The organism is Streptomyces sp. GQFP (assembly GCF_021545335.1).
GTDB lineage: Bacteria > Actinomycetota > Actinomycetes > Streptomycetales > Streptomycetaceae > Streptomyces.
This window is the reverse complement of the sequence record NZ_CP089312.1, coordinates 6917797-7028221: the sequence shown is the minus strand read 5'-3', so window position 1 is coordinate 7028221 and position 110425 is coordinate 6917797. Positions and strand designations below refer to the sequence as shown.

Annotated in this window: 104 protein-coding genes and 3 pseudogenes (2 of these 107 running past the window's edge); 46 read left to right on the top strand and 61 right to left on the bottom strand. The window is 71.2% G+C overall.

Going from position 1 to position 110425, the window contains the following annotated elements; translation table 11 throughout:
* Together LUX31_RS31645 and LUX31_RS31640 are read left to right on the top strand one after the other, a co-directional pair.
* A protein-coding gene (locus LUX31_RS31645; protein ID WP_235478722.1) for a permease crosses the window boundary here: on the top strand, nucleotides 1-401 show its 3' end. Its footprint begins 649 nt before the window's first position; the window shows 401 of its 1050 coding nt (coding positions 650-1050); its start codon lies beyond the left edge, outside the window; its stop codon occupies nucleotides 399-401.
* A gap of 31 nt (nucleotides 402-432) precedes the next feature.
* On the top strand, nucleotides 433-675 hold the full coding sequence (locus tag LUX31_RS31640; protein ID WP_235478721.1) for a thioredoxin family protein: 243 nt from the start codon (nucleotides 433-435) through the stop codon (nucleotides 673-675).
* 439 nt (nucleotides 676-1114) lie between these two features.
* On the opposite strand, the gene LUX31_RS31635 is transcribed toward LUX31_RS31640, so the two are convergent.
* Complete coding sequence (locus LUX31_RS31635) at nucleotides 1115-1795, bottom strand: ferritin-like domain-containing protein (protein ID WP_235478720.1); 681 nt, start codon at nucleotides 1793-1795, stop codon at nucleotides 1115-1117.
* A gap of 171 nt (nucleotides 1796-1966) precedes the next feature.
* Between LUX31_RS31635 and LUX31_RS31630 the strand changes: the two genes are divergently transcribed.
* The 5 genes and pseudogenes from LUX31_RS31630 (at nucleotide 1967) to LUX31_RS38010 (ending at nucleotide 5921) form a co-directional block, all read left to right on the top strand.
* Nucleotides 1967-2662, top strand: coding sequence for a response regulator transcription factor (locus tag LUX31_RS31630; RefSeq protein ID WP_235478719.1), 696 nt, complete (start codon nucleotides 1967-1969; stop codon nucleotides 2660-2662).
* Complete coding sequence (locus LUX31_RS31625) at nucleotides 2652-4196, top strand: sensor histidine kinase (protein ID WP_235478718.1); 1545 nt, start codon at nucleotides 2652-2654, stop codon at nucleotides 4194-4196. Before LUX31_RS31630 ends, LUX31_RS31625 begins: the two co-directional genes overlap by 11 nt.
* 12 nt (nucleotides 4197-4208) lie before the next feature.
* The gene (locus LUX31_RS31620; protein ID WP_235478717.1) at nucleotides 4209-4535 is read left to right on the top strand and encodes a rhodanese-like domain-containing protein; all 327 of its coding nucleotides are present in this window, start codon (nucleotides 4209-4211) and stop codon (nucleotides 4533-4535) included.
* Between the two features lie 52 nt (nucleotides 4536-4587).
* A pseudogene (locus tag LUX31_RS31615) lies at nucleotides 4588-5471 on the top strand (FAD-dependent oxidoreductase); the annotation flags it as partial.
* A 54-nt stretch (nucleotides 5472-5525) separates the two neighbouring features.
* The gene (locus LUX31_RS38010; protein ID WP_443046084.1) at nucleotides 5526-5921 is read left to right on the top strand and encodes a three-helix bundle dimerization domain-containing protein; all 396 of its coding nucleotides are present in this window, start codon (nucleotides 5526-5528) and stop codon (nucleotides 5919-5921) included.
* Nucleotides 5922-5968: 47 nt separating this feature from the next.
* Here the strand turns inward: LUX31_RS38010 and LUX31_RS31610 are convergent, their stop codons facing one another.
* A complete protein-coding gene (locus LUX31_RS31610) occupies nucleotides 5969-8731 on the bottom strand; it encodes a cation-translocating P-type ATPase (protein ID WP_235478716.1) in 2763 nt (920 codons plus the stop codon).
* A gap of 370 nt (nucleotides 8732-9101) precedes the next feature.
* Between LUX31_RS31610 and LUX31_RS31605 the strand changes: the two genes are divergently transcribed.
* Both LUX31_RS31605 and LUX31_RS31600 read left to right on the top strand, forming a co-directional pair.
* Complete coding sequence (locus LUX31_RS31605) at nucleotides 9102-9968, top strand: universal stress protein (protein WP_235478715.1); 867 nt, start codon at nucleotides 9102-9104, stop codon at nucleotides 9966-9968.
* 30 nt (nucleotides 9969-9998) lie between these two features.
* Nucleotides 9999-12317 (top strand): heavy metal translocating P-type ATPase, encoded by a 2319-nt coding sequence (locus LUX31_RS31600; protein ID WP_235480128.1) that lies wholly within the window; start codon nucleotides 9999-10001, stop codon nucleotides 12315-12317.
* A 228-nt stretch (nucleotides 12318-12545) separates the two neighbouring features.
* On the opposite strand, the gene LUX31_RS31595 is transcribed toward LUX31_RS31600, so the two are convergent.
* The 3 genes from LUX31_RS31595 to LUX31_RS31585 all read right to left on the bottom strand — a co-directional run bounded on the left by LUX31_RS31595 (nucleotide 12546) and on the right by LUX31_RS31585 (nucleotide 15581).
* Nucleotides 12546-13559 (bottom strand): Acg family FMN-binding oxidoreductase, encoded by a 1014-nt coding sequence (locus LUX31_RS31595; protein ID WP_235478714.1) that lies wholly within the window; start codon nucleotides 13557-13559, stop codon nucleotides 12546-12548.
* Between the two features lie 143 nt (nucleotides 13560-13702).
* On the bottom strand, nucleotides 13703-14599 hold the full coding sequence (locus LUX31_RS31590) for a universal stress protein (protein ID WP_235478713.1): 897 nt from the start codon (nucleotides 14597-14599) through the stop codon (nucleotides 13703-13705).
* Between the two features lie 79 nt (nucleotides 14600-14678).
* Complete coding sequence (locus LUX31_RS31585) at nucleotides 14679-15581, bottom strand: universal stress protein (protein WP_235478712.1); 903 nt, start codon at nucleotides 15579-15581, stop codon at nucleotides 14679-14681.
* Nucleotides 15582-15800: 219 nt separating this feature from the next.
* Here LUX31_RS31585 and LUX31_RS31580 point away from each other — a divergent pair, with 219 nt between their 5' ends.
* Complete coding sequence (locus LUX31_RS31580) at nucleotides 15801-16643, top strand: universal stress protein (RefSeq protein WP_235478711.1); 843 nt, start codon at nucleotides 15801-15803, stop codon at nucleotides 16641-16643.
* Nucleotides 16644-16646: 3 nt separating this feature from the next.
* On the opposite strand, the gene LUX31_RS31575 is transcribed toward LUX31_RS31580, so the two are convergent.
* The 3 genes and pseudogenes from LUX31_RS31575 to LUX31_RS31565 all read right to left on the bottom strand — a co-directional run bounded on the left by LUX31_RS31575 (nucleotide 16647) and on the right by LUX31_RS31565 (nucleotide 20717).
* Nucleotides 16647-19043 (bottom strand): glycoside hydrolase family 65 protein, encoded by a 2397-nt coding sequence (locus LUX31_RS31575; protein ID WP_235478710.1) that lies wholly within the window; start codon nucleotides 19041-19043, stop codon nucleotides 16647-16649.
* Nucleotides 19040-19797 (bottom strand): annotated as a pseudogene (locus LUX31_RS31570) (HAD family hydrolase). The gene LUX31_RS31575 and the pseudogene LUX31_RS31570 overlap by 4 nt, the downstream one beginning before the upstream one ends.
* 41 nt (nucleotides 19798-19838) lie before the next feature.
* On the bottom strand, nucleotides 19839-20717 hold the full coding sequence (locus LUX31_RS31565; RefSeq protein WP_235478709.1) for a universal stress protein: 879 nt from the start codon (nucleotides 20715-20717) through the stop codon (nucleotides 19839-19841).
* 488 nt (nucleotides 20718-21205) lie between these two features.
* Here LUX31_RS31565 and LUX31_RS31560 point away from each other — a divergent pair, with 488 nt between their 5' ends.
* The 5 genes from LUX31_RS31560 to LUX31_RS31540 all read left to right on the top strand — a co-directional run bounded on the left by LUX31_RS31560 (nucleotide 21206) and on the right by LUX31_RS31540 (nucleotide 23933).
* The gene (locus tag LUX31_RS31560; protein ID WP_235478708.1) at nucleotides 21206-21328 is read left to right on the top strand and encodes a HypC/HybG/HupF family hydrogenase formation chaperone; all 123 of its coding nucleotides are present in this window, start codon (nucleotides 21206-21208) and stop codon (nucleotides 21326-21328) included.
* 307 nt (nucleotides 21329-21635) lie between these two features.
* On the top strand, nucleotides 21636-22367 hold the full coding sequence (locus LUX31_RS31555) for a CBS domain-containing protein (RefSeq protein ID WP_235478707.1): 732 nt from the start codon (nucleotides 21636-21638) through the stop codon (nucleotides 22365-22367).
* A 59-nt stretch (nucleotides 22368-22426) separates the two neighbouring features.
* The gene (locus tag LUX31_RS31550; RefSeq protein WP_235478706.1) at nucleotides 22427-22651 is read left to right on the top strand and encodes a hypothetical protein; all 225 of its coding nucleotides are present in this window, start codon (nucleotides 22427-22429) and stop codon (nucleotides 22649-22651) included.
* Nucleotides 22652-22681: 30 nt separating this feature from the next.
* Entirely contained in the window at nucleotides 22682-23338 is a 657-nt protein-coding gene (locus tag LUX31_RS31545; RefSeq protein WP_235478705.1) for a DUF4389 domain-containing protein, read from the top strand.
* A gap of 82 nt (nucleotides 23339-23420) precedes the next feature.
* Nucleotides 23421-23933 (top strand): universal stress protein, encoded by a 513-nt coding sequence (locus LUX31_RS31540; protein ID WP_235478704.1) that lies wholly within the window; start codon nucleotides 23421-23423, stop codon nucleotides 23931-23933.
* A gap of 113 nt (nucleotides 23934-24046) precedes the next feature.
* On the opposite strand, the gene LUX31_RS31535 is transcribed toward LUX31_RS31540, so the two are convergent.
* Nucleotides 24047-24244, bottom strand: coding sequence for a hypothetical protein (locus LUX31_RS31535; RefSeq protein ID WP_235478703.1), 198 nt, complete (start codon nucleotides 24242-24244; stop codon nucleotides 24047-24049).
* A gap of 405 nt (nucleotides 24245-24649) precedes the next feature.
* The gene (locus LUX31_RS31530) at nucleotides 24650-25105 is read right to left on the bottom strand and encodes an MBL fold metallo-hydrolase RNA specificity domain-containing protein (protein WP_235478702.1); all 456 of its coding nucleotides are present in this window, start codon (nucleotides 25103-25105) and stop codon (nucleotides 24650-24652) included.
* Between the two features lie 325 nt (nucleotides 25106-25430).
* On the opposite strand from LUX31_RS31530, the gene LUX31_RS31525 reads away from it, so the two are divergent.
* Together LUX31_RS31525 and LUX31_RS38005 are read left to right on the top strand one after the other, a co-directional pair.
* Nucleotides 25431-26096, top strand: a complete 666-nt coding sequence (locus tag LUX31_RS31525; protein ID WP_235478701.1) for a CBS domain-containing protein — start codon at nucleotides 25431-25433, stop codon at nucleotides 26094-26096.
* Nucleotides 26097-26139: 43 nt separating this feature from the next.
* Nucleotides 26140-26391, top strand: a complete 252-nt coding sequence (locus LUX31_RS38005; RefSeq protein WP_443046083.1) for a hypothetical protein — start codon at nucleotides 26140-26142, stop codon at nucleotides 26389-26391.
* A 273-nt stretch (nucleotides 26392-26664) separates the two neighbouring features.
* On the opposite strand, the gene LUX31_RS31510 is transcribed toward LUX31_RS38005, so the two are convergent.
* The 14 genes from LUX31_RS31510 to LUX31_RS31445 form a co-directional block, all read right to left on the bottom strand.
* Complete coding sequence (locus LUX31_RS31510) at nucleotides 26665-27087, bottom strand: Hsp20/alpha crystallin family protein (RefSeq protein WP_235478700.1); 423 nt, start codon at nucleotides 27085-27087, stop codon at nucleotides 26665-26667.
* A gap of 111 nt (nucleotides 27088-27198) precedes the next feature.
* The gene (locus LUX31_RS31505) at nucleotides 27199-27774 is read right to left on the bottom strand and encodes an Rv1733c family protein (RefSeq protein WP_235478699.1); all 576 of its coding nucleotides are present in this window, start codon (nucleotides 27772-27774) and stop codon (nucleotides 27199-27201) included.
* Nucleotides 27775-27795: 21 nt separating this feature from the next.
* Complete coding sequence (locus LUX31_RS31500; RefSeq protein WP_235478698.1) at nucleotides 27796-28518, bottom strand: CBS domain-containing protein; 723 nt, start codon at nucleotides 28516-28518, stop codon at nucleotides 27796-27798.
* A 167-nt stretch (nucleotides 28519-28685) separates the two neighbouring features.
* Nucleotides 28686-30104: an NAD(P)(+) transhydrogenase (Re/Si-specific) subunit beta gene (locus LUX31_RS31495; protein WP_235478697.1), complete on the bottom strand. Its 1419-nt coding sequence runs from the start codon at nucleotides 30102-30104 to the stop codon at nucleotides 28686-28688.
* 5 nt (nucleotides 30105-30109) lie between these two features.
* Nucleotides 30110-30457 (bottom strand): NAD(P) transhydrogenase subunit alpha, encoded by a 348-nt coding sequence (locus tag LUX31_RS31490; RefSeq protein WP_235478696.1) that lies wholly within the window; start codon nucleotides 30455-30457, stop codon nucleotides 30110-30112.
* Complete coding sequence (locus LUX31_RS31485) at nucleotides 30454-31587, bottom strand: NAD(P) transhydrogenase subunit alpha (RefSeq protein ID WP_235478695.1); 1134 nt, start codon at nucleotides 31585-31587, stop codon at nucleotides 30454-30456. The genes LUX31_RS31490 and LUX31_RS31485 overlap by 4 nt, the downstream gene beginning before the upstream one ends.
* 48 nt (nucleotides 31588-31635) lie before the next feature.
* Nucleotides 31636-32649 (bottom strand): zinc-dependent alcohol dehydrogenase, encoded by a 1014-nt coding sequence (locus tag LUX31_RS31480; RefSeq protein ID WP_235478694.1) that lies wholly within the window; start codon nucleotides 32647-32649, stop codon nucleotides 31636-31638.
* Between the two features lie 39 nt (nucleotides 32650-32688).
* Nucleotides 32689-33057 carry a DUF779 domain-containing protein gene (locus LUX31_RS31475; protein ID WP_235478693.1) on the bottom strand — a complete coding sequence of 123 codons (369 nt, stop codon included), beginning with the start codon at nucleotides 33055-33057 and terminating at the stop codon, nucleotides 32689-32691.
* Between the two features lie 29 nt (nucleotides 33058-33086).
* Nucleotides 33087-34607, bottom strand: a complete 1521-nt coding sequence (locus LUX31_RS31470) for an aldehyde dehydrogenase family protein (protein ID WP_235478692.1) — start codon at nucleotides 34605-34607, stop codon at nucleotides 33087-33089.
* A 46-nt stretch (nucleotides 34608-34653) separates the two neighbouring features.
* Complete coding sequence (locus tag LUX31_RS31465; RefSeq protein ID WP_235478691.1) at nucleotides 34654-35988, bottom strand: GAF domain-containing protein; 1335 nt, start codon at nucleotides 35986-35988, stop codon at nucleotides 34654-34656.
* 323 nt (nucleotides 35989-36311) lie between these two features.
* Nucleotides 36312-37142 (bottom strand): universal stress protein, encoded by an 831-nt coding sequence (locus LUX31_RS31460; RefSeq protein ID WP_235478690.1) that lies wholly within the window; start codon nucleotides 37140-37142, stop codon nucleotides 36312-36314.
* A gap of 148 nt (nucleotides 37143-37290) precedes the next feature.
* Nucleotides 37291-37734 carry a pyridoxamine 5'-phosphate oxidase family protein gene (locus tag LUX31_RS31455; RefSeq protein ID WP_235478689.1) on the bottom strand — a complete coding sequence of 148 codons (444 nt, stop codon included), beginning with the start codon at nucleotides 37732-37734 and terminating at the stop codon, nucleotides 37291-37293.
* A 15-nt stretch (nucleotides 37735-37749) separates the two neighbouring features.
* Nucleotides 37750-38424: a helix-turn-helix domain-containing protein gene (locus LUX31_RS31450; protein ID WP_235478688.1), complete on the bottom strand. Its 675-nt coding sequence runs from the start codon at nucleotides 38422-38424 to the stop codon at nucleotides 37750-37752.
* A 19-nt stretch (nucleotides 38425-38443) separates the two neighbouring features.
* On the bottom strand, nucleotides 38444-39511 hold the full coding sequence (locus tag LUX31_RS31445; protein ID WP_235478687.1) for a zinc-dependent alcohol dehydrogenase family protein: 1068 nt from the start codon (nucleotides 39509-39511) through the stop codon (nucleotides 38444-38446).
* 282 nt (nucleotides 39512-39793) lie between these two features.
* Here LUX31_RS31445 and LUX31_RS31440 point away from each other — a divergent pair, with 282 nt between their 5' ends.
* A complete protein-coding gene (locus tag LUX31_RS31440; protein WP_235478686.1) occupies nucleotides 39794-40165 on the top strand; it encodes an STAS domain-containing protein in 372 nt (123 codons plus the stop codon).
* Nucleotides 40166-40171: 6 nt separating this feature from the next.
* Here the strand turns inward: LUX31_RS31440 and LUX31_RS31435 are convergent, their stop codons facing one another.
* A complete protein-coding gene (locus tag LUX31_RS31435; RefSeq protein WP_235478685.1) occupies nucleotides 40172-41173 on the bottom strand; it encodes an Acg family FMN-binding oxidoreductase in 1002 nt (333 codons plus the stop codon).
* Nucleotides 41174-41491: 318 nt separating this feature from the next.
* Here LUX31_RS31435 and LUX31_RS31430 point away from each other — a divergent pair, with 318 nt between their 5' ends.
* The 4 genes from LUX31_RS31430 to LUX31_RS31415 all read left to right on the top strand — a co-directional run bounded on the left by LUX31_RS31430 (nucleotide 41492) and on the right by LUX31_RS31415 (nucleotide 44112).
* On the top strand, nucleotides 41492-42073 hold the full coding sequence (locus tag LUX31_RS31430; RefSeq protein ID WP_235478684.1) for an Rv1733c family protein: 582 nt from the start codon (nucleotides 41492-41494) through the stop codon (nucleotides 42071-42073).
* 162 nt (nucleotides 42074-42235) lie between these two features.
* The gene (locus LUX31_RS31425; protein WP_235478683.1) at nucleotides 42236-42712 is read left to right on the top strand and encodes a hypothetical protein; all 477 of its coding nucleotides are present in this window, start codon (nucleotides 42236-42238) and stop codon (nucleotides 42710-42712) included.
* Between the two features lie 198 nt (nucleotides 42713-42910).
* Nucleotides 42911-43372 (top strand): OsmC family protein, encoded by a 462-nt coding sequence (locus LUX31_RS31420; RefSeq protein ID WP_235478682.1) that lies wholly within the window; start codon nucleotides 42911-42913, stop codon nucleotides 43370-43372.
* Nucleotides 43373-43416: 44 nt separating this feature from the next.
* On the top strand, nucleotides 43417-44112 hold the full coding sequence (locus LUX31_RS31415) for a universal stress protein (protein ID WP_235478681.1): 696 nt from the start codon (nucleotides 43417-43419) through the stop codon (nucleotides 44110-44112).
* 74 nt (nucleotides 44113-44186) lie between these two features.
* On the opposite strand, the gene LUX31_RS31410 is transcribed toward LUX31_RS31415, so the two are convergent.
* From LUX31_RS31410 to LUX31_RS31395, 4 genes are all read right to left on the bottom strand, one after another.
* Nucleotides 44187-44684: a flavodoxin domain-containing protein gene (locus LUX31_RS31410; RefSeq protein ID WP_235478680.1), complete on the bottom strand. Its 498-nt coding sequence runs from the start codon at nucleotides 44682-44684 to the stop codon at nucleotides 44187-44189.
* Nucleotides 44685-44705: 21 nt separating this feature from the next.
* Nucleotides 44706-45440, bottom strand: a complete 735-nt coding sequence (locus LUX31_RS31405) for a CBS domain-containing protein (RefSeq protein WP_235478679.1) — start codon at nucleotides 45438-45440, stop codon at nucleotides 44706-44708.
* 13 nt (nucleotides 45441-45453) lie between these two features.
* Nucleotides 45454-48147, bottom strand: coding sequence for a bifunctional acetate--CoA ligase family protein/GNAT family N-acetyltransferase (locus tag LUX31_RS31400; protein WP_235478678.1), 2694 nt, complete (start codon nucleotides 48145-48147; stop codon nucleotides 45454-45456).
* Nucleotides 48148-48357: 210 nt separating this feature from the next.
* Entirely contained in the window at nucleotides 48358-50742 is a 2385-nt protein-coding gene (locus tag LUX31_RS31395; RefSeq protein WP_235478677.1) for a phosphoketolase family protein, read from the bottom strand.
* Between the two features lie 47 nt (nucleotides 50743-50789).
* On the opposite strand from LUX31_RS31395, the gene ppk2 reads away from it, so the two are divergent.
* Complete coding sequence (ppk2, locus tag LUX31_RS31390) at nucleotides 50790-51593, top strand: polyphosphate kinase 2 (RefSeq protein WP_235478676.1); 804 nt, start codon at nucleotides 50790-50792, stop codon at nucleotides 51591-51593.
* Nucleotides 51594-51607: 14 nt separating this feature from the next.
* Here ppk2 and LUX31_RS31385 read toward each other — a convergent pair whose 3' ends face one another.
* From LUX31_RS31385 to LUX31_RS31370, 4 genes are all read right to left on the bottom strand, one after another.
* Nucleotides 51608-52489, bottom strand: a complete 882-nt coding sequence (locus LUX31_RS31385) for a universal stress protein (RefSeq protein WP_235478675.1) — start codon at nucleotides 52487-52489, stop codon at nucleotides 51608-51610.
* 17 nt (nucleotides 52490-52506) lie between these two features.
* Nucleotides 52507-53529, bottom strand: a complete 1023-nt coding sequence (locus tag LUX31_RS31380) for a zinc-dependent alcohol dehydrogenase (RefSeq protein WP_235478674.1) — start codon at nucleotides 53527-53529, stop codon at nucleotides 52507-52509.
* 22 nt (nucleotides 53530-53551) lie between these two features.
* On the bottom strand, nucleotides 53552-54457 hold the full coding sequence (locus LUX31_RS31375) for a universal stress protein (RefSeq protein ID WP_235478673.1): 906 nt from the start codon (nucleotides 54455-54457) through the stop codon (nucleotides 53552-53554).
* Between the two features lie 164 nt (nucleotides 54458-54621).
* Nucleotides 54622-55251, bottom strand: coding sequence for a DoxX family membrane protein (locus tag LUX31_RS31370; RefSeq protein WP_235480127.1), 630 nt, complete (start codon nucleotides 55249-55251; stop codon nucleotides 54622-54624).
* A gap of 200 nt (nucleotides 55252-55451) precedes the next feature.
* On the opposite strand from LUX31_RS31370, the pseudogene LUX31_RS31365 reads away from it, so the two are divergent.
* Nucleotides 55452-55896 (top strand): annotated as a pseudogene (locus LUX31_RS31365) (STAS domain-containing protein); the annotation flags it as partial.
* On the opposite strand, the gene pflA reads toward LUX31_RS31365, so the two are convergent.
* From pflA to LUX31_RS31345, 4 genes are all read right to left on the bottom strand, one after another.
* Nucleotides 55896-56642 (bottom strand): pyruvate formate-lyase-activating protein, encoded by a 747-nt coding sequence (gene pflA, locus LUX31_RS31360; protein ID WP_235478672.1) that lies wholly within the window; start codon nucleotides 56640-56642, stop codon nucleotides 55896-55898. The pseudogene LUX31_RS31365 and the gene pflA overlap by 1 nt on opposite strands.
* Nucleotides 56639-58897 carry a formate C-acetyltransferase gene (gene pflB, locus LUX31_RS31355; RefSeq protein ID WP_235478671.1) on the bottom strand — a complete coding sequence of 753 codons (2259 nt, stop codon included), beginning with the start codon at nucleotides 58895-58897 and terminating at the stop codon, nucleotides 56639-56641. Before pflB ends, pflA begins: the two co-directional genes overlap by 4 nt.
* Before the next feature lie 150 nt (nucleotides 58898-59047).
* Nucleotides 59048-59878, bottom strand: a complete 831-nt coding sequence (locus tag LUX31_RS31350) for a universal stress protein (RefSeq protein ID WP_235478670.1) — start codon at nucleotides 59876-59878, stop codon at nucleotides 59048-59050.
* Between the two features lie 53 nt (nucleotides 59879-59931).
* A complete protein-coding gene (locus tag LUX31_RS31345) occupies nucleotides 59932-60840 on the bottom strand; it encodes a universal stress protein (protein ID WP_235478669.1) in 909 nt (302 codons plus the stop codon).
* A 219-nt stretch (nucleotides 60841-61059) separates the two neighbouring features.
* On the opposite strand from LUX31_RS31345, the gene LUX31_RS31340 reads away from it, so the two are divergent.
* Nucleotides 61060-62472: an AlbA family DNA-binding domain-containing protein gene (locus LUX31_RS31340; protein ID WP_235478668.1), complete on the top strand. Its 1413-nt coding sequence runs from the start codon at nucleotides 61060-61062 to the stop codon at nucleotides 62470-62472.
* A gap of 50 nt (nucleotides 62473-62522) precedes the next feature.
* Here the strand turns inward: LUX31_RS31340 and LUX31_RS31335 are convergent, their stop codons facing one another.
* Complete coding sequence (locus tag LUX31_RS31335) at nucleotides 62523-62726, bottom strand: hypothetical protein (RefSeq protein WP_235478667.1); 204 nt, start codon at nucleotides 62724-62726, stop codon at nucleotides 62523-62525.
* Nucleotides 62727-62928: 202 nt separating this feature from the next.
* On the opposite strand from LUX31_RS31335, the gene LUX31_RS31330 reads away from it, so the two are divergent.
* Complete coding sequence (locus LUX31_RS31330; protein WP_235478666.1) at nucleotides 62929-63393, top strand: cyclic nucleotide-binding domain-containing protein; 465 nt, start codon at nucleotides 62929-62931, stop codon at nucleotides 63391-63393.
* Nucleotides 63394-63440: 47 nt separating this feature from the next.
* On the top strand, nucleotides 63441-64145 hold the full coding sequence (locus tag LUX31_RS31325) for a CBS domain-containing protein (RefSeq protein ID WP_235478665.1): 705 nt from the start codon (nucleotides 63441-63443) through the stop codon (nucleotides 64143-64145).
* 451 nt (nucleotides 64146-64596) lie between these two features.
* Here the strand turns inward: LUX31_RS31325 and LUX31_RS31320 are convergent, their stop codons facing one another.
* Together LUX31_RS31320 and LUX31_RS31315 are read right to left on the bottom strand one after the other, a co-directional pair.
* Entirely contained in the window at nucleotides 64597-66915 is a 2319-nt protein-coding gene (locus LUX31_RS31320; RefSeq protein ID WP_268828221.1) for a SpoIIE family protein phosphatase, read from the bottom strand.
* A gap of 1200 nt (nucleotides 66916-68115) precedes the next feature.
* Nucleotides 68116-68340 (bottom strand): hypothetical protein, encoded by a 225-nt coding sequence (locus tag LUX31_RS31315; RefSeq protein ID WP_235478664.1) that lies wholly within the window; start codon nucleotides 68338-68340, stop codon nucleotides 68116-68118.
* A 1150-nt stretch (nucleotides 68341-69490) separates the two neighbouring features.
* Here LUX31_RS31315 and LUX31_RS31310 point away from each other — a divergent pair.
* Together LUX31_RS31310 and LUX31_RS31305 are read left to right on the top strand one after the other, a co-directional pair.
* Nucleotides 69491-69820, top strand: coding sequence for a hypothetical protein (locus LUX31_RS31310; RefSeq protein WP_235478663.1), 330 nt, complete (start codon nucleotides 69491-69493; stop codon nucleotides 69818-69820).
* A 470-nt stretch (nucleotides 69821-70290) separates the two neighbouring features.
* Nucleotides 70291-71691: an ATP-binding protein gene (locus LUX31_RS31305; RefSeq protein WP_235478662.1), complete on the top strand. Its 1401-nt coding sequence runs from the start codon at nucleotides 70291-70293 to the stop codon at nucleotides 71689-71691.
* A 210-nt stretch (nucleotides 71692-71901) separates the two neighbouring features.
* Here the strand turns inward: LUX31_RS31305 and LUX31_RS31300 are convergent, their stop codons facing one another.
* Nucleotides 71902-72942, bottom strand: coding sequence for an LPXTG cell wall anchor domain-containing protein (locus tag LUX31_RS31300; protein WP_235478661.1), 1041 nt, complete (start codon nucleotides 72940-72942; stop codon nucleotides 71902-71904).
* Between the two features lie 156 nt (nucleotides 72943-73098).
* On the opposite strand from LUX31_RS31300, the gene LUX31_RS31295 reads away from it, so the two are divergent.
* Complete coding sequence (locus LUX31_RS31295) at nucleotides 73099-74382, top strand: hypothetical protein (protein WP_235478660.1); 1284 nt, start codon at nucleotides 73099-73101, stop codon at nucleotides 74380-74382.
* Nucleotides 74383-74656: 274 nt separating this feature from the next.
* Here LUX31_RS31295 and LUX31_RS31290 read toward each other — a convergent pair whose 3' ends face one another.
* On the bottom strand, nucleotides 74657-75067 hold the full coding sequence (locus tag LUX31_RS31290) for a hypothetical protein (protein ID WP_235478659.1): 411 nt from the start codon (nucleotides 75065-75067) through the stop codon (nucleotides 74657-74659).
* 655 nt (nucleotides 75068-75722) lie between these two features.
* Between LUX31_RS31290 and LUX31_RS31285 the strand changes: the two genes are divergently transcribed.
* Entirely contained in the window at nucleotides 75723-76475 is a 753-nt protein-coding gene (locus tag LUX31_RS31285; protein ID WP_235478658.1) for a DUF4142 domain-containing protein, read from the top strand.
* A 153-nt stretch (nucleotides 76476-76628) separates the two neighbouring features.
* Here the strand turns inward: LUX31_RS31285 and LUX31_RS31280 are convergent, their stop codons facing one another.
* The 3 genes from LUX31_RS31280 to LUX31_RS31270 all read right to left on the bottom strand — a co-directional run bounded on the left by LUX31_RS31280 (nucleotide 76629) and on the right by LUX31_RS31270 (nucleotide 79267).
* The gene (locus LUX31_RS31280) at nucleotides 76629-77300 is read right to left on the bottom strand and encodes a hypothetical protein (protein ID WP_235478657.1); all 672 of its coding nucleotides are present in this window, start codon (nucleotides 77298-77300) and stop codon (nucleotides 76629-76631) included.
* A 310-nt stretch (nucleotides 77301-77610) separates the two neighbouring features.
* Nucleotides 77611-78114 (bottom strand): MarR family winged helix-turn-helix transcriptional regulator, encoded by a 504-nt coding sequence (locus LUX31_RS31275; RefSeq protein WP_443046082.1) that lies wholly within the window; start codon nucleotides 78112-78114, stop codon nucleotides 77611-77613.
* Nucleotides 78115-78178: 64 nt separating this feature from the next.
* On the bottom strand, nucleotides 78179-79267 hold the full coding sequence (locus LUX31_RS31270) for a PP2C family protein-serine/threonine phosphatase (protein WP_235478655.1): 1089 nt from the start codon (nucleotides 79265-79267) through the stop codon (nucleotides 78179-78181).
* Between the two features lie 1119 nt (nucleotides 79268-80386).
* On the opposite strand from LUX31_RS31270, the gene LUX31_RS31265 reads away from it, so the two are divergent.
* Complete coding sequence (locus LUX31_RS31265; protein ID WP_235478654.1) at nucleotides 80387-81625, top strand: alpha/beta fold hydrolase; 1239 nt, start codon at nucleotides 80387-80389, stop codon at nucleotides 81623-81625.
* Between the two features lie 11 nt (nucleotides 81626-81636).
* Here LUX31_RS31265 and LUX31_RS31260 read toward each other — a convergent pair whose 3' ends face one another.
* On the bottom strand, nucleotides 81637-81834 hold the full coding sequence (locus LUX31_RS31260) for a hypothetical protein (protein ID WP_235478653.1): 198 nt from the start codon (nucleotides 81832-81834) through the stop codon (nucleotides 81637-81639).
* Between the two features lie 504 nt (nucleotides 81835-82338).
* Here LUX31_RS31260 and LUX31_RS31255 point away from each other — a divergent pair.
* Together LUX31_RS31255 and LUX31_RS31250 are read left to right on the top strand one after the other, a co-directional pair.
* Complete coding sequence (locus LUX31_RS31255; protein ID WP_235478652.1) at nucleotides 82339-82803, top strand: hypothetical protein; 465 nt, start codon at nucleotides 82339-82341, stop codon at nucleotides 82801-82803.
* A 115-nt stretch (nucleotides 82804-82918) separates the two neighbouring features.
* Nucleotides 82919-84259 carry a hypothetical protein gene (locus LUX31_RS31250; RefSeq protein WP_235478651.1) on the top strand — a complete coding sequence of 447 codons (1341 nt, stop codon included), beginning with the start codon at nucleotides 82919-82921 and terminating at the stop codon, nucleotides 84257-84259.
* 282 nt (nucleotides 84260-84541) lie between these two features.
* On the opposite strand, the gene LUX31_RS31245 is transcribed toward LUX31_RS31250, so the two are convergent.
* The 3 genes from LUX31_RS31245 to LUX31_RS31235 form a co-directional block, all read right to left on the bottom strand.
* Complete coding sequence (locus LUX31_RS31245; protein ID WP_235478650.1) at nucleotides 84542-85756, bottom strand: alpha/beta fold hydrolase; 1215 nt, start codon at nucleotides 85754-85756, stop codon at nucleotides 84542-84544.
* 81 nt (nucleotides 85757-85837) lie between these two features.
* Nucleotides 85838-87418, bottom strand: a complete 1581-nt coding sequence (locus LUX31_RS31240) for an AMP-binding protein (RefSeq protein WP_235478649.1) — start codon at nucleotides 87416-87418, stop codon at nucleotides 85838-85840.
* Nucleotides 87419-88198: 780 nt separating this feature from the next.
* Nucleotides 88199-89413, bottom strand: a complete 1215-nt coding sequence (locus LUX31_RS31235; RefSeq protein WP_235478648.1) for a lactonase family protein — start codon at nucleotides 89411-89413, stop codon at nucleotides 88199-88201.
* Between the two features lie 238 nt (nucleotides 89414-89651).
* Here LUX31_RS31235 and LUX31_RS31230 point away from each other — a divergent pair, with 238 nt between their 5' ends.
* A complete protein-coding gene (locus LUX31_RS31230) occupies nucleotides 89652-89843 on the top strand; it encodes a hypothetical protein (protein WP_235478647.1) in 192 nt (63 codons plus the stop codon).
* 48 nt (nucleotides 89844-89891) lie between these two features.
* On the opposite strand, the gene LUX31_RS31225 is transcribed toward LUX31_RS31230, so the two are convergent.
* From LUX31_RS31225 to LUX31_RS31210, 4 genes are all read right to left on the bottom strand, one after another.
* Nucleotides 89892-90128, bottom strand: a complete 237-nt coding sequence (locus LUX31_RS31225; RefSeq protein WP_443046016.1) for a hypothetical protein — start codon at nucleotides 90126-90128, stop codon at nucleotides 89892-89894.
* 26 nt (nucleotides 90129-90154) lie between these two features.
* Nucleotides 90155-90616, bottom strand: a complete 462-nt coding sequence (locus tag LUX31_RS31220) for a CBS domain-containing protein (RefSeq protein ID WP_235478646.1) — start codon at nucleotides 90614-90616, stop codon at nucleotides 90155-90157.
* Between the two features lie 12 nt (nucleotides 90617-90628).
* On the bottom strand, nucleotides 90629-91945 hold the full coding sequence (gene nhaA, locus LUX31_RS31215) for a Na+/H+ antiporter NhaA (protein ID WP_235478645.1): 1317 nt from the start codon (nucleotides 91943-91945) through the stop codon (nucleotides 90629-90631).
* 252 nt (nucleotides 91946-92197) lie between these two features.
* Complete coding sequence (locus LUX31_RS31210; RefSeq protein WP_235478644.1) at nucleotides 92198-93268, bottom strand: PucR family transcriptional regulator; 1071 nt, start codon at nucleotides 93266-93268, stop codon at nucleotides 92198-92200.
* A 202-nt stretch (nucleotides 93269-93470) separates the two neighbouring features.
* On the opposite strand from LUX31_RS31210, the gene LUX31_RS31205 reads away from it, so the two are divergent.
* On the top strand, nucleotides 93471-93827 hold the full coding sequence (locus LUX31_RS31205) for an STAS domain-containing protein (protein ID WP_235478643.1): 357 nt from the start codon (nucleotides 93471-93473) through the stop codon (nucleotides 93825-93827).
* Nucleotides 93828-94009: 182 nt separating this feature from the next.
* On the top strand, nucleotides 94010-95248 hold the full coding sequence (locus LUX31_RS31200) for a cation:proton antiporter (protein WP_235478642.1): 1239 nt from the start codon (nucleotides 94010-94012) through the stop codon (nucleotides 95246-95248).
* Nucleotides 95249-95642: 394 nt separating this feature from the next.
* On the opposite strand, the gene LUX31_RS31195 is transcribed toward LUX31_RS31200, so the two are convergent.
* Nucleotides 95643-97079 (bottom strand): flotillin family protein, encoded by a 1437-nt coding sequence (locus tag LUX31_RS31195; protein ID WP_235478641.1) that lies wholly within the window; start codon nucleotides 97077-97079, stop codon nucleotides 95643-95645.
* 99 nt (nucleotides 97080-97178) lie between these two features.
* On the bottom strand, nucleotides 97179-97688 hold the full coding sequence (locus LUX31_RS31190) for a hypothetical protein (RefSeq protein ID WP_235478640.1): 510 nt from the start codon (nucleotides 97686-97688) through the stop codon (nucleotides 97179-97181).
* Nucleotides 97689-98030: 342 nt separating this feature from the next.
* Here LUX31_RS31190 and LUX31_RS31185 point away from each other — a divergent pair, with 342 nt between their 5' ends.
* Nucleotides 98031-98657, top strand: coding sequence for a hypothetical protein (locus tag LUX31_RS31185; protein WP_235478639.1), 627 nt, complete (start codon nucleotides 98031-98033; stop codon nucleotides 98655-98657).
* Nucleotides 98658-98734: 77 nt separating this feature from the next.
* Here LUX31_RS31185 and LUX31_RS31180 read toward each other — a convergent pair whose 3' ends face one another.
* Nucleotides 98735-99043: a hypothetical protein gene (locus LUX31_RS31180; protein WP_235478638.1), complete on the bottom strand. Its 309-nt coding sequence runs from the start codon at nucleotides 99041-99043 to the stop codon at nucleotides 98735-98737.
* A 299-nt stretch (nucleotides 99044-99342) separates the two neighbouring features.
* Between LUX31_RS31180 and LUX31_RS31175 the strand changes: the two genes are divergently transcribed.
* Both LUX31_RS31175 and LUX31_RS31170 read left to right on the top strand, forming a co-directional pair.
* Nucleotides 99343-100560 carry an NAD(P)/FAD-dependent oxidoreductase gene (locus tag LUX31_RS31175; protein ID WP_235478637.1) on the top strand — a complete coding sequence of 406 codons (1218 nt, stop codon included), beginning with the start codon at nucleotides 99343-99345 and terminating at the stop codon, nucleotides 100558-100560.
* 10 nt (nucleotides 100561-100570) lie between these two features.
* Nucleotides 100571-101524 carry a sigma-70 family RNA polymerase sigma factor gene (locus tag LUX31_RS31170; RefSeq protein WP_235478636.1) on the top strand — a complete coding sequence of 318 codons (954 nt, stop codon included), beginning with the start codon at nucleotides 100571-100573 and terminating at the stop codon, nucleotides 101522-101524.
* Nucleotides 101525-101813: 289 nt separating this feature from the next.
* Here LUX31_RS31170 and LUX31_RS31165 read toward each other — a convergent pair whose 3' ends face one another.
* Both LUX31_RS31165 and LUX31_RS31160 read right to left on the bottom strand, forming a co-directional pair.
* A complete protein-coding gene (locus tag LUX31_RS31165) occupies nucleotides 101814-102374 on the bottom strand; it encodes a DM13 domain-containing protein (RefSeq protein WP_235478635.1) in 561 nt (186 codons plus the stop codon).
* Nucleotides 102375-102483: 109 nt separating this feature from the next.
* Nucleotides 102484-103221: a flavodoxin family protein gene (locus LUX31_RS31160; protein WP_235478634.1), complete on the bottom strand. Its 738-nt coding sequence runs from the start codon at nucleotides 103219-103221 to the stop codon at nucleotides 102484-102486.
* Nucleotides 103222-103455: 234 nt separating this feature from the next.
* Here LUX31_RS31160 and LUX31_RS31155 point away from each other — a divergent pair, with 234 nt between their 5' ends.
* From LUX31_RS31155 to LUX31_RS31145, 3 genes are all read left to right on the top strand, one after another.
* Entirely contained in the window at nucleotides 103456-103902 is a 447-nt protein-coding gene (locus LUX31_RS31155; protein WP_235478633.1) for an SRPBCC family protein, read from the top strand.
* Nucleotides 103871-104242 (top strand): TfoX/Sxy family protein, encoded by a 372-nt coding sequence (locus tag LUX31_RS31150; protein WP_235478632.1) that lies wholly within the window; start codon nucleotides 103871-103873, stop codon nucleotides 104240-104242. The genes LUX31_RS31155 and LUX31_RS31150 overlap by 32 nt, the downstream gene beginning before the upstream one ends.
* A gap of 341 nt (nucleotides 104243-104583) precedes the next feature.
* Nucleotides 104584-105582 carry an NAD-dependent epimerase/dehydratase family protein gene (locus LUX31_RS31145; protein WP_235478631.1) on the top strand — a complete coding sequence of 333 codons (999 nt, stop codon included), beginning with the start codon at nucleotides 104584-104586 and terminating at the stop codon, nucleotides 105580-105582.
* A gap of 24 nt (nucleotides 105583-105606) precedes the next feature.
* Here the strand turns inward: LUX31_RS31145 and LUX31_RS31140 are convergent, their stop codons facing one another.
* Both LUX31_RS31140 and LUX31_RS31135 read right to left on the bottom strand, forming a co-directional pair.
* Nucleotides 105607-106719, bottom strand: a complete 1113-nt coding sequence (locus LUX31_RS31140; protein WP_235478630.1) for a sensor histidine kinase — start codon at nucleotides 106717-106719, stop codon at nucleotides 105607-105609.
* 2 nt (nucleotides 106720-106721) lie between these two features.
* Nucleotides 106722-107498, bottom strand: coding sequence for a response regulator transcription factor (locus LUX31_RS31135; protein WP_235478629.1), 777 nt, complete (start codon nucleotides 107496-107498; stop codon nucleotides 106722-106724).
* A gap of 126 nt (nucleotides 107499-107624) precedes the next feature.
* On the opposite strand from LUX31_RS31135, the gene LUX31_RS31130 reads away from it, so the two are divergent.
* The 3 genes from LUX31_RS31130 to LUX31_RS31120 are packed head-to-tail and all read left to right on the top strand — an operon-like array spanning nucleotide 107625 to nucleotide 109743.
* Nucleotides 107625-108347 (top strand): glycosyltransferase family 2 protein, encoded by a 723-nt coding sequence (locus tag LUX31_RS31130; protein WP_235478628.1) that lies wholly within the window; start codon nucleotides 107625-107627, stop codon nucleotides 108345-108347.
* Nucleotides 108344-108967 carry a TIGR04282 family arsenosugar biosynthesis glycosyltransferase gene (locus tag LUX31_RS31125; protein WP_235478627.1) on the top strand — a complete coding sequence of 208 codons (624 nt, stop codon included), beginning with the start codon at nucleotides 108344-108346 and terminating at the stop codon, nucleotides 108965-108967. Before LUX31_RS31130 ends, LUX31_RS31125 begins: the two co-directional genes overlap by 4 nt.
* Nucleotides 108964-109743, top strand: coding sequence for a class I SAM-dependent methyltransferase (locus tag LUX31_RS31120; protein WP_235478626.1), 780 nt, complete (start codon nucleotides 108964-108966; stop codon nucleotides 109741-109743). Before LUX31_RS31125 ends, LUX31_RS31120 begins: the two co-directional genes overlap by 4 nt.
* A gap of 352 nt (nucleotides 109744-110095) precedes the next feature.
* On the opposite strand, the gene LUX31_RS31115 is transcribed toward LUX31_RS31120, so the two are convergent.
* Nucleotides 110096-110425, bottom strand: partial view of a molybdopterin-dependent oxidoreductase gene (locus tag LUX31_RS31115; RefSeq protein WP_235478625.1) — the end only. Its footprint extends 936 nt past the window's final position; the window shows 330 of its 1266 coding nt (coding positions 937-1266); its start codon lies beyond the right edge, outside the window; it ends in the stop codon at nucleotides 110096-110098.

Genomic DNA, 110425 nt, shown 5'->3' with positions numbered 1-110425 from the left:
AGATGGGCGCCGAAGAGGTCACCACGATCCTGCGCAAGATCTGGCCCTACCTGCTCGTCGGCATCGGCCTCGGTGCCGTCATCCACGGCTGGGCACCGGCCGACTTCTTCACCTCCCATGCCGGAGGCGGCAACGCCTTCGGCGTCCTGCTCGCCGTCGCCGTCGGCGTGCCCCTGTACTCCAACGCCGCCGGCGTCATGCCGCTCGTCCAGGCCATGTACGAGAAGGGACTCCCGATGGGCACCCTGCTCGCCTTCATGATGAGCGTCGTCGCCCTCTCGCTGCCCGAGATGATCCTGCTGCGCCGCGTGCTGAAACCGCAGCTGCTGGCCGCCTTCGTGGCCGTCGTGGCCACCGGCATCGTCGCCGTCGGCTACCTGTTCAACCTCATCCTCGTCTGACCCGCCCACGATCCCGAAAGGACACCCCGCCATGATCATCAAGGTACTCGGCCCCGGCTGCGCCAACTGCCGCGCCCTGGAACGCGCGACCCGCGAAGCCGTGAACGCCCTCGGTCTCGACGCCACGATCGAGAAGATCACCGACTACCCCACCATCGCCGCCTACGGGATCATGAGTACGCCCGCCCTCGTCGTCGACGAGAAAGTCCTCACCTCCGGCCGTGTCCCCACCCCCGCCCAGATCCGCGAACTCCTCACCGACATCAACGGCTGACAACCGTCATCGCCGTTCCTGCCCGGACCCTACTGGCCCGGACCCGGTAGCTGGTCGTAGGCCCACAACAGGTCTTCGACGCGCGGGGCTCGGTGAGAGCGTGCCCACTTCGAGACGACGCGGACGCCGTCACCGGCCCGACTGTCCAGGCCGGCGGCACGAAGGCGAAGGGCGGTCCGGCCGCCGTGCCGGTCAGCCAACAGGACCTCAAGGCGCAGAACGCCGCCGACAGCAGCTCCACCTCTCCCGCCCTGCCGATCGCCGTCGGCGCCGGCCTGCTGACCGCCGGCACGATGACCACCCTGTTCGCGCTGCGCCGCCGCAGGGCGTGCGGGGACCCCAACAGCGGCCGTGCAGGCGCCGGCCTCTCGCCGACGAACCCCGACGGTCCCGGCCAGGTACAGGCCGGGACCGTCTCCCTTCACTCGTCCTACTCGTCCTACTCGTCGGCGATCCAGTGCTCGAATGCCGTCAGATGCCGCTCCGAGGCGGCGAGCAGGTTGGTGTACACCTGGCGCGTGTCCGGGGCGGTGAGTCCGGACAGCGCCTTGTTCAGTGCGGCGATGTCGTCGGTCTCGACCGTACGGCCTGCTGCCAGGGCTCCGGACAGGCTGTCCTCGCCCTGCTTCAGGAGCCGGTCGTAGGTGGCCTGCACGCCCGGGTCGGCGAACTCACCGGCCGGCTTGCCGGCGGTCGGGTCGGTCACGTCGTAGCGGTCCAGCAAGGTGCGCACGGCGGTCAGGTGCTGGGTCTCGGCCGCCGAAATCCGCTCGAAGACCCGCACGTCGTAGCGGTCCGCGAACGCCGTGTAGAGGTCGTGCGCGAGCTTCTCCTCCTCGGCCATGCCCGCCAGCGTGGCCTTCTGAGCGGCTGTCAGGGTGCCCTGCTCGGCCAGCGCGGCTCCGTCGCAGGTCCCGTCGTGCTGCCGGATGCCGTCCGTGGTGCCGCCGTGGTGACGCGCCTGGTGCTGAGCGTCCGACAACATGCCCTGGGGCATGGTCCGCGCGGCCACCGGCCCGCCGCCACCGGGTTCCGCGATCACCGGGCCCACCGCCAGCACGCCGCCGATGGCGAGCGCACCCGCGGTGACCGCTGTCGCGATCTTGATGTTGCGCTTCATGGCGAACCTCCTCGGTTTCGTGGGAGCGTCTCCCGTTCCCACACCGTCACCGTCGCGCCGGCCCCTGCAGTCGCCGTGCGGTGCGTGTGGAGACGGGATGGAGACGGCCGACGCGGGGTTGGGGCTGTTCGGCCCCTCCCGGAGCGTGCGTGTGGCGCATAAGTGTGAGACATGACCACCACCGTGCTCGTCGTCGAGGACGAGAAGGAGATCCGCGAGCTGCTGCGCCGCTACCTGGAGCGCGCGGGATACGGCGTGCTGACGACCGGCTCGGGCGCCGAGGCCGTACGGCTGCTCGGCGAGCGTGGGATCGACCTGACGCTCCTGGATCTCGGGCTGCCGGACGTGGACGGGGACGAGGTGCTGCGTGAGGCCCGCGAGCACGGACGGGTGCCGGTGGTGGTCCTGACCGCGCGCAGCACCGTCGAGGACCGCATCCACGGGCTGCGGCTGGGCGCCGACGACTACGTGACCAAGCCGTTCAGTCCCACCGAGGTGGTGCTGCGGGTGGGTGCGGTGCTGCAGCGCGCCCGGGGTACGGCGACGGGAGCGGCGCCCGTCGCGTCGTACGGCGAGGGGCGGCTGCGGATCGACGAGGCCCGGCACGAGGTGGCCCTCGGCGGAGTGCCGCTGGAGCTGACGCCCACCGAGTGGGGGCTGCTGACCACGCTCGCGTCGGTGCCGGGCCGGGTGTACTCGCGCTACGAGCTGGTCAACCGGGTACGCGGATACGAGTTCGCCGGATACGAGCGGACGATCGACTCGCATGTGAAGAACCTGCGCCACAAGCTCGGGAGCGCCGGCCCCGAGCTCGTGGAGACGGTGCTGGGCGTGGGCTACCGGCTGGGGTGGGCCCATGACGCGTGAGCCACGTTCGCCGCGCTCCGGCGTTCGACCATCCGGTGGGCTCGGCCCGCTTGGCCGACGGCTGTTCGCCGCGTTCGCCATGGTGGCATTGGCGTCCGTGGCCCTGCTGACGGTCGCCGCGCTCGTCGGAACCGACCGCGGGCTCAGCAGTGCCCACCAGGCGGACCGTCAGCGCACCGCCTCCCGGGTGGCCGCAGCCGCAGCCGCCGCCTACCGGACTGCGGGCGGTTGGGCATCGGCCGATCTGTCGGCCGCGCGCTCCGTCGCAACCGGCGCCGGCGCGGTGCTCACGGTGCGCGACGCGGACGACGAGGTGATGTCCGGTGGCTCCGGTGCCGGGTCGGAGGACGAGCACGGCATGTCCGGCTCGGGCCCCGGGCATCACGGGCAGGGCACCGGCTCGGGACCCGGCGCGAGCGCGCCCGTGGTGGTCGACGGCAGCACCGTCGGCTCCGTACGCCTCGTCTTCTCGGCCGACTCGGGGTCGGCGGGCCTGTCCGTGGCCTGGGGATGGGTGGTCGCGGCTGCCGTCGGCGCCGTCGCCCTGGCGTTGGCCGTGAGCTGGTTCGTCACCCGGCGTCTGACCGCTCCCGTGGTCCGGGTCGCGGCCACCGCCCGCGCGCTCGCCGGCGGAGACCGCACCGCGAGGGCCCGCGTCGACGCACCCGGAGAACTCGGCGACCTCTCTCGCGCCTTCGACGCCATGGCCGACGACGTCAACCACGTCGAGCAGGCCCGCCACCGGCTGGCCGCGGACGTCGCCCACGAACTGCGTACGCCCCTGGCCTCGTTGCAGGCGGGGCTGGAAGAACTGCGCGACGGCTACGCCGACCCGTCGGCCGAGCGCCTGGCCTCCCTGCACGACCAGGCACTGCGGCTGGGCCGCATCATCGACGACCTCGGGGAACTCGCGGAGGCCGAGTCGGCCCGGCTGTCCCTGCACCTGTCCGAGGTGGATCTGACCGCCCTGGCCGTCGCCGCGGCGGCCGAGCACGAGGCGGAGCTGCGCACGGCAGGGCTGACCGTACGCACCGTCCCGGGCCCCTCTCCCCTGCTGGTCCGCGCGGACGCCGATCGCCTGCACCAGGCCCTCGGCAACCTGCTGAGCAACGCAGCCCGCCACTGCCGTCCCGGCGACACCGTCACCGTCACCACCTCCGCCACGCCCTCCGAGGCGCTCGCGGAGGTGACGGACACCGGTCCGGGCATCCCCGCCGACGAGCTGCCGCACGTCTTCGACCGTCTGTGGCGCGGGGCCCGCGCTCGTTCCACGGGCGGCAGCGGCATCGGTCTGGCCGTGGTCAAGGAGCTGGTCACCGCCCACGGCGGCACGGTCGCCGCGGACTCCGGACCGGGCGGCGGGACGCGGATGACGCTGCGGCTGCCCAGGTCCGCGCCACACGGCTCACGGCTCGTTTCCGGCTCCGGTGTCGAGCCGCGTCTTACCTCCCGGGGCAAATACCCTCAGGGGTATTTGACGCTCCCCTCAGGGCCGCCGCACTCTCGCTGGAGAGATACCCCTGGGGGTAATTGAGGAGGCAATGAAGTGGCTCGTGAAGTGACACAGGAAGCGTTCGCAGCGGCCTGGGCCGACGGCGCGCTCGTCGTCGACGTACGGGAAGCGGACGAGTACGCGGCCGGGCACGTGCCGGGCGCGCGGCCGATGGCACTGCGGACCGTGCCCGTGCGGTGCGGTGAACTGCCCGCCGGCCGGCCGGTGTTCGTGATCTGCGCCAGCGGCAACCGCAGCAGGACCGCCGCCGACCGGATGAACTCCCTTGGCATCGACGCCTACTCCGTGGCCGGCGACACCGGCGCATGGGCCCGCGCCGGACGTCCGGTCGCGGCCGGACCCGCCGAGCACGCCGCCTGACCCCGGCCGACACCCCCACCCGCACACGGGCCAGAAGAGAAGGAGTTCCGCCTTGGCCGCCACACCCTCCCCCTCCCCCAAACGCTCGGCTTCGCTCGCGCCCGGGGGGACCCCCATCGCCCCGATCTCCGGTCGCCATCGCGTCGCCGTCATCGGCGGCGGCAGCGCGGGCATCAGCGTCGCCGCCCGCCTGCGTCGCGCCGGCGTCAGCGACATCACCCTGATCGAACCGTCCGACACCCACTGGTACCAACCGCTGTGGACCCTGGTCGGCGGCGGCCAGGCCCCGTTGCACGCCACCCGCCGCCCCGAAGCGTCCGTGATACCCGACGAGATTCGCTGGATCCGTCGGCACGCCCTGGCCGTCGACCCCGACACCCGCACGGTGACCCTCTCCGGCGACGGCCAACTCACCTACGAACACCTGGTCATGGCACCCGGCCTGCAGCTCGACTGGGGCGGCGTGCCGGGCCTGGCCGAGGCGGTCGGCCACGACCGGGTGAGCAGCAACTACGCGCCCGAGTACGCCCCCCGCACCTGGGACCTGATCAAGAACATGCGCTCGGGCACCGCCGTCTTCACCCACCCGGCGGCGCCCCGCAGAAGATCGCCTACCTCGCCGCCGACCACTGGCGCAAGCAGAAGGTCCTGGACGACATCCGGATCATCCTCGTCATCCCGGACGCGGCGCTGTTCAAGGTGCCCGCCTGGTCACAGGTCCTGGAGAAGGTGGCCACCCGCTACGGGATCGAGGTGCGGCTGCGCTCCGAGATGACCGCCGTCGACGGCGACGCCCGCGAACTCACGGTCACCGACCATGCGAACGGCACGAAGGAGACCCTCGGCTACGACCTCCTGCACGCCGTACCGCCGCAGAGCGCCCCCGACTGGATCAAGACAGGACCGCTCGCCGACCCGGCAAGCCCCCAGGGGTATGAAGGTGATCTTCCTCCCCGTCCTCGCCTCCAGGGCCGTCCCGCCGGGCAGTCACTGCCCCGACACCCGGCCGGCCCACCGACACCAGCGGCAGAGCAAAGCGCCCGCCAGGACGTCCGGACGCGGCTCGAGCGCCGATTCCCGGATGTCCCGTCCGAGACGCCGGCAACAACGGCGGCAGAGGCGTTCGTGCACTTCACCGACGCGCGCGTGCGCCACTACAGGTCCACCACCCACGCCCGCCGCCGGTCGGGCCTCGTCGGACGCCTCCTCCGAGCCGAGGGCTGTGCGACTGGCCTCCGCCCTCACCTCCACCTCAACCCGGGAGGACGAGCAGAAGCCGGCGGACACCGCGACCGCCGCACCGTTCTCCTCCTGGACCCCGCGCTCCGCGAATGGGGCGCCACGACAGACCCGCGGCATCGGACTGGCCGGTCGAACCGGCGGTAGCGCACCACGAAGTAGTCCGAGGCCATCCGATGGACACCGAGGGGCGGTCACGGACCCACCCGCCCCTTGGCCGACCTCGGCAGCACGGCGCGCACCGCCGCTTCCGCAAGAAGGACCGTGGACGCCGTCCCCAGGCACAGGGCCCACTGGGCCGCGGTCAGCGGGACCGTGCCGAAGACGGTGCGCGCCCAGGGCAGGTGGACGGCGGCGATCTGTACGCACAGCACGCCGGCCAGGCACAGCCACAGGGTGCGGTTGCGGAACTGGTGGCGGCCCAGCAGGGGTCCGTCGTCCGCGCGGGCGTTGAGCGCGTTGAACAGCTGGTACAGGACGAAGGTCGTGAACGCCATCGTCAGGGCCACGTCCTCACCCGCCGCCGACGAGCGGGTGAGGGCCAGCAGGCCCACGGTGCCCAGTGCCATGACCGCGCCCGCCCGCCCGATGGCCCAGAGCCTGCGGGCGTCCAGGATGCGTTCCTGCGGATCGCGCGGCGGATGGCTCATCGCGTCGTCGCGGGCCGGGTCGACGGCCAGCGCCATCGCGGGCGGACCGTCCATGATGATGTTGATCCACAGCAGTTGGGCCGCCGTGAGCGGGGCGGGCAGTCCGGCCAGGGAGGCACCGAGCAGCGTCAGGATCGCGCCGACGTTGGTGGCCAGCTGGAAGCGGACGAACTTGACGATGTTGTCGTAGATGGCGCGTCCCTCGCGGACGGCCCGCACGATCGTGGAGAAGTCGTCGTCGGTGAGGACCATGTCGGCGGCTTCCTTGGCGACATCCGTACCGGTGACTCCCATGGCCACGCCGATGTGTGCGGCCCGCAGCGCGGCGGCGTCGTTGACGCCGTCGCCCGTCATGGCGACGATGTGGCCGCGGCTCGACAGCGCCCGTACGATCATGACCTTGTGCTCCGGGGCGACCCGGGCGAACACGCCGATGTCGTCGATGCGCGCGGCGAGTTGGTCCTCCGTCATCCGGTCCAGTTCGGCGCCGGTCACGACATCGCCGCTGATGCCCACCTCGCGGGCGATGGCCGCCGCGGTGTCCGCGTGGTCACCGGTGATCATCTTCACGGCCACTCCCGCCGTGCCGCACAGAGCCATCGCGTCCCGTACCTGTGGGCGGGGCGGATCGGCGATCCCCGCGATCGACACGAGGGTCAGGCCGGGCAGGGTGGCGGCGGTGAACGTGGTCGGCCGGCTGTCCATCAAGGCCGTGGCCGCGCCGAGGACCCTCAGTCCCGCACCACCCAGTCGGGCGGTCACGGCGAGCAGTTCGCTCCTGTGCTCGTCGTCTAGGGTGCGGACGCCGTGTTCGGTGCGGACGTGGGTGCACAGGGTCAGCAGCACGTCCACGGCTCCCTTGACGTGGACGCGAGTACGGCCGTCGGGCTCGGTGTGGAAGGTCGCCATGTACTTCGTGGCAGCGTCGAAAGGCAGTTCCCCGACGCGGGGTTGCCCCGCCCGCAGGCTGTCGGCGTCCACACCGGCCTTCGCCGCCAGCGCCACCAGGGCCGCCTCCGTCGGATCGCCGATGAAGTCCTCGTCGGTCAGGCGCGCGTCATTGCACACGGCGAAGGGCAGCACCGCCTCGCGCAGCTCATCGGGGCCTGCCGGGTGTCCAGTGCCGACCGCGTTGATGGTGCCCGCTGTCCGGTATCCGTCGCCCGTGACGTCGTAGAGCCTCCCTGCGGTCCACAGGGCCCGCGCGGTCATCTCGTTGAGGGTCAGCGTGCCGGTCTTGTCGCTGCACACCACGGTCGCCGAGCCCAGTGACTCCACCGAGGCCAGCCGTTTGACGATGGCACCACGACGTGCCATGCGGTACACACCGAGTGCCAGTGTCAGGGCGAGTACGGCGGGCAGTCCCTCGGGGATCGCGGCGACGGCCAGGGCCACGGCCCGCAGCGCGATGTCGGGCAGGCTCTCCCCGCCGATCAGTGCGGTGAGGGCGTAGGCGACGACCGCGATGCCGCTCAGCAGGGCGAGTCGCCGACCGAGGCTGTCCAGTTGGACCTGGAGCGGGCTGGCCGGTTCCGCCTCGGTGCGCAACGCCTCGGCGATCGTGCCGAGTTGGGTGCGCATGCCGGTGGCCGTGACGATCATCTCGGCACGCCCCCGGGTCAGGGCGGTGTTCATGAACAGCATGCTGGTGCGCTCGGCGAGCGGTACCGCGGCGTCCCCGCCCGCGTCGACCGCCGTCACGCTCTTGGCGACCGGCTGGGACTCCCCTGTGAGGGCCGCTTCCGCCACCTCGACCGACTCCGCGACGGTCAGGCGGCCGTCGGCCGGTACCCGGTCGCCGGCCTCCAGCAGGACCATGTCCCCGGGTACCAGGGTGTGTGCTTCCACCACCTGTTCCTTGCCGTCGCGGCGGACCCTGGCGGTGGGTACGAGCATGCGGCGCAGCGCCTCCAGACTGCGTTCCGCGCGCCGTTCCTGCAGGTAGCCGAGGACGGCGTTGATCTGCAGGACGACGGTGATCACCACGGCGTCCTTGATGTCACCGATGGCTCCCGCCACCACGGCGGCCAGGAGCAGGATGCCGATGAGCCAGTTGCGGAACTGGTCCAGGAACTTCAGCCACTCGGGCCGCCGGGCCGGATCGGCCAGTCGGTTCGGCCCGTGGACGACGGTCCGTTCCTGGATCTCCCCCGTGTCCAGTCCCCGGCCCGGGTCGACCCCCAGCCGCTCGGTGACCTGTTCGGATGTCAGTCGGTAGGCGTCCGGCTCTCCGGGGGGATGCGCTGTCCCGGGAACCGGCCGTACCTCTCCGCTCGTCACCTCTCCGGTCGTCGTCCGCCTGCTCACGGTCGCTCCTCTCCGCCGTGGACCACGGCGACGGGGCGGTGGGCGCCGTCTGCCCCCACCACGGCCGATCGGGCGTCGGCGCTCGCCTCGACGAGTGCGTCACCGGCCGGCAAGAAGGGACCGGCAAGGCCCCATACCGCGTCGCGAAGCCAGGCGCTCGGGCCCGGGGCCCGGACGCCCTGCCCCTTCCTGGGCCCAGGCTCTCCCGGCGCTCCGCACCCGCACAGGGGCCTGCCGGGCCCGGTGGGAGGGCCGTCCGGCCCTCCCGCTGGAGGTCGTACGGCGATCACCCTGGAAGCAAGGGGACGGGAGTACGCGCACGGCAGCCGGCCCCTGACCTCACCTGCCGTGCATGCACAGGAGGTGCGCCATGACCGGACCCGTCGTCGTCGGACTCGACGGCTCTCCCGCGAGCGTGGCTGCCGCGTGGTGGGCCGCCGATGAAGCCGTACGGAGGAACCTTCCCGTTCTCCTGCTCCATTCCTGGACCACCCAGCCGCTGAACGTGCCCATAGCCCAGGCCGCCGCCAGCAAGCAGCAGTACGGACGGGACGTACTGCTGCGGACCGAGGCGGAGCTGCTGCACCGCTACGGCGATCTGGACCTGACCACGGAACTCGTGTCGGACCCCGCTTCCCAGCTTCTCCTCGAACGCGGCGAGCGTGCGTCCATGCTGGTTCTCGGCTCCCGTGGGCACGGCTCCCTGGCGAACTTCCTGCTCGGCTCGATCAGCCTGCATGTGCTCGGCCTCGCCCAGTGCCCAACCGTCACCGTCCGGGCCGCCGACCCGGCCGTCGCGAACGGATGGGGGCACCCTGCGACACAGGACCGGAACGAGATCGTGGTCGGCGTGTCCGAGCCCGGACCGGCCGTCGGCCTCCTGCTCGAATTCGCCTTCGCCAGTGCGGACGCACACGGAACCGCCGTACGCGCGGTACGCGCGCTGCCGCCTGCCGTGCTGCCGCCGCACCGGCACGACGACAGCCGGTCCACGGCGGAGGAACGGCTCGCCGACGAACTGGCGCCGTGGCGCGAGAAGTTCCCCGACGTCCCCGTCACTGCACACGTCGAAACCGGACCGGCCGCACACGTGCTGCTGGCCGCTTCCGCGCACAGCCGGCTCACCGTTGTGGGTCGTCGGCGCCATCCATCGCATCTGACCTGGAAACTCGGGCCCGTCGCACACGCGGCGCTGCACCACCTTCCGTGCCCCGTCGCCGTGGTGCCGCACGGCTGAGGTGCCGACAGTGCTCCGATGAGGATCGACATGAACCGCTCCAGCACAGGCGAGCCGGTGGGACTGCCCCGGCCGTCGCGCCTCGAACCGCTGCTCCTGGCCGTCACGGCCGCTGCTCTGACGGCCGGGGTCGTCTTCCGCCTCTCCGGTGCCCCCGAACTCGCCGACCTGTGCTGGGGTCTTGGCACCGTCGTGGCCGTCGCGCCCGCGGTGGGGTGGGTGCTGGCCGCGTTGCGGCGCGGTCACGCGGGCGTCGACCTGATCGCGGTCCTCGCGCTCGGCGGCACCCTGGCGGTGGGCGAGTACCTGGCCGGAAGCCTCATCGCGCTGATGCTGGCCACCGGCCGCACCCTTGAGGCCGCCGCCCAGAAGCGCGCCTCGCACGACCTGCGCGCGCTCCTGGAGCACGCGCCGCGCACCGCCCGCCGCCGTACCGGCACCGGCGTGCGGGTGGTGCCGCTCGCCGAGGTCGCCGTGGGTGACCTGCTCGTCGTCGGTCCGGGCGAGGTCGTCCCCGTCGACGGACGCGTGGTCGCCGCCGTGGCCGTACTGGACGAATCCGTGCTGACCGGAGAGTCACGGACCGTGGAGCGCGCGGCGGGCCGGCCGGTGCGCAGTGGCGCGGTCAACGCGGGCGGTGCCTTCGAGCTGCGCGCCTCGGCGACCGAGCAGGACAGCGCGTACGCCGAGATCGTTCGGCTGGCCCGGCAGGCAGGGGCGGAGTCCGCTCCGGTCGTCCGGCTGGCCGACCGCTACGCGGCCTGGTTCCTGCCGCTGTCCGTGGCGGTCGCGGGGCTGGCCTGGCTGGTCAGCGGTGACGCCGTGCGGGCGGTGGCGGTTCTGGTGGTCGCCACTCCGTGCCCGCTGCTGCTCGCGGCACCGGTGGCCATCGTCTCCGGTCTGTCACGGGCGTCCCGTATCGGTGTGGTGATCCGGGACGGGAGTGCTCTGGAGAGTCTCGGCCGGGCCCGGACCCTCCTTCTCGACAAGACGGGCACCCTCACCGGCGGGCGACCACGGGTGCTCGACGTGGCCGCGGCGCCGGGCCGGCGACCGGCCGAGGTGCTGCGTCTGGCGGCCTCGCTCGACCAGTACTCCCCGCACGTCCTGGCCCGGGCCGTCGTCGACGCGGCCCGCGAGCGCGGGCTCGAACTGACGGCGCCCGCCGATGTGTCGGAGGAACCCGGCCGGGGCGCCACCGGAACGGTCGCGGGACACCGGATGTCCGTCGGCCGGGCCGACACCGGTACCGAGCGGCCCGCGTGGGCTCGTGCGGCCGACAACCGGGCGCTGCTGGACGGTGCGGCCGTCGCCTGGCTCACGGTCGACGGCGAACTCGCCGGTGCCGTACTCCTGCGCGATCCGCTGCGGCGCGACGGGCCGCGCACCCTGCGCCGGCTGCGCGCGGCGGGTGTCCAACGGCTCGTGATGCTGACCGGCGACCGGCCCGAACCGGCCCGCGAGGTCGCGGCCGTCCTCGGTCTCGACGAGGTACGCGCCGAGCTCACTCCGGCGGACAAGGTCGCCGCGGTGCGTGCCGAGCGTGCTCTCGCGGTCACGGTGATGGTGGGCGACGGGGTGAACGACGCCCCGGCGCTCGCCGCGGCCGACGTCGGCGTGGCCATGGGCGCACACGGGTCCACCGCCTCCTCCGAGGCCGCCGACATCGTCCTGACCACCGACCGGGTGGACCGCCTTGCCGACGCCGTCGCCATCGCCGTACGTGCCCGGCGCATCGCCGTGCAGAGCGCGCTCGGCGGCATGCTGATGTCGCTGGCGGCCATGGTCGCCGCCGCCTTCGGTCTGCTGCCGCCCGCCGCGGGTGCCCTGCTCCAGGAGGGCATCGATGTCGCGGTCATCCTCAACGCGCTGCGCGCCCTGCGCGTCGGCCCGGCAGCGACGCCGCCGCTCCACCCCGCCACGGAGGCGCTCATCCACCGCTTCGCCGCCGAGCACAACGACCTCCAGGACGTCCTCGAAGCCGTACGCTCCGCCGCCGACCGGCTCTCGGACGGTGGCGGTCCGCAGGCCCTGGCCGCGGTCGGTGAGGTGCACCGGCTGCTCACCGAACGGCTGTTGCCGCACGAGTACGCCGAGGAGCACCAGCTCTACCCGGCGCTCGCCCCCGTCCTCGGCGGCCCCGAGGCGACCGCGTCCATGAGCCGCGCCCACGCCGAGATCGAACGGCTGGCCCGGCGCATCGCCACCCACCTCACGCTCGCCGGCACCGACGGCGGCCCGGCACCGGATCAGCTCGACGACCTGCGTGCCTGTCTCTACGGACTGCACACCGTGCTGTGTCTGCACTTCACGCAGGAGGAGGAGAACTACTTCTCCCTCGCGCCGTGAACCGCACGGGGCCGGTCGGTCCCCGCGGTTCCGCAACTCCCGTCGGGTTCCCGGGTTCCGCACCCGTCGACGTTCCGCGGGACGACGACCTGACCGCCGTCCTGCGCGATCTCACCGTCCCAGCGGGGCGAGCCTGCGCGGCACCAGCCGCCGTCTGCCCGAACCGCGCAGGCCGGGCTCCACAGTCCCCGCACCGGCCGCCCGCGCCCAGAGGACGAACGGCCCCGTTCATCTCGCCGAACGGCCCTGCGAGCCACTCGACTTGAGCACTTCCGTCGCCGGGCGTCGGGGCAGGGCGTGGACGTACGGCGCGTATCCGAGGCGGAGGATCATCTGCGGGAACTCTCCCGCGCTCAGTGTCCGGCGCAGGTGCGCCCGCAGTTGCGGGAGTTCGAGGGGCTGGGTGTGGAACGCTGCCATCACCCCGTGGGAGGCCGCGTACAGCAGGATCCGCTCCAGGGCCTGACCGGCCCGCAGCCAGTCCGACGGGCCCTCGCGCTCCGTGCTCAGCACGACGGCCAGGCCCGTCCGCGTCGGCCAGCGCCGAGGCGGCGCGGGGAACATCCGGGCGAGGCCGGCGTAGTCCCGTGCGGCAAACGGTGTGCTGTCCGGATGCGTGACGTCGGCGTCGACGGGCACCCCGTCGGCCCGCTGCTGCACGAGCCGCCAGGTCCAGCGGGCCCGCTCGGCGGCGCACCCCGGATCGGACCGCTGCGCGTCCTCGCCGACTCTGATCAGTTCGGCGAGGTGACGCCGGCCCGCGCGGTCGTCGACGCAGTGCAGGGCGGCACCCTCACCGGCGGCGTGTTCGCGCAGTGTGTCGATCAGCGAGGAGGGCAACGGAGTCGGCAGGAACGGCCCGTGCGCGGTGTGCCGCGTGGGCAGAGCGGCGTACATGCGCTGTTCGGCGTGGGTGGGCCGGTGGTACGCGCCCCATGTCACCCGGGCGAGGAACGCCGGATCCGCCGGGCTGGGGAAGGTGTCGACAACCGGGCTGAAGCCCAGATGCCGCATCGCGAGGCGGACGTTGAACAGGGCGGCGCCGCAACTGACGACCATTTCCCGGCCGTCGGGGTCCATGCGCCGTAGTCGGCGGGTGACGTCCGCGTGCAGTTCCAGGCCTCTGTCCCCGGCCTCGGCGACGAAGGTCCACGGTTGGGTGTTGTACAGCGAGGGCGCGGTGACGGCGGCGCGGACGAGATGGACGGACGCGTGGCCGAGGGATGTGGAGACGACGGGCATGGCGGGTGCCGCCCTTTCTCTGGCTTCCTGCCTCAATAGTTGTCCTCTTCTCCGGTACGGAGCATGGGCCGCAGGTACCCCCACGAAGGCCGGGTGGCCCCGCCCGACTGTCGGCGGGGGCCGCCCGGTCCGGGGTCGTGCCGTCAGTCGTGCGGAACCAGGACGACCGGGCGGTCGACGTGGTGGATCAGCGCGTGGGCGACCGGACCGGTGCGCGAACCGACCGCGGCACGACGCCTGCGGCGGCCCACCACCAGCAGGCCCGCCCCGTTGGCGGCCCGCACGAGGACATGGGCCGGGCGCCCCTCGAAGAGAGCCTCGCGGACGAGGACGGATGGGTACTTCTCGCGCCACGGCTGGAGCAGGGCCGCGAGTTCCCGTTCCGCCTCGCCCCTCAGGCGGGCGTGTTCCTCGTCCCCCGGGATGCCGTGGCCCAGCGGCACATGCCAGGCGTGCACGGCCCGCAGCGGTGCCTCGCGCAGATCGGCGGCGCGGAACGCGAACTCCAGTACGTCGTCACACGATCCGTCGGTGTCGACGGCGACCGCGACGTCACGGTACGGCTCACGGACGGACGGCTTTCCGGAGGAGTCCGGCAGGTGCTCGTCCGCCGCGGCGAAGCCGGCCCGTACGAGGGCGACGGGTTGCTCGACGTGGGCCACCGTGGCCAGCGCGACGGAACCCGAGAAGTATCCGCCGACGCCGCTGGGCCCCTGGCTCCCGATGACCAGGAGCTCGGCGTTCTCCGCCTCGGCGAGCAGGGCGGCACCGGGCTGCATGCGCACCTGTTCGGCGGCGATGTACAGCTGCGGGTACCGCGCGTTCAGTCGTTCCAGCGCGGTGCGCAGCACACGGCGTGCGTGGTATTGCGGTGCCCGCAGTTCGGGCAGGGTCGCCTCGGTCCCCTCGTCCGGCAGTCCCTCCCAGGCGTGCACCAGACGGAGCGGGCGTCCTCGGCGCAGGGCTTCCCTGGCCGCCCAGTCGGCCGCGGCGAAGCTCTCGCGCGAGCCGTCCAGGCCGACCACAACCGGCCTCGTCATGACCGTCACCTCTCTCGTTGCCGTGTGCTCTCGCTGGTCTCGGTGGTGTCCGTGCGGCGCGTACCGCACGGCTCCGGTGTCATGTGTGGGGTACGACGGCCACCGGGCAGCCGACGCGGTGGATCACCTCGTGGGTGACGGGTCCGGTGCGCGGGCCCACCAGCCGCTCGGTCAGCCGGTGCCCGACGACAAGAAGGCTCGCTCCGGACGCGGCCCCGACAAGCGCGTCCGTCGGCCTGCCCTCGACGACCTGCTCCAGGACCTCCACGTCGGGATACTTGTCGCGCCACGGCTGAAGCAGAGCGGACAGGAAGCCCAGCCACTCGTCGGCCCGTTGGTGGTCGCCGACGAGTCCGACCTCGCCGGGGCCGAGGCCGAGCGCGGAGAGCGCGTGCCAGGCGTGGACGGCCCTCAGCCGGGCGTGGCGCAGTTGTGCCGCCCGGAAGGCGAACTCGATGACGTCGTCGCACGAGTCACCGACATCGACGCCGAGCACCACGTCCCGGTGGGCGGTACGCGTGGACGCGGTCCCGTCGTGCGCGGGAAGGTCCTCGTCCGTCGATTTCTCGTCGGCCCGTACGAGGACGACGGGACGCATGGCCCTGGCGACCACACCGAGGGCGACCGATCCGACGAGGAGGCCGGTGAGGGCGCTGAGTCCGCGTGATCCCAGCACCAGCAGGTCGGCTCCTTCCCCGGCCGCCAGCATGGCCGCGGTCGCCGGGCCCTCGACCTGCTCGTCGTAGAGGCGGACATCGGGGCACGCGGCGCGGACACGCTTCTCCGCCTGCCGCAGAACGCGGCGCGCCAGATGCCGCTGCGCGGCGTTCACCGACTCGCCTTCCCCCTGGCGGGGGTGCCAGTTCCAGGCGTACACCAGGCGCAGCGGTCGCTCGCGGCGCGCGGCCTCGCGGGCGGCCCACACGGCGGCGGCCAGGCTCTCGGCCGATCCGTCGACTCCTACGACAACAGGCGACAACATGACGCGCACCTCCAGTGTTCGATCCGCTCCGCAGTACCAGCGTCGCGCCGTGGCACCCGCGCGGGGAGAGGCTGCCAGGTCCTCCCCGAGGTCCGTTCGGCCCATGCCCAGGGGCCGAACGCCGCGCCACGGTGAGAAGGGGAGAGAGACTCTCCCGCGCGCTCGGGGCCACCGTGCTCACGACGCGTCGACGGTCCACGCCCCGGGAGGTGACCCGTCATGGAGCGAGTGGTCGTGGCCGGTGTCGACCGGTCCGTGCGCAGCCGCCGCGCAGCCGACTGGGCGGCGCACGAGGCACTGTGGCGCGGTCTGCCGCTGCGGGTGGTCCATGTGACGCCCTTGGAGGGCCAGGACGCCCCGGAGCTGTGGCCGTACCGCCCGGAGGCCGTGGCCCCGCGCGTGGCGGCCGAACTCGCGGCCTGTCACCCGGCGTTGCGCGTCGAGAGCGTACGGCTCGCGGGTGCGGTGGCGCGGGCGCTGCTGTTCCAGAGCCGGGACGCGGAGATGATCGTCCTGGGTGCGCGTGGTGAAGGGGGCTGTGCCGGCCTGTCGCTGGGGTCGACGGCACTGGCCGTCGCCGGGGCCGCGGCCTGCCCGGTCGTCCTGGTGCCGGGCGAACCCACCTGTACGAGCCCGGGGCGCCGCCCCGACAAGGTGACGCTGGCAGTCGACGCCCGCGACCCGGCCGACGGCGCCATCGGCTTCGCTTTCGACACGGCGCGCCTGCGCGGACTTCGGCTGCACGTACTGCACGCCGGGCCGCCTTCCGCCGGAGAGACCGGACCGACACCGTGTTCGTCCTCGGCACCGGCGGCCCACGCCGCCCGCGCGGAGCAGGAGATGTCGCTGCTGGCCGACGCGTTGCGGCCCTGGCGCGACAAGTACCCGCACGTGCGTGTCCTGGAGGACGTCGTCCTCTTCGACCCCGCCCGGGCTCTCGTCCGGACCTCGGGCAACGCCGAGCTGCTGGTGGTGGGGCGGGGGCTCGGCGGCGGACTCGGTCCCGTCGCGTACACCGTCGCGCAGCACACCAGGTGCCCGCTCGCCGTCGTCCCTGCGTGACGCTCAGTCCGGAAGCACCAGTCGGCACGTCTCCCCCGGCTGGACGGACACCGCGCGGTCCGGCAGCCGGACGTCGATCGGGTCCCGGCCGGACGACGGCACCGCGATCTCCAGCCGTTCCCGTTCCAGCCGCAGCCGCACTCCCCAGTGGCCGTGGTAGCGGATGGCGAACCCGTACGAGGACAGTTCCGGCAGCGGCACGGGGTCGAGCCACAGGGCGCCGCTCCGGGTCTCCAGTCCGGTGAGCCCGCGTTGCACGAGGTCGAGGGTGCCTGCCATGGCGCCGAGGTGGATGCCCTCCCCCGTGGTGCCGCCCTGCAGGTCGGCGATGTCGCCGCGCAGGGCCTCCTGGCAGAACGTCCACGCCTCCGCGCGTCGGGCCCGGGCCAGGACCCAGCCGTGGACCAGACCGCTGAGCGTCGAACCGTGGCTGGTCCGGTCCAGGTAGTGGTCGACGGTGCGCCGCCAGATGTCCTCGTCCAGCCGGTACCCCAAGCGGCCGAAGAGCGCCCGGAGTTCGGCCGGCGCGAAGAGGTAACCGAGCATCAGCACGTCGGCCTGCTTGGACGCCTGGTAACGGTTGACGGTGTCGCCCTCCGCCTCCAGGATCCGGTCGAGGCGCCGGATGTCGTCGTACCGCTTCCGGTACCCCTCCCAGTCGAGTTCGGCGAGGTCGCCGTAGCCCTCGAACTGGCTGATCACACCGGCGTGGAAGGGCACGTGGAGGGTGCGGGAGACGTCCTCCCACTGTTCGAGTTCGCCGCCGTCCAGGCCGGTGCGCTCCAGGAGTTCGCGGCGGCGGGGTTCGGGCAGGCCCCGCAGCACCTCCAGTGCGCGGGTCAGCACCCAGGCGGCGGTGACGTTCGTGTACGCGTTGTCGTCGAGGCCGGGTTCGGACGCGCCCGGGTAGGCGTCGTGGTACTCGTCGGGGCCGACCACGCCACGGATGCGGTGCCGTCCGAGGCCTTCGTCGTACACGGCCGAGTCCGCCCAGAAGCGGGCGATCTGCAGCAGCATCTCGGCGCCCTTGGTGTGCAGGAACTCGGTGTCGCCGCTCGCCTCGCAGTACTGCCACACGTTGTAGGCGATCGCCGAACCGACGTGGTGCTGGAGTCGGGAGCGGTCCGGCAGCCAGCGCCCCGAGCGCGGGTTGAGATGCAGTTCCTGTGTCTCCTCCCGGCCGTCGCTGCCGCTCTGCCACGGATACATGGCGCCGCGCAGACCGGCCGCCCGCGCCGCGGCAAGGGCCTCGCCCAAGCGCCGGTGACGGTAGGTGAGCAGGGCACGGGACACCTCGGGGAAGTGCAGGTTGAGGTACGGCAGCACGAACAGCTCGTCCCAGAAGACGTGCCCCCGGTACGCCTCGCCGTGCAGTCCCCGGGCCGGCACGCCCACGTCCAGGTCGGCGGTGTGCGGGGAGAGGGTCTGCAGGACGTGGAAGAGGTGCAGCCGCAGGATGCGCCCCGGCTCCCCGGGGACGTCGAGGTCGGCCCGGCGCCACAGCTGGTCCCAGGCCGTGAGGTGGCCCTCCAGGAGTTCTTCGAAGCCGGGGGCCGCGCCCACCCGGGAGACAGCGGCCGCCAGCGGGTCGCTGATCGCGGGGTCGCGGGAGGTGTGCAGGGCGACGGTCTTGTCGACGGCGACCGTGCGGCCCGGGGTCAGGTGCAGGAGTACCCGCTGGACGGCACGTGTCGCGTCGGGCGGGTCCGAGACCGGCGTGCCGGTGGTCAGTCGGGCCGCCATGCCGATCCGGATGTCCGAAGTGCGGGTCCGGCAGCGCAGCCACACCGTGTCGGGCCCGGCGCTGCCGGTGTGCACGTGGGTCAGGTGGCGGCCGTCCAGCTCCCGGTAGCGCGCCACCCCGGAGTTGGTGACGCCGCCGTCGAGCGCCGCCTCGACCTCCAGCTCGTCGGCGAAGCCCTCGGCGGTGAACTCGGTGCGCAGGGCCGCCAGATGAGGGTCCCCCATGTGCACGAGCCGCTGCTGCCGCACGAACAGCGCCCGCCCTTCCCCCAGCGCGTACCGCGTCCGGCGCTCCAGCAGCCCGGAGGCCAGGTGCAGCACCTGACGGTGGTCGAGCACCGTCACGGTGTCAGGCGTGAGCCACTCGCCGCCGGCCGGGCGGAAGCGCAGCGACAGCCAGTTCGGGAGGTTGACCATGTCCTCGTTCTCGACCCGGCGTCCCGCGACGTCCGAGGTGAGCCGGTTGTAGCAGCCGGCCGCATAGGTGCCCGGGTAGTGCACGTCGTCGGCCACGCATTCGGGCAGCGCGCCGCGGGTCGCGAAGTAGCCGTTGCCGAGCGTGCACAGGGATTCCCTGAGGCGCTCGTCCACAGGTTCGTAGCCGTCGTACTCCCAGCTCCAGCCCGTCGCTGCCGTCTCCGCGTCCTCTGCCGTCACTGCGGTGCCCCTCCCACGAGCAGCTCACCCAGGTCTCGTACGACGATGTCGGCGCCGTGCCGCAGCAGTCTCTCCCCGGTGTCCGCACCGGCGGCCCGGTCCACGCCGACGACGACGGCGAACGCACCGCGACGGCCCGCCTCGACACCGGCCAGCGCGTCCTCCACGACGGCGGCGTGCCCGGCGGGGACGCCGAGCCGTCGCACCGCCTCCAGGAAGAAGTCGGGCTCCGGCTTGCCCGCCAGCCCCAGCCGGGCCGCCTCGGCGCCGTCGACCAGAGCGTCGAAGAGGTCCAGCACCCCGGCCCGGGTGAGGAGTTCACCAGCGTGCCGGGACGCCGACGCCGCGGCCACGGGTACCCCCGCCCGGCGCAGTGCACGCACCAGCCGTACCGTCCCCGGATAGGCGTCCACGCCGTGCTGTCGCAGCCGCTCGGTGAACAGCCGCTCCTTTTCGGCAGCGACGGCACGCAGCGTTTCGGCCGAGGTGTCGAGGCCGCGGGCGGCGAGGAAGGCGGCGGCTCCGTCCAAGCGGGACTTGCCGTCCACGTACCGCAGATAGTCCTCGCGTACGTCGAACGGGCGCCGCGCGCCGGGGTCTTCGGGCGGGTGTGCGCGCAGGAAGGCGTCGAGGCGGTCCGCCACGCGGCGGCGTGCACCCGGGCCGAGTCGGTGATCACCCCGTCGGTGTCGAGGACGACGGCCCGGATGTCCCGCAGTGCGGGGACGAGCTCGGTGCGGGACTGGACGGTCACGAGCGCTCCTTTCCCAGGTGAACGAGTAGCTCTACCTGACCTCACGCCTGCTGCGGCACGACCGCCACCGGGCAGTCCGCGTGGTGCAGCAGCGCATGACTCACCAGGCCGAGCTGGAGGCCGAAGTGGCCCTGCCTGCGCCGCGCCCCGATGATCACGAGGTCGGCGGCGGCCGAGCGGCTCAGAAGCACCTTGCGGGCCAGCCCCTCGACCGTCGCGCGGCGCACCCGGACACCCGGGTGGTCGGCCATCGCGTCGTGGAGCACCGCGTCGAGCAGGGCGGAGGCCTGATCCTCGTGGTGGCGCTCCAGCTCCTCGACCACGGTCTGAGGACTCTCGGAGATCTCGTACGCGGGGCAGCGCCAGGCGCGTACGACATCGAGCGTGCACCCGCGTGCCTCGGCCTCGTGGAAGGCGAACCGTACGGCCTCGCCGCTCGTGGCCGGGTCCCCGGCGCCGAGCAGGATCCGCTCGTGGGTGCCGGCCAGGGCCGCCTTGTCACCCCGGACCACGATCACCGGGCAGTGCGCGCGGGCCGCCACGGCCAGGCCGACCGAGCCCAGCAGCAGCCCCTTCAGCTCACCGCGGCCACGCGACCCCGTGATCAGGGCGGAGGCGTTGTTGCCTTCGCGCAGAAGGGCGTCGGCGGGTTCCTCCGTGACGATCACGGTGGACACCTTCACCTCCGGGTTGCGCCGTGCGGCACGCTCCGCCGCCGAGGCGACGACGTGTTCCGCCAGCACCCTTTCGGACGGCTGTTCAACACCGTGCCAGGGCGGGGCGCCCTCGTAGCGCTCCCAGAGGGAGGCGTGGACCAGCCGCAGCGGAACACCCCTCCGGGCCGCCTCGTCCACCGCCCAGTCGACCGCCGGAAGGCTCGCATCCGATCCGTCGACACCTAGGACCAGAGGAAGCTCCATCTCTCCAAACCGCCTTCCGTCAGAGTGCCCAGTGGTGCGGCACGGGGGTTCACCTTCACCGTCCCACCGGCTGCCGGGCTACACGAGGGGCTGTTCGGTCCCTGTCGGGGACGTTCGGCTCATGCCGTTGTGCGTCCGCCGGGGCCCAGGGCGATCACACAGCCCGCAGTGAGGGAGACACCGCGGCCATGGAAGAGACGGCAGTCGCCCCCACCGGATCGTGGCCATCGGGATCGGAAACGAGTTCCGGCACGGCCACGGCGTGGGCTGGGCCGTGATCGACCGTATCCGGAAGTACGCCCCCTCACCTCCGGCCGGTACCACTCCGGAGACCTGCGACGGCGACCCCGGCCAGCTGCTCGCGCTCTGGGAGAGCGCCGGCCCTGCCCTCCCCGACACCGGGCACGCCGATCCGCCGCACCCCGGCCGGGTCCACCGGCTCGCCCTGGACAGCGCACGGCTCATGCGGACGGGTCGACGGCTCCGGCATGAGGATGGGCACCGTCGGCTTCGGCGGCATACGCCGCGAGGTGTGTCTCGCCTACACGCCCACGGCAGAGGTGACGGGCGCGATCGGCGAGCCCCTGCCCGTGCGGACGGACGCGATGTGAGGGGCCGCTCGGCCCGATGTCGTACCCGCTCAGCCCATATGTCCCCCGGACTCCTCGGCGGACGCTGAAGCTGAGAGCCGTAAGGGGGCGTGATGGCCGACATCCAAGAAGGACCGGTACACGCCCTGTTGGCGGACAGTACGACGGTCCGACGGGCGTCATGAAGGCGCACTGGCCGGGCTCCTGCACAAGAGCCGACAGCACACCGGCCAACCAGGCAGGGCATCCGGGGCGGCTCGTGCCGGGTCGTCCCCACGACCCGTATCTGCGCCGATCGCGGGTCCTGACCGCTCAGGAGGAATCAGTCATGAAGGCCACCAAGGTCGGCGCCGTCATGGTCAGCCGCGTTGTCACGGCGGACTACGGCACACCGTTCAAGGAAGTCGTGCGGAGGCTGGACGCGCACGGCATCAGCGGACTCCCGGTGATCGACGAGGACGACAAGGTCATCGGCGTGATCTCCGAGACCGACCTCATGCTGAAGCAGTCACGGCCGGACCCGCACGCCGGACCGCACACCTGGGCGTGGCTGCGTCGGCTGAGCCCCGGCGTCCGGCGTGCCACGGCCAAGAGCCGTGCGCGCACGGCCGGCGGAGTGATGTCGACGCCCGCCGTCACCGTGTACGCCGACGCCACACTCCCCGAGGCCGCCCGGCTCATGACCCGGCATCGCGTCGAACGGCTGCCCGTGGTGGACGAGGAGGACCGGCTGGTCGGCATCGTCACCCGCCGCGACCTGCTCCAGGTCTTCGTGCGCGCCGACGACGAGATCCGACGGGACGTGGAACAGGGGATCTTCGTGAAAACCCTGTGGCTGGCCCCGCACACCGTCGAGGCCGGCGTGCGGGACGGCGTCGTCACCCTCACCGGCCAGCTGGAACGGCGCAGCAACATCCCCGTCGCGCTCGGCATGACGCGCCGGACGGACGGCGTCGTGGAAGTCGTGGACCACCTGTCGTACCGGTTCGACGACAGGCGTCTCCAGCCGACCGGACAGGCCCCGCACGGCGCGGCCGACGACTGGCTGCGCAGGCTCTGACCAGCCGCACCCCGCGGCCGGAACCCCGAACGAAGGAAGAAGGAAGAAGGAAGGCAGTCATGATCCCGCTTCTACTAATCGGCGCGGCCGTACTCGGCGCCTGCCTGGTGTTCGGCTACAGCTCGTTCGTCGTCGGCTTCGTCCTCATGGTGGCGGGGGTCGTCGGACTCATCGCCTTCATGGCCACGCCGGGTGCGGTCCTGCGCCCCGGTGAGCGCGAGGCCGTCATCGAGGAGCGGCACTACATAGGCAAGCACGACGATCACCGGGACTACCGGCACTGATCGCCGCCCATTGCCGAAGGGATCAACCCCATGAGCACGGAACCCATGTCTCCGATCCAGCCGGCCAGGCTGACGGCGGACCTCGATCCGCGGTTGTCCCGCTGGCTGTGGCTGGTGAAGTGGCTGCTCGCGATCCCCCACTACGTCGTCCTGCTGTTCCTGTGGGTGGCGTTCGTGGGGGTGAGCGTGGCGGCGTTCTTCGCGATCGCCTTCACCGGCCGCTATCCCCGCACCCTCTTCGACTTCAACACCGGTGTCCTGCGCTGGAGTTGGCGAGTGGCGTACTACGCGTACGGGGCTCTGGGCACCGATCGCTACCCACCCTTCACTCTCGCCGACGTTCCCGACTATCCGGCGCACTTCGACGTGTCGTACCCCAAGGAACTGTCCCGCGGCCTTGTGTGGGTGAAGTGGTGGCTGCTGGCCGTCCCCCACTACGTCGTGCTCGGCTTCCTGCTCGGCGGGGTCCGCGTGCCGTGGGCCGAGGGCGGGTTGATCGGCTTGCTCACACTGTTCGCCGGGGTCGCCCTGGCGTTCACCGGGCGCTACCCGCGCGGCATCTTCGACCTGGTGATGGGGCTCAACCGCTGGGTGCTGCGCACGGCCGCCTACGCGGCCCTCCTCACCGACGTGTACCCGCCGTTCCGGCTCGACCAGGGCGGCCACGAACCGGAGAACCCCTTGTGAACACCGACGTGGGTTCATCGCGGTCGCACCGACCGCCTGGCCCGCGTCGCCGTACCGAACCGCTTGTCAGGGAGGCACTGTCATGACCGAACTCACCGCCGGTCGGAACATCGTGGTGGGCGTCGACGGATCCGAGGCGTCCATGGCCGCACTGCGCTGGGCCACCGATCAGGCCCACGCCCTGCACGCCGAGGTGGTCGCCGTGCACGCCTGGGAACCGGCCGGACCCCGCCTCGCCCCCTACGCTCCCGCCTCGGCACGTCCGACGGTCACCGAGGAGCGGGTCGAGGCCTCGCGGCTGCTCGCCGAGACGCTGCGCGAGGTCTTCGGCGCGCGGATCGACAGTGCGGTACGCGCCGTCGTCAAGGAGGGTCCGCCCGTGCGAGTGCTCCTGGGCAGCGCCCACGACGCCGTCCTGCTCGTCCTGGGGCGCACGGCGCACGGACAGGGCGAACGGCCCGCGATCGGCGCGGTCGGCCGTGAGTGCCTGCGGCACGCGACGGTCCCCGTGGTCGCGGTGCCCGTCGGTGAACGGCCCGCGTCGCCGCTCAGGGCGGTGCGGACGGAGCCGCTGCCGAGCAGGGGAGTCGCGTAGGCGGACGTGTGTGTCCGGGCGCGCCGCCGCCGGACCGACGCAGTGGTGCTCGACGTCGATCCGGCGGAGCCTGTGCACGGTGCACCCGGCGGTTCCCTCATGGCCGGGTCCCTTCAACTGTGGACGGAAGGCCGGTGCCCGGCGTGCTCGGGCCGGTGCGGCGTGGGCGTCGGCAGCTTGTGCGCGCGACGGCTCAGCAGGCGGACGGCCAGCGCGTCCAACGTTGCGGTCAGGACGACGGTCACGCCGATGGCCGCGACGAGCAGGACGGTGAACAGCTGCCAGAACTCCGGTGTCAGACTCGTACCCACTGTTCTCGCTCCCCTTCGAGTCGGAGTCGCTCTCCTTGCTTCCAGCCAACTCCGGTGCCGGCCGTTGCGCATGAGCCGACCGGTCCGGGCGGGGGTGCTGAACGGCCCTTGAGCAGGTGGTGCGGAAGTGCCCCGGGGCCGACCGACCCAGGGCGCCGGTCGGCATGGCCCACGACGAGGGCCGGTCGCCTCATGGGCGCACCGCCGATCGCGGACAAGGCTGTCGTCGTACACGGGAAGCCGGAGCGACCGGCAGAACCGCATAGCACCGTCCAGGAGGCGACGACCATGAAGCGGATACAGGTGGTCAGGCGTCCCCGGACACCGCGCGAACCGGAGCCTCCCGACCTCCGGACGCCCTCCGGACGGACTCTTCCCTACTGAAGCGTGGCCCCTGTCTTGCCCTTACCGGACGAGTACGTGTTCGCCCGAGCGCGGTACGACGGCCGTCCAGCCCAGCGTCCGATCGACGCGGTCGCGCAAAGCGGCTGCCGCGTCGGGCTCGCCGTGCACCAGGTAGGTGGTGGTCGGGGCGGGGGCACCGCGCAGCCATTCGATGATCTGAGCGGCGTCGGCGTGGGCCGAGAAGTGCGGTACGTCGGCGACCGTGGCGCGTACGGGGACGTACTCGTCGGGCGTGCTTCCGCTGTTGTCATGACGTCGGTCTCCTCGGGAATCGGGGCCGGTCGGCCCTGTTGGCCTCGCGGCCCCTGTGGTGTGCTGGAGGTGGCGGGAAGGACCCGAAGGAGGCGCGGAGAAGCGGCCGGCGGCCGTGCACCGCGCAATCAGGATCCGCGAGAAGCGGGTGGCGTCCTTCCCGCCCTGTCGTGCCACGGCCCGGCCGAGAGAGCGCGAACCCACGGTGTACCTCCAGCCTGCGAGGACACGAGCGGGACGGCATGGGCCGAAAGACCCTCGATCGGGTCCGGGCGGCCCGTGGTGCCGCACGCCGCCAGGGCACAGGCTGGGATCAGCAGCCCTACGGCTACCGGCTGGACAGCGAGGGCGCCGTCACCGATGGCCGTTGCATACCGCCCACCGCGCAGAACCAGGACACCGACGAGGACGACCTGGCCTGTGCGAGCAGGCCATCCACAACCACGCCCCGCGCGTCTCCCGCGCCACCCACTCTTCCTCGGCCTGATCGCCGAACGCACCTGAACCCGAGAAGGAAGGTACGGACACCATGAGCAGCAGCCCGCGCAGCGTGAGCGACGTGATGACGCACACCGTCGTCGCCGTCGGACGCGACGCCTCGTTCAAGGACATCGTCAAGCTCATGGAGGAGTGGAAAGTCAGTGCCCTTCCCGTTCTGGAGGGTGAGGGTCGGGTGATCGGCGTCGTCTCCGAGGCCGATCTGCTGCCCAAGGAGGAGTTCCGCCACAGCGACCCCGACCGGTTCACCCAGCTGAGCCGCCTCTCCGACCTGGCCAAGGCGGGCGGGCTGACCGCGACGGACCTGATGAACGCCCCGGCCATCACCGTCCACGCCGACGCCACCCTCGCCCAGGCCGCCCGCATCATGGCGCAGCGCAAGGTCAAGCGGCTGCCCGTCGTCAACGCCGAGGGCCTGCTCGAAGGTGTCGTCAGCCGGGCCGATCTCCTGAAGGTCTTCCTGCGGGACGACGACGACATCGCCGAGGAGGTCCGCCGAGAGATCCTCACGTCTCTGTTCCCAGCCCCCGTCGAGCCCATCCGGGTCGAGGTCGCCGAGGGAGTCGTCACGCTCACCGGGCGGATCAGGGACACCTCGCTCGTACCGGTGGCCGCCCGCCTCGTACGCACCGTCGAGGGCGTGGTCGACGTCCAGTGCGACCTCTCCGCCGGCCTGCCACGGAGTGAGCCGCGGTGAGTATCTCGACGAGTACAGCGACCCGGCGCTCTCCCGCCGCCTGATGATCCATGGCCCTGGCTGTCCGGTGTGCTTCGCCCCGCTGGAGAAGCTGGACCGGGCAACGGCGATCGCCGAACGGCCCGAGCCTTCACCGGCTTCGGCGAGATGCTGCGGAGACCCGGCTCGCAGACCGCTCTGCTGTCACTGCGGGCGCGGGGCACCGCCGTATGACTCCCTCTGTCCGAACTCCGGCTGCTGCGCCATTCCCTCGGAAGGCCGCCCGCGCCGCCGATGTTCCGGTCGCCACCGGTGACACCACGGTCATGGGCCGGGCGCAGCGGACAAGGTGTTCATCAAGACGACCGGCATCGGGCAGCGGCACGGTTCGCTGCGTCCGTCGGCCGCGCTCACGCGTCCCGGCGACGCCGTCCCTCTCTCGGGCCTGACCGGGCTGCACGGTACGTGGTGGACCTGCCGCTGGGCGGGCAACTGCCCTGCATCTGCTGACCGTTGGACCATGCGGCGGACGGACGCGAAGGTGCGCGGCCGGCGGGGGTACGCCGGCCGCGCACGGGGGTGCGGCTGTTCAGCCGTGCCGCACCGGGATGGTCCTGGTCCCCGCCTTCTCCTCCGGGACCGGGACCGTGATGGTCAGGACACCGTCCTTGTACTCCGCGGTCGCGTCGTCGCCCTTCGCTCCGGCGGGCAGCCGGACGGAGCGGGCGAAGGTGCCGTAGCGGAATTCCGTACGGTGCTTCTCCGTCGTCTCCTCACCGCGCTCGGCCCGCAGGGTCAGCACGCCTTCGGTCACCGTGATCTCGACGTCCTCGGCGGGGTCGATGCCCGGAAGCTCCGCCCGCAGTACATAGATCCCGTCCGCCAGACGCTCCTCGACACGGATACCGTGCAGCCCCGGGACGGTGTGCGCGCCCGGGATTCCACCCTCGACCCAGCCGAACAGGTCGGGCAGCGTCGGCCAGCCGGGAAGCCGCTCGATCATGCCACTCATGTCTCCCTCCTCTGCCTCCTCCGTACTCTTTCTTCCTCACTTCCAGCGTGCCGCGCGGCGGCCGGACATGCGTGGGCCGACCGGCCCTGTACGGGATCCGGTCGGCCACTGTCAGCCGAGCATCCGCTTCCTCCAGCCGGGACCGACCCGCTCCCACTCCGCCTCCCACTCGGCCAGGCGCCACCGCTCCAGGAGCGCGCGCGGGAGACGGCCCGCGACCAGTACCCCGGTTCCCGCGCCGAGCGCGACCAGTACGCCGCCCGCAGCCGCCTGGAGCCTCGCCTCGCTCGGGGCGACCGGCTTGGACACCAGCTCGTCCTCGCGGTTCACCCACACCGTGACCGTGGTGCCCGCCGTGGTGTCGGCGTCGACCTTCGTCCGGTCGGTGTGCGAGCCGCCGTTCGCATCGGTCCAGCGCACCTTCACCCACACCGTGCCGAGTTCGGACTCCGTCGCGTTCTCCGTGAGCACGGCCGACACGGCACGCGTCTGAGCGCGGTTCTCGGCCATGCCCCGCTCCATCGCGTCGGCCGTCGCGACGCCCGCGAGCACGGCGCCCAGCAGCGCGAGGAACCACGTGCCGAGCACGATCCAGGCTTCCGCACGGTCACTGCGCCGCCGGAGCGGGCTGCGGCGCCAGCGCCACAGCCACACCCTGGTGACCTTCGCACGAGACGTCCCCGCCATCGGTCGGCACCTCCTCCTGCCTCAGGACGGACTTCCGGTCCCGGAAGTCCGTCGGGTCGCGTCGTCGGCCGGGAGATCAGGGTCGAGATCCGGATGCCTGGGCGGCCCGGCCAGTGCGAAGTCGACGTCCACGACGCCCTCGACAGCCCGCACCAGGCGGGCGGCGACAGGCACGAGCGTGGTGTCGCGGATACGACCCGTGAGCGTGACGACTCCGTCACGGACCTCCACCCGGATCGGCTCGACGGGGGCGGGGAACAACTGGTCGACAACCTCACGGCGTACCTCGCCAGCGATGTCCGCGTCTTCCCGCAGAAACACCTTGAGCAGGTCGGAGCGGCTGACGACGCCCTTCAGCAGGCCTCGGTCGTCGACGACCGGCAGGCGCTTGACCCTGCTCCGGGCCATGACGCGCGCGGCCTGGGCGAGGGTGGCGTCGGGATGGACGGTGATGGCCGGCGCGGTCATCAGCTCCTGTGCCGTCACGGCGCCCGCCTTGACGAGGTCGGACAGCCGGTGAAGCTCCGTGTACCGGCCGGGGTCACTGTCGCGGAACCCCTCCTTGGGCAGCAGGTCGGCCTCGGAGACGACCCCGATGACGCGTTTCCCACCGTCCAGGACAGGAAGGGCACTGACCTTCCACTTCTGCATGGTCTTCACGATGTCCTTGAACACCGCCCCGCCGCCGAGGGCGACGACGGTGCTGGTCATGACATCGCTCACGATGTGCGGTGTGCCGTGCATGACGTCCTCCAGGCCTGCCGGGGCGTTGGACCCATGCGTTCAGCGTGAATCAGGGCGCCGCCGTGCGCATGGGCCGGTTGGCCCTGTCCGGGGTCCCGATGGTCTCCGGGCGGACGTGAGCCCCCGCACCGGACGGTGGACGCTGGTGCGGGGGCTCACCGCGCGGGTCAGGCGACGAACTCGCCGACCGCGGCCTTGAGCTGGGTCAGTCCCTTCTTCGCGTCGGTGAAGAACATCCCGGTCTTCGGGTCGGTGTAGAGCTCGTTGTCGATGCCCGCGTAGCCGTGGCCCATCGACCGCTTGATGACGACGACACTCTTCGCCTTGTCGACGTCCAGGATCGGCATCCCGGAGATCGCGTTGCCGGGGCGGCGGGCGATCGGGTTGGTCACGTCGTTGGCGCCGATCACGAGGGCGACGTCGGCCTGCGGGAACTCGGGGTTGACGTCGTCCATCTCCTTCAGCTGGGTGTACGGCACGTTGGCCTCGGCCAGGAGCACGTTCATGTGGCCCGGCATACGGCCCGCGACCGGGTGGACGGCGTAGCTGACGTCGACGCCGTGATCGGTCAGCAGCTTGGCCAGGTCGCCGAGTTCGTGCTGCGCCTGGGCGGCGGCCAGGCCGTACCCCGGTACGAAGACGACCTTGCGGGCGTACGCCAGCTGGATCGCCACGTCGTCCGCGGACACCGACCGCACCTGGGCGGGCGCTCCGCCCGCGCCGGCCTCGGGCGGAGCGCTGTCGCCGGTGCCGAAGCCGCCGACGACGATGTTGGTGATGGACCGGTTCATGGCGTCGGCCATCAGCTTGGTGAGGATGCCGCCCGATGCACTGACAAGCATGCCCGCGATGATGAGTGCCGTCTGGTCGAGCACGAAGCCCGCCATCGCGACCGCCGACCCGGTGAAGGCGTTCAGCAGGGCGATGACGACGGGCATGTCGGCGCCGCCGATGGGCAGCACCATCGTCACGCCGAAGAGCAGGGCCACGACCACGAGCCCGTACAGGGCGACCGGGCTGTCGGGCGCCAGCACCAGCCAGACCGTGCCGACGGCGAACGAGGCCGGCAGCAGCACGTTGAGCAGCCGCGCCCCCGGGAACACCACCGGTGACCCGGAGACGATGCCCTGCAGCTTGCCCGCCGCGACCAGCGATCCGGAGAAGGTGACCGCGCCGATGACGATGTCCAGCCCGGCCGGGAGGGAGACGCGGGCCCCCAGCCCGGCCGCGTTCTCCGTCTGGACGAGTTCGCCCACGGCGATGAGCGCCGCCGCGCCGCCGCCGACCGCGTTGAAGAGACTGACCAGTTGCGGCATCGCGGTCATCTTGACCTCGCGTGCGGCCCACAGGCCGAGCGCCGCGCCGACGACCCCGCCCGAGACGAGCACAAGCCAGCCGGTCCGGCTGATGACGCCCTCGTCCGCCACGAGCCACACGGTGGCGCCGATGGCGACGGCCATCGCCCCGGCGGAGAGGGTGTTGCCGCGGCGGGCCGTGCGCGGGTGGTTCATCAGGTGCAAGCCCAGGACGAAGCAGGCGGCCGCGGCCAGGAAGACGTACTGGACGGTGCTGGAGACAGTGTCCATGACGGTCACACCTCCGCCTTCTCGCTCGGTTCCGCGGCGGGCTTGTCGGCTGATGGCTTCTCCGCGGCCGGCCTGGCCTTGAACATCTCCAGCATCCGGTCGGTGACGACGTATCCGCCGACGACGTTCATCGCGCCGAACACCATGGCGGCGAAGGCGAGAACGTAGCCGAGCCAGGTGTGCGACTCGGCCGCGATCAGCATCGCGCCGATGACGACGATGCCGTGCACGGAGTTGGAGCCGGACATCAGCGGTGTGTGCAGGGTCGCGGGGACCTTGCTGATCACCTCGATGCCGACCAGGACACTCAGGACGAACACGGTGATCGCGGTGAGGAGATCGAGGTCGTTCATGAGGACGCGCCTCCCTTCGGTGCCGCTCCCCCGGTCAGCGCGGCCGTGATCTCGTCGGCCGGGTCGAGGACGATGTGCCCGTCGCGCAGGAGATGGCGCAACAGCGCGACGAGATTGCGGGCGTACGCCGTGGACGCGGCGGTCGCCATCGCGGACGGCAGGCGTCCCGCGCCGATGACGGTGACGCCGTTGTCCAGGACGTCGGTCTTGTCGGGCTCGGATCCCTCGACGTTGCCGCCGAGTTCGCTCGCCGCCAGGTCGACGACGACGGACCCGGAGGCCATCCGCTCGACGGCCGCCGCGGTCACGAGCAACGGCGGCCTGCGCCCGGGCACCTGGGCCGTGGTGATCACGATGTCGGTCCGGGCGATGTGCGCGTCCAGCGCCTCCCGCTGGGCCCGCTGCTCCTGCTCGGTCAACTCCCTTGCGTAGCCGCCCTGTCCGGTGCCCGGTTCCGTGTCCGGCGGGCGCGGGATGTCCAGGAACCGGGCGCCGAGCGACTCCACCTCCCCTCGGGATGCGGGGCGTACGTCGTACGCCGAGACGACGGCGCCGAGGCGGCGGGCGGTGGCGATCGCCTGAAGCCCGGCCACTCCGGCACCGAGGACGAGGACCTGCGCCGGGCGCATGGTGCCCGCCGCGGTGGTCAGCATCGGGAAGAACCGGTCGTAGGCGTCGGCGGCCACGAGTACCGCCTTGTAGCCGACGACGTTGGCCTGGGAGGTCAGCGCGTCCATGGACTGGGCGCGGCTGAGGGTGCGGGGCAGCAGGTCGAGGCTCACCGTGCGTACACCGCGCTCGTCCAGCTCCTGTGCCAGGGCGGGGTGTCGCCCCAGTTCGAGCAGGCCGATCAGGGTCTGCCCGGACCGCAGTTTCCGCGCGGTCTCCTCGTCGGGCGGGCCGACGCACAGGACGGCGTCCGCCCGTGCGCGCAGTTCGTCCGGTGGTACGACGGTCGCGCCGGCGGCGGTGTAGTCGGCGTCCGTGAACCAGGCGCCGGAGCCTGCTCCGGTCTCGACGAGGACGTCGACTCCGGCTTTGCCCAGGTGGGTCACGGTCTCGGGGACGAGGGCGACCCGGCGTTCGCCGGGCGCCCGCTCCCGTACGACTCCCACGGTGACGGTTCCCATGATCTGCTGCCTCTCCCTGTGGCCCGGTGGTCCCGGGCCACAGAACTCTCAGAACTCGAAGACGAGCCGCGCTTCGGCCCGTCCGCCGAGGACCTCGTCGAAGGAGTCGTTGACGTCCGCCAGGCGCCGCGGTTCGGCGATCACCTGGGTGCGACCGGCCGCGTGCAGGGCGAACACCTCGGCGAGGTCCTGACGGGTGCCGACGATGGAGCCGATGACCGAGATCCCCTTGAGGACGCTCTCGAAGATCGGGACGTCGATGGACGCGTTGTCGGCGGGCAGCGCGACCATCACCAGTCGCCCGCCCCGGTTCAGCGACCGGAAGGCCTGCTCGAACGCCTTGGGCGCGGCGGCCAGGACGACGGCCACGTCCGCGCCACCGACCTTCTTGATCTCCTCGACCGGGTCGTGTGTACGGGCGTTGACGGTCTGGTCGGCGCCGAGGCGGTGGGCGAGACCCAGCTTGTCGGGTTCGAGGTCGACGGCCGTGACGAACGCGCCGACGAGACGGGCGTACTGCACGGCCAGGTGACCGAGTCCGCCGACGCCGAAGACGGCGACCCGTTCGGCCGGGACGACGTGGGCGACCTTGATCGCCTTGTACGTGGTGACGCCCGCGCAGGTCAGCGGTGCCGCGTCGAAGGACGACACGCCCTCGGGCACCTCGACGACCGCGCCCGCGTGGGCGACGGCGTACTCGGCGTAGCAACCGTCCACGGAGTAACCGGAGTTGACCTGGGCCTCGCACAGGGTCTCCCAGCCGGAGACGCAGTAGCGGCAGGTGCCGCAGGACGAGCCGAGCCACGGGATCGCGACCCGCTTGCCGAGGAGGTCCTCGGAGACGCCCGCGCCGACGGCCTGGACCGGGCCGACGCCCTCGTGGCCGGGGACGAACGGCGGCTTCGGCTTGACCGGCCAGTCACCGTGGGCCGCGTGGATGTCGGTGTGGCAGAGGCCGGAGGCCTCCATACGGACGAGGACCTGGCCGGGGCCGGGCTCGGGGACGGGAAGGTCCTGGATCTCCAGAGGCTTCCCGAAGTCGGTGACGACTGCTGCCTTCATGATCTGCTCCTCAACCGGCCGTGTGCCGGGATACGTTGATCAACTGGCCCTGTGCTGGGGTTCCCTGACCCGGGTGACGAACCGCAGCCCGTCCCCCGCCGCCAGCGAGAAGCCGCCCGGGGTGCCGGGTTCGACATCCAGGACGAAGCGCGGGCGGCCGAGCGCCTCGTACAGGTCGGCGTCGATGTGGAAGGTGCAGCCGTCCAGGACGCCGAGCAGCATGTCGCCCTCACCGAGGGCGAATTCACCGCCGGGGAAGCACATCGGGTCGCTGCCGTCGCAGCAGCCGCCCGACTGGACGAACATCACCGGTCCCCCGTGGGCGGCGCGCAGGGCCGCGATGGCCCGGTGCGCCGCCCCGGTGGCGGTGACGCGCCCGGCATTGCCGTTCTCGACGTGCACAGACATGTCACTGCCCTCCTTGGGCAGGCTCGTCCCTAGAACAGTCCGAGCGGCTTGGTGCCGTAGCTGACCAGGAGGTTCTTGGTCTGGCTGTAGTGGTCGAGCATCATCTTGTGGTTCTCGCGGCCGATGCCGGAGACCTTGTAGCCACCGAACGCGGCACCCGCGGGGTACTGGTGGTAGCAGTTCGTCCAGACGCGGCCTGCCTTGATGGCGCGGCCCATCCGGTAGGTGCGGTTGGTGTCGCGGCTCCACACGCCGGCTCCGAGGCCGTAGAGCGTGTCGTTGGCGATCTCCAGTGCCTCGGCCTCGTCCTTGAACGTGGTGACGGCGAGGACGGGTCCGAAGATCTCCTCCTGGAAGACCCGCATCTTGTTGTGGCCCTTGAGGACGGTCGGCTCGTAGAAATAGCCGTCTGCGAACTCACCGCCGATCGTGGGACGGTGGCCGCCGACGAGCAGCTCCGCGCCCTCCTTGACGCCGATGTCGACGTACGAGGCGATCTTCTCGATCTGCTGCTTGGAGACCTGCGGTCCGATCATGGTCTCGGTGTCGAGCGGGTCGCCCTGCTTGATGGCACGGATCCGCTCCAGGCAACGCCCCATGAACTCCTCGTAGATGTCCTCCTGGATGAGGGCGCGGGAGGGGGAGGTGCAGACCTCGCCCTTGTTGAACGCGTAGAGCACCAGGCCTTCGACGGCCTTGTCCAGGAAGTCGTCGTCCTGGGCGGCCACGTCGTTGAAGAAGATGTTCGGCGACTTGCCGCCCAGCTCCAGGGTGACCGGGATGATGTTCTGCGCCGCGTACTGCATGATCAGGCGGCCGGTGGTGGTCTCGCCGGTGAAGGCGACCTTGGCGATGCGCTTGTTGGTGGCCAGTGCCTTGCCGATCTCGGCGCCGGGGCCGTTGACGACGTTGAGGACGCCCGGGGGCAGCCGGTCGCCGATGACCTCCATCAGCTTCAGGATCGACCACGGGGTCGGCGACGCGGGCTTGAGGACCGAGGTGTTGCCGGCGGCGAGCGCCGGGGCGAGCTTCCACGCGGCCATCAGGAGCGGGAAGTTGAACGGGATGATCTGTCCGACGACGCCCAGCGGCTCGTGGAAGTGGTAGGCGATGGTCTCCTTGTCGATCTCGGTGATCGAGCTGTCCTCGGCGCGGATCGCGGCCGCGAAGTAGCGGAAGTGGTCGGCGGCGAGCGGGATGTCGGCGGCCAGGGTCTCGCGGACCGGCTTGCCGTTCTCCCAGCTCTCGGCGACGGCGAGTTCCTCGCGGTGGGCGTCGATGGCGTCGGCGACCGCGTTCAGCGCCGCCGCCCGCTGGGTGGTGGACGCCTCGCCCCACTTGTCCTTCGCCGAGTGCGCGGCGTCCAGGGCGAGTTCGATGTCCTCGGCGCCGGACCTGGGGATCTCGCAGATCGGCTTGGCGGTGGCGGGGCACAGGTTGACGGAGTACTGGCCGGTCGTGGGTGCCTGCCACTTGCCGCCGATGAAGTTCTCGTACCGGGGTGCCACGTCGACCGGACTTCCGGGCCTGCCCGGAGGCTCGTACCTCATGATCGTCCCCTTTCCGGACACGATGTTCGGGGTGATGCTCAACACGTTAGGAACGGGCACGCTGCAACACCGCTGCATGCCGTGCGACCTGCGGCGGGACGGCCCTCGCCGGGGCCAGCGCATGGGCGCGTGCCGCCGCGGCGGCACGCTGGGCCGAACCGCCGGGCAGGAGATGGGCGAGCGCCAGCCAGGCGGCGCCGTCATCGGCCCCCCAGGCCGAGGTCACCCAGCGTCGGAGCAGCGCCGCGTCACCGCCGGCCAGGACGGCACCGCGCAACTGCTGCTCCAGGGACCGCCGTTGCTCCAGCACGGCCGGCGCCTCGGAACGTGGCAGCAGCGGACCCTCGTAGCGCTCCAGCGCCTCGGCCACCCGCCCTTCGGCAAGCAGTGCGGCCACGTCACCGAAGTCGGTGCGTACCGGGCACAGCAGCGCGTAGGGACGCGATCCGAGGACAGTGGGGCCGAGCACCGCGCGCAGCCTGGTCAGCTCGGCCCGCAGCGTCGAAGGGGGCACCTCCCGCTCCGACAAGTCCACCGCGAGCCGGTCGCCGGGGACGCCTCGTCCCTCCAGAGCAAGCGCCACCACGATCTCGCTGTGGCGCGGGCTCAGCCGGTGGACACGTCCGCCGCATTCCAGCAGTGCGCTGTCGCGGCCCAGCGCGGACAGCCGTGCGCCACCGGCCTGTCCGTCGGCACCCGCGTACAGCACCCGCCCGTCGGGGCCGAGCAGGGGCCCCGACGGGGTCATGGCACGGGCGAGCACCGCCTCGGCCGCCAGCGCGGCGGCCCGTACGGCGGCCAGGGCGGGGGGTGTGGCGATGGTGGCGCCGCCGGAGAGGTCGACCACGCCGAGCACCCGGCCGGACCCGGGGTCGTGAACAGGGGCCGCGGCGCACGACCAGCCGTGCGCGGCGGAGCTGTAGTGCTCGCCGGTCACGACCTGGACGGGCCGCCCCACCTGCAGCGCGGTTCCGGGCGCGTTCGTCCCGGCCTGCGCCTCGGACCACAGGGCGCCCTCGACGAAGTGCATCCGCTCGGCCCGGCGCACGGCCGCCGCGTCGCCCTCGACCCACAGCAGAGTCCCGTCGGCGTCGCCGACCGCGAAGACATGCCCGTCGTCGGCGGCACCGGCGCCGAGCAGGTCCCGGAACAGGGGCAGCACCTCGGCCAGCGGATGCGTACGCCGGTACGCGGACAGTTCCTCCAGGCTCTTGCGCAGGGGCGGCAGCCGACTGCCGTCCGGGGGCACGCCGGACGCGGCGCACCTGCGCCACGAGTCGGTCACCAGACTCCGCAGCCCCGGCGGCACGCCTCGCGCGGTCATGAACCGCTCGTGCGCCGCCCGCAGCGCGTCCGTCGAAACGGCGGTGGAAGCGTCCATGGCACGTCCCTCGTCCCTCACCCCGGCCGATCCGGTCGCACCAGCCTCAGCCGTGCGCCCGATCCGGCCACAGAGGCCGAACGGCCCCGGTGCCAGGGCCCCTCGGACCCGGCCGAGGGTCATGAGCGGACGGTGGGACCGCGCCGGAAATCCTCTTCCCGACGTCCCCCGCCCTGCCTCCTCCCTCTTGGAGGCACTGCTCCTCGGCGCCTCCCAGCAGCTGCTGGGAGGCGCACGGCCGATGCCGGAACGGGCACGCGGTCCGGCCCGACCGCACCGGCGTCGCCGTCCTCATCGCAGCCGGACGGGCGGTCGCCGTCCTGTCAGCCGCTGCCGGGTACGGCAACCACGGGGCAATGGGATCGGTGCAACAAGGTGTGCGCGACCGGTCCCAACCGCGTTCCCGGCCCACCATGCCGGTGCGCACCGATCACGACGACCGCGGCCTCCCGCGTGGCCTCCAGCAGTGAGCGCGCCGCGCTGGCACGGACCGTGCGCGTCTCGACGTCGACACCGGGGTGCTGCTCCCGCAGCCGGGTCAGGGCGAAGCGCGGAACGGCCTCCTCGGCGCGGCCGTGCCGGGCGAGCCGCTCCTGTCCCGGGCTCGTCGCGGGCACGAGCGACGGCAGTTCGGGGGTCTCCTGCAGGTGGGTCCAGGAGTGCAGGACACGCAGCCGGGCACCGCGCCGCTCGGCCTCCTGGAAGGCGTAGGCGGCCGCATCCGCGTCCGCGTCGCTCTCCAAACCGAGCAGCACGTCCTTGCCGTCGTCGCACGGATGGTCCCCGCGTACGACCAGCAGCGGGCCCCGCACCTGCGCGGCCAGCCGCAGGCTCACCGAGCCGAACAACAGGCCGGTGAGCCCGCCGAAGCCGCGTGTGCCCACAACGGTCAGGACCGCGTGTTCGCTCTCACGTACCAGCGCCCGCACGGTGCCGCCCTCAGCCGCCGCTGTCACAACCGGCAGACCTGGGTGCCGCTCACTCACCCGTGACGCCTCGGCCCTCAGCACGGGTCCGGCCTCGTCCCGGTCCGGCACGGCGTACACGACGCGCAGGCCGGCTCCACGGCGCACCGCCTCGTCCGAGGCCCAGTCCAACGCCCGTACGGCGACCAGCGAACCGTCCGTTCCTACGACCACGTGCTGGAGAGTCATGGCTCCCGCTTCCCTTCGGGTGTCGCGGCGGCTTCGCAGTCCACACTCGCCCTCCGCGGACACCGGGGGCAGGGCCCGCCAGGACCCGACGCAACGCCGAACGGCCCCTTGTCGCGGGGCCGTTCGGGTCCATGTCGGTGACGGTCCGTCAAGACGCCGGAAGAACCACGCCGTACATGGTGCGCCCGCCGGCCAACTCCCGGCCGGTCACCAGCTCGGGCTCGATGCGGACGAAGACCTCCTCGGGCGAGGGCACCCAGGAGCACGGGCCGGTCCGGGCCAGCCGCTCCTGCTCGGCGGGGTCGGTCACCACCGTCGCCTTGCCGGTGACGACGACACTCCAGCCGGAGTGGGTGGCCGCGTCGACCTCGTCGGCCTCGAAGGCGACCACCGTCCCGTCGATCGCCCGCACCAGCTCCGAGGCCGCCGAAGTACGCAGCAGCACCGAACCGTCGTCGTCCAGGCCGAAGTTGACCGGCAGAACCGCGGGCAGGGCCTGGCGCGTGTGGACGATACGGCCGACCGGCACCTTCGCCAGCAGCCGCAGACACTCCTGCCGCCCGAGTTCGCGGAAGCCGTCGTTCGCATACATGAGGAACAACCGCCGTCACGCCGTGATCCGGCGCCCGGTGAGGGCGAGCGGGTCGATACGCACCCACACGTCACGTTCGCCGCCGGCCCAGGGCAGGCTGTACGCGCGCTCCGTGAGGTGCCGTACGTCGTCGGGGTCCGTCACGGTCCGCGCGTGGCCGCGCACCAGAACGCTCCAGCCCTGGCTGAACGCCTCGTCGATGCGGTCGACCTCGAAGGCGACCTGACAGCCGGCCGCCTGCGCGGGCGTGGTGCCGGCGGCGGTACGGAAGACGACCGCGCCCTCGACCACGCTGTAGTTGACGGGGACGATGACCGGCCCCGACACGGTGGGCACCGCGACCCTGCCCACGCCGTGCGTGGCGAGCAGGGCCCGGCACTCCTGTTTGCTCAGTTCGGTGAACTCGGGGAGCGGGCTCGCCCGCCCGGGGCCCGGCGGCAGATCCACGGCGCCGCCGACAAGGTCCCGCACGGTGGTGTGCAGGGCCCCGGCCAACCTGCGCAGGGCGCTCGTTCCCGGTGCCGTGGCGGGCTGTTCCTCCAGGTACTGGAGGTAGCCGGGTGCCATGCCCGCTCGTTCGGCCGTTTCCCCTCGGGACAGCCCGAGTTCCTCACGTCGCCGGGTAAGGCGACGTCCGAGGTCACTCTTCGGGTGTCCCTCCACCCCGCTCGGTTCCACCTGTTCGGCCATGGCCCATCGCTTCCTCTCGTCAGGCCGCACGGACGGCGACCTCGTGCTGCGGCCCGCCGAGCACGACCTTGAGCGCGCCGGTGTCGGCGGCCCGGGAGAAAACGTCGTATGCCTCCTCCATGCGGTCGAGCGGGAAGGTGTGGGTGACCATCTCCGCGGTGGGCAGCCGGCCGGCCGCCGCCATCCGCAACAGCGTGGGCGTCGAATAGGTGTCGACAAGCCCGGTCGTGATGGTCACGTTCTTGATCCACAGGTCTTCGAGGTGCAGGGTCGCGGGCTTGCCGTGCACGCCCACGTTGGCCACATGTCCTCCGGGACGCACCATGCGTGTGCACAGTTCGAAGCTCTCCGGCACGCCCACCGCCTCGATGACGACATCCGCGCCGAGTCCGTCCGTGAGGTCGGCGATCAGCTGCTCCGGGGTTTCACGGGCGTCGGCCACGGCATCGGCGCCGAGCCGCTTGGCCGCCTCCAGCCGGGTGGCGGCCAGGTCGACGGCGACGATCCGCTCGGGCGAGAACAGCCGGGCCGTGGCGATCGCCGCCAGTCCGATGGGACCGGCGCCGACGACGGCGACGGTGTCTCCGGGCCGTACCCGCCCGTTGAGCACACCCACCTCGTAGGAGGTCGGGAAGATGTCGGCGAGCATTACGGCGTCCTTGCTGTCCACCGCGCTGGGCAGTGCGTGCACGGACAGGTCGGCGTACGGGACCCGGACGTACTCGGCCTGGGTGCCGTCGATCAGATGGCCGAGGATCCAGCCTCCGCCGCCCCTGCACTGCCCGTACGCGCCCTCCCTGCAGTAGCGGCACCGCCCACAGGCGCTGATGCAGGAGACCAGGACCCGGTCTCCCGGCCGCACGGTGCGCACGTCGCTGCCGACCTCGACGATCTCGCCGACCGCCTCGTGCCCGAGCACCGTGCCCGGGCTCACCTCGGGTACGTCGCCCTTGAGGATGTGCAGGTCCGTCCCGCAGATGGTGACGGTGTCGACCCGCACGATCGCGTCGGTGGGTTCCTTGATGCCGGGATCCGGAACCTCCTCCCAGGCGGACTGTCCGGGGCCGTGGAAGACGAAGCCCTTCATGACGCACCTCTCCCTCGTGTTCTCCTGCGGGTCTCGGTCTCGGGTCCCGGCGGTTCGGCGACGGCCGGTAGGGCCGAGCGTCGCGCGACCGATGCCGGGATTGCCCCGCAGATCCAGCTTGTCCCGCGCCCGTGGGCCTCGCTTGGGCCAGTCGGTACCCATCACCCGGCCGTTCGGGGTCTTCGCTCGGCCACGAGCGTGTCTCGAAACGCCGTTCGGGCCGGGGCCACAGGGGCCGACCGGCCCTTCCGTTCGTGTCACCGAACACGCTTTTCTCTCACCATGTCCAAGACCCGCACCAGATCCGTACCGCACCCCACGGAACGACCCGCCCGCAGGGCGACCGTCCTGGAACTGCGTGGCGAGGTCGACCTCGCCATGGTGCCGTCTCTTTCGGCACGCCTCGACACACTGACCGCACACGGCCAACCCGATCTGATACTCGATCTCCGCCGCGTGTCCTTCATCGACTGTGCCGGCCTGGGCGTCCTGTGCCGGGCGCGGAACCGGACCCTGGCACGGCAGGGCCGGCTGCGGCTGGTCTCCGACAGCGGCCGTTTCCTGCGGGTGCTCCGTCATGCCGGTCTGTCCGGCGTCTTCGAAGTGCACCCTCACCTGCCCGAGGGGCCGACGCTCACGACAGCGACGGGCTGACCGGGCCTACCCGTTCGGCCGCTCCTCCCCGAACACCGGACCCGGGGCGCGCCGAGGAGTGACAGCGCCCTGCGGACCGTGTCCGAAACGCATGAGCAGCTGCGCGTGACCGGTCTGGCCGGGCACAGGGCTCAGCGATTCGCGCAGGTCGGGCCACTCCAGCGCCTGATGCAGCAGAGACACGCGCAGACCTTGGGCCGTCGCGAGGAGCCAGACGTGCTGGAGCGCCTGCCCGGCGCGCAGCCAGTCGGCACGGCGGTCGTGCTCGGTGGCCAGCACGGCGATGACCGGGTCCTTCTCGAAGGGCTGGGCGACGAGCCGCTCGGGATGGCGCTGTGCGGTGAAATCACGCACGGGGAGGTGTTCGCGGGCGTCCTGCGGGCCGAGCGCCTTCCGCGGCACGCCCACATCGCGGGCCGGGTCCAGCTCGTGGTTCACCCAGCGGCGGCCCTCCGCCGCCCGGTCGGCGTCGAGACGATTGCGCTGCTCGGCCTCCGCGGTCAGCCGAAGGAGACGGTCCGTCTCGGTGGCCTCGGCGAAGGTGAGCCGGGCACCCTCCGCACGGGCCGCCGCGCCGAGTTCCGCGCGCAGGTCCGGGAGAACCGGCATGCCGCAGAAGGGGAACCGGCTGCTGTGCCTGCGCCAGATGGCCGCGTAGAGGTCGAGGCTCTGCCGCCCCTGATGCGGGTCACCGGGCTCTGTCGGACGAACGGTGGCGAACAGGCCGGGGTTCTCCGGGCAGGGCAGCAGCCGCGTCACGGGCGCCCAGCCGAAGTGGGCCAGCGCGACCCGCAGGTTGAAGACACATGCCCCCGCCGACAGGTGCAGCGCCCGGCCTGTCGGATCGGTGTGCCTCAGGCCTCGCTCGGGAGCGGCGAACACCTGGAAGGTGACCGTGGCGGGATCCAGCCGGAACCGCCACGGCTGCGTGTTGTGGATCGAAGGCGCGGCGACCGCCGCCGAGACGCAGGTCTCCAGGATCGCGGCGTCCAGGAATGTGCTCGTCATGACGCCCTCCTCGCGCACCGGATCCGAACGGCCGATGCTGTCCTCCGAGCGTGGACCCACCCACCCGGGCAGGGTCAGGGCCGATGGTCCCGCACCCGGGGCCAGGAAGCCTCCGGAACCCCGACCCGACCGGGTCCGTGACAGCCTCCCGGCCTTGAGGCACCCACCCGCCCTCTCGGTTCAGGGCTGAACGTCCCTTCTTCGATGGCGAGTTGACCCCGACCGGCCCACCGGCTCCGCCCGGTGGGCCCATGTCCCGTCCCTCCTCCGGCTGTCACCTTCGGGAATGTCACGAACTTCAGGAGGAGGTGCGGACCGATGCACGGCAGCAGGTGTACGCGGAAGCGGTTCTGGCGGTGGCGGAGCAACCCGTTGCGACGGCACGACGACATCGTCGAGGCCTGGATCGTGCTGGCCGTGTGGGCGGTCATCGCGATGGGGGGCACGGTCGCCGGCCTGGTGACGGCCCACGCCGCCGACGAGGTGTTCGCCGCGCAGCGCGCCGAGCGCCGTTCCGTCCGAGCCGTGCTGCTCGCCGACGTCCCACCGGCCGTTTCGGCGGTCAGGGGAGCGAGCGGACAGTCGGTGGCGAAGGTCCGCTGGACGGCCCCCGACGGCGCCACCCGCACCGGCGAGACACTGGTGCGCGCGGGGCTGGCGGCCGGATCCGGGCTCGTCGTCTGGCAGGACGACCGCGGCGAACTCACCACCGAGCCGATACCTCCCACGGACGCGGCCGTCGAGGCGGGCATCCTCGGTGCGGCGGCCGCACTGGCCCTCGCCGGGATCGCCTTCGGCGCCGGAGCCGCCGCACGATGGCGGCTCGACCGGCGGCGTGTCGACCGGTGGGGCAGGGAGTGGGACCACGTCGGCCCGCGGTGGAGCCACAAGACCGGCTGACGCCCGGAATTCCGGTCACACGCCTAGCGCGCCCGGGGAATCGTTCAGAGGCCGAACAGACCGGACGGACAAGCCACTTGGCCCTCGTGTCCGCCCCCTCACCACGCTGTACTCGAAAATGAGCACCCAACCGTCGTGCTCCAGACAGGGCAGGAGAGTTCCATGACCACGACCCGCGCACTCCGCCGCCTCGCACCGGGCGCCACGGTACCGGCTCCCAGGCAACCCGCCTCGGCCATACCGCCCGGCACCCCTTCCGAGGCTGCCGTGCCGACCCGCGAGGGCAGCCCACAGTCCGTCGTCGGCCATGTGGCCGACTTCTACGGCGCGTACACGGACGCCCTCCACGACCTCGGTCGCGGACAGTTGGCCCACGCGCTCCGCCACCACTACCTCACCGCCGAGCTGTGTGCCGGCCTGATCCGCTGGGACGCCGCTCACCGAGGGGACGGCGTGCTGCGCGCCAAGGGTGTTCCCATCAGGTGGAGCGTCGCCTACATCGACAGCGGCATGGGCCATTGCTGGAGCCGTGTCACCCTCACCTGGGACGACCCCGGGCACGAGATCCACCACACGCGCCTGCTGGTCCGGTCCGACCTCGCCTCACGACGTATCTCGGGTATCTGGACCGACGAGTGACCGACGCGCTGTTCCCGCCGTGCACCCTGCGTGCGGGTCACTCCGAATGCCCGAACGCCCCTGCACCAGGGCCGGTCGTCACCCATGGGGGACGACCGGCCCATCTCCGTCAGCGGGATGTCGCCGGACGATGAGAGTACGAAGATGCGGGCTCCCTTGAGAGCCGAGCAGTCCGCAACAACCGCAGGAGGTGCGGTGATGAACAAAACCTCGCCCGCCCACGACTCACAGGTCCCGCGCCGCGGCCGAGCCGTCGCGCAGCCCCCCGGACGCGTGGAGGTCACCCAGCTCAGGAACCAGGCGTTCGCGGTCTTCGTACGCGACCACGAACTCACCGTCGACCAGCCGGTCGAGGCCGGCGGCGACAACGAAGGGCCCACCCCGGTAGAGTTCTTCGTCGCCTCACTGGCGTCCTGCGTGGCCTACTACGCGGGGCGCTTCCTCCAGCGCCACCACTTGGCGTACGAACGTCTTCGTGTCAAGGCCGACTTCACCATGGCCGACGACCGGCCCGCCCGGGTCGCGGCCGTACGCATGCGCGTCCTCCTGCCGGTGGAACTGAACCCGGACCAACAGCAGGCGCTGCGCGCGGTGGTCGGCCACTGCACCGTGCACAACACGCTGCGGCAGCCTCCCGAGGTCACGGTCGAGCTCGGCTGACCTGCGAGGACGGTATCTCTCCTGGTGCCGGACAGTCGGACGTCATGGACCAGACGATCGTTGCCCGTATCGACCGATCGGACCACGAGGGTGCGGTGGCCGACTGGGCCGGCCATGAGGCACGACTGCGTGGACTGCCGCTTCAGGTTGTCGACCATCTGCGGCCCGACATCCTGAGCAAGGCGAAGATGGTCGTCCTCGGCATGCCCGGAGAGGGCGGTACCGCCGGTCCCGCACGGGAGTCGGCCGCTCTCGCCGTCGTCGGAGCGTCCTCCTGTCCCGTCGTGCTGGTGCCGGACGCCCCCGGCCTCGGAGCCCTGCGGCACAGCCGACACGAGGTCGTGCTCGGCGTGGACGCTCGTGACCCGGCGGCGGCAGCCATCGACTTCGCCTTCGAAGCCGCTCTGACGACGCACGTGCGTCTGCACGCCGCGCATGCCTGGAGCCTCCCCTCCTGTGCCGCCGAACTGCCCTTCGGCATACCGGAGGAGGACCGGGGCGCCTGGGAGGATCACGAGGTGCAGTTGCTCGCCGACGTGCTGCGGCCGTGGCGCGCGAAGTACCCCGGGGTGCGGGTGCTCGAAGACGTCGTCCTGTTCGCCCCGGCGCATGCCCTGATCCGCAAGTCGGCGAGCGCCGCGCTCGTGGTGGTCGGACGACGTGCCGGCAGCGGGTCGGCAGACATCACTCAGGCCCTTCTGCGGGATGCCGAGTGCCCTGTCGCCGTGGTGCCCTGGTAAGCCTCCTGCTCGAAAGCGACCACAGGCCGGGCCCGCGCCGACCTATCGGCGCGGGCCCGGCAGAACCATCCCTTCTACGCTCGTCCCAACTCACCCGCGATGCGCTTCGCCCACGCCTCGATCTCGGTGAAGTCCCGGAAGTCTCCGCCCTTGCCGGAGGAGATGATCTTCCGGGCGATGAATCCCTTCGCGCCCTCTTCGAGGCAGCCCCCGAAGGTGACGTGTTCCCTGGCGTCGAGCCGGACCATGGCCCGCTTCACCCCGGGTACGGGCGGGATGTCCCGTTCCGAGGCAGAGGCGTCGAGCGGGCCACTGCTGAACATCCACAGCGGGCGTCCGGTCAGTGCACGACGGTGGTGGCGGAGGAAGCGGCGCGCGTCCTTCTGCCAGCGCCCGGCGTATACGCCTCCTCCGACCACGACGGCCTCGTACGACGCCACGCTCGCCACGGAGAGGGCGGGCAGTACGTCGACCGTCAGTCCGTCCTCGCGCAGAACCTTGGCCACGGCCTCGGCGATCTCCGCGGTGGATCCGTTCGTCGTTCCGTAGGCGACCAACACGCTGCTGGGCATGGCGATCCGCCTCCTTTCCCATCAGAGCTTGCGCAGCCAGTCGTCGGCCACGCCGTGCACGGCCGGCTCGTCGGGGCGCAGGTGCGCGTCGTCCAGCCGGTAGGTGAGCTGGTCGACGACGCCGACCACGCCGTCGATCTGCTTGGTCATTGAGACAGCGATCTCGGTCTCGGTCTTGCGCTCCATGTGGCCGGCCAGCGTGACGACGCCTTCCGTGACGGAGACGTCGACGCCGCTCGGCGCCAGCCACAGCGTGTGGACCAGTACTTCGTCGATCACCTCGGTGCGGATCTCCGCGTCGGGCCGCAGGAAGACCTGGAGCAGGTCACGCCGGGTGACGATGCCGACGAGCCGGTTCTCCTCGTCCAGCACCGGCAGCCGTTCCACGCGCCGCTGCGCCATGGTCCGGGCGGCCTGGACGATCGTGTCGTCGGCGTGCGCGACGACAGGCGGCTCGGTCATCAGGTGTCCTGCGGTGCGGGCCTTCGCCTTCACGGCCTGCCGCCTGGCGCCGCGCGTCAGACCGGCGAGCCCGAAGCGGCGCTTCGGCGGTTCGTACGGGTCCGGGGTCGCCGCCTGCCGCGCCATCAGATCCGTTTCGGAGATGACGCCGATGACGTGATCGTTATCGTCGACGACGGGCAGTCCGCTGATCCGGTGGTCGGCGAGGAGCCGCGCCACCTCCTTGAACGGGGTGCCGTAGGTGGCCCGGACGACCTCGGCGGTCATCACGGAGCCGACCTTGTTGTGCTTCATGACTTTTCCTTCCTCACCGAAGTCGGCGCAGATAGGGGTCCTGGGGCCTGCGCGGCACCAGTCGCAGCCGTGCGTCGAGCACACTGACTCCTCCCGGTGTCGCGAGAACGGGGTTGAAGTCGGCCTCGGCGAGCTGTGGCAGGTCACTCGCCATGCGGGACAGCCGCAACAGCAGTTGTTCGAGGCCGTCGAGATCGACCGGTCCGCCGCCGCGCGTGCCGAACAGCAGAGGCGCACAGCGCGGGGCCGTGATCAGGTCTCGTACGTCATGGTCCGTGAGGGGGGCGAGCCGGGCGGCATGGTCGGCCAGCACCTCGGTGGCCGTACCGCCGAGTCCGAACAGGACCAGCGGACCGAACACCTCGTCCTGGACAACGCCCGCGAAGAGTTCGGTGCCGCGTGCGGCGAGCGGTTGTACGAGTACGCCGGTGAGCAGTCCGTCGAAGCGAGTCTCGAAGTCCCGGAAGGCGGCGCGTACTTGGGAGTCGCCCTGGAGGTCGAGGTGGACGGCGCGCTGCTCGCTCTTGTGCACCAGACCTGGCCAGTGGGCCTTCATGACGACCCGTCCGTCGGCGCCGCGCAGCCGGTCCGCGGCGGCGACGGCCTCGTCCTCGGTCCCGGCCCAGGCCCAGGGAAGTTGGGGGATGCCGTAGCAGGAGAGGAGGTCGGCGCAGGTGCGCGGGTCGAGCCAGCCGCCGTCCGGGTGCGCGGCGAGGAAGGCTTCGGCGACCTCGTGGGCGCGTGAGGAGTCGAGGTCTTCGAGGTCCGGAATCGTTCCGGCGGGCCGGCTCAGCCAGGCCGCGCGGTGGGCGGCGTGGGCCAACGCCCGTGCCGCCGCCTGGGGTTCGGCGTACGAGGGGATCGTGCCGCCGTCGGCGGCGGGCAGCAGCCTGACCGGCTCGCCCTGTTCCAGGCGTATCACGGCGACCGGTCGCGCCCGGCGTGCCGGGCTCCGGGTCACGGCTCGGACCAGGTCGTCGCCGGTCGCCGCGGCGACCGCGGTGGGAACGAGGGCCAGCAGGACGGCGTCGATGCCCGGGTACCGCATGATCCGGTCCACGCACTCGGTGAGCTGCTCCTCCGTCACCGCTGCGGTCGCGTCTACGGGGTTGCCGACGGCGGCGCCGTCGGGCAGTACGGCGAGCAGGTCGTCGACGGCCTCCGGGGTGAACGGCGGCAGAGCGAGCCCGGCCTCCGCGCAGGCGTCGGCCGCGAGGACGCCGGCGCCGCCCGCATTGGTGACGATGGCCACGCGGGTGCCCGTCGGGAGCGGCTGGGAGTGCAACAGGGCTGCGGTTTCGAGGAGTTCGCCGACCGAGCGGGTCGCGGTGATACCGGCCTGGGTGAACAGGGCCTGCCGGGTCATGGTCCGGGTGGCGGCGGCAGCGGTGTGCGAGGCTGCCGCGCGGCGACCCGCGTCGGTGCGGCCCGCGTCGACGGTCAGCACGGGGAAACGGCGGGTCGCCCGGCGGGCGGTACGGGAGAAGGCCCGCGGATTGCCGAACGACTCCAGGTGCAGCAACGCGATCTCGGTGCGGCCGTCGCTCTCCCACCACTGGAGCAGGTCGTTGCCGCTGACGTCGTACTTGTCGCCGAGGGAGGCGAAGGACGAGACGCCGACGCCGAGCCGGGACAGTCCGTCGAGCAGCGCGATGCCGACGCCGCCGGACTGCACGGCGACACCCGCCGTGCCCGGGCGCGGATGCTCGGCGGCGAAGGTCGCGTCGAGCCGCAGTCCGGGTTCGGTGTTGGAGATGCCCAGGCAGTTGGGGCCGACGAGACGCATGCCGTACATCCGGCAGGCCGCCAGCAATGCCCCGGCCTGGGCGCTGTCCAATCCCGCGGAGACGACGAGCAGCGCCCGCACGCCCGCCTTGCCGCACTCCTCGGCGGTGGCCGCGACGGCTGCGGCGGGCACCGCCACGATCACGAGATCAGGGGTTCTGGGCAGCGCGCCGACGGAGGGATGGGACGGCACACCAAGGATCGAGGTGACACGGGGATTCACCGCGAACAGACGCCCGGTGAATCCACCCGCGTGCAGGTGGTGCAGAACCGCCCGGCCCACCGACCCCGGCCTGCGTCCCGCTCCGACGACGGCGACCGTGTGCGGACGCAGCAACGGCTCCAGGCTGGCCACGTCGGCGGTCCGGCCTCGCGCCTCGACGGCCGAGAGGTAGGTCTCGTCCTCGTCGAGCGCGATGGCACAGCTCGTCTCGGGGCCGTCGAGGCGTCGGTCGATGTGCAGGCCCAGGTCTGTGAAGAGCCGGAGCACCTCGTGGTTCTCGCTCAGCGCATCGGCCGTGAAGGTCCGGATGCCCTCCGTCCGGGCCGCCGAGACGAGGTGTTCGACGAGGAGTGTGCCGACCCCGCGGTGGTGCAGTCCGTCGGCGACGGCGATGGAGATCTCGGCCGAGTCGTCGGCGCCGACGGCGTCGTACTCGGCGAGACCGATCACCTGGCCCGTCGCCTCGGCCAGCAGGGCCCGGTATCCGGTTCGTGCCGGCGCGCAGGCCCGGTCGGCGGCCATGGCGGCCGACCGCCGGCTCGCCGCGAAGAACCGCAGACGCAGGTTCTCCGGGGACATCTCCTCGTAGAGCCCCTGCAGCTGATCGTGATCCCCCGGTGTTACGGAACGTATGCACACGGTGGTGCCGTCCGACAGCAGGGCGTGGACAGGTGGTCGGCCGAGTACGTCGTGCGTCATCGCGGGTCTCCTCCAAGCCTCTCGACACCTTGAGCATCCAGCTGATCGGCGGGTGATCCCATGGGCTGACCGGGGGCGGGCCGGGGGCCGGTCGGCCCTAAGTCCTGCCGGTCGTCCCCGGTCACGGCGATCGTCGGTGCGGAGCGCAAAGAGCGGTACGGCTGTCCCCCCAAGAGTTACGGGGCCCAGCCGTACCGCTGTTTGCGTGTCTCAGGCGTTCCAGCTCCAGTCGGCGACCTCGGGCAGGTCCGTGCCGTGCTCGCGGATCCAGGCGTGGTGGCGGGTGCGGGCGTCGGCCATCTGCTGCCGTACGGCCGCCGCGCGTACAGCGAGGCCCGGGACGCGGTCGATGACGTCCATGACGAGGCGGTAGCGGTCGAGGTCGTTGCGGACGACCATGTCGAAGGGCGTGGTCGTGGTGCCGGACTCCTTGTAGCCGCGGACATGCAGGTTGTGGTGGCCGGTGCGGCGGTAGGCGAGGCGGTGGATCAGCCAGGGGTAGCCGTGGTAGGCGAAGATCACCGGCTTGTCGGTGGTGAACAGGCCGTCGTACTCGAAGTCGCTCATCCCGTGCGGGTGTTCCTCGCGGGGCAGCAGCCGGGCCAGGTCGACGACGTTCACGACCCGCACGGCGAGCTCGGGGAGATGCCTGCGCAACAGCTGCGCGGCGGCGAGGACTTCCTGTGTCGGGACGTCGCCGGCGCAGCCCAGCACGACGTCCGGTTCGCCGCCGTTCTCGGTGCCCGCCCAGTCCCAGATCCCGGCGCCGCGCGCGCAGTGGGCGCGGGCCTGGTCCATGGACAGCCAGTCGAAGCAGGGCTGCTTGCCCGCGACGATCACGTTGACGTAGTCGCGGCTGCGCAGGGCATGGTCGGCCACCGACAGCAGGGTGTTGGCGTCCGGCGGCAGGTACACCCGTACGACCTCAGGACTCTTGTTGAGGACGTGGTCGACGAAGCCGGGGTCCTGGTGCGAGAAGCCGTTGTGGTCCTGGCGCCACACGTGCGACGTCAGCAGGTAGTTGAGGGAGGCGATGGGCGCCCGCCACGCCAACTCCCTCGATGTCCGCAGCCACTTGATGTGCTGGTTGACCATCGAGTCGACGATGTGGACGAAGGCCTCGTAGCAGGAGAACAGTCCGTGCCTGCCGGTGAGCAGATAGCCCTCCAGCCAGCCCTGGCAGGTGTGTTCGGAGAGGATCTCCATCACCCGGCCGTGCCGGTCGAGGTGTTCGTCGACCGGCAGGTGTTCGGCCTGCCATGCCTTGCCGCTCGCGTTGAAGACGGCCTGCAGCCGGTTGGAGGCGGTTTCGTCGGGGCCGACGACACGGAAGTCGCGACGCGCGGCCGTGTCGTGCATGACCTGTTCGAGAAGATCGCCGAGGATGCGGGTGGGCTCGTGCAGGGTGACACCCGGCTTGTCGACGGGCACGGCGAAGAGGTCGAGGGACGGGATCGGCAGGTCGCGGACGAGCAGCCCGCCGTTGGCGTAGGGCGTGGAGCCCAGTCGCTTGGCGCCCTCCGGGACGCACGCGAGGACGTCGGCGGTGGGCCGCCCGTCGGCGTCGAAGAGTTCCTCGGGGTGGTACGAGCGCAGCCAGGCTTCCAACTGCCGCAGGTGATCCGGGTTTTCGCGTACTCCGGCCAGCGGCACCTGGTGCGCCCGCCAGGTGCCCTCCACCGGGACGCCGTCGACCTCGGCCGGACCGGTCCAGCCCTTCGGGGTGCGCAGCACGATGACGGGCCAGTGGACGCGTTCGGCCACGCCGTCCTCGCGGGCCGAGGCCTGCAGCAGCGCGATGTGTTCCAGCGCCTGGTCGAAGGCGGCGGCCATGGCGCGGTGGACCTGCATCGGGTCGTCGCCCGTGACATGGATCGGGATGTGGCCGTATCCCCGCAGCAGCTGGTCGAGTTCGGCCTCCGGGAGGCGGGACAGCACGGTCGGATTGGCGATCTTGTAGCCGTTGAGGTGCAGGATCGGCAGGACCGCGCCGTCGTGGACCAGGTCGAGGAACTTGTTCGAGTGCCATGCGGCGGCCAGCGGCCCGGTCTCGGCCTCGCCGTCACCGATCACGCAGGCGACCAGCAGGTCCGGGTTGTCGTACGCGGCCCCGTACGCGTGCGCGAGCGAGTAGCCGAGTTCACCGCCCTCGTGGATCGAGCCGGGCGTCTCCGGAGCCACATGGCTGGGCACCCCGCCGGGGAACGAGAACTGCCGGAAGAGCCGGTCCATCCCCGCCGCGTCCCGGCTGACGTCCGGGTACGTCTCGCTGTAGCTGCCCTCCAGCCAGGAGTTGGCCACCACGGACGGCCCCCCGTGCCCCGGCCCCCAAATACACAGCGCGTCCAGCCCGCGCGCCCTGATCACCCGGTTGAGATGGGTGTACACGAGGTTGAGGCCGGGGGATGTCCCCCAATGGCCGAGCAGCCGCGGCTTGATGTGCTCGGGCCTGAGGGGCTCGGTCAGCAGGGGGTTGGACATGAGGTAGATCTGGCCGGCGGCGAGATAGTTGGCAGCCCGCCAGTGGGCGTGCAGGGTGCGCAGTTCGTCGTCGGTCAGTACGGTGCTGCTGTCCTGGTGTTCGACGCTGGGCATCGTGGCTCCCTGAGTCATCGACGTGGGTCTCGGACGGTGGAGGCGGCATGGCCGGCAAGAAGGCGGCGACACTGCCGCGCAAGGTGTACGAGCCGGAGCTGCTGCGACTGCAGACGGAGCTGGTGAAGCTTCAGGAGTGGGTCCGGGCGGAGGGCGCCCGGGTGGTGATCGTGTTCGAGGGCCGGGACGCGGCGGGCAAGGGCGGCACCATCAAGCGTGTCGCGGAACACCTCAATCCGCGAGTGGCCCGCATCGCCGCCCTGCCGAAGCCGACCGAGCGCCAGCGCACTCAGTGGTACTTCCAGCGGTACGTCGAGCAGCTGCCCGCGGCCGGGGAGATCGTGCTGTTCGACCGCAGCTGGTACAACCGGGCCGGTGTCGAGCACGTCATGGGCTTCTGTACGAAGGAGGAGTACCAGCTCTTCCTCCGCCAGTGCCCGATCTTCGAGCGGATGCTGATCGAGGCGGGCATCCTGCTGCGCAAGTACTGGTTCTCGGTGAGCGACGCCGTCCAGCAGGAGCGGTTCCGCCAGCGTCTCAAGGACCCGACCCGGCGCTGGAAGCTCTCGCCGATGGACCTGGAGTCGATCACCCGCTGGGAGGCGTACTCCCGGGCCAAGGACGAGATGCTGGTCCACACGGACATCTCGGAGGCGCCCTGGTACGTCGTCGAGAGCGACGACAAGCGCCGGGCCCGCCTCAACATGATCGCCCACCTGCTGAGCACGGTCCCCTATCACGAGGTCCCGCCGCCGGTGCTGGAACTGCCGCACCGGCCGCCGTCGACCGGGTACGAGCGCCCGCCGCGTGATCTGCAGACGTACGTCCCCGATCACGCGGCGGGTCTCTGAGCCGGCCGCAGTCCTCACGCCCGCTGGGGCACGACGGCGACGGGGCAGGCGGAGTGGTGCAGGGCCGCGTGGGCGACCCGGCCGAGCTGGAGTCCGTGATGCCCATGCCGTCGACGGGCGCCGACGACCAGGAGATCGGCGGTGGCCGAGGCCTCCACCAGTACCTTGCGCGCCGGTCCTTCGACGGTCTGGCGGCGCACCCGCACCGACGGATGCTCCGCGGCGGCGTCGCGCAGCGCTTCCTCCAGGACCTCCGCGGCCTGCTGCTCGTGCAGCCGGGCGGGCTCACCGGTGAGCAGGGGGTGGTCGACGGTCTCGTGTGCCGGGCACCGCCAGGCCCGTACGGCGCGCAGCGTCGCGTCCCGGTCGGCCGCCGCCCGGAAGGCGAAGTCCACGGCGGCCGGGTTCGGCTCGGCGCCGACGCCAAGCACGACGCGCTGCTCGGCCCGGATCCTGGGTCGGCGCTCGGGGCCGCAGCCCACCACGATCACCGGGCACTCGGCGCGGCCGGCGACCGCGAGGCTCACCGAGCCGAGCAGCAGCTCGGTGATGCCGCTGCGACCGCGTGTCCCCAGGACGAGCGCCGAGGCGTCGCGTCCCTCGCGCAGGAGTACGGTCACGGGTCCTTCGGGCAGCACCTCGGTGGTGACCTTCACGTCCGCCTGACGGCGGTGAGCGCGCTCGGCCGCGGCCTCGACGATGGTGTCGGCCAGGATCTGCTCGGTGGTCCTGCCGAGGTCGTGGGCCAGGGCGCCGCCCTCGTACCGTTCCCACAGCGAGGCGTACACCAGCCGCAGGGGCACTCCGCGCAGGGCGGCCTCGTCCGCCGCCCAGTCGACGGCCCCGTAGCTCTGTTCGGAACCGTCGACGCCCACCACCAGGGGCAGGTCCGTCATGGGCCTGGTCATCCTCGTCACTTCCCCGCGCCCAGATCGAAGACGATGCGGGCCTTGACCGAGCCGCGCAGGACGTCCTCCATGGACTCGTTGACGGTCGCGAGGGAACGCGTCTCGTAGATGACCCTGGTGCGGCCGGCCGCGTGCAGCTGGAAGACCTCCGCGAGGTCCTGCCGGGTACCGACGATCGACCCGATGACCGAGGTGCCGCGCAGGACGGTGTCGAAGATCGGGACCTGGATCGTGCCGTGCGCCGGAAGAGCCACCATGACGAGCTTTCCGCCGCGCCGCAGCCCGGAGTTGACGGACGCGAACGCCGCCTCGTTCACCGCGAGCGCGATGGCCGCGTGCGCCCCGCCGTGCTGCTGGAGCACCGCGCCGACGTCCTCCTTGCGGGCGTCGATCACGATGTCCGCGCCGAGTTCCGCCGCGAGCCGGAGCTTCTCGTCGCTGACGTCGATCGCCGCCACGGTCGCCCCGGCGATCTTCGCGTACTGCACGGCCAGGTGACCGAGCCCGCCGACACCGGAGACGGCGACCAGCTGCGAGGGCCTGACCTCCGCGACCTTGAGCGCCTTGTACGTGGTGACGCCGGCGCAGGTCAGCGGGGCGGCCTCCAGGGCGCTGATTCCGTCGGGCACCGGCTGGGCGAAGTCGGCCCAGGCGAGCATCTTCTCGGCGTACCCGCCGTCGCACCCGTACCCGGTGTTGATCTGCTGCTCGCACAGCGTCTCCCAACCGGACAGGCAGTGCTCGCACCGCCCGCACGCCTTCCCCAGCCAGGGCACGGCGACCCGCTGCCCGACGGAGAGGTGGGTGACGCCGTCACCGAGCTTCTCGACGAGGCCGACGCCCTCGTGGCCGGGCACGAACGGCGGGTTCGGCTTGACCGGCCAGTCGCCGTGGGCGGCGTGGATGTCGGTGTGGCACAGCCCGGAGGCCTCCACACGGACCCGGACCTGGCCGGGGCCCGGCTCGGGGTCGGGGCGTTCCTCGATGACCAGGGGCTCACCGAACGCCCGTACGACCGCTGCCTTCATGATGTCTGCTCCTCGGGGTGGGTCAGCCGTGCGCGACGACGGCGACGGGGGCGGTGGCGTGATGCAGGACGGAGTGGGTGACGGGGCCGATGTGCACGCCGAAGGGGTTGCGGCGGATGCGGCGGCCCACGACGACGAGGGATGCCTCGTGGGAGGCGTCGACCAGGTGGTTGGCGGCCTGGCCGAAGCGGGACTCCTCGGTGGCCACGACGGCGGGGAACTTCTGCCGCCACGGGCGCATGACCTCGGCCAGGGCGTCGGCCTGCTGCCGGCTCAGCTCGTTGTGGAGTTCGAGGTCGGCGGAGAGGCCGTAGGCGTAGTAGGGCGGCGGGTTCCAGCCGTGGACGACCCGCAGGGAGGTGTGGCGTCGGGCGGCCTCGGCGAAGGCGAACTCGATGACGGAGTCGTCGGGGCTGTCGGTGTCCAGGCCGAGGACGACGGGCCGGAAGGGAGCGGCGGCGGACGGAATGCCCGCCGGGTCCAACTCGTGCTCGTCGGCGGCCTGTTCGCCGGCCCGGACCAGGACCACGGGCTGGGTGGCGTGCGCCACGACGCTCATGGCGACGGAGCCGACCATGAATCCGCCGATCCCGCTCAGGCCGCGGGAGCCCAGGACGAGCAGTTCGGTGTCCTGCGGCAGCCGCGAGAGGACCTCGGCGGCCCCGCCGGGAATCTGTTCCGCGATGATCTCGACCCCGGGGTGGCGCAGCCGCAGCCCCTCGGCGGACTCGCGGGGAATCCGTTCGCTCCAGTGCTGCTGTGTCTCGGCGCCGAGGAGCGGGGCCTGCGCCATGGGCGCCGGGGCCGGCTCCCAGACGTGGACGATCTTCAGCGGCAGTCCGCGCAGTGCGGCTTCACGGGCCGCCCATTCGGCGGCGGCGCGGCTTTCGGACGAGCCGTCGAGGCCGACGGTGACAGTGCGCGACATGATCTCTACCTCCTGAATCGGGGAACCCGATTCCAGCGTCGTTTCAAGGGAGTGCGAGGGACAGGGGTCGCAGGTCCCCGGCTGGGGCCGACCGGCCCCAGCCGGGGACCTGCGGGCGGCACGGAGCGGCGGGGCCCTTCCAGGCCCCGCCGTCCCTCCCGCGGTCAGTGCAGCCAGCGGTTGCGGCTGACGAACGGGAGCTTGGTCCACTGCTTGCCGAGGCCCCAGGTGACGCCAGCACCGGCCGCCGCGAGGGCGATGAGGACGACGGCGTAAATGAGGTGGTAGTCGGTGAACGGGTTGGTCGACATGCTCAGCGACCCGTCGGACAGGTGCTTGGCCGGCGGCCATTCGGCGATCCACATCAGCGCCATCATCACGGTGCCCGCGACGGCGGCAAGCCGCAGCGCGATGCCGCTGACCAGGGCGAGGCCGATGCCGAGCAGGCCGAGCATGAACAGCCAGTTCGCCCAGGTGTCCCCGGCCCAGGAGTGGAACGTGGACTCCATCGGCCCGACGGCCACGTTGCCCAGGAAGCCCTGGGTGGGTGAGCCGCCGTCGATCCAGCCCTTGCCGGACTGAGTGGCATACCCGAAGCCGAAGGTCTTGTCGAGGAAGGCCCACAGGAAGACGAACCCGGTGAGCAGGCGCAGGGAGGCGAGGACGTAGGCCTGCGCGGTGTGCGTGTCGGTGCGTGCCGACACGGCGGACTCGGAGGCGGAGGCGGTCCGGTTCCTGCGCAGGGACGGCAGGTGGAAGCCCGGGCGCCGGTGAGGGTGCTCGTGCACGGCCATGGTGGTGATCCCTTCGGGGACGGTCGGGGCGGTGCCTGACACCACTTACTCTCGTGGCACGGAGGGCGCGTCGCCCGATGCCGAAGGTCCGGGACCAGAGGGCTGAACGGCCCCATTCCGAGGGCCTGTTGGGCGGCGGGACGCGGGCCCGGATGTCCCTCGGAACGGCCCGGCTCCTCGCGGTTCCCCGCCCGTCCATGCTGCTGACCCGGGTCGCGCGCCCGCACGACGCGGTCGAGGGCGCGGTGCCCGGCATGCACGACGTGGACGACTGCCCGCAGGCCCGGACGATCCCCGGGATTGGTGGTCTACCGCTACGACTCGCCCCTCTTCTTCGCCAACGCGGAGGACTTCCGCCACCGGGCCCTGGCCGCCGTCGACGAAGTCGGCGAACAGGAAGGCCCGGTCCGCTGGTTCGTCCTCAACGCCGAGGCCAACGTGGAGGTCGACATCAGCGCCCTGGATGCCGTCGACTCGCTGCGTGGCGAACTGACCGACCGGGGCGTCGTCTTCGCCCTCGCCCGCGTGAAGCAGGACCTGCGGGGCGAGCTGGACGCGTACGGCCTGGCGGAGTCCGTCGGCACCGGCCTGATCTCCCGGACACTGTCGACCGCCGTGGCCGCGTACAACGAGTGGGGCCGCGCTCAGTGGGCCGCAACACCCTGTTCCCTGAACTGCTCCCGCACCCGTTCGGTCAGCGCGGGATCGGGGGCGGGGGTGTCGCGCAGCGGGAAGGGGATGCCGAGGGCCTCGTACTTCGCGGCGCCCAGCTTGTGGAACGGCAGGACGTCCACCCGGTCGACGTGTCCCAGGCCGGCGACGAACCGGGCGAGGCCGTCGACGGTTTCCGGGTCGTCGGTCCAGCCGGGGACCAGGACGTAGCGGATCCACATCGGGACGCCGAGCCGGTCGAGGCGGGTGGCGAAGGACAGGGTGGGGGCAAGCCGGCCGCCGGTCAGTTTCCGGTAGGTGGTGACGTCGAAGGCCTTGATGTCGAGCAGGACCAGGTCGGTGTCGGCGAGGAGTCCGTCGGTGGCGCGGGAGCCCAGGAACCCCGAGGTGTCCAGGGCGGTGTGCAGCCCGGCTTCCTTGCAGCGGCGCAGGATCTCGCCGGTGAAGGCGGACTGGAGCAGCGGTTCACCGCCGGTGAGCGTCACCCCTCCCCCGGCCGTGGTGAGGAAGGCGCGGTACTTCTCGATCTCCGCCATCACCTCGTCGACGGTCGTCTCCTTGCCGTCGCGCATGTGCCAGGTGTCGGGGTTGGCGCAGTACAGGCAGCGCAGTGGGCAGCCACTGACGAACAGGACGAACCGGGTCCCGGGGCCGTCCACGCCGGTGGACAAGTCCCAGGAGTGGATCCGGCCCGTCACCGGCCTGGTCGCGGTGTTCACAACGCTCCGTGGAAGGTGCGGCTGATCACGTCGAGCTGTTGCTCACGGGTCAGGCGGACGAAGTTGACGGCGTAGCCGGAGACCCGGATGGTCAACTCCGGGTATTTCTCCGGGTGTTCCATCGCGTCTTCGAGCGTCGCCCGGTCGAGGACGTTGACGTTCATGTGGAAGCCGCCCGAGGCGGTGTAGGCGTCGAGGATGCCGACCAGGTTGCCGGCGCGCTCCGCGGGCACGTGTCCCAGCCCCTCCGGGGTGATGGTCGTGGTCAGTGAGATGCCGTCGCGGGCCTGCTCGTACGGGAGTTTGGCGACCGACAGCGCGGAGGCGGCGACGCCGTGCCGGTCGCGGCCGTTCATGGGGTTGGCGCCGGGGGCGAAGGGCTGTCCGGCCCGGCGCCCGTCGGGGGTGTTGCCGGTGTGCTTGCCGTAGACGACGTTCGAGGTGATCGTCAGCACCGACTGGGTGTGCTCGGCGTCCCGGTAGGCGGGGTGCTCGCGCACCTTCGCCATGAAGGCCCCGACCAAGCCGACGGCGATGCTGTCGGCGCGGTCGTCGTTGTTGCCGTAGGCCGGGAAGTCGCCCTCGGTGCGGAAGTCGACGGCGAGGCCGTCGGCGTCGCGGAAGACCTTCACCCGCGCGTACTTGACGGCGGACAGGCTGTCGGCGGCGACGGAGAGTCCGGCGATGCCGCAGGCCATGAAGCGGTGCACCGGGTGGTCGTGCAGGGCCATCTCGATGCGCTCGTAGGCGTACTTGTCGTGCATGTAGTGGATGACGTTGAGTGTGTTGACGTAGGTGCGGGCAAGCCAGTCGAGGACGTGGTCGTAGGCCGCCGACAACTGGTCGTAGTCCAGGTACTCGCCGGTCAGCGCGGGCGCCTCGGGAGCGATCTGCTCGCCGGTCATCTCGTCCCGGCCGCCGTTGACCGCGTACAGGAGCGCCTTGGCGAGATTGACCCGGGCGCCGAAGAACTGCATCTGCTTGCCGACCGCCATAGCGGAGACACAGCAGGCGATCGCGGTGTCGTCGCCCGTGCACGGCCGCGTCAGCTCGTCGGACTCGTACTGGACCGCGCTGGTGTCGATGGACACCTGGGCGCAGAACTCCTTGAAACCGGAGGGGAGCCGGGGCGACCACAGCACGGTCAGGTTGGGTTCCGGGGCGGGGCCGAGGTTGTAGAGCGTCTGCAGGAAGCGGAAGGAGGTACGGGTGACCAGCGGGCGCCCGTCGCTTCCGATGCCGCCGATGGACTCGGTCACCCAGGTCGGGTCGCCGGAGAAGAGGGCGTCGTACTCGGGGGTGCGCAGGAACCGGACGATCCGCAGCTTGATCACGAAGTCGTCGATCAGTTCCTGGGCGCGGGACTCGTCGATGATCCCCTCGTCGAGATCCCGTTGGAGGTAGACGTCCAGGAAGGTGGAGGTGCGGCCCAGTGACATCGCGGCGCCGTTCTGCTCCTTCACCGCGGCTAGATAGCCGAGGTAGAGCCACTGCACCGCCTCGTGGGCGGTGGTCGCGGGCCGGGTGACGTCACAGCCGTAGGTGGCCGCCATCTCCGTCAGCTCGCCCAACGCCCTTATCTGCTCGGCGAGTTCCTCACGGTCGCGGATGACGTGCTCGGTCGACTGGCTGCCGTCCAGCAGGGCCTTCTCGGCACGCTTGGCCGCCGTCAGCCGGTCGGTGCCGTACAGCGCGACGCGCCGGTAGTCGCCGATGATCCGGCCCCGGCCGTAGGCGTCCGGCAGGCCGGTGATGATCCCGGCCCTTCGGGCGGCCTTCATCTCGGCGGTGTAGGCGTCGAACACACCGTCGTTGTGGGTCTTGCGGTAGGTCCCGAAGACGCGCGTGACGAAGGGGTCAGGCTCGTACCCGTACGCCCTCAGCCCACTTTCGACCATTCGCAGGCCGCCGTTCGGCATGATCGCCCGCTTCAGCGGGGCGTCGGTCTGCAGGCCGACGATCAGCTCCCGCTCACGGTCGATGTATCCGGGCGCGTGCGAGGTGATCGTCGACGGAGTCGCGGTGTCCACGTCGAGGACGCCCCGGCGTCGTTCTTCCGGGAACAGGGCGCTGACCGCCTCCCACACGGCTCGGGTGCGGTCCGTGGGACCGGCCAGAAAGGCGGAATCGCCCTCGTACGGCGTGTAGTTGGCCTGGATGAAGTCGCGCACGTCGATCCGCTCGCGCCAGGCCGTGCCGGCGAAGCCACGCCAGGCCTCGGGCGCCCGGGTTCCGGCCGTCGTCGTTGCTGTCATCGCCGGTTCTCTCCCTCACTTCGCACGGGAATGCCTTGCTTTCGATACTCGTGAGGCGCGACGGCCGCCGGGAGGGCCAGGCAGCGCACCCCAACCTCGCCGTCCGTCCCTGCCCGTGGGGCCGTTCGGCCCATGCCGGCGTGCATCTGTTCACGTGGGGGAGGGCGTGGTGCTCTCCTGCCCGGCGGTAACCACCAGCACCGGGCAGTGGGCCCGATTCAGCAACGTGCGGGTCCCTGAACCGAGGTGGCGTCCATGGCCGCCCGGACCAGGTCGGCAGCCGATGACGACGAGGTCGGCCGTACGGGTGGCCTCCAGCAGGGCCTGCGTCGAAGCGGGGCCGGCGTCCTGGGTCTCCCTGTGGACGCGCGGGTACCGCTCGCCCTGTCCCACCAGCACATCGCCGGCCGGGACGACGTGTGACGCGGAGGCTTCGCTTCGGCGGCGCGGCACCGGCGCCGAAGCCGGGTACCGATGCGCCGGGGCCCGGATGATGCGCAGCTCCGCGCTGCGAAGACCCGCTTCGTGGATGGCGTACGCGGCCGGGTCGGCGTCGTCCTCGGCGTCGAGGACAAGCAGTACCTCGTTGTGCAGGTGCGGCGGGGAGTCGCCGCGTACGACCAGCAGCGGGCCGTGCGCGTGCGTGGCCAGGCGCCGGCTCACCGAGCCGAACACCGTACCCGCGAGTCCGACGGGGCTCCGGCGGGCGACGACGGTCAGCGCGGCCTCACGTCCGCGTTCCGCCAGCACAGCCGCCGGGTGCCCCTCGGCGGGGAGGGTGACGACCGGCAGGCCCGGATGGCGGTGGGCCACCCGGGAGGCGGCAGACGCCAGCACCGGCCAGGCCTCGTCGAGGTCGGGCACGGCGTACACGATCTCCAGAGTGGTGGTGCGCAGGGCCGCCTCGTCGGCGGCCAGATCCAGTGCTCGTACAGCGACGACGGAGCCGTCCACACCGACGACGACGTGGCGCGTGGTCATGACTCCTCCTTCCCTGGCGCCGCCGGTGCCCGGAGCACTCTCACGGCGCGGGTTCAGTCGTGTGGGACGACGGCCACGGGGCATCCGACGTGGTGCAGTACCGCGTGGGTGACGGCGCCGATGTGCGGGCCGAGGCGGCTGTCCCGTGGCCTGCGCCCCACCACGACGAGGGAGGCTCCGGCCGACGCCCGCACCAGCGCGGTCACGGCCCGTCCCTCGGAGACGGCCTCGGTCACCCGGACCTCGGGATACTTCTCGCTCCACGGGCGCAGCACCGCGACCACGGTGTGTTCCTGGGCGGCGAGCAGCTCGGGGCCGGTGGGCGGGACCGGGCCGCCGTCGGCGACGTGGAAGGGCGGGGCGCTGAAGGCGTGGATCACGTGCAGCGCGGCGCTGCGGCGCCGGGCGGACGTGAAGGCGAAGTCGATCAGTTCGTCGCAGGGGTGCCGGGTGTCCAGCCCCAGGACGACATCGCGGTACGGGGTCTCAGGGATCTCGTCCGGCGCGACACCGTCCGAAACCGACAGGTGTTCATCGGCGGAGGAATCGCCCGCCCGTACGAGCACGACCGGGCGGGCGGACCTGGCGATGACCCGTTGGGACACCGAGCCGGTCATGAATCCCGCGACGCCGCCGAGACCACGGGACCCGAGCACGAGCAGTTCCGCCTCCTCGGCCTCCGTGAGAAGGGCGTCCACCGCGGAGTCGCGCACCAGCCGCTCGACGATCCGCAGCCCGGGGTGCGCGGCGCGGATACCGCCCAGCGCCGTGTCCAGGGTCTCCTCGGCCCAGCTCCGCTCGCTCCGGTCCGCGGGTACGAAGGGTGCGGGATGCGGGTGCAGCGTCCAGGCGTGCACGAGGTTGAGTGCAACGCCGCGACGCACCGCCTCACGGGCCGCCCAGTGCGCGGCGGCGAGACTCTCGGCGGATCCGTCGATTCCCGTGGTGATGTGCCGAAGCATGGTGGGCTCCTCCTGTGGCTGCCGGGCCTACTCGGCCTGCCCGGTCTCCTGCCGAGCCTCGTGCAGGGACACCCACGCGACCAGGGGCCGCCCAGCCCCTTCGAGGGACCCTTCGGCCCAACGCCTGCCGGTCATGCGCCGAAGCCCACCCGCCGGCCGCAGCTCATCGGCCGCAAAAACGTGAAGCACTGTTCCCGGCCCTGCCGCTATCGTGCCGACATGTCGTACTACCGCCGCCTGGCCACACTGCTCGGCGCAGACCCCGCCCAGGCCACGGCCGACGACGTGCGGAAGTTGCTGAACAACCCCCTCGCCGCCGAGGGCCAGGACCTCGACCACAAGCTCGAACCGCACGCCAATGGCACGGAGGGCGGAGGCGAACTGGCCAAGGACATCGCCGCGTTCGCGAACTCCACCGGCGGGGTCCTCATCCTCGGGCTCCAGGACGACCGGAAGACCTCGATCCCCGTCCACGCGTCCCCGATCCAGCTCACCGACGGACTGCGCCGCCGCTACAACGAGACCCTGGCCTCACGGACGGCGCCGATCCTCGACGTCGACATCCACTTCGCCAAGGAGACGCACACGCCCGACGGCCAGGTACCGCTGGGCTTCGCCCTGGTGATGGTGCCGCCCAGCCCACGCTCCCCGCACGCCGTACTGGGCCTCACCGATCTCCGGGACGGCTGCCTGCGATTCCCCGTGCGGTCCGGTTCGCGCACCCGGTTCATGAATCCGACCGAGGTGGAGACGGCCTTCCTCGACAAACAGAACCGCCACGCACAGCGTGAACTGCGCCACGACCAGCTGCTGGACGCCATCGAGGAGCAGAAGGGCTTCAGCCCCGTCCGTACGTCGGCACCGGTGCCGGCCAAACCGGATCTCACCGTCACCCTGGTGCCGCACGCTCCCGGAACGGTGCCCTGGGACAGGTCGGCCTTCGAGCGCTACCAGCGTCAACTCCGCACGGAGACCACCCTGCTGGAGGAGCCGCACACCACGTTCAACGAGGTGGAGCCTGTGGCGGACGGCTTCGTCGCACGCCAGGACCCGGGCTCCCCCCGCCAGGTGATCGCCGTCTTCACGGACGACGGCAGTGCCGGTGTGGCGTATCCGCTGTCGCCCCAAGCAGACCGCGTTTGGTACGGCGACAACGAGGAAGTGGCAGGCAGTCAACGGCCGTTGACGCTCAGCACGGGTGAGCTGACCGAGGTGGTGGTGTCGGCGCTCGGCCTGCTGGGCCGACACGCGGTGGACCGTGCGGGTGTCCTTGGCGGGTGCGCGATCCGCATCACCCTGACCGGCCCCCCGCCCGAGGGCCTCGCAGGTACCGTCTCCCGGGCGCCTGTGCCAGTCCGGCTGACGTCGGGCAGCAGGCCGGCCGGGTATGCCTCGGCCGAGATCGGCGCCTTCGTGGAGGACTTTCCCCAGCCGGGACCGGCCCTGTTCCGGGCCACCGACCTGCTGCTGACGCGGCTGGGACGCCGGTTCGGTCAGATCGAGTCGGTGTACACCACCCGCGAGGGTGACCTGGTGAGTGACAAGAGGACGCCGCACTTCCCCGGCGCCCTGTACCGGTGGGCGGAGCGGCAGGGCATTGCCGTGCAGGATCACAGCACTCGCCGGCCCTGAAGTACGCGGGCGGCGATTCCCGCCGGCACGGCGTCGCGTTGTCCTCCAGCTCAGTGATGCACCGGAGTCCGGCCGGACCGGTGGGCGAGGTCTGTCGCCCGCGTGCCCGGCGGCCGGCCGTGCGCGGCGCGTCGGCGCAGCATCCGCAACGCCAGCGCGTCGAGCATGGCACTGACCACGAAGGTCACCGCCGTGGCGATCACCAGGAGGACGGCGAACAGCCTCCAGAAGTCCGGCGTCAGTGTCGTACCCACGGTGCCCACTCCCTTCCAGCGAGTTGCCTCACGTGCGTCACGTCTTCATCGAACATCGGGGCAGGCGGCGGCACAGGGCGCCGAAGGGCTCTCGTGCGGTGCCGGGTGGCCAGGCCGTGGGGCCGGGTGGCCCATGGTTCGCGCCGGAGTACGGGCGCACGCTGGACATGGCAGGTGAGTACGCCCGTCCTGGAGGCCCGTCATGAACGCTTCGCCCACCCCCAGCATGCTGCGGGCGCTGCCCGCCGAGCACCGGCACCGGTTGATGCGTATCGCCCGTGAGGTGTCGTTCCCGCAGGGATTCCGCCTCTTCGAGGAGGGCGGACGCGCCGACCGGTTCTGGATCATCCGCACCGGCACGATCGACCTCGACATGCGTGTCCCCGGCCGCCGGGCCGCCGTCATCGAGAGCCTCGGACACAACGAACTCGTCGGCTGGTCCTGGCTGTTCACACCGCACGCCTGGCACCTGGGCGCAGAGACCACGACGCCTGTACGGGCGTACGAGTTCGACGCCGTCGCCGTTCGCGCGATGTGCCAGGACGACCCCGCTCTGGGCCACGCGGTCGCCCAGTGGGTGGGCGACATCCTCGCCCACCGGCTGCGCTCGGCCCGCACCCGGCTGCTGGACCTGTACGCCCCGTACGGCAGCGGCAGCACCCTGTGACCACACCAAATCCGGCACGGCCGATCCGACACGACCCAGGAGCCATCATGCACGGCACGCCGCACATCGTGAGCGATGTCATGACCCACACGGTCACCGCCGTCGGCCGCGAGGCAGGCTTCAAGGAGGTCGTGCGGACGATGCAGGACTGGAAAGTCAGCGCCCTGCCCGTGCTGGAGGGCGAGGGCCGCGTCGTCGGCGTCGTCTCCGAGGCCGACCTCCTGCCCAAGGAGGAGTTCCGCGACAGCGACCCGGACCGGTACACCCAACTGCGGCGCCTGCCCGACCTCACCAAGGCCGGCGCGGTGACCGCCGGTGAGCTGATGACCGCTCCCGCCCTCACCACCCACCCGAACGCGACACTCGCCCAAGCCGCACGGACCATGGCCCGAGCCAAGATCAAACGGCTTCCCGTGGTCAACGACCTGGGCATGCTGGAAGGCATCGTCAGCCGCGCCGATCTGCTGAAGGTGTTCCTCCGGGACGACGAGGAGATCGCGGAGGATGTCCGCAGGGAGGTCGTGTCGTACCTCTTCCCCACACCCGCGTCGAGTGTCCGGACAGAGGTCCGGGACGGAGTCGTGAAGCTCGGAGGGTACATCCGGGACACATCCTTGGTCCCCGTGGCCGCGCGCCTGGCGCGGGCCGTCGAAGGCGTTGTGGACGTGGAGTTCGAGCTTGCCGAGCACGGCGGTTACCCGGAATCGACGACCGTGGCAGCGGGAGGTGCGGGGAGCGCCTTGCAGAGATAACGCCGACGCTGTTCGACCACAGAGTCGGGCGCCGGAGTGTCGTACTCCATGCCGTAGGCCAGGTGCGGCACCGGAGGCCATGCGTACGTGGGCGTCACCAGTTCCGGGGATCGAGCGAACAGTGACGCGGCTCCTGGTCAGCGGTAGCCGGCGATCAGGTCGTCTACGGCTCGCCGAAGGCGTACCGGCCACCTGCGTGCGGCCTGGCGGCAAGCGTCCCGCGCCTGTTCAGCAGCGTGATGCCAGCTCGTGACGGACACGGGTGTGTGATCGCCGAGAGCGCGGAGCCGGCCGTCGTAGGGGCATTCCGGCGCGTAGCCTTCGAGGCGCCCGTGGTGCCCCAGGCACTACCTCGGCCGGCAGCGAGGTGAACATCCGCACCGTCGCGTACCGGTCGAGCAACTGCCGGCGCCAGGCCGAGTCCGCTACGGGATGCAGAGCTTCTTGCCGGTCACAGTCGGAGGGTGAACCAGGTGGTCTTCCCGCGTTCGTCCGGGCGGACGCCCCAGCCGGCGGCGAGGGTTTCGACGAGGATGAGGCCACGTCCGGACTCCTCGTCGTGCGCGGCCAGCCGTGGCTGGGGCAGGTGCGGACTGAGGTCGCTGATCTCGACGGCGAGTTCGGTGACAGTGCGACGCAGGTGGAGGACGAGGGGGCCCTGCGCGTGCTGGACGGCGTTGGTGAGGATCTCGGAGACCAGCAGTCTCGCGTCGCCGGTCTGTTGGAGGCAGTCCCAGGCGGCGAGGGTCTCGCTTACGAAGGTGCGGCCCGCGGGCACCGAGGAGGCGGTGGCCGGCAGTTCTGTACGGGCGGTGTCCAGCGGGGCGGCGGGGAGCTGGGCCAGCAGCAGGGTGACGTCGTCGTCGTGGCCCTCGGCGTCGGGCAGCAGCGCGGCAAGGATGCGATCGGCGGCAGCGTCGAGGCCGTCGGTTTGGGTGAACGCGTCGTCAAGGGCTGTGGTGAGCTTGTCGATCTCGTCCTCGATGTCGCTGTCGGGGGTTTCGACCAGGCCGTCGGTGTACAGCACGAGGGTGGCTCCGGGCGGGATGTCCGCCCTGGACTGCTGGTAGAGGATGCCGCCGACGCCAAGGGGCGCGTTCACCGGCGCGAGAAGCCTGCGCGCGCCGTCGCCGGGGGTGGCGACGAGGGTGGGCAGGTGGCCGGCCGAGCACAGGGTGACGGATCCGGCGTCCGAGGCGATGACCAGGTAGCAGCAGGTGACCAACTGGTCGGGGACATTCAGGTCGGCGACGACCGCGTCCAGAGCCTGCATGAGCTGGCGGGGCTGCATGCCGGTCTTGGCCAGGGCATGGGCGGCTGAGCGCAACTGGCCCATGACGGACGCCGCTTCCAGGCCCCGGCCCATCACGTCGCCGATGAGGACGCCGACCCGGCCAGCGCCGAGCGGGACCAGGTCGAACCAGTCGCCGCCCACGCCGGCGCCCTGGGTGGCGGGCCGGTAGCGGCTGGCAGCTGCCAGGCCGGGGATGGAGGGGGGAGTACCCATGAGGCTGCGCTGCAGGGTGAGGGCGATGTGCTTCTGCTGCCTGTACAACTCGGTGAGTTCGGCCTCGGCACGCTTGCGGTCGCTGATGTCGCGGATGATGGCGCAGGCGCCGATCACTGTTCCGGTGATGTCCCGGGTCGGCCACAGGGTGACGTCGACGTCGAGTGCGGCACCGCTGCTGGTGACGCGCAGGGTTTCGAAGTGCTCGATCTTCTCGCCCTGCCGCAGTCGCTCCAGCAGCATGACGACCTCGTCCTTGCACTCCGGCGACGCCAGCATCGACACGTGCCGTCCGATGGCGTCCTCGGCCGAGTAGCCGTACATCCGCTGCGCGGCGGCGTTCCAGTACGTGATGCGGCCGTCGAGAGTCTTGGCGAGGATCGCGTCCTGGGACGACTCGACCAGGGCGGCGAGTTCATTGATACGGGCTTCGGCGGCCTTGCGCTCGCTGACATCGCGTACGGCGGCGGAGACGAGGAGTCCGTCGGCAGTCTCCAGCGGGCTGAGGCTGATCTCGACGGGGAACTCGGTCCCGTCCTTGCGCAGTCCGTGCAGTTCCAGCCCCGCTCCCATGGGCCGCACCTGCCGGGTGGCGGCGTATCCGTCGCGGTGCCGGCCGTGGTTGGCCTGGAACCGGCCGGGCACCAGCAACTCCACCGGACGGCCGAGGAGTTCATCCCGTCGGTAGCCGAAGAGAACCTCGGTCTGAGCGTTGACGAGCCTGATGATCCCGGTGTCGTCCACGATGACCATCGCGTCCGGGGCCGCCTCCAGCAGGGCCCGGAACCTTTCCTCGGCAGCCTTGCGTTCACTGACGTCGCGTACGGCGGCGGAGACGAGGAGTCCGTCGGCAGTCTCCAGCGGGCTGAGGCTGATCTCGACGGGGAACTCGGTCCCGTCCTTGCGCAGTCCGTGCAGTTCCAGCCCCGCTCCCATGGGCCGCACCTGCCGGGTGGCGGCGTATCCGTCGCGGTGCGAGGCGTGATGGGCGTGGAACCGGCCGGGGATGAGGATCTCGACGGGGTGGCCGAGAAGCTCTTCACGCCGGTAGCCGAAGAGAGCCTCGGTCTGGGCGTTGACGAGCCTGATGATCCCGGTGTCGTCCACGATGACCATCGCGTCCGGGGCCGCTTCCAGCAGCCCCCGGAACCGGTCCTCGGCCGCTCCGGGCTCGCTCTCGCGGCCCGGGGTGTCGCGCGGGCGGCGAGCCTCCTGGGCAGCTCCCGCCTTGTCGGTCGACCCTGACGTGATCGTGTCGCTCATGGCGGCCCCAACTGACTGGCAGGTTGCGGTCAATCGAGCCATCCCAGCGCATCCCGGCCATACCCGCCCCGGTCTGCCGCTTACTGGCCCCGAGACGTCCGTACTCGCCAGCTTGCGACCGGACACCACTCCTCTCTGGCGAAAATCCAGAGAAACAATGCGATACCCCAGGCCGAAACACCGCATTGATACAGGAGTTGGGGGCAGGGAAGTGTCCGCCCATGGTGAGCCGGACGGTCGAATGGAACTACCCGACGCCCACTTCCGGCCGAAGGAGCTGCGGCGAAAGGCGGCGCCCTTCTCCCCGAGGAAGACCGGCCCGTCGGGCCCTTTGCCTGCGAACAGCTCCATGTGAATATGAGGGGCGGGCCTCGGCCTCGTCGAGTTCCTGCGAAAGCGTGGAACGCGGCCGAAGGTGCACGTCGCCCCTGGTCCGGTGGAAGTTGGTCTCGGCCGTGCCGAGGTCCACCGCTTCGTGCCGCAACCGCGGCAGGGGCGGACTCCCGTCCCTGTAGACCCGGCGCACCACCAGCCGGCGGCCTGCGGTGGCACGCCACCACCGGCGCCGGACAGTGTCCCTGGTCAGTGCGGCGCAGACGCGCTCACTCACGATGCTGCCGAGCACCTCGATGCGCCGGCCCCGCCGATTGTGGTGCAACAGTCGGGATTCGCGGCCGGAGTCGGTGTCCCGGTACTCGATGGTCGCCGTCGCCGACCGGTGTAGTCCGCGGTGAGCCGCCGCACCGTCCACCGGGTGTCAAAGGTCGGCATCGACTGTCCCCCTTCCTGAGTCGTGATTCTCCCTATGTCCAGAACCGACGGCAGACAAGCTGACTGTGCGTCAAATTAGGTGAGGGTAAGTCGAGTTGGGCGAGGATGGCCGAGGCCACGCCGGTCGCGTCGCCCAGGGCCGACCGGGCCCGGAACGCGCGTTGCGTGTAGGCGCGGGCCTCGGAAAGGTCACCTGTCGCTGTGGCGTCCTCGGCGCCGGCCTGGGCGGCGTAGGAATCGGCCCAGGCGTCGCGGTGGTCGCGGCATCAGCGGCCCGTCGTGGTCGCGACCGCCGTGCCTGCGGCGACCGCGAGACCGGCGTACGGCAGTTGCCGTGGCACCTTCGCAGGCGCGGCTCGACCCTCGGGGAGTGTCGGAACGGAAGCGACGCCTTGCAGCCGCAGACACGCGTCAGGGTTCTACCCGCCGTCAGTTGGTGAAGAGCAGCCCGTGAAGAATGCCGACGACCGCTGTGATGACGAACCCGCCGACAGCCAACCCGATGAACGCCCCGACGAGGTTCGAGGAGTCGGATGCGAAGGCGCGGAGGGGCTGGCTGAACGGCTTGGTGGTACCCGATCCGGTGTATCCCTCGTGTCCGTAGCCACCGCCGTCACAACCGCCGTCGCGTCCTGAATCGTGTCCGTAGCTCATGAATACACGCCTCCCCGGCGGATCCGACGCTTCGTCAAACCTACCGTTCAGGCCCTCAAGTCACTCCAGACAGAATGATTCAACTGGCCCTTACTGGCGGGGTCGGGGTCGCCTGTTCAACTGCCGCCAGCTCCCCGTGGAACCCGCCCTGCCGACGACCGTGTGTGGTCGCCAGCGTGAATAATCCCCGGCATGGACCAGGGACTTACGGCCGTCACTGGGTGCAACGGTAGGCGTTCTCGGCACGGTTGCGGCGTCGGCGATCTCCAGTGGTTCGACTCGGCGCCAGTTGGAGGTGCAGGCCAAGGTCGAGCACTCCCAGTGGCGCAGACAACTGCGGCGAGACGCGTACAGCGCCTTCCTGGCCCCGGCCAACGAGTCGCGCAGTGCTCTGGAGATGGCTGCACGAGCGCTGGTAGGCGATGTCCCAGACGTGGCGGAGGCTGATCGGCGGCTCCAGACCGCGCAAGATCAGTTGGTTCTGGTGCAGGCAGCTTGGGCCGGACTCGCAGTCGAGGGACCCGAGTCGGTGGAGCAGGCCGCCCGCAACGTCCACCAGGGGCTCCACTCGATGCATACGATTCTTCTCGCCTGGCGCAAACTCCTCGGGTGCCCCGGATCGCAACGTCAACTTCGTTGAGCGTCACGCCGTCGAGGTGACCATGGTCTCCGAGCGCCTCGGCAGTTTCACGTCGGCGGCGCGGGCCGCCTCGGACGATGCAGACCTTCCGGCAGGCAGGCGCAGTTGAGGGTTCGGCGCAGACCGCGGCAGAAGAATGGTGAGGTCGCATGTTGAAGTGTCTGAAGCCGAGGGTGCTGTCCTTGTTGCGACGGCAGGGAACGTGTTCCTCAGCGACCCAGAGCAAAAGGCTTGACCTGCGAAGACGCCCTACGCGTTCCCGAAACCAAGGAGTGGCGTTCCCAAGACCAACCGAGACAAGCCGCTGACCTGCGGCTTAGCAATTATCCGCAAGCCCCATCCATCCGCAGCCCGGTGAACGTCTCCACCCACACCCGCTCGGCCCTCAACACCCCAGCCATACACCGGAGATGCCCAGTTCACGGCCTTGCACAACACCCTTTAGTGCGGAATATGCAGTATGGGCCGATGGCCCTGTCGCCGGGGCCGACTTTCCGTCACCATGTCTTCATGACAACACGTGTGTGGGGACGCGCCGGATGGACGGTGTTCGGTGCCACGGTGGCGGGGATAGCGGCATACATGGTCAGTGTGGGCTGGAACCAGGCGAGCCTGATCGCGGGCGTCGTGGGGTTCTTCGTTGCTGTCGCCGGTCTGGCGCTGGCCGTGGCGACTCATTCGCCTGCCCGTGGCCGCTTTATAAGGGTGGTCGGTGTGAAAGCCGACGGAGCCTTGAAGGCAGGGGTTGAGGGGGTCCCCGGAGAGCCCGCCGAAATCTCCGTGAAGCGCACAAAGATCGGGGGGAGCGTTCGCATGCAGATTTCGGGCCCGCTGCCGTGACGGGGTACACGGTCTCGACGAGCACGAGCGGTGAGTCATTACGCGGCCCGGCTGACACCGGGAGCAGGGAAAAGCCGAACAATCGCCAAGGTTCTGATTCCGGCACGGGCGAGAGCGAGGTCCCGCCGGAGATCCACGTCAAGGACGTTGACGGGAACGGCGAAGTGCTGGGAGACGGTGGAGAGCGTGGTGGCCGGAGCGAGGCCGGGCGCGTAGGCGGTGTCCGGGACTGGCCGCGGCGGTCGTTTCGGTTGTTCGGGCCGCCCGAGAAGTACTGTCTGTCGGTAAGCGGGAAGGTCACCGTTGGCCGTGATCTTCATCAGGTGGTTGGGGACACGTACAACACATATGTCACGGTGTGGGATCGGGACCGGTCGATGTACACGCTGGATGAACTGCGGACTGATCCGCCTCCGGGGCCAGCCCAGGCCCGGCGGCGTCCCGCGACGCTGCTGGGGGGCCGGGGCAGGGTGACCTCCTTTGTGGGCCGGGACGAAGAACTGGGGTGTCTCGAAGAGTGGTACGAGGACTCCGGGGACCGGGCGGTGCTGCTGGTGCACGGTGGGGGCGGGCAGGGCAAGACCCGGCTGGTGTGGCACTTCGCCGAGACCATCCGTGGTAAGCGCGGGGAGCAGGTGCTGGTGCTGGAGGCCCGTTCCGTCACGAGGGCCACGGTGCGCAGGCCGGCGGGGGACGAGGGCCGAGGCGATGAGGAAGGCGCCGTGCCGTCCGAGGTCCTGCTGGTGGTTGACGAGGCCGATCTGTGGCCGACGGGCAAGCTGGAGCACTTCTTCGATTTCGACCACGGGGATTTCCGGTGGTCCAAGGACGTCCGGGTGCGGGTGCTGCTGACAGCACGATCCGCAGGGACGTGGTGGAGGGGGATGTGCGGTGAACTCGGCAGACGCGGCATCAACTGCCGGTCGCTGGAGCTGAAACCGCTGGGCCCGGCCGGTGCCCGGGAACTAGCACAGGCCGCATACCGTGACCTGGCCCAGAGAATGGAGGGGCCCGCAGGCGAGGCTCTTTCGCCGGATGCGGTGAACCGGCTCGTAGGTGCTCCGGCGGTGAGCGTGGAGCTGATGGCACTGGGCAGTTTGCTCGTCGCTGATCCGGAGCAGGCCCCTGCGGAGGTGCGGGATGCGGTCAAGCTGCTCCTGGAACAGGAGATGCGGTACTGGGCGGGCATGTACGGCAAGGGGGAGGCGGACGCGGGTGAGGATCCGTACCGCATCCACCTGAACCAGGTCTTCATGGCTCGGGTGGTCTATGTCGCCACTTTGGCAGGCCCGCTGGGCCACGATGTGTCCCAGCAGATGCTGGAACGTGCGGGCGTCGGCTGCCAGGTGGGGACACAGCAGGCCGTGGTCGATCACGCGAGGTGCTACCCGCCGCCGGATCTTGACCACTGTCTCGCGCCGCTGGCCGCGTGCGTGGCGGAGGAGTTCCTGGGAATGTTCGTCCCTGGTGGGTCTGAGGAGATGTTCATACCTGCGGACGGGTGGGCCGCCGGTGCTCCGTTCCACATGCTGGGCCTGCTGTCCCCTGAGGAACGCGAGGCCGAAGAGCATAACCGGCAGACGAGCTGGGAGGCCGGGGAGGAAGTCCTGGCTGCACAGCAGCCGTACTCGAAGGAGCACACCTTCGGGCTGGTGCGGGATACCCCTGCTGTCCTGCGTCTGGTGCGGGCAGCCGCCGTATGGCCCCACCTCGCCGACCGGCAGCTCTATCCACTGGCCCGCCGCTATCCCAAGGCGGTGGTCATGGCGGGGCACGCCGCCCTCAGCGAGCTGCGCGAGATCGACCCCGCGCCCCCAAAGGACGTACTGGAACTCCTTGACCGGGTTGCCAAAGAGTGCGGACACCGCTGACACGGCCGCCTCGCTCGCGAGGGGATGGCACCTCATAGCCGACTGCGCTGCGACGGGGGCTACGGGCGAGAGGCATCCGAGCGGTTGGTCTCGGCGGTCCCTCTGCGGGGATGCGGGGCGCCCGGGCGGTTCGCTGTCCGCCGGAGCAGTACGGCGAGGGGGCCGCACCCGCGGTCGGCGGGCGTGACCCCCTTCGGGCTGGGACGGCGGTCAGGCGGCGACGCCGGTGCTGCCGGTCTTGCGGCGGCGGACCAGGAAGACGGCGCCGGTACCGACGGCGACCGCGGCGCCGCCCGCGAGGGCGATGACCGGGAGCATGGAGCCGGCGCCGGTGTCGGCGAGGTTGCCCTGCGGGTCGATCGGCGTGTTGCCGGACGGCTTGTTCGGCAGGGGGTCGCTGCCGCCCTGCGGCTCGGAGTCGTCGACGTCGCCGGGCTCGGTTCCGGCCGCGAGGATGTCGAACTCGTAGTAGCTGGCGTCGCCGGAGTAGACGCAGTTGCCCTCGTCATCGGCGTACATGCCGATGCTGATGGCGAAGCCGAGGCCGGAGGGGGCGTTCTTGTCCACGGCCAGGCGCAGGCCGATGGAGAAGGACTCCTTGGCCTTGATGTCGGTGTAGCCGAGGTAGCCGGCGCCCTCGTCGCTTTCGTCGAGGGAGATGTCGGTCCACTGCCCCGTGGCCGGGTCCTTGTACTGCAGGGTGAGGTAGCCGGTGTCGATGAAGAAGTCGTCCTCGTCGACCTGGGCGGCGAAGACGCCGAGGTCGACGCGCTGGTAGCTGTGGCTGCCGGTGTTCTTGACGTCGAGCTTGAAGCCGTGGAAGCCGCTGCCCGCGACGATCTTCGACGGCAGGCCGGACAGGCCGGTGTGGAGATCCTCGTCGACCTGCAGGTCCTCGTCGACCTCGCACTCCACCGGGCCCGGCGCGGCCGTGGCCGTCGCGGAGGCCGAAGCGGAGACGGAGGCGGAGGGAGAGGCGGACGGGGAGGCCGAGGCGGTGGGCGTGGCCGGCTCGGAGGTCTCCGGGGCGGTCTCTTCCTCGGTCGGCGTGGCCCCCTCGGTCGGGGTCGCGTCGTCGGTGGCCGGCGCGGTGTCGTCCTGCGCGGGCGTCGGTTCCTCCTCGGTCACGGTCGTCTCGCCGGCCGTCGGCGTCGGGTCGTCCGTCGCGTACGCGGCAGGGGCCGCGAGCAGGACAGCCGGGGCTATCGCAGCCGTCGCGGCGGCGAGGGCCAGGGAACGACGAAGCTTCATGCGAACCTCAGAGACAGGAGTGACCGATGTGTTCGCAGACTTGACCCGCATCGAACACAAAAGGTTGCCCGACATCTCACAACTTCTTTACGTGACCTGTTCCACGGCGTGAGTGGGGTCCCCCGCGGTGGTTGCGGATTCACGCATAATCCACGCGTGTCCGAAACTCCCGTCCCCATACCCTCCGGCTCCGTTCCGGCGAGTACGCCCGCCTGGTCGTCCACCGACGCTGCCCGATGGACCCAGGCCGGCCCGGCGTCCTGGGCCCGGCCCGTATGGTCCGTGCCGGCGCTGCTGATCACTGTCGTATGGGCGATCGCGGTGGAACCGGTGCCACGGTGCAGCGATGCGGCTCCCTGCGGCCCGGACTGGAGCGGCATGGTGCAAGTGGGCCTGGCCATAGGCCTGTTGTACTGGCTCGCCCGGCTTCCGGAACTCACGCTGATCGCGGCACCCACTCTGGCGGCCATGGTGGCATGGGGTGAGGTGCCGGACGCCGGGCGGATGTCCCAGGTCGCGAACGGCGCCGTGATCGGGGCTCTTGCCTTCGGCTGGACCGCGGCCCGCGAGCGGCTGGCCGCCCGGTCCAGACAGCGGCGGATCGCGCAACAGGCTGCCGGAGTGCGGCACCGCCTGTCGGAGCCCGTAGGCCCGCTCACGCGCGGATGGCTCCCGCTCGCCGCCGGCCTGGTCCTGGGTGCGCTGGCAGCCGGTGCGGTCGTGTCGGGGCTGAACGGCATCCGCGCGGACGAGCACCGCGCGGCCCTCGCCGTACACATCACGGCGAAGGTGACCGGCCGCGACGACGAGACGGTGCGGGTCCGCACCGACGAGGGACGGCACATCACCGTCGGCGCGCTCTACCCCGAGGACTACGGCGTCGGCATCACGGTGACCGTACTGGAGGACAGCTCGTGGCGGCGCCTGGCGGCCGAGCCGTACGACGCCTTCGGCCCGCAGCTGCTGGCCCTGGCCGCCGGACTGCCCGCCCTGTCCCTGCTCACGGTGGGCGTCCTCGCCCGCCGCCGTACTGTGGCGCTGAGTCGCGCACCGATGCCGGTCCTGCGCGCGCTCAACCTCACCGACCACGAAGGCCGTATCTGGGTCTACGCGGCGGACGACACGGCCGGCCGCACCCCGCTCTTCACCTGCCTGTGCACGGCGCCGCTCCCCGACAGCGACGAACCGGCGAACCACACCGGACACGCTGGCGCTGGCAAGGAGGAACTCCCCTTCGTAGACACGCGGTTGCACGAAGCGGTCGTGCTCGGCGCCCCGTACGACAGCGGCGAACTCGCCCTCATCACGACAGACCGGGCAGGGCATCCGATCACGATCCGCAGTGCCGGCCTGGTGCGGATCCCCCGGACCGGCAGGAAACCCCTCCTGGACGCCCCCGCCGCCACGGACACCGGCTCCGACAGCCCGCATCCGCGGTAGCGGGCCCGTACGGAACGCGTCGCCGCAAACCCCGACGCCCACCGGCCGCCCTCTGCTCCGGCGGGCTACCGGCCTTGTGGCCCGAACCGCCGGACGACAACAACGCGTACGTGCACCGTCGAGTCGTCCGGCGTAGCGCCCCGCGCGCGTGCGGCCGATCGTTGCGGCGTACACGTCCTCCGTTTGCCGGTAGGTGGTGGGTGGTGGGTGGTGGGAAAACCTTCCTCGCGCGCGAGGATCAGCGCCGATGACTACGGCGCTGATCCATGTCCGATCAGGCGACATCGCACTTCTCAAGCGGAGTTGTCCTCTCCCGCAGCCCGCCCTCGGCGTCCCTCCGAAACTCGAAGGAGTAGCAACGATGGGCCCGGGAGTACGAGACGCCGAACATGCTGGTGTCCTCGTACTCCGCGAAGAAGCGGACGGTGATGGTCAGCGAACCGCCCGATCGCGCGTAGGAGTAGGAGATGAGCCTGCCGTCGTGCCGTTCGGTGATGCCGCGCACGGCTTCCCGGCAGGGATGGTCGTCCGGGGCCTTCGCCAGCACGTCATGCGCGTACGACCGGGCCTGAGTGACCGTCCTGCGCAGGGCCGCTTTCTTGTTGCGGTCATTCGCACTTTCCTGGCGGTGGTGCATGGCCATGAGGACCGAGGCCGTGAGCAGCACCGCGAGGGTCGGGGCCATGATGGCGACGAGGCACCCTGGGGATGGCATCGTGACGCGGTCCGGCCACGCCACAGTGGCGCGATCGGACATACCCCTGCTCACTGATCCTCTGATGTGACAGCTGCGGTGGGGCCGATGGTCATGAACGCCTGGGCGTAAGCACTGGTACCGGCCTGGTTCGGGTGGTAGCTCTCACGACTGAGGCAGGTCTGATCCCGTGAACCACCAGCAGAGCTGGGTGGTTGTCGTCGCCATGGCGGAAGCCATCGTCGTCGTTCGGCCCTGCCACGATCCCGTTGATTCCTTCCGCCGGCTCGCGCCGCTTCTCCTCAAAGTACTGGGCTGGTCCATGTCGTTGAGGATGACGCGCTTCCCGTCCGAGTATCGCTCACGGCGACGTCGATATCAGCGTGCATCGAGACCTCCGACGGGCATCCCTCCATGACGCACGCCTGGATCTTGTTGCCGAGGTGCCGTCCCGCCACGTTCTCGCAGGTGGAAGCGATCCACGCCGTATCGCTCGACCACTCATTTCAAGCACACTGCAAAATTTACCCAGAGCAATGATTCTTTCGCCGCCGTCATCCGTACCCCCTGGAGACCCAGCCGTTCCAACGGGTCCGGTGCACCACGTCGGACCCGCCGGTGCGGCCACCCGCTGCCAGGAGCTGCCATGCCTCGTACGTGGAACATCGGAACGATCTTCGTGGGCGGCGGTCTGCTGCTGACCCTCGCCGCGCTCGCCTACCCCGCCATGCTGGGCATCGAGAACACGGCCACGAACTCGGAACGGATCATCGCCAACACGTCGTCCGGTCCTTTGACGGAGGCCGACCGGGACTTCGTCATCAAGGTCCGCTCCGCCGGACTCTGGGAGTACCCGCTGGGTGAGATGGTCATGGAACGCGGTACGACGCCGGAGATGAAGGAGGCCGGCGAGCACCTGATCGTCGGGCACGCCGGACTCGACGAGATGTGCCGCAAGATCGCCCCCGAACTGGGCATCACCCTCAACAACCAGGCGAGCCCCCAACAGCAGCAGTTCGTGGCGACCGTCGACTCGGCCACCGGCAGGGAGTTCGACTCCACCGCTGTCACCATCATGCGCGTCACCCACGGCCAGATCTTCCCGACCATCGCCAAGATCCGCGCCACTACGCGCAACACCCTGGTGCGTCAACTGGCCGATCTCGCCAACGACACCGTGCTCGACCACATCACCGTGCTGGAGAAGACCGGGCTGGTCAACCACGACCAGGTCAACTACCAGCAGACGAACCCCCCGAAACTCCCCAAGGAGCAGGTCACCCCGCCCGTCCCCCAGCCGGGATCCCCGATCGTCGTTCTGAAGCCGCGCCCGGACCTGGACGTACAGACCACCGCCCCGACGGCCAGCCCGACAGCCGCCGCGTCGACGTCGGAGTGACGCGCAGCCGCCGGTTCACTCAGGTCCGCCTCGCGATGTCCGCGCCGGTCACACCTGCTGACCTGCTCTTCTGCTGGGGGACCGAGGGGCCCACGGTGGCAGCCGCCGATGTCTCAGCCCCCGGGAAGACGCAGCACCGCCCCGGCCTCGTCCTCAACCGGCGGAAGGACGAGGCCGGTTGCCGGTCGGCGCGGGGGCGGGGCTCAGCCGGAAGGAACGTACGACCGCGACCGCGCACCCGACGACCAGTGCGCACGCCAGGGCGACGACGCCGGTCAGGAGGCCGTGCCCGGCCTCGGGAGCCACGCCCCGGGGCGGAACCCTGCCCTCGGGGTCGTACACGATCGTCAGCGCGTCCCCGGGCCGGGTCGAGGCCCGACAGCCCCGCCAGATCCTCGTGCCGAGAGGGACGCCCTCGGGGCCGGTCACCGAGCACAGGTAGCGGCCGTCCCGGATGCCGGCGCCCGGCCCGCCGTCGACCGAGGTCACCACCACGGACTGCACACGGCCCCGCTGTTCCAGCACCAGTCCCACGGCGGCCTGGGGCGTCAGCAGAGCCAGGCACGCCCCGAGCACCGTGACGATCCCGACGAGCGCCCGCCCGGCCCCGGTCACGAGCAGGTACACACCCAGCGCGACGGCCACGACCAGCCCGGCCTCCCCACTGGCCAGGGCGGGCCGCCCGGTCCACACCCCCGCCACCCCCACGCCGATGATCGCGCCTGCGGTCAGGATCCCCGCGAACAGCCCCTCGGCGAGAAGCCGTCGCGGGGGCAGGCCGACGAACTCTGCGGGCCCCCACACGGTTGTCCTCAGGTGGGACATCAGAGGCATCATTCCCGCTTCCGCCGCGGGCGGTCGTCGGCGCGGTTTCGGCATCCGCTTCTCCACCCCCGGGTCGTCCGTTGTCCGCGAGTCGCGGCGCCCTCATGGTGGTGCCCGGCCCAGCGGCCCGCGCCGCCTTCAGCTGGACATCCTGGAGCGGCGTATGTTGCCGGGATCCGGCAGCCGGGGCCCGGACATCATCCCCGCCGCCACTCTTCACGACTCCCTTGCGTTATGCAAAACCCGTCAAAGGTGACACAGGGCGGTCCAACGAATCGCGGGCAGCGGACAGCGGACGGGGCGCGGGGCCTCAGGCCCCGCGCCCCACCGTCGTGTCCACCCAGCCCAGCGGATACAGCTCCGCGTCGTCCGCCGCCGGGGCCGGCGGCTCTCCGCCCGCCTCGTTGAACGCGGTCAGCGCAGCGACGAGTGCCCCTCGCTGCTCCGGACCGAGCCGCTCGACGATCGCCGCGATCTCGGCCCGACGACGGGCGGTGACGTCCTCGACGGTGCGCCGCCCCTCGTCCGTGAGCTGGAGCATGGTCTCGCGGCGGTTGTCCGGGTTGACCTGACGGTCGGCGAGCCCGGCCGCGATCAGGCGGTCGACCATGCGCATGGCGGTGGACGGCGCCACCTGGAGCAGATCCGCGAGGACGACCAGTTTGGTGGCACCACGGGTGGACAGCACCACCAGCATGCGGAACTGAGGGAGCGTCACCCCTTCCTCGACCGCGGCCAGGGAGCGTGCCGAGACCGCCACCAGCAACCGCGACGCGGTCAGCACCGCACGAGTGACCGCATCGACATCGTCCATGCCCCTCAGAGGGGTCTTACGCTCCGCCATGCCTCCCTTTCTACGCGTTGAGGCACCCGCGCACTCAATCGGCGGGAACAGATTTTCCCTTTCCATGACCGTGGTAGCGCAGCAGGAGCATCGCGGCGTCGTCGTGCGGCGGCCCGGCCACATGCCGTTGCACGTCCTCGCGCAGCGCGTCCAGCGCGCTGTGCGGGTCGAGGTCCTTCAGCAGGTGGGCCCGGTCGGCGAGCGGGTAGAACGAGCCGTGCTCGTCACGGGCCTCGGTGACACCGTCGGTGTACAGCAGCAGCTGCTCGCCGGGCCCGAACGCCACCGGATACGGTTTCGGGCCGTCCGCCCCCTGGGCACCCAACCCCAGGGGAAGCGCGAAGGAGGACGGCTGCGGGAAGTCGGCGGTGCCGTCCCGGCGTACGCGCATCGGGGCCGGATGGCCGTAGTTGAGGAACACGGCCTCGTGGCCGGAGCCGATCTCGGCGAGGATCGCGGTGACGGACTTCTCCCCCTCCAGCTCCCGGGCCACGCTCCGCTCCAGCCGCTCGCCGAGCCCCACCAGGTCGGGCTCGTCGTGGGCGGCCTCCCGGAACACGCCGAGCACCACGGCGGCCGTCTCGACCGCGGCCAGCCCCTTGCCCTGCGCATCTCCGACGATCACTCGGACACCGTGCGGCGAGGCGACCACCTCGTACAGATCGCCCCCGATCCGCGCCTCGGCGACAGCGGACGTGTACGACACCGCCGCCTGCAGCGGGCCCGCCGTCAATGGCACCGGCCGCAGCAGCACCCGCTGGGCGACCTCGGCGATCGAGCGGACGCCGGCCAGCTCCGCCTCCCGGCGCGAGCGCATCACCGCGGCCGCGATACCCACACCGGTGACACCCGCCACCGACCCGAGGGCCGCGAAGCCCCGGCTCTCCGCGAACAGCCCGTCGTACAGGCCGAGTCCCACGCACAGCAGCAGCGCCACCACGCCGATCACGGCGGTACGCCGCCATCCCCCGAGCAGTCCGGAGAAGGCCGGCCCGAGCGACACCAACGGCAGCAGCCCGACCCCAGGCCCGGCCACGACGTCCATCCCCGTCACCACGGCCATCACCGCGACCGGCATGCAGGACAGCAACGTTCCGTTGGACGGCGGCTTCTTCGCGGTCATGGCGTACTCCAGCGGTGTCGCGACCCTGTAGAGCCGCCCTGCCCAGGCGCCCCTCCCCAACCTTTAGACTATGCAACGGTGGCGGCGAGGGCACGGGCTCGCCCTGCCCCTTTAACCGATCGAGGCCGAAAACCGACATCCCCCGCCCCGCGGAGGAAACGATGAGGCACCCGGACACCGCCACCCCACATCACCCCCAACTCCCTTGCCGATGACGCCGCTCCGCCCTGCGACTGCCGATCCGGCTGTTCCGCGCAGGCCCGGAATGGTCTGCGGCGAATGGCTCCTCCCGCCGCGGCGCATCGGCCGCACCACTGGAACAGACCGCCTTGCCGCCCTGGAGGTGGCCACCCACAATCCGGCAGGGGGCAGGCGAACGGTGGCGCGCACCTTCGGACCGAGGGCGGTCCGGTACCGCAACCTGCGCCGCCGCCCGTAGGCCGCCGCCCGGGTGGCCAATCGCCACCACACACCCCCTCCCGCTTCCTGCCTCGGGAGAACGGCGCGGCGCCGTTCCGCGAGGCGGGCCGCCCATCCCCTTCGTGCGACTCGACACCCCGGACGACGTCCGCCCGACGAGAATCGCCGGGCGGGGTGTGCACGATGCCGCGGCCACCGCACCATGCACACCCCGGAAACCGCACCCCGGCCGGAAAGCCCCCGAGGGCACCCTCAGCCCTGGCATTCGATTTTGCACTATGCAATTATCTTTCAGGGGGCCGAGCCGACGGCCGCCAGCCGTCCGGCGCCCAGGAGTGACCGGCACGGTTGCGCGACCCAGGACGGCACAGCGGCCGTCGGCGGGCTCCCCCATCATTCCGTCGTCACCCGCGAGCCGACCGTCGCCACCACCCTCCGCCCCGGCGGACGCGCCGGGATCACCAGTGGTGCAGCAGCGCCGACGATCGGTACGCACCCTCACCGGCGGCCACTCACCCCTGCCGCAGGGAGCACCGGCCGGCCCGTACCACGGCATCACACGACATGGAGTGACTGGCCCCAGAACACAGGCCGGCCCGGATGCCCACGAACCAGGACCGGTCGACGTTCCGCCGGCCCCGATCCAGCCGTGCTCGGACATGTGTACGCCCAGGGGGGGGATTGTTGTACGCTGCAAAGGTGGAGGGGGACAAGTATCGCTTCGGGGAGTTCGAGCTGGACACTGCTCGGCATCAGCTCCTACGGGCCGGCGAGCCGGTCCATGTCGAGCCCCGGGCTCTGGACCTGCTGTGCCACCTGGTCGAACACCGGGACCGGGTGGTTCCGAAGAGCGAGTTGCTCGACGAGGTGTGGGGTGACCGCTTCGTCAGCGAGGCCGCCCTCACGACGGCGCTGCGGACCGCGCGTCTGGCCGTGGGGGACACCGGCAGCCGTCAGCAGCTGATCCGTACCGTGCACCGGCGGGGCTGTCAGTTCGTGGCCCCGGTAACAGCCGTCGGTGACACCCCGTCCCCGTCCGCAGGCACCGAACAGGGGACCGGCGCCGAGAAGACGACAGCCGACGGGCCGAGCGGCGGCGATCGTCAGACCATCCGGTTCTGCCGGGCCGGTGACGGCACGCGCATCGCGTATGCCGCCGTCGGCTCGGGCCCGCCCCTGCTCAAGGCGGCCAACTGGATGTCCCATCTCGACCTGGAGTGGACGACTCCGGTGTGGTCGCACTGGCTGGGCGGGCTCGCCCGCAAGCGCCGGCTGATCCGCTACGACGAGCGCGGGTGCGGCCTCTCCGACTGGGTGGTGCCCGGCTTCACGTTCGAGGACTGGGTCGACGACCTGGAGACCGTGGTCGAGGCCGTGGGGCTCGACCGGTTCCCTCTGCTCGGGGTGTCGCAGGGCGGTGCCGTGGCGGTGGCCTACGCCGCACGCCATCCGGAGCGGGTCAGCCGGCTGATCCTCGCCGGGGCCTACGCCCGAGGACGGCAGGTCCGGGCCCGGAGCGAGACCGAGAGCGCCGAGGCGGCCCTCGACCTGGATGTGGCCCGGGTGGGATGGATCCACCAGGACCCCAGATTCCTGCGGGTCTTCGCCTCGCAGTTCCTGCCCGACGGCACACCGGCGGACTGGGACGAGTTCACCGCCTTCCAGCGGCAGACGACCTCGCCGTCCAACGGGGTCCGTTTCCTTGAGGAGTTCGCCCGGATCGACGTGTCCGACATCGCCCAAAGGGTGGCCTGTCCGACGCTGATCCTCCACTCCCGCGACGACGAGCGGGTGCCGGTCTCGCAGGCCAACGAGCTGGCCTCTCTCATTCCCGACAGCCAGCTGGTCCTGCTCAAGAGCCGCAGCCACCTGCTCACCGCGTTCGAACCGGCCTGGGACGAGTTCCTGTCGCACATCGACGCCTTCCTGACCGAGTGAGCCGCGTGGCCTCAGCAGCCGACGGCCAAGGCGGCGCCGAGCTGGGGCAGGTGGCCGGCCGTCTGCGGGCCGAGGGGCCGGGTGGCGGCCGGCAGGACCCGGACGACCGTGACCACGTCATCAACGGCTCGGGCCGACGAAGTCGGTCCTGGCTGCCTGGCGCGCGGGGCGGCGAAGCCGGCGGCCGCGGACTTCCCCGGTGACGGCAACGTCCTGATCTTCCCGCGCCGTGCGTGGGCTGCCCTGAGAGTTGCTCAGCCTGTTTTCCCGGGCAGGCCCACGCCGGCCTGCGGGCGGGCTGCGGCACCATGCGCCGCTCAGACCGTGTCGCCGGGCTGGTGGTGGGGACGAGTGGTCAGCCCGCCCCCGTAGGCCGGTGTCGCGATCTCCGGTTGTCTGCTGTTTCCGGTGTTCGGCGACCGGCATCGGGCCCCACGCGGGAAACATCCGGGCAGCCTCACACACCCCCGTCTGCGTCCGGCTCGCCGGACGTGGTGCTCACACACTCCCCGTCAACCCGGCTCGCCCATGAGGGAAACACCCTCAGCCCGCCCTCAGCTCACCCTCAGACATGCCTCAGACCTCCACCAAGTCTTGCCGGTCGGCGGACCCGATGCTGGAGATGTGCCGGGCCGAAGAGCAGTCGTGGGGGTGTCTTCCCCAGCCCGGTACTCACCTCAGACACAGACACACACGAGAGAGAAGGACACAAGATGCGACTCGACAACACCAGGACGTCCGGCCAGGTCCGGACTCGCCGGGGGCTGGCGCTGCTGATCGCGACGGGGGCCGGGCTGGGCTCCCTGTTGCTGGGAACGCTTCCGGCGCAGGCCAACGACACCACCAAGACGGTCGCGTCGGACGGCCAGTCGATCACGTTCGCCACGAGCGACAGCAGCCGGGGCGTCAACGGAAACGTCACGTTCGTGGTGAAGGCGGACGGCAACTGGTCGATCGCGGGAAGCGGGTACAACTCGAACCTGCTCGTCCGTACCTTCCACTGGACCTGTGACCTGACGTGGGGTGCGGCGGAGGTCACGCACTCGACCGGGAAGAAGGCCGTGCCCGGCAAGAAGACCCGCAGCATCAGCTCGGCGGCGTACGACCCCGCCATCCAGGCGGACTTCGCCGACATCGCCGCCAGCGGCAGGGCCGACTGCGACATCGTCATCGGCTGATCGCACACCGATCGCGCGGGCCGGCATGCCGGCCCGACAAGACCACCGGCGTCCGTGAAGTCGTCCGCCGACTCACGGACGCCGTATCAGAAGACACAGGGGGGAACCCAGAAAAATGATCACTCAGCGCTATGGCGACCTGGAGATCGCCTACACCACGGAGTGGAACGTGAGCCCGTACTTCCACACCGGAGTCCCGGTAAGGGAGGGGGAGTGGAAGATCCTGGGCAGCGTCTTCGCCCACACGAGCCCGTCCACGTGGGCGGGCAACGTCGGTGGGCTCCTGGTCAGGGACCGCTCCTCGGGCCAGGATCTGCTCCGGCCGCCCGTGGACTTCCAGCGGGTGGGCCGATTCGCGGGCGACGCCCCCTGGAGCGGGCTCATCAGGGCCGTCATCTGGCGTCCCGTCCCGCCCGTCGGCTATGTCTCCCTGGGAGACGTGGTGACGATGCGCGCGGCCGGCGAAGGGGCCGCCGTCAAGCCCGACGCCTCCGCGCTGGGTCTCATGTGCGTCAAGAAGGAGCACGCCGGCCGCGCCTATGTACGCCGCGGCGAACTCGGCCGGCTCCCGCTGCAGGCCAACGGCTCGGGCCAGGCCCTGTGGGCCGTCACGAACCCGCTGCTCCCCGTCGATGACACCGAGGAGCATCTGCTCCTGCCGACCTCGGCCTTCAGCTTCGGCCCCGACACACAGCACGCGCCGACGGCCGTGACCTGGGTGCTGGACCTGCCGGCCGTCGTCGACAAGGCCGACTACGACCCGGACCTGACCCTGACGTCCTACAACCCGCCGCCGCCCCGGTCCATCGTCACCGACCGGACCGTGACCGTGCCGTACCACATGGTCAAGGACGACGGGCGCACCGAGGCGTGGAAGGTGGCCAACTCCCCCTTCTACAAGATCGAGCGCAAGCGTCAGTACGACCTGGTCCGCCACGTCGACTTCCGGGGATCCGGCGGCGGGGCGATCAGCGAGGCGATCCAGCAGGGCGTCTCGGAGGAGCAGGGACAGGAGTTCTCGCAGAACGTCGGGATCTCCGTCAGTGCCACGGTGGGCGTGGAGGCGTCGGCGAAGCCCTTCGGCATGGGGGCCAGCGCCTACGCGGAAGCCACGGTGAGCGCGTCCCTCGAACTCGGGTTCGCCTCGCGCTACAGCGTGTCCGCCTTCGAGAACAAGACGGTGAGCGTGTCGTACGACGTGCCGTCCGACCATGCCGGCGCGCTGTGGACCGACACTCATCTGCTGGTCCCCCTCCGGGCCGACGGCACCCTGGTCACCGGCCAGAACCTGAAGCTGAACTCCGGCAACTACCGGGGCCGCACTTTCCCGCATGCCGACGGCACCAGGATCGTCGTGGCCCGAACGTTCTCGGACGAGGAGATCGAGGCCGCGCAGGACATGGGGATCGATCCCAAGGTCCTGACCGAGTCCGACGTGACCGAGATCCAGCAGTAACCGTCACCTGACGGGCAACAGGGCCCACCGGCCGACGCTGTGCCGGTGGGCCCTCGCCCGTCTCGCCTTCCTCCCGGTGCTGCCGCGGCGGAGCCGGACCGGCTGCGGCGGCACCGGTGTGTTCGTCCGGGCCTTCTTCGGAGGGCCTCGCGGTGCTTTCCGCGGCATGGTCAGGGATTGTTGTGCCACCGCCGCATCCACCGGAGTGCGGGCCCGCATCCGTACGAAGTCGCCGACACGTCGGCGCACCGCACCCCGCTGGGACCTTCCCCCTGCGCCGGGCTACTCGGAGAGGAAGTTGTCCAGGTGGGTGAGGAAGGTGGGCCAGACCGGGTCGTCGGCGGTGAACAGGTGGTTGCGGCTGTCGAGCAGGATCAGCCGGCTGTCGGGGATGAGTGTGGCCAGTTCCAGGGCCTGTGCGACGGGGACGCGCGCGTCGTCGCGGGAGTGGATGATCAGCGTGGGGCAGGTCACCCGGTGGGCGATGCCGGAGACGTCTATCCGGGTGAACTCCTCCAGGAAGCGCAGCCCGTTGGCGGGGGAGGTCGTCTGCCGTTGGTATGCGGCGAACGCGTCCCACTCCGCGGGAGTGGCGTCGGCGAGGAACTGCGAGGCGAAGTAGCGCAGGAAGCTGCTGTCCTGCGAACGCCATCCGGCGCGGGCGATGTTGAGGTCGACCTCGGCGGCATCGCGCTCGGCGTCATTGCCCGCACGGATCTGCTGTCCCCGGGCATAGGCGGAGGTGAGGATCAGATGGCTGACCCGCTCGGGGCGAAGCGCGGCGTAGGCGACCGCTACCGCGCCGCCCTGTGACACCCCGAGCAGGGGAAAACGGTCGAGGCCGACGGCATCGGCCACGGCATCGAGGTCGGCGACCAGGTTGTCGAGGGTGAAGCTGCCCATGTCCCACGAGGAGAGGCCGCAGCCCCGCTCGTCGTAGCGGATGAGCTGCCGGCCGCGGGTGAGACCGTCGAACCAGTGTGTCCACATCGGGTTGGTCCGGTCGAGGTCGAGGTGGGTCAGCCAGTTGGCGGTCTTCACCAGGGGCGGGCCCTCGCCGGTGAGCGCGTAGGCGATGCGGGTGCCGTCGGCGGACCGGCAGAACCGGATGACCTCGTGGTCCGCCTCCGCTCCTGCCGGGACGCCGGGGGCCGTGGGCATGGCGGCCGGAGTCGTGGACGCCACCGTCGTATGCGCGACGAACCGATAGCCGTGCGGGGGCACGGCGCGAATCAGCCGCTGCCGTGTGTCGCTGTCACCGATCGCGAGACGGGCCGTGCGCAGCAAGGTGGCGAATGCCGCCTCGCCGACAGGGTGTCCGTGGCCCACCCTGTCGCGCAGTTCTTCTTCGGGCACGACGCGGCCGCGTTGCTCGACCAGGTGGCACAGGAGTTCCAGGGCCCGGGGCTCGACGTCGACCCGCTGCCCGTCATGCCTGAGTCGACGGCGGTCCGCATCCAACGCGTACTGCCCGAACCGGTAAACCGCGCTGTCCACACCAAAACTTTACAACATCCTTTTAATCTGCGGGAGTTGGGGGCGCCCAGGTAGCGCCGGGCCGGCGAGCACGGACACCGCTCAGGAGCGCGCCGGCTCCCGTTCCCGCAACTGCCGCCGGAGGATCTTCCCGGAGGCCGCCTTGGGTACCGCCTCGATGAACTCGACCCGGCGGATCCTCTTGTACGGGGCGACCTGGCCCCCGACGTGGGCCATCACCTCGGCGGCGGAGATCGGCACCCCCGTCATGGGCACCACGAACGCCTTGGGTATCTCGTTGCCCTCCTCGTCACTGACGCCGATCACGGCCGCGTCGGCGATGCCGGGATGCTGCACCAGGATGGCTTCGAGCTCGGCCGGCGCCACCTGGTAGCCCTTGTACTTGATGAGCTCCTTGACCCGGTCGACGATGAACCAGTTCCCGCCCTCGTCGACCCGGCCGATGTCACCGGTGTGCAGCCATCCTTCGGCGTCGACGGTCGCGTCGGTGTCCTCCGGGCGGCCGAAGTAGCCCTTCATGACCTGTGGCCCACGGATCCACACCTCGCCCGGTTCGCCTTCCGCCACGTCCTGCCCGGTGAAGGGATCGACCAGGCGCGCCTGCGTCGACGGGAGCAGATGCCCCACGCACCCGACGGGCTCGTCCCGGTTGCCGTCGGCGTGGATGTGCGAGGCGGGGGACAGTTCGGTCATGCCGTACGCCTGCCCGACCTCCACCCCCAGCCGGTCGGCCACCGCCGCCTGCAGTCCGGCGTCGAGCGGCGCCGCCGCGCAGATGACGCGCCGCAGATGCGACAGGTCCAGGTTCCCGACCGCGGGGTGCTTGGCCAGCGCGAGCATCACCGGCGGGGCTACGTAGGCGTGGGTGATGCGGTCGCGTTCCAAGCTTGTCAGGAACGCGTCGATGTCGAAGCGGGCGTGCACATACACGGTCGCGCCACGGTGCAGCGCGCTGTTGACCAGTGCGGTCAGCCCGAAGATGTGGAAGAAGGGCAGGATCGCAATGACGCGGTCGTTCTCGCCCACCCGATGCAGGACGTTCAGCTGTTCGAGGTTGGTGCACAGGTTGCGGTGGGTCAGCATGACGCCCTTGGGCACACCCGTCGTGCCGCTCGAATAGGGCAGTACGGCGACGTCCACGGCCGGATCGGTCTCGTACGCCGGCACGTCGCCGTCGCCGAGCAGTTCCAGCACGGGACGGTGACCGTCGGCCCGGTCACAGACCAGGATCTCGATGTCCCGGCCGGTCAGCCGCCTGACCACCCCTACCGCGGCCCGCGCGGTCTCAATCAGCGCCGACACGCTCACCATCAGCCGAGCCTCGGAGTCGATCAGCTGCTTGGCAATCTCGGCCGGTGTGGCCAGCGGCGACAGCGTGGTCACCGTCCCGCCCACGGTGGTGGTGGCGTAGAGGACGACGGGGAACAGGACCGTGTTCGGCGAGTGCAACGCGACCACGTCACCCTTGCCGATGCCCTCTGCGGCAAGGCCCGCCGCGAGCCCTCGGACCAGCGCGGCCAGTTCGCCGTAGGTGAGTGTGCGCCCACTGGACACGTCCACCATGGCCGGCTTCGTTCCGCGCCGCGCCGCATCACCGAGCACCCATTCATGGACCGGGCGATCGACGACGGCGACGTCCGGGTGCCTGCTCTTGTAGATCATTGGATCTCCGTTTCTCGGTTCGCTGCAGTGACCGGGACGGTCGGCGCTCGCCGTGCCAGGCGGACCACCGGACCTGGCACCGAGCGATCCGGCGGGGCGAGGCCGCGCGGCCCGGGACACCGAGGCGCAACTGTCGACGGCGAATCAGCGCCGGAACGCCTGGCAACACGGATCGGCACCCTGTCAGTCATCCCGGTCACTCGTCTCCCGGTCACCGGGACGGCTCGATCCTCGGGCCTGCCACCGCTCCATCGCTTGACGGAACTCTGAGCCTTTCCTGAGGAGAAACTGAGGGCGGAGACCCGCAGGTCCGCCACGCGGCCACGCCTCAACGGTCCGTGACGCGATCCCTACGTCATGGCTCGGCCCGCTCGGGAACCCGGCAGCCCCGTCGGCGCGGAACAGGGCTTCGTCGTCCACGTTCGGGTCCCCGCCGACGTGATCCCGACGCAACCGGTCTTCCTGCGGGTTGACGTCGGGATGCCGGGCGTTGGGTGGAAACGGCGACCGTGACGCCATGCAGGGCGTGCCGACGACGATCGTCCCGGGCTCGGGTGCCACCACAGCAGTCGCAAAGGACGTCCAACATGTACACGGAGTCGCGCCGGGTCCCGACGGCCCCGGGGCGACGAACCGCACGCCGTCCATGCGATCGGTTTCTCCGCGCCCGGAGCCACTCGGCAGCTGTCGCACCACACTGGGCGCCCGGCTCCCTGCCCTGAAGCGACGCGGCGCCCCGGAGAAACTCCGGGGCGCCGCACCACGGGGGCCGCTTTCCCTTTACACCGCGGCGATGCCCTCCATGCCGGATTCGGCGAAGGCGGGCAGTCCTGTGGCGGTCGTGACCTTCGTCAGCGAGCCGTTCCGGCCGACCCGGAAGCCGTCGACCGTGCCGGAGACCGCGTTCTGCACGTACAGGAACTTCTCGTCCTGCGTCACGGCCAGGTCGATGACACCCTGGGACTGGGCCGACGGCGGTGTCGCCACGCCCACGTCGTTGGTGAGCGTGAGGCGACCGTGCTTGTCCATGCGGTAGCCGCTGACCGTGGAGTTGCCGGTGTTGCCCCCGTAGAAGAAGTCACCGGCGCGCTCCAGCCAGCACAGCGTCTCCTGGCCGTTGGCCAGCGGCTGTTGCACGACCTTGAGGGTGCCGTCGCGACGCACCTGGTACGTGCTGACCGTCGACTTCTCCGCCTCGGCCACCAGCATCCGGCCGTCCTGGTCGAAGGTGATTGCGAACGGCACCCCGCCGGCGGACTCGTTGACGACCGGCGCCTGCGCGGGGCGTCCGTCACGCCCCACGGGGAAGACCTCGACGGTGTTCGCGGACTTGGTGGTGACGACGAGCGCACGGCCGTCCGGGGTGAACGCGACCTGCCCGGGCGAACTACTGAACAGCGGCACGTTCTCGTTGTCCAGCCCCAGGGAGCGCTGCGAACCCCGCAGCGGCTTCAGCCCGTCGGCGGTGATCCGGAAGCCCTGGACGCTTCCTTCGCCGCCCGCGTTCATGACGTACGCAAGGTTGCCGGAGACGGCGATCGACGCCGGGAAGTCGCCTCCCGAATCCACCGTCTGCCGGTCTGTCAGCTTCTGGCCCTCGACCCGGAACGAGGTCACCGTGCCGCTGCCCGCGTTGACCGCCAGCAGCCGCCCCGACCGGTCGTCGTAGACGAGCGAGCCCTGGGAGGCCAGGGAGTCGGTCGGCGCGTCGACCTGGTCGCCTCCCTCGCCGCCGGTGGCGTAGCGGCCCGCGGCGGTCAGATTGCCGTCGTCACCGCGCCTGAAGACGTGGATGGTGTTGCCGTCGAGCTCGTTGCCCTGCACGAACACGGCGTGATCGGCCCCGGCCTCCCCCGAGCCTGTGTACCGGCGGGCGGTCTCTCCCGCGGAGGCCACGGTGACCGTTGCCACGGCGGCGGCCGTGGCGAGGACCGCGGCTCCCGCGACGGTCAGCCGGACCTGTAACGAGGACCTGCGCCTGGTGTGCCTGCTCATACGTCGCTCCTCAAGCCCTCCGCCACCCCCGAACGGTGGCGGGCAGAGCCAGAGTTGCCGACGAGATGCCTGTGACTGAAGGGATTCCGCCGCCACGTCAGGTTCTCGTAATAACCCTGGCGTCCATGCCCCTGACGTCCACGCGAGACCCATGACCGGGAGAGCGACAGCCGTCCGTGACGGCGGCTCACGGGTGGCCGTCACAGATGTCGTACGAAGGTCGTGAGGGGTAAACGCCATGGCGAGCCGGGCCGTACAGGTCTTGGGGCTCGGCCGCACCACGGCCCTGGCCGTCCTCGCGGGAGCGGTCGTCGTCATCGTGGGCGCGGGAGTCCTCACCCGTACGCGGGCTGCGCGGAACACCGGCGACGAAGATAGGGAGAGGCCGCGGTGTGACACCGCCGGCAGAAGCCAGGGCATGGATACATGACCAGGTCGCTCCAACTCCACGCCCATGCCCGACTCACGCGTCCGGCGCCTACTCCCGGGGCGGATCCATCAAAAAGGCGACCAGACCGCCCGCCAGCAGCGCCCACGCCAGGACCGCGGCCCCCGCCTGCTGCCAGCCCGTCACGGCGACGACCAGGGCTGTGGCCAGCCCGGCGGTCATGGCTCGGCCGCTGCCGAGGAACGCCCACTGTCTCCGTGCGGAGCCGGGTCTGCGGATCTCACCGATCGCGGTCCTGATCACCAGCGCGGCAATGGCGACGACCACCGGCATCAGTGGCGTCGCGCCCGGGTTCACGGCGTGCCTTCGAGGAAGTACCGCATGAGGCGGGCGGCGGTGACCGTGCCGATCACCGTCACGTTCGTGCCGTCGCGTTCGACGAGGGCGACCAGAGGGCTGTGAGTACGGGCCATCAGGATCGCGACCTCCAAGCGGCGGGCGTCGGGACCGACGACCGGCGGCGGGTACAGGCGACGTGGCGCCGATTCGGCCGCGGTGAGTCCGGCCAGCCGTTCGGCGAGTTCGGCAGGGTGCTGTGCGCCCGCGATCCGGGCGAGTACGGGGTCCTCTGCGATGTCGGCGGGGAGGAGCTGCCGGACGAGTTGAGAACGAGGGACGATGGCGTACGGCTGTCCGCCGGTGTCGAGGGCCGGCAGGGCCGACAGTGACCGCTCTGCCGGCAGGCGAGCCACGTTCATCGCGTCGTCGTCCGTGGTCACGAACGGGCCGGGCCCAGCGAGATCCCGTGCACGCATGGCCACCCTCCTTCAGTCCATGCCCCCGCCGCCGGCGCGGCCTCGGGCGGTGGGCTGGTAGATGTCGGGGATGCCGTCGGCGTCCTCGTCCCGGGTCTCGGCCTCCCACAGGCGGCGGTAGATCCCGTTGCGGCGCTTGACCAGCACCGCCGCGACCACCGCGGCGATCAGTGAGCCCAGGAGCACGGCGGCCTTGATGTGCTCGACGTCGGCCGCGTCGGGGAAGGCGAGCTCGCTGATCAGCAGGGCGACGGTGAAGCCGATCCCGGCCAGCACCGCGAGCGCGAACACGTCCGCCCACGCCAGATCGGGGTTGAGGCGGGCCCGGGTGAACCGGACCGCCAGGTAGGTGCCCGCGAAGATTCCCACCGTCTTGCCCACCACCAGCCCGAGCACCACCCCCAGCGGCTCCGGACGGGTGAAGACCTCACCCACCGCGCCGGCCGACACACTCACCCCGGCGGCGAACAGCGCGAACAGCGGTACCGCCACGCCCGCAGAAACCGGCCTCAGCAGATGCTCGGTCCGCTCCCCGGGCGAGGCGTCCTCGCCCTCGTCGCGTACGGTCCGCAGGATCAGGCCCATCGCCACACCGGCGACCGTGGCGTGCACGCCACCGTTGTACATCAGCGCCCAGATCACCACCCCGAGCGGCACGTACCACCACCAGCCGCGCACCCGGAACCGCTGCAGCGCGTAGAACACGACCAGCCCGACCACGGCCCCGCCGAGCGCGGCCAGGTTCAGATCGCTGGTGAAGAAGACCGCGATCACCAGGATCGCGCCCAGGTCGTCGACCACGGCCAGCGTCAGCAGGAAGGCCCGCAGGGCGGAGGGCAGGTGGGTGGAGAGCACCGCGAGCACAGCGAGCGCGAAAGCGATGTCGGTGGCCATCGGCACCGCCCAGCCCGTCCCGCTGCCGCCGCCGATTCCCGTGGTGGCCAGGTAGACGCCGGCGGGCACCGCCATGCCGCACAGGGCCGCGACCACGGGCAGGGCGGCGGTGGCCGGGGCCCGCAGTTCACCGACGACCAGTTCGCGTTTCAGCTCGATCCCGGCGACCAGGAAGAACACGGTCAGCAGCCCGTCCGCGGTCCAGTGCCCCACCGACAGATCCAGGCCGAGCGCGGATATCCCGAAGTGGAAGTCGCGCAGGTGCTCGTACGCGTCGCTCCACGGAGTGTTCGCCCAGACCAGCGCCACCACGGCCGCCGCCAGCAGCAGCAGGCCGCCGACCGTCTCCGTACGCAGTGCGCGGGCCACCTGCGCCCGCTCCGGCCAGGACGGCAGACCGAGGAAGACGGAACGCTCACGTCGGGGGGCAGGCATCCGGGGCGGCCTCCGTAGCATCGGGTTGCGGGCACACGTGCCCCTTCGACGCCGACCAGACTTCCCGGCACACCCCGCGTCTCTTGACGCGTTCTTTACACACTATCCGCTGCGGCACCGCGCATGCGGCCGGAGTGCTCCCCGATGAGGGCTGCCCGCTGCGAGCATCATCACGTTTGGGACCGCCAGGTCCTGCGGCTCCCGCGGGGGCGCAGGGGCCCGGGGCCTGCCGGCAGCCTCGCGGTACGCGGGTCAGAAGGGCTTCGCCGGCCAGTCCAGCAGTCGGGCCCCGATCACCGCCGTCTGCAACGTGTAGCGGTGCACCGGCTCGGACGGGTCCGCGCCAGTGAGTTTGTGGATGCGCTCCAGGCGGTAGGTGAAGGCGCGCACGCTCAGCGACAGCCGCCGCGCCGCCTCCGCGGACACACAGCCGGAGTCGAAGTACGCGGTGAGGGTGTCGAGGAGCGGCTGGGCGCCGCCGCGGGCCTCGCGCAACGGGCCCAGGGTGCTCTCCACCAGGTCGGCCATGGCCTGCCGGTCACGGGTGAGGACGGGGTAGACGAGGAGGTCGGCGGCGCGCAGCACCGGCTCGTCGATCTCCAGCCGTTCCGCCAGGTCGAGGGCGTTCAGGGCCTCCTCGTACGAGTGAACGACGCCGGCCGGTCCCTGTTGCGGGCGGCCGATCGTGACCTGGCCTCCTCCCATGGCGGCGTACGCCTGCTTGGCGAAGTACGTGAGGACCTCCTGCTGGTCACCGGGCGCGACGCACACGAGCCGGCCGTCCTTGGTGGTCAGCAGGATGCTCCGGTCGCCGAACCGCCCTATCAGCGCCCGCTCCACCTCCCGCGGGACCGGGTCACCCTCGTCGTAGGCGGTCTCGCCCCGTGCCACGGCGACGGCGTGCTCGTAGGACAGACGCAACCCGTAGCGTTCCGCGCGCTGGGCGAGCCTGCCCAGGTCGCTGCGGCCGTACAGCAGGTCGTCGACGAACTCCCGGCGCGCGGCCTCCTCCTGGCGTACGGCATCCCTCTGCGCCCGCTCGTAGCCCTCGGCGAACGCGTCGAGGGCCTGGGCGACGGCGGCGAGCACGCTGTCCGCGGACGCGCCCCTGGCCGTCGGCCAGTTCGCGCGGGTGACGGCCAGGTGAGAGGCGACCATGACGCGCAGCCCCAGACCGGCCTCCGCGGCCCGCTCGCCCAGGATCCGGCGTGCGTGGAGTTCCTCCCGGGTCAGGCGGCGACCGGTGACCGCGGCCTCCTCAAGGACACCGGCAAGCCCCTCCAGGTACTCCGTGAACTCCTCCGGCACATCCCGCGCTGCCATATGTACGCCCCCCCCTTGATCTTGATGCGCCGCTGACGCCCTTTGTAGCGCACGTACCCCGAGTCCGGCCCCGGCGGAGACGACGTCACTGCCGGCCCCGGCAACTCCCGGAGGGCGGTGTCGGGGTTGTGCCGATACGCTGCGATCAGGTGTGCCGGGAAGTCTGGTCGGCGGACGTTTCCCTCTGCCCCAGGAGCCGCTCGTGCGCTTCTTCCCCTTCCGCCACCGCGACCGGCCACGTCCCATGCCGCAGCGCCCGCACGGTCATGAGGTGGTCAGGCTGCACGGCGACCTGGACGTGCGAAGCGCGGCGGCGACGGGCCGGCGTCTCGGGCGGCTGATCGACTCGGGGCCGGAGGTCCTGGAGGTGGACCTGACGGACGTGCCGCACCTCAGCCCCGACGGGTGCGCGGCCCTGTTCACCGCTCTCCGGGCGGCTCGGGCGCGCGGCGCACGGCTGGTCCTCACACACGCCAACGAGCAGGTGCGGGGGATTCTGTGGCAGACCGGTCTGACACGGGCCCTCGCCGAGGGCGAGGGGAACGACAGCACTGGGTGACATGTCGTCCAAAGAACGTCCGCTGCCGGAATCGGGCAGCTCACGGGCTCGGTAGTTGCGCGCAAGGGGCCTGTCAATGTCACGTAAAGAACATGTATGGTTCCTCGCGGTGTGCCGGGAAGCCTGGTCGGCGGTGTGGAGAGAGCTCTCCACAGTCTTCTTGTCGATCGGGGGTCTTGGTCATGGTGCTCGTCGTGGTCTTCGGGGTGGCGCTGCTCATCGCGGTGCTTCTGTCCGGTCTCGCCGCCCGGACCGTGTTGTCCACGTCGTTCCTCTTCCTGGTCGGCGGGGCGCTCGTCAGTGACGGGTTCCTGGGTCTGATCCACATCACGCCGGACAGCGAGATCGTGTCCGTGACGGCCGATCTGGCGCTGTTCGCGGTGCTGTTCACCGACGGCATGCACGTCTCGTTCCCCAAGTTGCGGGAGAACTGGCGCAACCCGGCCCGTGCGCTCGGCCTCGGCATGCCGCTCGCGTTCATCGGCATGGCGGTCATCACGCACTACCTGGTGGGCCTCGACTGGACGACTTCCTTCCTGGTCGGCGCCGTACTGGCCCCCACCGACCCGGTGTTCGCCTCCGCGATCGTGGGGCGGAAGGAAGTCCCCGCGAAACTACGGCAGTTGCTGAACGTGGAGAGCGGCATCAACGACGGTCTCGCCCTGCCGGTCGTCCTGATCCTGATCGCCGCCGCCGGGCCGACCTCCGGACACGCCGAGGCCGACTTCGGGAAGATCGCGCTGGAACTGTTCCTCGGCCTCGTCTTCGGCATCGTCCTTCCGTACGTGGTGATCGAACTCGTACGTTTCCGGCTGCTCGGCGCCGAACCCAAGCTGCAGCCACTGCTGCCGCTGGCGATCGGCGTGATCCTCTACGCCACCTGCCACCTCACGCACGCCAACCCCTACCTCGCCGCCTTCTCCGCCGGCGCGGTACTCACCGCGCGCTCGATCGAGGCGAAGGAGGCGTTCGAGCCGCTCGGCGAAGCACTGGCTGAACTGGCCAAGTTCGCGGCTCTGCTGGTGTTCGGGGCGCTACTGACGCCGCAGTTGTTCGGTGACCTGTCCTTCGGCGGGTATGTCGCGGTCGTCCTCGCCATCGTCCTGATCCGTCCGGCCTCGCTGCTGCTGTCGCTCCTCGGCACCCGGTTCACCCGCCAGGAGAAGCTGGTCGCGGCCTGGTTCGGGCCGAAGGGCTTCGCCTCCGTCGTGTACGGGCTGCTGGTCCTGCAGGCCGGGATATCGCAGGGCGAGGAGGCGTTCACGCTCATCGCCGTGTGCATCGCCTTCTCGATCGTCGCCCACAGCTCCACCGACGTACCGATCGCCCGCCTCTTCCGCGTCGAGAACCTCGCGCGCGTACCCGGCTCCGACGACACGGTGCCACCCACGGCCAAGAAGTCCGACCCCGTCGGCGCGTGAACTCGCGGAGCCCTGCCCGTACATCACCACCGGCGAGGACGCCGTCCACGCACAGATCGGCTGCCCGCGCTCCTGGTCGTCGACGCGGACGCCAGGCCGTACGCAGCCTTGTCCCGCGGCCGGCTCGTCGGACCGGAGTGCGCGCGAGAGGGCCCGCCGGGGCGACAGCCCCGAAACGCGAGGGCCGCGCGGAACGCGGCCCTCGTGGCACAGACGGGCAGTCCCCTGGCCGCAGGCGTGGTCAGCGGACGCCGGTTGGAAGCCTCGTCGAAGGGGCATGAGCGGCCGGGGAAGCCGTGCCGCCGCCTTCACACACGGAAGCCCGGACGGGTTGTCCCCCGTCCGGGCCTGTCCTGTTATGTGCGTGCGCTCACTCGGACGCTACTGCGCGCGGTCAGTCGGTGATGGCGACCTTTCCGTTGGCGACCCCTGCGGTCTCGGCTGTCTCGGCCGCCTTGGGCGTCCGCCCCTGGGCGAGTCCCTGGAGGAGCTGGGCGAGGTCGACCCCGGTGGTGGAGCTGAGGAGTTCCATGCCCTGGGCGACGTTGTCGGTGACCGTGCGCGTCAGTTGTCCGGCGCCGTCCGTGGAGATGACGGTCAGTTTGTCCACGGCCGCCAGCGGCTCCGCGGCCTTGCCGACGACCTGCGGCAGCACCTCGACCAGCATCTGGAGCACGGCTGCGTCGCCGTACCGCTCGAAGGCGTCGGCCTTCTGGTGCATGGCCCCGGCCTCCGCCGCGCCCCTGGCGGCGATCGCGGCGGCTTCCGCGTCGCCTTCGAGGCGTACGGCATCGGCGAGCGCCGCGCGCTGCGCCTTCTCGCCCTCACCGGTGAGCCGGGCCCGGTCGGCCGCCGCTTCGGCCTCCTTGACCAGGGCGATACGGCGGGCCTCGGCCTCCTGTTCGGCCTGGTAGCGGGCGGCGTCGGCAGGCTTGCGGACCTTGGTGTCCAGCTCACGGTCGGTCAGCTCGGCCTGGCGGGCGGCGACCTTCTCCTGCTCGCTGAGAACCTCCTGCTGCCGGGCCGCCTCGGCCAGCGGTCCGGCCGCGTTGGCGCGGGCGGCGGCCTCGTCCGTCTCGGCCTTGATCTCGGCCTGCTTCAGGGCGAAGGTCCGCTGCGCGATGGCGATCTCCTCCTCCGCCTTGAGCCGGGCCTGCTCGGAGGCACGTCGGGCGACCGCCTCGGCGATGTCCGCCTCCTGCTTCGCACGGGCCGCCTCGGGCCGTCCGAGGTCCTCCAGGTAGGAGCCCTCGGTGGTGATGTCCTGGATCTGGAAGGCGTCCAGCACCAGCCCCTGCCCGGACAGACTGGCCTCCGCCTCCTCCGCCACCTGACCGGCGAACACGGCCCGGTCCCGGATGATGTCCTCCACCGACATCCGGCCGACGATGGAACGCAGCGCGCCGGACAGCACCTCCTGGGTGAAGCCGACGATCCCGTCCTGCTGCATCAGGAACCGCTGCGCGGCGGCCCGTATCGAGTCCTCGGTGCCACCGACCTTGACGATGGCGACGCCCTCCAGGTGGGCCTTCACCCCGCGCAGCGTGACCGCGCCCCGCACGGCCACCGGGATGTGCCGGCTGGACAGGTCCAGGGTGAACTTCTGCTGCACGAACGGCACAACGAAGACACCTCCGCCGACCACGACCTTCTGACCGCTGTTGTCGGTGAAAACCCGACCGGTCTCCGGATCGGTGGACTTCTTGCCACGCCGTCCGGTGACGATGAACGCCTCACTGGGCCCCGCGACCTTGTAGCGGGTGACCACCACCAGGGCCAGCAGGACCAGGAGTACGACGACTCCCGCAACAGCGACGAGCACAGGGCTCATGGTGCACATCCCCCTTCAGCCCTCCCCCGAGGGCGACGAATGACATCGGAAAACGAAATCGGATCAGGAACAGAGACCGTGGCAGTGAAAGCAGGCCGGTCAGCGCTCGACGGGCCGGACCTGGACGGAGGTCGCCGACAGCGACGCCTCGACCCACACGTCGGCGCCCCGCGCCACGGGCCCGTGGCTCCGGGCGGCGAGCTTCAACGGCTGCCCGGCGAGATACACCAGCACCTCGCCGTACCCCTCGGCCGGAATGGCCGTGACCACCGAGGCGGAACTGCCGACGAGGTCGCCGCCGCGCGGAGCGGAGGAGGTCCGGTCACGCATCAGCGCGCGACTGAACCGGTACGTCACCCAGCCCGCCCCGACGCCCGCGACCGTCCCCGCTCCGGTGGCCCCCACCGCCCCCAGCCCCGTCGTACCGAGCACGATCGCGCCGCCGAACCCGAGCATCGACACGAACCCGGCGATGACCGGCAGCGACAGCAAGCCGTCGAAAACACCGTCCAGCACGCCGTCCAACGCCCCTTCGAGCAGCCCGTCGAGGACGAACGAAAGGGCGAGCAGCAACAGTCCCGCGAAACCGAGACCCAGAAACCAGTTCATGCGGGCCCCTCCTTCGTACGACGACCCCCTACGCACAGACGTTCCCATACGGACCCGGCATCGGACATTGCCAGGTTCCGGCAGTCTTTACGCGCCCTTGATGCCCACTTCATACCGCCGGCAGGCGCATCGGGGCTCTCCGGCCGCCGCCCGGCCGATCCGCACGCGCCCTTCGGCGGTGCCGGTCCCCGGCAAGTCCCGGCTGCTTCAAGTGCCGACCTGAGCACTGTTGGCGACGGCCGAAGGCCGTGTACGGTTCCCCTCGGTGTGCCGGGAAGCCTGGTCGGCGGTCCGCTTCGACCTGCCCCGGAGGCATCCAGTGACCGTCCCCGGTCTCGCCGCGTGCATGACGTACATACGGACGCGGCGCACAGCGCGCAGAGACAGCGGCACCGGATCCGCGAACAGCGGCTCGACGTGCTGGCCCGCGAGACGGCACAACCGGCCGCGCCGCCGAGCTGGCACGCCGGCTGGGGAGGACGTGTCCTCGCCCTCCTGTGGTGTGCCCAGTTCCTTTGGCTCGTCGTCCGTCCCGCCGCCGCTGAGACGGCCCGCCCCTCTCCGGGTGACTGGATCTTCCTGTTCTGCGCGTCCCTGTTCGCCACCTGGGTGGGCTGCCGCCTGGGCATGTGGCAAGTCACTGCCGGCCGCAGCGGTGTGTGGATACGGCGGTTCCGGACCGTCATGTTCCTGCCCTGGCAGCAGATCAGCCGGGTGGACATGCGGCGGGACGGACTGCTGGAGTTCTTCGACGGCCACCGACAACCCATGGCCGGGTTGTACGGCCCTGCCCGGCTGAACCGGATCCTCGGCCGTCCCGACACAGGACAGCGGACGGCCGACACCCTGACACTCATGGCCCGCCACCCCGCCTGCGTCCGAGCGCGGACCCCGACCGGCGGCTCAGAGGCAGACCGTTCGCCGTGTGGTCGCCCCTGGCCCTGTGCGTCATCGCCCTGTCGAGCCTGATCGTCTGACGGACAGCCGCGCGCGGGCCCACCCTCGGGAAAGAAGCGCCCCGCGCCAGCGATCACCGAGCCGGAGTCTCAGTTCCGGGCCCGCTTGTCCTGGACCGCGGACAGGAAGAACAGAACGCCCGCGCAGAGGAAGGACCCGATACCGAACATCGCGCTGACCATGACCACGTCGTACGAGGCGTTCGCCAGGCGGGGCACACCGTTGGCCAGCATGCCGGCGTACAAGCACAGAAGTCCGTAGGCACGAGGTCGCAGGCCACCGGTGCGTCCGCGCAGCCACGACGGCACCCATCCACGCAGGATCGCCATCGCCGGCAACGCCATCAGGACGCTGGAGACGGCCAGCGCGATCCAGTGGTGGACCGGATTTCCGTGCACGAGTCCGCACCTTCTTTCACACCCTCGCCCGTGGCAGATCCCCGGCAACGCGGCCGACGATAGACCCACACCGCGGTGACCACCATGCCGGTTCCCGGCAGCCCCGGGCGCCCTCCGCTGCTCGGCGCCGACGCACGGTCGGGGTGAGCTTTCTGCACACGTCGGCCGCGTTGCTGATCCGCATCGACAGTTCCACGCCCTGCGACTGTGACCCATGCCACATGCAGTTCCTGTCAGGAATCGGGGCGCTGTTCCGCTCAAGTCACCGACAGGGAGCAGCGAATCGACAGGAGCGAGACATGAAGCACCGCATCGTCGTCCTCGGCGCCGGCTATGCCGGGGCCTACGTGGCCGGGACCCTGGCCCGCCGGCTGTCCCCGGCGGACACCGAGATCACCGTGGTCAACGCCGAGTCGGACTTCGTCCAGCGGCTGCGGCTGCACCAGCTCGCGGCCGGCCAGGAGATCGAGGCTCCACAGCTCGCCGATGTCTTCGCGGGCACGGGGATACGGCTGCGCCTGGCCCGCGTCACCGCCGTCGACCCCGAGCGCCAGGTCGTGGCCGTGGCCGACGGCGACGGCGACGGCGAACTCGGCTACGACACGCTCCTCTACGCTCTCGGCAGCCGCGTCGCCGACCACGGTGTGCCCGGTGTGGCCGAACACGCCTTCCACGTCACCGGCCGGCCCGCCGCGCTGCGCCTGCGCGAGCGCCTGGACAGCCTGGACGCGCGGGGCGAAAGCGGCAGGGTGCTCGTCGTCGGCGACGGGCTGACCGGGATCGAGACCGCCACCGAGATCGCCGAATCCCGGCCCGGCCTGTCGGTGACCCTGGCCGCGCGCGGAGAGCTGGGCGCCCCGCTCTCCGCCGGAGCCCGCGGCCACCTGCGCCGGGCCTGCGTGCGGCTGGGCATCACCGTCCTGGAGCACACCACCGTAGAAGCCGTCGAAGCGACCCGGGTACGGTGCGCCGACGGCACCGCCCTGGCGTCCGACGCGACCGTATGGACGGCCGGGTTCGCGGTCGGCCCCATCGCCGCCGCAGGCGGGCTGGAGGTCACCGACATCGGTCGGATCGTCGTCGACCGCACCATGCGGTCGGTCTCCCACCCGAACGTCTACGCCGTCGGCGACAGCGCCCACGCCATCGGCGACAACGGCCGCCCTCTGCCCATGTCCTGCGCTTCGGCCGGCTACACCGGCCGGCAGGCCACGGAGGCGATCGCGGCACGCCTGACCGGCCGCGAGATCCCGAACACCAAGCTGGAGTACCTGGCGAACCACATCAGCCTCGGGCGGCGGGACGGGATCCTGCAGATGGTCGACGACGAAGCGCAGGCGAAGCCGAAGTACGTGGGTGGCCGGAAGGCCGCACGGATCAAGGCGGGCATCCTCAGGATGTCGCTGTGGGCCACCTCGCATCCGACCTTCGGCCTGCCCAAGCGCAAGCACCGCCTGGCCGCCGCACTGGATGCATCCGCCGAAAAGGAGGCGGTCGGCGGTCGCGTGGCCGCCTAGGGTGATCCGAGTGGACAGCACCGCCACTGATCGCTTCGACACCAGTCGGTTCGAGGCCGGCCGGAACCGGCTGGCCTCGCTGGCGTACCGGCTGCTGGGCTCCGCCGCCGACGCCGAAGACGCCGTGCAGGATGCGTTCCTGCACTGGCAGGCAGCCGACCGGCAGCAGATCAAGGTGCCGGAAGCATGGCTGACCAAGGTCGTCACCAACCTGTGCCTCGACCGGCTCCGCTCGGCACAGGCCCGCCGTGAACGCACCGTCGGCGCCTGGCTGCCCGAGCCGCTCCTCGACGGCGACCCGATGCTCGGCCCGGCCGCCACTTTCGAGCAGCGCGAATCGGTCTCCCTTGCCGTCCTGACTCTCATGGAGCGCCTGTCACCTCTCGAGCGGGCCGTCTACGTCCTGCGCGAAGCGTTCTCCTTCAGCCATGCCGAGATCGCCGAGATCCTCGACATCACCGAGTCCGCAAGCCAGCAGCACCTCCACCGGGCCCGGCGCCGCATCACCGTCGCGCGCCGCGGCGGCGGCGAAGTCGACCCGGCATCCGCCCGCAGGATCGTCGAGGAATTCCTCGCCGCCGCCACCTCGGGCCGCACCGAACGGCTGGTGGCGCTGCTCACCGACGACGCGACCGCGATCTCCGACGGCGCCGGCCTGGCCGAGAGGCTGCTGCGGTACGACACTCCGCAGCGCGTCGCCGCCGTCGCACGGGCCGGCTTCAAACCCACACCCGCGAAACGGCGACTTGTCGGCGGCACGCCCGCCATCCATTACGCGGTCGTCAACGGCGCCCCCGCCATCCTCACCGTGCTCGGCGACCAGGTCGTCGGCTCCGTGACGTTCGACATCACCGGCGGCAAGATCGCCACCGTGCGCGGCATCGCCGCCCCCACCCGCCTCACCCGCCTCACCGAAGCCTGGCGACAGCACGAACCGGACACGCCGCTCATCGCCCAGTGGTGACCCGACGCCGACCACTGCTGGGCGCGCACCACCCGTGCTGCGATGAACCGGTCGACACAGCCGTGAGGACGTGTTCACCTCGCTACCCTGCACCGTGGGGCACGGACAGGAGTCCCGAGCCAAGAGGACCGCCGTCACGAAGCCCTGAAAGCTACCGGCGGGCTAGTCCGCGTGGAAGGCGGAAACGGCGGCAGCGGGACGGACGACGAGCGGGACGCCCGTGCCCTGATCCCTCACACGCAGCCTGCACCGGCCTCGTGCCGGTTCCCGGCAGTGCCGTGAACTGCGGTCAGGCGCGGGCGAGTTCGGCGGCGCCGAAGGAGACATCGAAGCGGTCGCACCAGATGCTGACACTCGTGTAGCGGGACGGATCCACGTCACTGGGCAGGGCGTAGTTCTGGCTGCCCTTGTTGCCCTTGAGCTTGCCGAGGCTGACGTACTTGCCGTCGTCGAAGACGTGCCAGCCTGCCGTCCCTTCCTTCACCGGTGCGTCGGTGAGCCACACGCGCAGGTCGGGGCCGTTGCTGGTGTCGAGGTTCTCCAGCCGGACCACGTGGGAGCCGTCGGCCAGCCGTACGAGCTTCACCGTGCCCGATGTCGTGTGCTCGTGGCTGATCAGCTCACCGCTCGCCAGCGTCTGCGGCCCAGCCGGCGTCGTGGGCGTCTGGGAGGACTCCGCCGCAGGGGGAGCGAAAGTTTCCACAACCTGGGGCAGGGCCTCCTCGACGGTCTCGTCCTGCCACAGCTTCCACGGCTGGAACCAGTACAGCCCGAAGCCGGCTCCGGCGACTGCCACCACCAGCATCCCCATGATCAACGGCCTGTTCAGTACCTTCCGCACGCGCCCCATACCCGCTTCGCCTCCTGGGAGTCTGTCCGTCCTGCCCCATTCAACGGAAGCGGGCAGCCGTCGCACACCCCGCAGGTGATGACGGAATCCTTACGCCGCACCGTCGCATTCAGCGGTGCTCGGGGTTGTCCGCCCCCGGGCGGCAGCCGGCGTCCCACTCCGAGCGCTGGTTGCCGTGGGCCGGGATGCCTCCTGCGCGTTTGAGCAGGGCCGCCAGGTGCATCAGGTTCCAGGTCATGAAGGAGGTGTTGCGGTTGGTGAAGTCGTTGTCCGGGCCGCCCGAACCTGGGTCCAGGTACGAGGGGCCGGGGCCGGCCGCACCGATCCAACCTGCGTCCGCCTGCGGCGGGATCGTGTAGCCCAGGTGCTGGAGGCTGTAGAGGACGTTCATGGCGCAGTGTTTGACGCCGTCCTCGTTGCCGGTGATCAGGCATCCGCCGACCCGCCCGTAGTAGGCGTACTGGCCCTGGGGGTTGAGCAGACTGGAGCAGCTGTAGAGACGCTCGATGACCTGCTTGGTGACGGAGCTGTTGTCGCCGAGCCAGATGGGCCCGGCCAGCACCAGGATGTCCGCGGCCATCACCTGCTCGTACAGCGCGGGCCAGGCGTCGGTGGCGAAGCCGTGTTCGGTCATGTCCGGGTAGACGCCGGGCGCGATGTCCTGGTCGACCGCGCGGACGAGGTCCGTGGTAACCCCGCTTGCCTCCATGATCGCCCGGCTCTTGTCGATGAGCCCCTGGGTGTGGCTGAGCTGGGGGGACGGCTTGAGGGTGCAGTTGATGAAAAGAGCGCGCAGCTCGTCGAAACGGTAACCGTCCTCAGTGGACGGGGTGGGCTGTGCTGCCATGGCGGACTCCGGGGAGGACAGCGGACAGGGCCGACGGACGGGGCAGGCGGCACTCCGTACCGCCCGGCGGCAGCGTCTCGCGGAAATCGCACGCTGTCTCGCTACGACGCACCGCCGCACGGTGTTTTCCACCGGCGTGCGACCTTCGTCGTGCGCTTGCCCACCGCCTCAAGGATCCTGGAGTCGGCAACACAGCCCCGGTTCCTGGCCGGTCGAGGACAAGGCAACAGCACCATGACGATCGACGTGTCAGCGGAGCGCGTGATCCCGCTTCCGCCCGAACGGGTGGCCGAGTACGCCATGGACTGGCGCCATGACACTGAGTGGACGCAGGGCATCCGCACCGCGGAGCTGACCCGGGAGGCGGACCAGGGTGGCTTCGGCGTGGGCGCCGAGGTCACCCGTACAGCGTACTTTCTCGGCCGGCGCATCGACTACGTCCTGCGCGTGGCCGCGTACGCGCCGCCCCGCCTGCTGGACATGGTCTCCGTGGCCGGGCCGATGCCCATGCACGTCACGTACACCTTCGAGCCGGACCCGCGGGGCACCTTCGCCCGCATCCGGGTCCGGGGCGGTGGGGGTGGCTTCTACCGGCTGGCCGCGCCTGTCCTGGCCCGCCAGGTCCGCTCCTCCATCGGCAAGGATCTGCGTGACCTCGAACACCGGCTCACCGGACAGTGAGAGGACCACCATGGCGTACGACGAAGGACTGGCGGAGCGGATCAGACAGCGACTCGGCTCTGATCCGGACGTCACGGAAAGGCGTATGTTCGGCGGGATCGCCTTCCTGTACCGCGGCAACATGGCCGTGGGCGTGAGCGGCGACGATCTCATGGTGCGGGTCGGTCCCGACCACACCGACGCGGCCCTGGCCCGGCCCGGCACGCGCGTCTTCGACATGGCCGGCCGCCCCATGCGCGGTTGGATCCTCGTCGCCGGGACCGCTCTCAGTGAGGATGACGTCCTCGGCGAGTGGGTCGACGAGGGACGTGCCTTCGCCGTGAGCCTGCCGCCCAAGTAGCGGCCCTCGACGCCCCGGCTCCCTCCCTGCAGCAACCGGACCGACTCGTACCGCCCTTCCTGCAAGTGGCATCAGAGGTTCCGGAAAGCGTCGGATGCCGGTCGGCCCGAGGCGAACTGCTGCGTCACGCCGTGCCCTGGCCGTCACCTACCGGTTCACAGCTGAGTGCCGCGCCTGGCCCTCACGCGCAGGTGGCCGGCTCACACCCGTCAGCGCACCGACCGAGTCGGGTTCTCCCACCGGGAGCGAACATCTCGCCGGACGGCGCGTTGTCTTACGGACTGGTGACGTGATGGGCGCGGTCCCCTGGTCCGGCAGGTGCGCCGCTCTAGCGTGGGCGCATGCGTGTACTGGTCACCGGCGGTGCCGGGTTCATCGGGTCCCATGTCGTCGAGGTGCTTCAAGCGCGCGGGCACGAGCCCGTGGTGTTCGATGTGCGCGAGGACGCGGGCGAGGACGTGCGGGACCGGGAGGCGGTCAGCCGTGCCCTGTCAGGTGTGGACGCCGTGTGCCATCAGGCGGCGATGGTCGGTCTTGGCACCGGATTCGCCGACGCGGCGCAGTACGTCTCACACAACGACCTCGGCACCGCCGTACTGCTCACGGCCATGGCCGAGAAGGGCGTCCGGCGGCTGGTGCTGGCCGGTTCGATGGTGGTCTACGGCGAGGGGCGCTACACGTGCGCACGGCACGGGGTGGTGCGGCCGGGGCCGCGGGCCGTCACCGATCTGGAGGCCGGGCACTTCGAGCCGCGCTGTCCGGTGTGCGGGCAGGAGTTGTCGCCGGAGCTGGTCGCCGAGGACGCGCCGGTGGACCCGCGCAACGTGTACGCGACGACCAAACTCGCCCAGGAGCATCTGGCCGTCGCCTGGGCCCGGTCGACGGGCGGGGCGGCGGTGTCCTTGCGCTACCACAACGTGTACGGGCCCAGGATGCCCCGGGACACTCCCTACGCCGGGGTCGCCTCGTTCTTCCGTTCGGCGCTCGCCCGGGGTGAGGCCCCGCGTGTCTTCGAGGACGGCCGGCAGCGGCGGGACTTCGTGCACGTACGGGACGTGGCGGCCGCCAACGCGGCGGCGCTGGAGGCGGATCCGGCCGGCGGCGCGCTCACCGCGTACAACACCGGCAGCGGCGAACCCCACACCGTCGGGGAGATGGCGCGGGCGCTGGCCGCCGCGTACGGCGGGCCCGAACCGGTCGTGACCGGCGAGTACCGGCTGGGGGACGTACGACACATCACGGCCGACTCGTCCCGGCTGCGGGCGGAGCTGGGGTGGAAGCCGGAGATCAGCTTCGAGGAGGGCGTACGGGAGTTCGCTCGGGCTGGGATGCGCCCGTAGGGCGACTGGTGGTGCTGCCCGCGTTCAGGAAGCGGCTGCGGGCAGCACCACCTCGAAACGGCAGCCACCGGGGATGTTGCGTACGGTGGCACGGCCCTGGTGGGCCTCCACGATGCCCCGGACGATGGCCAGGCCCAGCCCGGCGCCCGCCGGAGGCGTACGGGCGTGGGTGCCGCGCCAGCCGGTGTCGAAGACGCGGGACAGGTCCTCCTCGGGGATGCCGCCGCAGCCGTCCGTCACGGACAGCACCACACCGTCGAGCAGGCGTTCGGCTGCCACCATGACCGTGCCGTCCACGGGGGTGCGCCGGATGGCGTTGACCAGGAGATTGCCCAGGACGCGGCTCATCTCCTTGCCGTCCACCTCCACCGGCACCGGCTCGACACGGTCCCCGACGAGTCGCACCCCGTGCTCGTGGGCCAGCGGATACACCCCGGCGAGAGCGTCACCGACCAAGTCGTAGACGGACATCCGGGCGGGCGACAGAGCCAGCGTGCCGGCGTGGATGCGGGAGAGTTCGAAGAGGTCGCCGACCATGTCGTTGAGACGTTCGACCTCGGTGCGGATCTGGCGCAGATAGCGGTCGGGGTCAGCGGCGACGCCGTCCTCCAGCGCCTCGGACATGGCGCGCAGGCCCGCGAGCGGGGTGCGCAGGTCGTGCGAGATCCAGGCGACGAGTTCCCGGCGGGAGGACTCCAGGGCGCGCTCGCGCTCCCTGGACTCGGCCAGCTTCGCGCTGGTGACCGCCAGCTCGCGGCTGAGCGCGGCGAGTTCGGCGGTGGCCGGAGTGACAGGCGCCGTGAAGTCGCCGCCGTCGCCGAAGGAGCGGGCGGCGAGGGTGAGTTCACGGCTGCGGGCGACCACCCAGCGGCCCAGCAGCAGCGCGGTGGCCAGGGAGACGACGGCTGCCATCGCGACCACCGTCGTGACCACGGTCAGGTCGTGCGCGGACAGGAACATCGCCTGCGCCACGGCCAGTGTGCCCGCGAGCATCGCGGTCACGGCGACCGAGGCCACGACGGTGAGTGACGTGGTCAGTGAGCGGCGGCGCAGCAGCCACAGTGCTCCCGCGCCGAGCAGGCCGGCCACACCGGCGCCGAGGAAGGCGAACAGGGCGATGAGCAGGGTGTCACGCATGATCACTCCTCACCCTGGCCGGAAGGACCAGAAGGGCCGGCGGGATCGAAGCGGTAGCCGACGCCCCATACCGTCTGGATCAGGCGGGGCCGGGCGGGATCGTCCTCGACCTTGTTGCGCAGCCGTCGGACGTGGACCGTGACGGTCGACAGATCGCCGAAGTCCCAGCCCCACACCTCCCGCATCAGGTCCTCGCGGCCGTACGCCCGGCCGGGATGGCGCAGGAAGAACGCAAGGAGGTCGAACTCGCGCAGGGTGAGGGCCAGTTCGGCGCCGTTCTTGGTGGCGCGACGCGCAGCCGGGTCGACGGTGAGGCCGACCGCGTCCAAGGGGCGCTCGCCCGCGGTGGTCCGTGTGCGGCGCAGGACCGACTCCACCCGCAGCACCAGTTCTCTGGGGCTGAACGGCTTGGTGACGTAGTCGTCCGCACCCACCTCCAGCCCCAGGATGCGGTCGTCCTCGTCGCCGCGGGCGGTGAGCATGATGACCGGCACGGGGCCGCGCTCACGCATCCGGCGGCACACCTCCAGGCCGTCCATGCCTGGCAGCATCAGGTCCAGCACCACCAGGTCCGGCCAGTGAGTGGCGGCGCCGGCGAGTGCGGTCGGCCCGTCTCCGGCCCGGTCCACGACGTATCCCGCGCGGTCCAGGTAGCCCGAGACGACCTCGGCGACCGTGGGGTCGTCGTCGACAACGAGGACGCGGGCGGCCCTGCCCCCGCGACCGGTTCTGTCGCCACCGGCGGATGTGTCCGCCGGTGGCTCGTACGGCTGCTGCATACGGCCAGCCTCGCATTGCGCGCTGCTTCGCGTCACGCTCCAGCCGCCGGCAGGCACGGACGTCCGTGTTTCGTAAGGAGCCGATGTCTGTTATGCGGCTTTCGCGTTCGTAGGGTGAGAGCCGTGATGACCCCTTCCGAATCCGAGGACGTCGATGTCGTCCTCCCTTGTCTGAACGAGGCCGAAGCCCTGCCGTGGGTGCTCGACCGCGTCCCTCCCGGCTGGCGCGCCCTCGTCGTGGACAACGGCTCCACCGACGGCTCGGCCGACATCGCCCGGGAACTCGGCGCGACCGTCGTCCACGAGCCACGCCGCGGCTTCGGCGCCGCCTGCCATGCGGGGCTGACCGCCGCGACGGCCGCGATCGTGTGTTTCTGTGACTGCGACGCCTCGCTGGATCCGGCTCTGCTTGTGCCGTTCGTGCGTGAAGTGCAGGGCGGCGAGGCCGACCTGGTGCTCGGACGGCGCCAGCCGCAGGGCCGGGGTGCCTGGCCCGCGCACGCCAGGGCCGGCAACCTCGCGCTCGCGCTGATGCTGCGCCGCCGCACCGGCCTGCGCCTGCACGACCTCGGTCCGCTGCGGGCCGCCCGCCGCGAGGCACTGCTCGGCCTCGGACTGACCGACCGGCGCAGCGGCTACCCCCTGCAGATGGTCGTGCGGGCCGCCGACGCGGGCTGGCACGTCACCGAGCACGACGTCCCGTACCTGCCGCGCTCCGGTGCCTCCAAGGTGACGGGTACCTGGCGCGGCACCTGGCAGGCGGTACGGGACATGAGCCGTGTCCTGACCGAGGAACCGGCCGTGCCCGCGACGGATGCGGCGCCAACGCGAGGAGGCAGCAGCCGATGACCACCCTGCTCGTCATCGCCAAGGAACCCCGGCCGGGGCGGGTGAAGACCCGGCTCACCCCTCCGTTCACACCCGAGGAGGCCGCGGTGCTCGCCGAGGCGGCCCTCACCGACACCCTGCGTGCGGTGGCCGCGACCCCCGCACGGCGCCGGGTCCTCGTCCTCGACGGAGAGGCCGGGCCCTGGCTGCCACCGGGCTTCGACGTCGTGCCGCAGTGCGCGGGCGGTCTCGACGAGCGGCTGGCGGCGGCCTTCGCCGGCTGCGACGGTCCGGCACTGCTGATCGGGATGGACACCCCGCAGGTGACACCGGAGCTGCTCACCGTGGACTTCGAGGGGTATGGGTACGACGCCTGCTTCGGTCCGGCCGAGGACGGCGGATTCTGGGCCCTCGGACTGGCCGCCCCGGACCCCGGGCTGCTGCGCGGGGTCCCGATGTCGACGCCCGTCACCGGCGCCGTCCAGCGCGCCCGGCTCGTCGCCGCGGGCCTGCGCGTGCGCTACCTGCCGCGACTGCGGGACGTCGACACCGCCGCCGACGCCGAAGCGGTCGCCGCCACGGCGCCGCACAGCCGTTTCGCCGCGGAGCTGTCCCGGCTCCGGCCGGTCGCCCGCCGATGAGCACGGCACACGAGGTGAGAGCGCGGGACACCGCGCATCACAACTGGGCCGCCGACCCCTACGCGGACGCCCTCCAGGCCGGTCACGGACCGCTCTTCCTGCGCCGCAGCGACGGCTGGCTGCTGCCCCTGGACGTGGAGCGGTGGTGCGCGCCCGCCGACGCCGTGGACCTGCGGATCCTGGACCGGTGTGAGGGTGCCGTGCTCGATGTCGGGTGCGGACCGGGACGGCTGATCGCGGAACTCGCCGCCCGTGGCCGTCCCGCACTCGGCATCGACATCAGCGAGGCCGCCGTCGCCCACACCCGCGGGCTCGGGGGGCAGGCCCTGCGGCGGTCGGTCTTCGAACCACTGCCCGGCGAGGGCCGGTGGAACACCACCCTGCTCCTGGACGAGAACCTCGGCATCGGCGGCGACCCACGCGCCCTGCTCCGCAGGCTGGCCGAACTGCTGCTGCCGGGTGGCCTGTTGATCGCCGAGACGGCCCCGGTGGACGTGGACGAGCGCATCGACGTCCGCATCGTGCCCGGCAGCGATGTCCTGGGGACCGCCGGCGCCCCGTTCCCCTGGGCCCGGCTCGGCACCCCGGCCCTGCTCCGGTACGCCCGCCCACTGGGCTGGCATGCCATCGATCAGTGGGCGGCCGGTGGCCGCCGCTTCGTCGCCCTGCGCAGCCGCAGCACCAGCAGCAGCGCCGAGCCGCCGAAGAGCACGGCCGTGATAAGCAGCCAGCGGGCGAGGAAGCCCTCCCCGGACAGGCCGGTCGCCGAGGCGTAGTGGTCCGCCACCCGGCCGCTGATCAGCGGGAACCACACCAGCAGGAGCAGCCCGGACAGAGCGGCCGGCACTCGGACGTACAGAGCCCACCCCCGGTGGCCGGCCGCGCCGAGCGACCCTACGACCGCGCGGTCCGCCACCGCGTACAGCGGCAGCAGCACCAAGTCGTGAACCAGCGCCGCCCCCACGAACCACAGCGCCACCTGGAACCAGTCATCCGCCAGCAGCCGCACACCCGCATAGCCGGCCAACGCGAACGAGCAGGCCAGAAGCAGCAGTTGCAGCGGGCTGCCCACCTTCACACGGATTCGCCTCACAGATCTCCTCGGAAGTCCTCTCATCGCAAGTCCTCTCAGAGGTCGCCGAACGTCATCCGGGCCACCCACTTGGTGTTCAGCACTCCGGGTGCGGCGGGCACGATGATCCGGGCCGGGTAGCCGTGGTCGGGGGTCAGCGGCTCGCCGTTGACGTCCAGGGCCAGCAGGGAGCGCGGGTCGCGCACCTGGTTGGCGCGCAGGGCCGCCGAGCGGAACGCTCCTCGGCGCTGGAGGGACTCCACCAGGACATCGGGCGCCGCGTCCGCGTCGTATCCCACCAGGGCGGCGAGATCCCGCAGCCGTACGCCCCGCCACCACTGGTCGGAGGTCGACCAGCCCTCCACGCAGGCGATGGGCAGCGCCGA

Excerpts from the sequence above, each read along its gene's own strand:
- LUX31_RS31640 (WP_235478721.1), top strand. The coding sequence starts at position 433 with ATGATCATCAAGGTACTCGGCCCCGGCTGCGCCAACTGCCGCGCCCTG.
- LUX31_RS31635 (WP_235478720.1), bottom strand. The coding sequence starts at position 1,795 with ATGAAGCGCAACATCAAGATCGCGACAGCGGTCACCGCGGGTGCGCTC.
- LUX31_RS31630 (WP_235478719.1), top strand. The coding sequence starts at position 1,967 with ATGACCACCACCGTGCTCGTCGTCGAGGACGAGAAGGAGATCCGCGAG.
- LUX31_RS31625 (WP_235478718.1), top strand. The coding sequence starts at position 2,652 with ATGACGCGTGAGCCACGTTCGCCGCGCTCCGGCGTTCGACCATCCGGT.
- LUX31_RS31605 (WP_235478715.1), top strand. The coding sequence starts at position 9,102 with ATGACCGGACCCGTCGTCGTCGGACTCGACGGCTCTCCCGCGAGCGTG.
- LUX31_RS31600 (WP_235480128.1), top strand. The coding sequence starts at position 9,999 with ATGAACCGCTCCAGCACAGGCGAGCCGGTGGGACTGCCCCGGCCGTCG.
- LUX31_RS31595 (WP_235478714.1), bottom strand. The coding sequence starts at position 13,559 with ATGCCCGTCGTCTCCACATCCCTCGGCCACGCGTCCGTCCATCTCGTC.
- LUX31_RS31590 (WP_235478713.1), bottom strand. The coding sequence starts at position 14,599 with ATGACGAGGCCGGTTGTGGTCGGCCTGGACGGCTCGCGCGAGAGCTTC.
- LUX31_RS31585 (WP_235478712.1), bottom strand. The coding sequence starts at position 15,581 with ATGTTGTCGCCTGTTGTCGTAGGAGTCGACGGATCGGCCGAGAGCCTG.
- LUX31_RS31580 (WP_235478711.1), top strand. The coding sequence starts at position 15,801 with ATGGAGCGAGTGGTCGTGGCCGGTGTCGACCGGTCCGTGCGCAGCCGC.
- LUX31_RS31565 (WP_235478709.1), bottom strand. The coding sequence starts at position 20,717 with ATGGAGCTTCCTCTGGTCCTAGGTGTCGACGGATCGGATGCGAGCCTT.
- LUX31_RS31560 (WP_235478708.1), top strand. The coding sequence starts at position 21,206 with ATGAGGATGGGCACCGTCGGCTTCGGCGGCATACGCCGCGAGGTGTGT.
- LUX31_RS31555 (WP_235478707.1), top strand. The coding sequence starts at position 21,636 with ATGAAGGCCACCAAGGTCGGCGCCGTCATGGTCAGCCGCGTTGTCACG.
- LUX31_RS31550 (WP_235478706.1), top strand. The coding sequence starts at position 22,427 with ATGATCCCGCTTCTACTAATCGGCGCGGCCGTACTCGGCGCCTGCCTG.
- LUX31_RS31545 (WP_235478705.1), top strand. The coding sequence starts at position 22,682 with ATGAGCACGGAACCCATGTCTCCGATCCAGCCGGCCAGGCTGACGGCG.
- LUX31_RS31540 (WP_235478704.1), top strand. The coding sequence starts at position 23,421 with ATGACCGAACTCACCGCCGGTCGGAACATCGTGGTGGGCGTCGACGGA.
- LUX31_RS31525 (WP_235478701.1), top strand. The coding sequence starts at position 25,431 with ATGAGCAGCAGCCCGCGCAGCGTGAGCGACGTGATGACGCACACCGTC.
- LUX31_RS38005 (WP_443046083.1), top strand. The coding sequence starts at position 26,140 with ATGATCCATGGCCCTGGCTGTCCGGTGTGCTTCGCCCCGCTGGAGAAG.
- LUX31_RS31510 (WP_235478700.1), bottom strand. The coding sequence starts at position 27,087 with ATGAGTGGCATGATCGAGCGGCTTCCCGGCTGGCCGACGCTGCCCGAC.
- LUX31_RS31505 (WP_235478699.1), bottom strand. The coding sequence starts at position 27,774 with ATGGCGGGGACGTCTCGTGCGAAGGTCACCAGGGTGTGGCTGTGGCGC.
- LUX31_RS31500 (WP_235478698.1), bottom strand. The coding sequence starts at position 28,518 with ATGCACGGCACACCGCACATCGTGAGCGATGTCATGACCAGCACCGTC.
- LUX31_RS31495 (WP_235478697.1), bottom strand. The coding sequence starts at position 30,104 with ATGGACACTGTCTCCAGCACCGTCCAGTACGTCTTCCTGGCCGCGGCC.
- LUX31_RS31490 (WP_235478696.1), bottom strand. The coding sequence starts at position 30,457 with ATGAACGACCTCGATCTCCTCACCGCGATCACCGTGTTCGTCCTGAGT.
- LUX31_RS31485 (WP_235478695.1), bottom strand. The coding sequence starts at position 31,587 with ATGGGAACCGTCACCGTGGGAGTCGTACGGGAGCGGGCGCCCGGCGAA.
- LUX31_RS31480 (WP_235478694.1), bottom strand. The coding sequence starts at position 32,649 with ATGAAGGCAGCAGTCGTCACCGACTTCGGGAAGCCTCTGGAGATCCAG.
- LUX31_RS31475 (WP_235478693.1), bottom strand. The coding sequence starts at position 33,057 with ATGTCTGTGCACGTCGAGAACGGCAATGCCGGGCGCGTCACCGCCACC.
- LUX31_RS31470 (WP_235478692.1), bottom strand. The coding sequence starts at position 34,607 with ATGAGGTACGAGCCTCCGGGCAGGCCCGGAAGTCCGGTCGACGTGGCA.
- LUX31_RS31465 (WP_235478691.1), bottom strand. The coding sequence starts at position 35,988 with ATGGACGCTTCCACCGCCGTTTCGACGGACGCGCTGCGGGCGGCGCAC.
- LUX31_RS31460 (WP_235478690.1), bottom strand. The coding sequence starts at position 37,142 with ATGACTCTCCAGCACGTGGTCGTAGGAACGGACGGTTCGCTGGTCGCC.
- LUX31_RS31455 (WP_235478689.1), bottom strand. The coding sequence starts at position 37,734 with ATGTATGCGAACGACGGCTTCCGCGAACTCGGGCGGCAGGAGTGTCTG.
- LUX31_RS31450 (WP_235478688.1), bottom strand. The coding sequence starts at position 38,424 with ATGGCCGAACAGGTGGAACCGAGCGGGGTGGAGGGACACCCGAAGAGT.
- LUX31_RS31445 (WP_235478687.1), bottom strand. The coding sequence starts at position 39,511 with ATGAAGGGCTTCGTCTTCCACGGCCCCGGACAGTCCGCCTGGGAGGAG.
- LUX31_RS31440 (WP_235478686.1), top strand. The coding sequence starts at position 39,794 with ATGTCCAAGACCCGCACCAGATCCGTACCGCACCCCACGGAACGACCC.
- LUX31_RS31435 (WP_235478685.1), bottom strand. The coding sequence starts at position 41,173 with ATGACGAGCACATTCCTGGACGCCGCGATCCTGGAGACCTGCGTCTCG.
- LUX31_RS31430 (WP_235478684.1), top strand. The coding sequence starts at position 41,492 with ATGCACGGCAGCAGGTGTACGCGGAAGCGGTTCTGGCGGTGGCGGAGC.
- LUX31_RS31425 (WP_235478683.1), top strand. The coding sequence starts at position 42,236 with ATGACCACGACCCGCGCACTCCGCCGCCTCGCACCGGGCGCCACGGTA.
- LUX31_RS31420 (WP_235478682.1), top strand. The coding sequence starts at position 42,911 with ATGAACAAAACCTCGCCCGCCCACGACTCACAGGTCCCGCGCCGCGGC.
- LUX31_RS31415 (WP_235478681.1), top strand. The coding sequence starts at position 43,417 with ATGGACCAGACGATCGTTGCCCGTATCGACCGATCGGACCACGAGGGT.
- LUX31_RS31410 (WP_235478680.1), bottom strand. The coding sequence starts at position 44,684 with ATGCCCAGCAGCGTGTTGGTCGCCTACGGAACGACGAACGGATCCACC.
- LUX31_RS31405 (WP_235478679.1), bottom strand. The coding sequence starts at position 45,440 with ATGAAGCACAACAAGGTCGGCTCCGTGATGACCGCCGAGGTCGTCCGG.
- LUX31_RS31400 (WP_235478678.1), bottom strand. The coding sequence starts at position 48,147 with ATGACGCACGACGTACTCGGCCGACCACCTGTCCACGCCCTGCTGTCG.
- LUX31_RS31395 (WP_235478677.1), bottom strand. The coding sequence starts at position 50,742 with ATGCCCAGCGTCGAACACCAGGACAGCAGCACCGTACTGACCGACGAC.
- ppk2 (WP_235478676.1), top strand. The coding sequence starts at position 50,790 with ATGGCCGGCAAGAAGGCGGCGACACTGCCGCGCAAGGTGTACGAGCCG.
- LUX31_RS31385 (WP_235478675.1), bottom strand. The coding sequence starts at position 52,489 with ATGACGGACCTGCCCCTGGTGGTGGGCGTCGACGGTTCCGAACAGAGC.
- LUX31_RS31380 (WP_235478674.1), bottom strand. The coding sequence starts at position 53,529 with ATGAAGGCAGCGGTCGTACGGGCGTTCGGTGAGCCCCTGGTCATCGAG.
- LUX31_RS31375 (WP_235478673.1), bottom strand. The coding sequence starts at position 54,457 with ATGTCGCGCACTGTCACCGTCGGCCTCGACGGCTCGTCCGAAAGCCGC.
- LUX31_RS31370 (WP_235480127.1), bottom strand. The coding sequence starts at position 55,251 with ATGGCCGTGCACGAGCACCCTCACCGGCGCCCGGGCTTCCACCTGCCG.
- pflB (WP_235478671.1), bottom strand. The coding sequence starts at position 58,897 with ATGACAGCAACGACGACGGCCGGAACCCGGGCGCCCGAGGCCTGGCGT.
- LUX31_RS31350 (WP_235478670.1), bottom strand. The coding sequence starts at position 59,878 with ATGACCACGCGCCACGTCGTCGTCGGTGTGGACGGCTCCGTCGTCGCT.
- LUX31_RS31345 (WP_235478669.1), bottom strand. The coding sequence starts at position 60,840 with ATGCTTCGGCACATCACCACGGGAATCGACGGATCCGCCGAGAGTCTC.
- LUX31_RS31340 (WP_235478668.1), top strand. The coding sequence starts at position 61,060 with ATGTCGTACTACCGCCGCCTGGCCACACTGCTCGGCGCAGACCCCGCC.
- LUX31_RS31330 (WP_235478666.1), top strand. The coding sequence starts at position 62,929 with ATGAACGCTTCGCCCACCCCCAGCATGCTGCGGGCGCTGCCCGCCGAG.
- LUX31_RS31325 (WP_235478665.1), top strand. The coding sequence starts at position 63,441 with ATGCACGGCACGCCGCACATCGTGAGCGATGTCATGACCCACACGGTC.
- LUX31_RS31320 (WP_268828221.1), bottom strand. The coding sequence starts at position 66,915 with ATGAGCGACACGATCACGTCAGGGTCGACCGACAAGGCGGGAGCTGCC.
- LUX31_RS31315 (WP_235478664.1), bottom strand. The coding sequence starts at position 68,340 with ATGAGCTACGGACACGATTCAGGACGCGACGGCGGTTGTGACGGCGGT.
- LUX31_RS31310 (WP_235478663.1), top strand. The coding sequence starts at position 69,491 with ATGACAACACGTGTGTGGGGACGCGCCGGATGGACGGTGTTCGGTGCC.
- LUX31_RS31300 (WP_235478661.1), bottom strand. The coding sequence starts at position 72,942 with ATGAAGCTTCGTCGTTCCCTGGCCCTCGCCGCCGCGACGGCTGCGATA.
- LUX31_RS31290 (WP_235478659.1), bottom strand. The coding sequence starts at position 75,067 with ATGGCCCCGACCCTCGCGGTGCTGCTCACGGCCTCGGTCCTCATGGCC.
- LUX31_RS31285 (WP_235478658.1), top strand. The coding sequence starts at position 75,723 with ATGCCTCGTACGTGGAACATCGGAACGATCTTCGTGGGCGGCGGTCTG.
- LUX31_RS31280 (WP_235478657.1), bottom strand. The coding sequence starts at position 77,300 with ATGTCCCACCTGAGGACAACCGTGTGGGGGCCCGCAGAGTTCGTCGGC.
- LUX31_RS31275 (WP_443046082.1), bottom strand. The coding sequence starts at position 78,114 with ATGGACGATGTCGATGCGGTCACTCGTGCGGTGCTGACCGCGTCGCGG.
- LUX31_RS31270 (WP_235478655.1), bottom strand. The coding sequence starts at position 79,267 with ATGACCGCGAAGAAGCCGCCGTCCAACGGAACGTTGCTGTCCTGCATG.
- LUX31_RS31255 (WP_235478652.1), top strand. The coding sequence starts at position 82,339 with ATGCGACTCGACAACACCAGGACGTCCGGCCAGGTCCGGACTCGCCGG.
- LUX31_RS31250 (WP_235478651.1), top strand. The coding sequence starts at position 82,919 with ATGATCACTCAGCGCTATGGCGACCTGGAGATCGCCTACACCACGGAG.
- LUX31_RS31240 (WP_235478649.1), bottom strand. The coding sequence starts at position 87,418 with ATGATCTACAAGAGCAGGCACCCGGACGTCGCCGTCGTCGATCGCCCG.
- LUX31_RS31235 (WP_235478648.1), bottom strand. The coding sequence starts at position 89,413 with ATGAGCAGGCACACCAGGCGCAGGTCCTCGTTACAGGTCCGGCTGACC.
- LUX31_RS31230 (WP_235478647.1), top strand. The coding sequence starts at position 89,652 with ATGGCGAGCCGGGCCGTACAGGTCTTGGGGCTCGGCCGCACCACGGCC.
- LUX31_RS31220 (WP_235478646.1), bottom strand. The coding sequence starts at position 90,616 with ATGCGTGCACGGGATCTCGCTGGGCCCGGCCCGTTCGTGACCACGGAC.
- nhaA (WP_235478645.1), bottom strand. The coding sequence starts at position 91,945 with ATGCCTGCCCCCCGACGTGAGCGTTCCGTCTTCCTCGGTCTGCCGTCC.
- LUX31_RS31210 (WP_235478644.1), bottom strand. The coding sequence starts at position 93,268 with ATGGCAGCGCGGGATGTGCCGGAGGAGTTCACGGAGTACCTGGAGGGG.
- LUX31_RS31200 (WP_235478642.1), top strand. The coding sequence starts at position 94,010 with ATGGTGCTCGTCGTGGTCTTCGGGGTGGCGCTGCTCATCGCGGTGCTT.
- LUX31_RS31195 (WP_235478641.1), bottom strand. The coding sequence starts at position 97,079 with ATGAGCCCTGTGCTCGTCGCTGTTGCGGGAGTCGTCGTACTCCTGGTC.
- LUX31_RS31190 (WP_235478640.1), bottom strand. The coding sequence starts at position 97,688 with ATGAACTGGTTTCTGGGTCTCGGTTTCGCGGGACTGTTGCTGCTCGCC.
- LUX31_RS31175 (WP_235478637.1), top strand. The coding sequence starts at position 99,343 with ATGAAGCACCGCATCGTCGTCCTCGGCGCCGGCTATGCCGGGGCCTAC.
- LUX31_RS31165 (WP_235478635.1), bottom strand. The coding sequence starts at position 102,374 with ATGGGGCGCGTGCGGAAGGTACTGAACAGGCCGTTGATCATGGGGATG.
- LUX31_RS31160 (WP_235478634.1), bottom strand. The coding sequence starts at position 103,221 with ATGGCAGCACAGCCCACCCCGTCCACTGAGGACGGTTACCGTTTCGAC.
- LUX31_RS31155 (WP_235478633.1), top strand. The coding sequence starts at position 103,456 with ATGACGATCGACGTGTCAGCGGAGCGCGTGATCCCGCTTCCGCCCGAA.
- LUX31_RS31145 (WP_235478631.1), top strand. The coding sequence starts at position 104,584 with ATGCGTGTACTGGTCACCGGCGGTGCCGGGTTCATCGGGTCCCATGTC.
- LUX31_RS31140 (WP_235478630.1), bottom strand. The coding sequence starts at position 106,719 with ATGCGTGACACCCTGCTCATCGCCCTGTTCGCCTTCCTCGGCGCCGGT.
- LUX31_RS31135 (WP_235478629.1), bottom strand. The coding sequence starts at position 107,498 with ATGCAGCAGCCGTACGAGCCACCGGCGGACACATCCGCCGGTGGCGAC.
- LUX31_RS31130 (WP_235478628.1), top strand. The coding sequence starts at position 107,625 with ATGACCCCTTCCGAATCCGAGGACGTCGATGTCGTCCTCCCTTGTCTG.
- LUX31_RS31125 (WP_235478627.1), top strand. The coding sequence starts at position 108,344 with ATGACCACCCTGCTCGTCATCGCCAAGGAACCCCGGCCGGGGCGGGTG.
- LUX31_RS31120 (WP_235478626.1), top strand. The coding sequence starts at position 108,964 with ATGAGCACGGCACACGAGGTGAGAGCGCGGGACACCGCGCATCACAAC.